Raw genomic sequence first — 111255 nt, 5'->3', positions numbered from 1 at the left:
TGGCGGCGCGGACGGCCGCGATCGCCTGCGCGATGTCGTCGACCGCATGGGCGACGGAACGACCGACACCGCTGGTGACCTCGATCGTGTTCGTGAGCAGTTCGCCGGTCACGGTGTGCCGTTCGTCGGCGCTCTCCGCTTCCAACGCCGCGAGCAACTCGGGCGCTCGGCCGACGAGATCGCCAGTGGCCGGATCAGCGAGCATGATCTCCCACTCCAGGCCGACAGTGGACCGGGCGGACGGGGCGAACTCGAGCTTCACGAGCACATTCTGGCACGCGGGCCAGGACGCGCCGCAAAGACCGTGTCGCCACGTTTCGCTCCTGGCGCGCGGATCTGGCAGAATAGAAGGTCGGACGACGTGCTCGACCCTCTATCCAGCTCGCGTCCACCTATTAGAGCTTCCGCCGGGTGTGCACCCCACTCTCCAGGCGATCGGTTCATTTTCCTTCCACACAATTCAGGAGAATCGTGGCTGTCAAGATTCGTCTCAAGCGCATGGGCAAGATCCGTGCGCCGTACTACCGCATCGTCGTCGCCGACTCGCGCACCAAGCGCGATGGTCGCGTGATCGAGGAGATCGGCAAGTACCACCCCACTGAGGAGCCCTCGTTCATCGAGGTCGACTCCGAGCGTGCGCAGTACTGGCTCTCCGTCGGCGCGCAGCCGACCGAGCAGGTCGCCGCGATCCTCAAGATCACCGGTGACTGGGGCAAGTTCAAGGGCGACGCCGACGCGAAGTCCACCCTCCGGGTCGCAGAGCCCAAGGCCCCCTTCGAGATCGACGCGAAGAAGAAGTCCGTCGTGAAGCCGAAGGTGGAGAAGAAGGAGGCTCCCGCTGAGGAGACTCCCGCCGCCAAGGCCGACGCGGAGGCCGCTGAGGCCCCCGCAGCCGACGCAGAGTAATCGTCGTGCTCGCCGCCGCGCTCGAACACATCGTCAAGGGGATCGTCGATCACCCGGAGGATGTCCAGATCCACGCTTCCGCGTCGCCGCGAGGCGACCTCCTCGAGGTGCGTGTGCACCCCGATGACCGTGGACGCGTGATCGGGCGCGGCGGCCGCACCGCGAAGGCCCTGCGCACGCTCGTCACCGCCCTTGCCGACGGGCGTCGCGTCCGCGTCGACGTCGCGGACGACTGACGTGGTGCCGAACGAGCGAAACCAGGGTAAGAACCAGCTTCGAGTCGGACGCCTCGTCAAGGCCCATGGCCTCAAGGGCGGGCTCAAGCTCGAGCTGTACACCGACAATCCCGAGCGACGCTTCGTCATCGGGGCCGAGTTCACGTTGCAGGTGCCAGAGGCATCTCCGTGGCACGGCAAGACCATCACTGTGCGCGAGTACCGGGTCATGAACGGCAGCCCTGTCGTGTTCTTCGACGACGTCGATGACCGCAGCGGCGCCGAGAGCCTCGTCCGCGCGATCCTGTGGATCGATCAGGACAATGACGAAGTCGAGGACGACGCCTGGTTCGACCATCAGTTGGTCGGTCTCGATGTCGTCCGCGATGAGACCGTCGTTGGTCGCGTGGCGCGGGTCGAGCATTTCCCCGCTCAGGACCTCCTCATCGTGCGTTCCGGTGAGCGCGAGATCATGGTTCCCTTCGTCGCGGCCATCGTGCCGACCGTCGACGTCGCAGCCGGGCGCGTGATCGTCACGCCTCCTCCCGGACTCTTCGAAGAGCTCCCGGATGCCGCCGAAGACGATCAGGCGGACACCGCGGACGCCGAATCCGCCGAGTAGGCCCGGGACAGGTGCCGTTGTGCGCATAGATGTTCTCTCCATCTTCCCGTCGTACTTCGATGGGTTGACCCTCTCGTTGCTCGGGAAGGCGCAGGAATCCGGCATTCTCGACCTCCGGGTGCGGGACCTGCGCGACTGGACCAGCGACCGTCATCGCACCGTGGACGACACGCCATACGGTGGCGGTGCCGGCATGGTCATGAAGCCGGAGCCGTGGGGACTGGCACTCGACGAGGTCACTCGTGGAAGCGACGCTCCGACGATCATCTTCCCGTCGCCGGCCGGCGAGGTCTTCACGCAGAAGACCGCGCGCGAACTGGCCACCAGAGAGCATCTCGTGTTCGGCTGTGGCCGCTACGAGGGCATCGACGAGCGTGTCTTCGACTTCGCTGGCTCGCTCGGAGAGGTCCGTCTGATCAGCCTCGGTGACTACGTCCTCAACGGTGGTGAGGTCGCCACGATGGCGATGATCGAAGCCATCGGTCGACTCGTGCCCGGGGTCGTCGGCAATCCAGAGAGTCTTGTCGAAGAGTCCCATGAGGACGGACTGCTCGAGTACCCCTCGTATACGAAGCCGTCGGTCTGGCGCGAACATGCCGTACCGAGCATCCTGCTCAGCGGCAACCACGGGGCCATTGCCGCATGGCGACGTGATCAGCAGATCGAGCGGACACGACGTCGTCGGCCGGATCTCCTCGGCGACGAGCAGCCACCGCGCTGAGTCGTCCCCCTGTCTAAGATCGAGAAGCGGGCCCTGCTGAGGGCCTGCATCGGCGCCGGAGGGGGAACGCATGGGACTGTTCAGCAGGAAGAAGAAGGAAGCCGCACCGTCGTCCGCGGCAACGGTACCACCGTCCGAGCTCGTCGTACCGCTCATCGCCGGCCGGGCCTGGATGGAGGCGAACGAGGAGACGTTCAGCCGGATCCCTGGATTCCCGGACGAGGCCAGGCCGTTCGCGACGTCCATCTCGGAGGAGCTGTGGGTCACCTACGCCGTCGACCCTGAGGGAACGTGGGAACTCGTCCAGGGCGGTCAGGTCGCGGATTTCGGCGGAGCGGATGCTCTGCACTCAACGGCGCTTCGGAACATGGTCGCCCGGGTCGGATCCGATGTCGCGATCGAGGGCGGCAACGGGCGTTTCCGGCTCCACACGCCGTCCGAGCCGGACCTCGCCTGCTCACTGGTGCTCACGCCGGAGCTGTGGCTCTCCGAAATCGATCTCACAGGTGCAGCGATCGTCTGCGCGCCGACCCGCGTGGAACTGCTGGTGTGCGGTTCGGACGACGCTGATTCGGTGCAGGAACTCCGGAACTTCGCAACGGAGCTGTTCGAGGAGGCGCGCGGCAAGCCGGTGACGTCGGTCCTCCACCAGGCGCGACCGAGCGGGCTCGCCGTCTTCGCCTGAGCGCCCCTCAGAGCATGCGCTCGGTGCGGCGGTCGATCTCGATGACGACGCCGGGTGGATGCCGCAACGCCAAGGCGTGCGCAGGATCGAGGCCGCGCATTTCGGCACGCAGCATCCGTCCGATCATCTCGTGCGACACGAGCAGCGGCGGGCTGTCCGCAGCCCATCCGCACGCCGTCAGCGCGGCGCGAGCTCGACCGCGCGCCTGCGCGTAGCTCTCTCCGCCCGGAAACGACCATCCGTACCGATTGGCCGCACGATCTTCTCGGGCGCCGGGAAAAGCCGTGTCGATCTCGTCCCAGGTCATGCCCGCCATGTCTCCGTGATGGATCTCGGCGAGTTCTGGCACTTGGATGAGATCCGCGCCGATTCCTTCGGCGACAATGACGGCCGTTCGCAGCGCACGGCCGAGCGGACTGGAGCAGACGGTACGGATGCCGAGGCCCGACAGTCGCTTCACGAGGGTTTCGGCCTGAGCGATGCCGTCGGCAGTGAGAGGAGAGTCGAGTTGTCCTTGGAGGCGGTGCTCGCGATTCCAGACCGTCTGGCCGTGGCGGGCAAGATACAAACGCTCCGGCACATGGCGGTCCTGCGGGATCATGCACCCAGAATGGCATACATGCGGATTTGGCCACTCCAGCCCAATGGGGGCGTGGCTGCCCGCGGATCCGGCGTGAAGCGGATCAGTCGACGCCGAGGAACGAGCGGTCGGTGAGGATGATCGGCCCGTCTTCGGTGACCGCGACCGTGTGCTCGGAATGAGAGCCGCGGGAGCCGTCCGCGCTGCGCAGAGTCCAGCCGTCCGGGTCGGTGACGAGCTCATCGGTCGTCGCCAGGAGCCACGGCTCCAGCGCGAAGACCAGCCCAGCGCGCAGCGGAAAGCCCCGGCCGGGACGGCCGTCGTTGGGAATGTGTGGGTCGCCGTGCATGATTCGACCGACGCCGTGTCCGCCGAAGTCGGTGTTGATCGAGTAGCCCTCGCCGTGGGCGACGGCGGCGATGGATGCCGAGATGTCGCCGATCCGGTTTCCGATGACAGCGGCGGCGATGGCCGCATCCAGCGCGCGTTCCGTCGTGTCGATGAGTCGCAGATCCTCGTCGCGTGGCGTGCCGACGACGAACGACACCGCCGAGTCAGCGACCCAGCCGTCGACCGAGACCGCGAAGTCGAGGGACACGAGGTCACCATCGCGCAGTGTGTAGTCATGGGGGAGACCGTGCAGCACCGCGTCGTTGACGGAGGTGCAGATGACCTTGCCGAACGGGCTCGCTCCGAAGGACGGGTGGTAGTCGATGTAGCAGGACTCCGCTCCCGCCTTGCGGATCATGTCGTGCGCGCGGCGGTCGATCGACAGGAGATTCGTGCCCACCTTCGTCTCGTCGCGCAACGTCGCCAGCGTCTCGGCCACGAATCGTCCGGCGGCGCGCATCTCGTCGATCTCAGCAGGGGTGCGCAGTTCGATCATCGGGTTTCCTCTCGTCCCCTCCATTCTCGCCGATCAGCGCGCGGTGGTTGACCGGAAGCTCTCAGCGAAATCCGGTGATCGGGAGGTTTCAGCGGCGTAGCATCGCGGTATGTGGTTGCGACAGGCTTTCTTCCGCTGGCTCCTTCCGGCGGCGTTCCTGCTGCCGCTGTGGCTTCTGATCGGCTGGGGAGTGACCGGCGCCGGCGGTTGGGCGTTCCTGCTCCTGCTGATCTCGATGCCAGCCGTGTTCATCGGACAGCTCCTGCTGACGCTGCTGGTCCGATCGCGGCCGTCCGTGCGCGTCGAACGCGCGGTGTCGTGGTGGGACGTGGCCGGATTCACGCTCTGGCATGGCCTCACCATCGCGATCGGGTTCTTCCCGCAGGCGTGGTTCGGCCTCCTGCTGACCGGTGCGATCGTGGTCGGAATCGCGCTGTTCTGGTTGATGCTGTGGCAGTTGTGGAGTGAGGCGAAGGGCAGCGGCGCCAGCATCCGATACTTCACCACGGCGACCGTCGATGCGCCTGCAGACGTCCCGACGACCCCGACGAGGTCGACCGCGGACGGCGAAGTCTTCATCATTCAGGAGAAGCCGGCAGCTGACCGCTGACCCGTGGTTTGGCCGCGTGCGGCATCCATGGCAGAATAGGTCCTTGTGCCGTGACCGGCTCTGCCTCAGGGGAGTCCGCGGACGCGATTGCACCGTGCGGCACATACCCATTCTTGTTCCTTCCAGCATCATGCATCCGACCTGTGGCGAGTGCAGAGAGAGACGATCATGCAGATCCTCGACGCCGTAGACGCGGCTTCCCTTCGTTCCGACATCCCTGAGTTCCACCCCGGTGACAACGTCAAGGTGCACGTGAACATCACCGAGGGCAACCGCTCCCGTATCCAGGTCTTCCAGGGGGTCGTCATCGGCCGCCAGGGCGACGGCGTGCGCGAGACCTTCACGGTCCGCAAGATCAGCTTCCAGGTGGGCGTCGAGCGTACCTTCCCGGTGCACAGCCCGGTGATCGACCACATCGAGGTCGTCACCCGTGGTGACGTGCGCCGCGCGAAGCTGTACTACCTCCGCAACCTCCGCGGCAAGAAGGCGAAGATCAAGGAGAAGCGCGACAACCACTGACGCGCAGACTTTTCAAAGCACCCCGGGACACGATGTCCCGGGGTGCTTTGTTGTGTCCGAGATATGCGACCCTTGTATGTGCCGTCTCAGAACGGTGCTCCACCGGTGAAGGAAACTGATGACGACTGACTCCGCCCGCGCGGCCGCAACCAGACGGCGACGAGGGGTTCTTGTCTTCCTCCGCGACGTTGTGGTCATCATCGTCATCGCGGCGCTCGTTTCGTTCGTGGTGAAGACCTTCGTCGTGCGTTCGTTCTACATCCCGTCGGCCTCGATGGAGCGCACGCTCCTGATCAACGACCGGATCCTCGTCGACGAGCTCACACCGCGTTGGACCGACTACGAGCGCGGCGACATCGTCGTGTTCAAAGACCCGGGCGGCTGGCTGGCCGCACAGCCGCAGACACCGGCGCGTCCGCCACTCGTCGAAGCAGTCGACTGGGTTCTGACTTTCGTCGGTCTCTCCACCTCCGATGCCCAGGACCACCTGGTCAAGCGTGTGATCGGCCTGCCGGGCGACCATGTCGTCTGCTGCAACGCGCTCGGTCAGATCACCGTCAACGGCGCACCGATCGACGAACTCGACTACCTCAATCTGCCCCAGGGAGACACCGCGGCCTCGAATGAGGCTTTCGACGTCGTCGTACCGGACGACTCCCTCTGGCTGCTGGGCGACAACCGTGATCGCTCACGTGACTCACGGGCGCACCAAGAGCTGCCCAGCGGCGGCTTCGTGCCGTTGCCGAACGTCGTCGGCAAGGCCTTCTTCACGACCTGGCCACTGGATCGCCTTGGCACCATCGACGGCCACCACGACAGCTTCAACGGCGTTCCGGATCCGGAATGACCGTCGTCGCACCGAAACTCACCCTCGAACGCTCGCTGCTCTCCGAATGCGAGCTGATCATCTCGCTGGATGAGGTCGGCCGCGGCGCGCTGGCCGGCCCTGTCGCGGTCGGTGCGGCGGTGATGGATGCTGCAGGGGCGCGTCGGCGCGTGCCGGAGGGGCTCCGCGACTCGAAGCTCGTCACGGAGAAGCGGCGGCCGGACGTCGCCATGCGCGCTGCCGCGTGGGTGCAGGCGTCGGCTGTGGGCTGGGCGACCGCGGCGGAGGTCGACGAGGTCGGCATCATGCGTGCGCTGGGGCTCGCCGCATCGCGGGCGGTGCAGAGCGTCGTGGATCAGGGCGCGGCGCTGCAGAACGCACTGGTCATCCTCGACGGCAACCACGACTACCTCTCCGCGGTCCATCCGGAGCCGCTCCGAGTGCGCCCGGTGATCAAGGCAGACCGGGACTGCGCTTCGGTGTCAGCAGCATCGGTGATCGCGAAAGTCGCCAGGGACAGCCTGATGACAGACCTGCACGAGACCTACCCGATGTACCAATGGGACCGGAACAAGGGCTACGCCAGTGCGGAGCACCGGGACGCGATCCGGGCGCTCGGGCTGTCCCCGTATCACCGTGCATCGTGGGCGATCACGGACGCCCCCACCCTGTTCTGATGCACCGTCCGGGCCGTCGAGGCGGCGGGGGAGCGGCAAGCCTCCTAGGATGGAGTCATCATGGATGAGGAAGCCTTCGACGACTACGACCGCGAGCTCGAGCTTGCGCTGTTCCGGGAGTACCGGGACGTCGTGTCGCAGTTCCAGTACGTCGTCGAGACCGAACGCCGGTTCTATCTGGCGAACGAGGTGAATGTCGTCCGCCGTGACACCGAGCACGACTTCTACTTCGAGATCTCCATGACCGACGTATGGGTGTGGGACATCTACCGCGCAGACAGATTCGTCAAGGCGGTCCGAGTTCTCACGTTCAAGGACGTCAACGTCGAAGAGCTCCAGCGCCGAGAGTTCGAACTGCCGCAGGAGCTCTCCCTCGACGGAGAGTGACCCCTCGTCCGTGCCGGCCGGTGAGGCGACCACTTCTGCACAGGATGCCGCTTTCACGACCTTTCCGCATCGGCCGTGATCACGCTCTGATTCGGGCTCGCTGAGTCATTCTCGCAGACGATGCTGTCGTCATGGCAGCGAAGGATGACCTCGGCAGAGCCGGTGAAGAACGGGCCGCACGGCACCTGATCGACCTCGGGTACACGGTGCTGGACCGCAACTGGCGGTGCGCACAGGGCGAGCTCGACATCGTGGCGGTGCGAGGCGCGCATCTCGCGGTCATCGAGGTGAAGACTCGTCGGTCGGCCGCCTTTGGGCATCCGTTCGAGGCGATCGACGGACGCAAACGCCGGAGACTGTGGCAGTTGGCGCATGCCTGGGTCGAGGCGCATCCTGATCTCGCACGTGCGCGCTCGGTCCGGCTGGAAGCCATCGGCATCATCGGTGCTGATCCCGCGTGCGGCGAACTCGAGCATCTGGTGGACCTGTCGTGAAGACAGCTCGGACGTGGGCGGTCGCGCTGACTGGTGTGGACGGGCATCTGGTCGAAGTCGAGGCCGATCTGTCCAATCAGACGCCGGAGTTCAAGATCATCGGGCTGCCGGACAAGTCACTCGGCGAGGCGGTGCAGCGCGTGCACAACGCCTGCAAGAACGCCGGACTCGACCTTCCGCGACGCCGGCTGACGGTCAATCTGTCGCCGGCGAGCCTTCCCAAACACGGATCCGGTTTCGATCTGGGGATCGCGATGTCGACGCTCGCTGCCGGGGGATCGGTGGACCGGCGCTCGATCGGACGGACAGTCCACATCGGTGAGCTGGGGCTGGATGGTCGCATCCGTCCGGTGCCCGGAGTGCTTCCGGCCGTGTTCGCAGCGGCGAGGGCGGGATACGAGCAGGTGATCGTGCCGCACGCGAATGAGGCCGAAGCACGGTTGGTGCCGGGCATCGAGATTCGCGCCGCAGCGTCTCTCGCGCAAGTCGCGGCGTGGCATGGCGCGGATGTCGAGGTTCCGGAGGTGGATCCGGTCGGCATGGCATCTCGGACGGTCGTCGAGGATGAGATGATCGACCTCGCCGATGTGGTCGGCCAGGAGGACGCGGTCCACGCTCTGATCGTCGCGGCCGCGGGTGGGCATCACATGCTCCTCAGCGGACCCCCCGGCGCAGGCAAGACGATGCTCGCACGGCGCCTTCCGGGAATCCTCCCGCAACTCACTGAAGCCGAGGGGCTCGAGGTGGCGTCGATCCGCTCACTCACCGGTGAGGCGATCACCGCCCTCGAGTTGCTCCCGCCATTGGAGTCGCCGCATCACAGCGCATCGGTGGCGGCGCTGGTCGGCGGTGGGTCCCGGGTGGCCAGGCCGGGAGCGATCGTGCGGGCGCACCGCGGGATCCTCTTCTTGGACGAAGCCGCAGAATTCTCGCGCGTCGCGCTCGACGCCCTGCGCCAGCCGCTGGAGTCCGGCACGATCGAGGTGAGCAGAGCAGGATTCACGGCGTCGTTCCCGGCCCGCTTCCAACTGATCCTGGCGATGAACCCCTGTCCCTGCGGCAACTACGGGATCCGGGGCGCTGAATGCATCTGCCCGCCGATGGCGATCAGGCGCTATGCCTCGCGGCTCTCAGGACCGCTCCGGGACCGTATCGACATCGAACTGCAGGTCGCGCGAGTCGCGGCGTCCCGCGCGACATCGGGCGTCAGCGCTGAGGTGAGCAGTGCGGACGCACGCGCTCAGGTGCTGGTCGCGCGCGCATGCGCCGCAGAACGCTGGTCGGGGACGCCGTGGCGCTGCAACGCCGAGGTTCCGGGGACGTGGCTTCGGCAGGGAGCACTGCGCCTGGAGCGCGATGCGCGGGCGCCGTTGGATCGCGCGCTCGAGCGCGGTGCGTTGACCCTGCGCGGATACGACCGCGTGTTGCGACTGGCCTGGACGATGGCAGACCTCAGTGGGATTGGAAGACCCGGACGAGACGAGGTCGGACGCGCACTGTTCCTGAAGAGAGGACTGACCCCATGATGGATTCGCTGCTCGACGATGCCGCGACGATCGCGGCACTACGTGCGCTGCGCCCCGACGGCGACACGGAGGAAGACATCGCGCGAGCGGCATGGTCGCTCATCGCCGAACCGGGCGACGGCGTGGCCGGCGCGCTCATCGCGGACCTCGGTGCCGGCGCGGCCCTCCGTTTTGCTCTCGACGGTGAGCACGGCACAGACCGGCTACCGGCAGCGACCGAGCGGACCTCCCGAGCCCTTGCGGAGGCCCGAGCGCGCTGGCGGCCGCGCGCTGACCTGCGGGCGGTCGGCGACGTGCTGCGCGCGGCCGGACATGTCGGAGCCGCTCTATTGGTTCCCGGTGACGCGCAGTGGCCGACGGCACTGGATGAGCTGGGCGACCATGCGCCGTCCGTACTCTGGGTTCGCGGCGATCCCGGTCTTCTCACCGCTGGGCCGAGATATTGGTAGCGCGCGTTATTGAGCCTCGCGCTATTGAGCCTCGATTTCGTATGCCGTTCAGCAGCAGGTCTCGGGTCCGCAGCAGTTGCTGGACGGCTCGACGCTGCGAGCGGGCTGGGGCCGCTCGAGAATCCCGGTGATCACGGTGCGACCGAGCTCGAAGGCGTCGCTGACGGGGAGGGTCTGCGCGCCGGGGTGTTCGGTGAGCCAGCTGGCAGCGTCCTGCGGGGAGGTGAAGTAGTGGACCTGGTTGCAGAACGAGGAGCGGATCGATGGCGTGTCTGCGGCATTCACGAGGGACATCACCGCGGTCGCCGGTTCGACACTGGTGACGCCGACGGTCGGGTCGACGCTCACCCGGATCGTGTCGCCGCTGGTTGGGGAGATCGACTCGATGCGGGCGGGGCGGTCCAGGAGGGCGGGGAAGATCAGGGTGTCGAACGCGCACCAGGTGTAGAGCTCTTCACCGGAGACGGTGAACCGGTGCCTGGTGGGGCGCAAGGTGAGGCCCTGGCCGATGATCCGGCCCTGGCCGTCGTACTCGGTGTCCGGCGTAGCGGCCAGGCGGGCTCGGACCTCGTCGACGGGGAGCTTTACGGCGCCCGCGAGGTCGTCGATGGTGACCGGGTCACCGTCGACGAGTAGTCGCAGCAACGGGACCAGCAGGGCTTCTTCATCGAATCGGGCGAGCCGGTCGGACAGATCGGTCGTGAGGTCAGTCATGGGCATTTTCTCCGGTTTCGTGGGTGATGAAGCGGGTTGGTCCGTGCTCAGGCGCAGCAGGACAGCATCGAGACGTCGGTGGTGAAGGCTTTCGCGACGATGCGGATGCCCTCGGCCATGGTCAGGTACGGGGCCCACGCGTCGGCGACCTCCGTGATGGTCTTACCGAGGATATGGACGCCCGCGGCGGCGAGCTCGCCGGCGTCCCGGGCGACGGCGGTGAGGCCGAGAATCTCACCGGTGTCGGCGTTGGCGACCATCTTGATGAACCCGCGGGTGTCTCGGTTCACGACCGCCCGCGGCACGTACTCCAGGGGAAGGACGCGGCAGTCGCAGCGGATCCCGGCCGCGAGGACTTCCTTCTCGGTCATCCCGACCGAGCCGATCGCGGGACTGGTGAACGTGACACGCGGCATCCGCGTGTAGTCGACGGACTCGTGTGCATCGGCGAAGGCGTTCTCGGCGACCATCGTGCCGTGCCGGGCGGCGACGTAGACGAACTCGGGATGCCCGGTCGCATCCCCGGCCGCCCACACGCGAGGATTCGAGGACTGCAGGTCGCCGGTGACTAGGACCTGCCCGGCGTCGCCGGTATTCACTCCCACTACATCCAGGTTGAGACCCTGCGTGACCGGGCGGCGTCCGAGCGCGACGAGGATCTCGTCGGCACGGAACTCCTGCTTACTGCCCAAGACTTCGGCCGTGACGACGATCTGACCGGTCGCCACGTCCCGGGCCACGCGTGTGGGAACAGCGCGGCGGACCACCCGGATGCCCTCGTCGGCGAAGACCTCCTGCAACGCTTTGGAGACCTCTGGCTCCTCCTTCGACGCCAGCCGGGACCGCACCAGGAGGGTCACCTTCGCGCCGAGCCGGGCGAACAACTGGGCCATCTCCAGTGCCACATAGCCACCGCCGAGCACCAGCAGCGAGTCCGGGACCTTGTCCAACTCCATCGCCGATGTCGAGGTCAGGAAGTCGACCCCGTCCAGCCCTTCGATCGGTGGGGCCCAGGGGCGCGCGCCCGTGGCGATCAGGTAATGCGCCGCCTCGACCGTTTCGACCCTGCCGTCCGCGGCCGTGACTTCCAGCACCGGTGCATCCGGGGTGCCGGCAAAGGCCGCATCACCCTGATGGTTCTGCCAGCCGTAGGCATCGGCCACGTCGACGTACTTCTCGCTCCGCATCGCCTCCACCAGATCCTGCTTCCCGGCGATCAGCGCCGGCATGTCCACCAGGTCCGCGGTGGCGGCGATCCCCGGGAACCGGGAACCGGCGTCGGCGGCCACATGGCGTGCCTCAGCGGCCGCGAGCAGCGCCTTGGACGGTACGCATCCGGTGTTCACACACGTGCCACCGAACGTGCCACGCTCGATCATCACCACCGACTTACCCAGCATCGTGGCGCGGATCGCGGCGGCGAACGCCCCGCCACCCGACCCGACAATCGCGAGATCAAACGTCGACTGCATCCGATTCCTCCCTGGAGTACTGAAAATCCTGCTGATACAGTCATCATGAACCTTCCAGCATGGGGGAAGGTCAAGAGGTGCGTGCAACATGCGCAGAGGAGCGAGGAACATGCGGATCGGAGAACTCGCCGACGCGGCCGGCACGACCACGAAAACGCTGCGGTTCTACGAAGACCAAGGGCTCCTACCGTCCGCCGAGCGGACACCCGCAGGCTACCGCGACTACACGGCCGATGCCCTCACTCGGATCGGCTTCATCCACCGCGGGCAAGCCGCAGGCCTCACACTCGCCCAAATCCGGCAGATCCTCGACATCCGCGACCACGGTCAAGCACCCTGCGGTCACGTCCGGGACCTGCTCGATACGAGGCTCGCCGATATCGACCAGCAGATCGCGCAGCTCAACGACCTGCGCAACACCCTCGCCGGGCTCCGCGACCACGCCGAACACGTCGAACCCGACACATGTAGTTCTGTCGACGTATGCCGATACCTATAGCCGAAGCCGACCGTCCAAGGACTCCGCTGACAGGGCGTAGGGTCATGGTTCAGAGAGTCGGCAAAGGCATGCCGACTCGTTCGATGACTGCGGTGGCGTAGGCGTTGTTGTTCGCGCCGATCGCGTTGGACCAGGCGATTGCGGAGGAGATGTCCAACCCCGTCAGGCGACTGAGAACGACTGGTGGGAGTTCCTGCGCGAGGGCGATCAACGCGCTGGTGCGTGCTAGTCGTGGAGGGATGCCGACGGCGCGGAGCCGGCTGTTGAGCGTGTCGGGTGCCATATGATGGCCGGCGCGGGCTCCCGGATAGACCCACTCCTGTTCGATGCTCTCCACGAACATCCGGGGCGCGGTGCGATTGCTGGCCGCTCCGGCGGCGGCCGGGGCGAGCTCGGCAGGGAGCACGAGAGGTTCCGTCCCGAGACGGACGATCACGGCCTGATCGGTGACGGCGACGTCCTCCGCACGCAGCTGGACGATCTTCGCTGCGCGGACGCCGAACATGAGCATCAGCCCCGCGGCGAACCTCGTATGCGGATCGATGGACGCGTCGGAGGTGACGTCGGCGAACAATCGCCAGCGTTCGTCGTCGCTCAGCGCCTGCGGATTCAGGCCTCCGGACGACGGGCGTGGGGCCGCGAGCCGGCGGGAACTTCCGTCCCGTCCCGCCCATGTCAGGAAATGGTGCAGGAACGGGCGGGGGCCGCCGGCGAGCCATTCATCGACGTCTGCCTGGGCGAGTGATGCGAGCGAGCCGCTGCGACCGTGAACCCACGCCAGGAGCTCGATGATCCCCATAATCTCGATCCGTCGCCAGGACAGCTGTCCTGAGCGGGAGGGCATCGTGTTCCGTCGCAACGCGCGAAGGTGCCGCCAGCGCGCATACTGGGTGACGGTGCGTCGCTCGCTCGGGTCGGGGATCTCGGCAAGTGCATCAGGGAGCCAGAGTTCGAACCGGGCGAGCAGCTCGTCCCGCGGTGGCAGCAGCCCATGATCGATGAGCACGGACCGGACTGCTCGGGTCTGGAACTCGGATCCGGCCTCGTCGAGGTAGGCGTGGGTGCACAGGCGCGGATCGGCGAGAACCCGGGTGATCAGGGTGCAGGCGACGGTACCGCGCTCGAAGGCGTAGATAATCTTCGAGGGAGCACCCTGGAACCACCGCTCGCGCAGGTGAGCGATCCGAGCGTCGGAGGCTGCGAGGTCGTCGGGGATCATCTCGCGGATCATTTGGTCGGCGCGACAGTGCGGGCAGAGCTTCGCGATCAACCGGGTCACGGTCCCGCAACTCGTGCAGGGGCGGAACGACTCTGGCTGGCGGGGGTAGCAGAGCGGGCAGAACGGACGGCCCTCGATCCGACCATTCACGAGCCGGTCGTCGCCGCAGCTCGTGCAGGTCTCGATAATCGGCGGGACGCAGGCCCAGCAGAGGTAGCCGGAGCCATCTTCGGCGCGTCGGTGGCGCAACCGGACCTCCCCGCAGCTCACGCAGGGTTGGCGAGGGTTGGCGCACTGCTCGCAGGTAGCCCGTGCGGTGCCCGCCCAGCGGCATTGCCGCTCGTTCCCGCAGATCGTGCAGACATCGACACTCGCCTCGTCGGAGCAGGGCTTGCAGATCGCCTTCTCGCTGCCATGGAACAAGCAGGCCCTGACCTCCCCGCAGACCGTGCAGGTGTCCTGCCGGGACGATCCTCGACAGGTTGAACAGAGCGGGCCGTCGGGGCTGCGGTAGGCGATCAGGCGATGGTTGCCGCAGCTCACGCAGGTGGCGTTCTCATCGGGGAGCCTGTTCGTGCAGCGCTGGCAGAGGCGGCGACCGTCGGAGAGCACGCGCTCCAAATTGGTGACGTCGCCGCAGCCGTCGCAGACGGCGTGGTGCGCGATCCGGTAGCAGCGTCGGCAGCTCACCCGCCCCTCGACGCGCTCGGTGAGCGTGCGTGTGGTCCCGCAACCCCTGCAGCGCCGCTCCGGCAGACGTGCGCCGCCCCGGTGCAGCAGGTCGTAGAAGATGCCGAACAACGCTGACCCCGCTGCGGGGTCCACAAACCAACTCGCGCCGTGGATCTGCAGCTCGAGCAGGAGACGCACTCGGCGATCCCGCTCCGTGGCCGCCATCTGCTCCAGCGCGCGTCGGACGATCACGGCCGCGACCCGGCGGTGACGGCGGACCTCCTCGACGATCCGATCACCCGCCTCGGGCTTCATCTCGGCCCAGCACCGCTTGCAGTACGCGGTCTCACCAGGCCCCGGCTGCAGGCGACGTTCCTGACCGCAACGACCGCAGAGCCCGCTCGTGGCCGCGAGACGGCGTCCGCAAGGGGCGCAGATCCGCCCGGTCGGTGTGACCTGTAGCAGCTGCCGCAGCGCCCCGCAGTGTGCGCATCGCGGCGGCTGGACGGTGCGCGCTCCGGCCTCGTGCAGGCGCAGCAGCAAGCTCGCCAGAGCGGGAGTGGTCTGCGGGTCCGCGGCGGTGAGAAGGCCCGGTGTCGTGGTGACCAGGTCCAGGGTCCGGCGGGCGACCGGCAGCTGCTGGAACGACCCGATCACGATCTCAGCGATCCGCTCACGCGAGAGGACCCGTTCGACGGCGGCGATCTGCGCGGTCAGCGCGGCGAAGACCGGATCATGCATCCGGCGGGAGAATCTGCGCCCTGCGCGGCTTCAGGCCCGACTCCCGGAGCCGGTTCGTCGCCGAGTCGCCCCGCTCCGGTCCAGGATCGGCCGTGCCGGTCGCGGCGGCCGCGCCGCCGAGGACGACCCGAGGCGCGAGCTCCTCGAACGTGCAGTCGAAGATGTCCAGCAGCGCGACCAGCGCCTGCATGTTCATCCGCTCCGGCTTCTCCGCAGCGAGCCGATAGACCTGGCTCGTCGACAAGTAGACGCCGCGCTCTTCCAGCAGCGGAACCAGCTTCGTCGTCGAGAACATCCCCGCCGCCGCCATCACCTCCCGAAGCCTCCACTCAAACCCGATCAGTCTCATCGCCCTGTCCCTTCCTCATCGCGCGGTCGCAGCCGCGTCTTCTCGATCGCCTGACTCATCATCGTGTTCATGTAGTCCGCGCTCACCCCGGTGTAGATCGCCGTCGTCGACTGGTGCAGGTGCCCGACCTGGCGTTGCACGAACCCGGGATCGACGCCCGACTCGATCAGATGCGTCACGTAGGAGTGACGCAAGGCGTGCGGCGTCAGCATCTCATCCAGGCCCAGCGCCGTCCGATAGGCGGCGAACCGCGACGAGAGCTCCCGGGTACGCAGCCTCGTCCCGCGCTCCGAGACCCAGAGCGCCGTCGAGCCATCACGGACCATCAGCGGGCGCACCTGCTGGACATAGTCCTGGAGAGCATCGACCGCCCAGTCGAACAAGGACACGACGGCCCGCCGCTTCGGCGGTCCGCCCCGCGAGGACTTCCCGTGGCGGATCTGCATCACGCCGAACTCCCCGAACTGCGGGGCCTTCGGGTTCCGGTAGAAGTCAGTCACGTCCAGCCCGACCGCCTCGCTCGCGCGCATACCCCAGGCGTAGACGACCTTGAAGAGCGTCGCGTCCCGGAACGCCGGCAACGCACCCTTGCGATGCTCGTCGAGCAACCGCGACACCTCCGCATCCGCATGATCCAGGAGGCGCTGCAACTCAGACCTCGTCAACGGGCGTCGGCCTGGTTTGCCCTCGTAATCCTGCAGGTGCGCGAGCGTGTTCCACTCATGGCAGACCTGAACCGGATGCGTCCCGAAACGCTCCATGCACTCGTCGACCCAGCCATAGTGCGGCGAGCAGATGTAGTCGCAGAACGTGCGGATCGCGCCCTGATACGACCGAATCGTCGACGCCTCCACCTGCCGCTGCGAAACCAGCAGAGTCATCCACTCGTCGAAGTCTCCTGCTGACCACTCCCACGGCTTCTTGCCCGCGTAGGCCTCGAATCTCCGCACCACGCCAAGAGCGCGCGCGACCGAGTCCTCCTTGAGGCGACGGCCCCCGATCTGCTGCATCCTCCAGCCCTCGAGCATCGCGTCGAAGACGGCCTCATAGGCGTTGAGGAACGTCACCCCGCCTGCGAGATACAGCGACGACGCACCGTGCGGAATCCGACCCATCAGCACCCAATCCATCCGTGTAACGCTCTAATCATGCATTAAACGCGACATCAATGAGGCGGTGCAACTCAGCGTGCGGAAAGTCGCGGGGCGCTCGAGCCGACCGATAGTGTTACCGACGCAGACGCCAGTACGAATCATGCATCTGACGCAATACCGCGGGGAAGTCGCGATCGTCGGGGCGCGGGCGTCCACAGGATACGGCGATCACCTCGCCGCCGAACTGGCGGGAGACCTGGCATCCGACGGTGCCGTCATCGTCTCCGGTGGCGCCTACGGGATCGATGGGGCGGCACACCGCGCTGCACTCGGGGTCGGCGGCGCGACCGTCGCGTTCCTCGCCGGAGGCGTCGACCGCGCGTACCCCAGCGGGCACCAGCAGCTGCTGGGAAGCATCGTGCGATCGGGGGCTGTCGTCAGCGAGCTGCCGTGCGGGGCCGCCCCGACGAAATGGCGCTTTCTGGCCAGAAACCGACTGATCGCCGCACTCGCTGAGGCGACGGTGGTCGTGGAGGCCGGATGGCGCAGTGGCTCGTTGAACACCGCAGGGCACGCCGCAGCACTCGGGCGTCCGCTGGGCGCCGTTCCCGGGCCCGTGACTTCTGCTGCCTCGGCTGGCTGTCACCGGCTCCTCCGCGAGTACGACGCCCGGTGCGTCACGTCGGCAGCGGAGGTGAGAGAGCTGTGGGGCGCGGATGCCGCCGGTCCCGTCGTCCCGGATCGGGGCGACCCCGACCAGGTCCGGCTCGGAGATGCGCTGAGTACGCGGTCGGCACGCTCGCCGCAGGACCTTGCCGCTCGTTCGGGCCTGACACCGGCACGAGTGATCACCCTACTCGGGTTGCTCGCGCTCGAGGGCGCCGTGGTCCGGGAGGAGAGCGGATGGCGGGCGTCCACTGCGAGGGAGCGAGGGTGATGCACTCGGGCGGAGATCGAGGCGACCTCGACGAGAGGCGTCGCCGAGACGGGCCTCGCCGTCCACGCGAGGAACGGAACCGGGCGCTGCGGCGGGGCACGCACGGGATCGGGTCTGCTTTCGGCATCCTGGACGGATGGAGCTGTCCGCCGCGGCCGAAGCGTTCGCCGACCACCTGACTCAGGTGCGCCGGTTGTCGCCCGCCACGGTGCGCGCCTACCGGTCCGACCTCCGTGATCTGAGCGCCTCCACAGGCGAAACCGACGTCCGAGCCGTCGACCTCGAGATGCTGCGCGAATGGCTCTGGAAGGCGACGCAGCGCGGCGACGCCCGTTCGACGCTTGCGCGACGTGCAGCGGCTGCTCGCTCCTTCTTCACCTGGGCGAAGGACGAAGAGCTCGTGGCGCACGACCCGAGCCTTCGTCTGATCGCTCCGAAGCGCGGACGCACACTTCCCGTCATCGCATCACAGGACGCGATGACCGCTCTGCTCGACGAACACAGACGAGCGGCGAGCGAGGGCGAACCGATCGCGCTGCGGGATCACGCGATCCTCGAACTCCTCTACGGGTCGGGCATCCGCGTCTCCGAGCTGTGCGGCCTGGATATCGACGACCTCGACCTCGATCGCGGAACCGCGCGCGTGCTCGGAAAAGGGGCGAAGGAGCGGGTGGTGCCATTCGGCGCACCCGCACGTGCAGCAGTGGAAGCCTACCTCCGCCGTGGTCGTCCGGCTCTGATCGCCCGCAGCGAGAGCGCAACGCCCGCACTCGTCCTCGGCAGCCGCGGGGGGCGAGTCGGCCCGCGGACCGTATACACCCTGGTCGCTCGAGTGCTGGGGCCGATCATCGGAGCGGAGACGATCGGCCCGCACGCCCTGCGGCACACCGCCGCGACCCACTTGCTCGACGGGGGAGCCGACCTGCGCGCGGTGCAGGAGATCCTCGGCCACGCGAGCCTCGGCACCACTCAGATCTACACGCATGTGTCGGCCGAGCGTCTCGCCGCCACGTACCGTCTCGCGCACCCACGCGCCTGAGGCGAGATCCGTCTCACAGCGGCGCGCAGCACGGCAGCAGCACGGCACGCGGCACCGCGCCGAACAGCAGCATCGGGTTGATGTACTCGCCGTCGAGCCGGACGCCGAGATGCAGGCTCCCCGGCCGCGCGTGGCCGCCGATGTCGGCCACGCCGATCACGTCGCCCGCGGCGACGGCATCGCCGGGAGAGAGCGTCGACAGCAGCGGTTCGAATGTCGAGACAAGACCTCCGCCGTGGTCGATGGTGAGAAGCGGGCGGTCGACCACCGTGCCGCGAAAGGCGACGACCCCGTCGGCCGGTGAGCGGACCTCCCCGCCTCGCGACGCCGCGATATCGACGCCGCGATGGCCGGCGCCGTACTCGTGAGCCGGAGCCCGATAGGGCACGACGACCTCACGCGGCGCTTCCAACGGCCAGCTCCACGTCGGGAGGTCATCAGAGTCGGGCCTCGCCTCGGCGCCGGCTGCGGGAGCGGCCAGCAGCAGGAGCGTCAAGACGATGCCTATCGCCATCCGTCGGTGGTGAGGATCGTACATGCAGACCAGTCTGCGGAGTGATGATCACCAGCGATGCCGTGAGGTGCGCGAATGGGGGAGAGGTCCGTTCCTGCAACGGCTGTGCAGAGGATCTCGGCGCGCCGCATCCTGTACACTGGACGAGCACCTCGATATCGGGGTGACTACGCGTGCCCAGAGCGACTTCAGTCGTGGCATCCACACCCACAGGTCCCACTCCATGAGCGGGCGGGTGTGCGCCGGGTACCAGGAAGTCCGATCAACAGATCGGCAGACAACCTCAACGGCGCTGAACGCGCCAGAACCAGGAGACGACCATGGCTGTGGTCACCATCCGCCAGCTGCTCGACAGCGGCGTGCACTTCGGACACCAGACCCGTCGGTGGAACCCGAAGGTGAAGCGCTTCATCCTCACTGAGCGCAGCGGCATCCACATCATCGACCTTCAGCAGTCGCTGGGCTACATCGACAGCGCCTACGACTTCGTCAAGGAGACCGTCGCACACGGCGGCACCATCCTCTTCGTCGGCACGAAGAAGCAGGCTCAGGAGATCCTCGCCGAGCAGGCGACCCGCGTCGGCCAGCCCTTCGTGAACCAGCGCTGGCTCGGTGGCCTCCTCACCAACTTCCAGACGATCTCCAAGCGTCTTGCACGCATGAAGGAGCTTGAGGAGCTCGACTACGAGACCCCGGCCAACAGCGGCTTCACCAAGAAGGAGCTCCTGCTCAAGAAGCGTGAGCTCGACAAGCTGCACAAGTCGCTCGGTGGTATCCGCAACCTGACCAAGACGCCTTCGGCTCTGTGGGTCGTCGACGCCAAGCGCGAGCACCTCGCCATCGACGAGGCCAAGAAGCTCGGCATCCCGGTGATCGGCATCCTCGACACCAACGCCGACCCGGATGACTTCCAGTACCCGATCCCCGGCAACGACGACGCGATCCGCTCCGTCTCGCTGCTGACCCGCATCATCGCCGACGCTGCGGCCGAGGGCCTGCAGCAGAAGCACAACCCGGAGACCGGCGACGCTGAACCGCTGGCCGACTGGGAGCGCGAGCTTCTCGAGACTCCGGCTGAGGACGCCGCTGCCGAGACTCCGGTTGTCGAAGCCGAGGCTCCTGCAGCCGAGGTCGTCGAAGCTGAGGCGGCCGAGGTCGTCGAGGTCGAGGCTCCCGCTGCCGAGGTCGAGGCTGACGTCGAGGCTCCGGCCGCAGACGCCGACGCCAAGTAATCCCCGCCAAAAACTCGCACACACATCACGAAGCAAGGAGCCACCACACATGGCCAACTTCAACATCGCTGACCTCAAGGCGCTGCGTGAGCAGCTCGGCACGGGAATGGTCGACACCAAGAAGGCGCTCGAGGAGGCTGACGGAGACGTCGCGAAGGCCACCGAGATCCTGCGCCTGAAGGGTGCGAAGGGCAACGCCAAGCGCGCTGACCGTTCCACCAGCGAAGGCCTGGTCGTCGCACGTGAGCAGGACGGCGTCGTGACGCTCGTCGAGCTCGCCTGCGAGACCGACTTCGTCGCGAAGAACGATCGCTTCATCACGCTGGCCGACAAGGTCGCTGACGCTGTGGCCGCCGTCAAGGCGGACTCGGTCGAGGCTGCACTCGCCGCCCCCGCCGGCGCTCAGACCGTCGAGCAGCTGATCTCGGAAGAGGCAGCGATCCTCGGCGAGAAGGTCGAACTGCGCCGGGTGCGCACGATCGTCGGCGACAACGTCGAGGTCTACCTGCACCGCACCAGCAAGGACCTGCCGCCGCAGATCGGTGTCGTCGTCGCCTACTCGGGTGACGACGCCGAGACCGCGCGCAGCATCGCCCAGCACATCTCGTTCGCCAACCCGTCGTACCTCGCTCGCGAGGACGTCCCGGTCGCCGACGTCGAGAAGGAGCGTGAGATCGTCACCGAGATCTCGCGCAACGAGGGCAAGCCGGAAGCGGCTCTGCCCAAGATCGTCGAGGGCCGGGTCTCCGCGTTCATCAAGCAGGTCGCCCTGCTCGAGCAGGACTACGCGAAGGACAACAAGCTCTCTGTCGCCCAGGTGGCGAAGGACGCCGGTATCACCGTGACGGACTTCGCGCGCTTCAAGGTCGGCGCGTAGCACACGAGAAGGGGTTCGGATCAGCATGATCCGAACCCCTTCTTCATGCCCTGAGGGCACTATCTTGAATGTGACGAGAGGACAACATCCATGACCGAACGCACCGGACGCCGCCGCGTCCTTCTCAAGCTCTCCGGGGAGGCCTTCGGCGCAGGTCAGCTGGGCGTCAATCCCGACGTGGTGAGTCAGATCGCGCGCGACATCGCTGCGGCTGTCGACCGGGTCGAGATCGCGGTCGTCGTCGGCGGAGGCAACTTCTTCCGCGGTGCGGAGCTCAGCCAGCGCGGAATGGATCGCGGGCGCGCGGACTACATGGGCATGCTCGGCACGGTGATGAACGCCCTTGCGTTGCAGGACTTCCTGGAGCAGGCGGGGGCCCCGACGCGGGTGCAATCCGCCATCTCGATGACTCAGGTCGCCGAACCGTACATCCCGCTGCGCGCGGAGCGGCACATGGAGAAGGGTCGCGTCGTGATCTTCGGCGCCGGCGCCGGTCTGCCGTACTTCTCCACCGACACCGTCGCAGCTCAGCGCGCTCTCGAGATCGGCGCAGAGCAGGTGCTCGTGGCCAAGAACGGCGTCGACGCGATCTACACGGCAGATCCGAACAAGCACGCGGATGCCGAGCGCATCGAGCGCGTGACCTACCGGGAAGCGCTCCAGCAGGGGCTCTCGGTCGTCGACTCGACCGCGTTCAGCCTGTGCATGGACAACAACATGGACATGCGCGTCTTCGGCATGGAGCCGGCGGGCAACGTGACCCGTGCGCTGCTCGGTGAACCGATCGGCACGCTGGTCACGTCCTGAGCGTCTGAGCGGGCGGAGATGACTTCGCCCGATAGAATTTCCAGAACACCCCGACGATAGGAGTCACCGTGATCGCGGACGTCCTCGCTGAAACCACCTCTCGCATGACACGGGCAGTCGAGGCTGCCAAGGAGGACTTCTCCACGGTTCGCACGGGCCGCGCCAACCCGCAGCTCTTCCAGAAGGTGCTCGTCGACTACTACGGAACCCCGACGCCGCTGGCTCAGCTCGCCGCGCTGGCGAATCAGGAAGCGCGAACGCTCATCATCACGCCGTACGACAAGTCGGCGCTGAAGGCGATCGAGCAGGCCGTGCGGGACATGCCGAACCTCGGCGCCAATCCGACCAACGACGGCAACCTCATCCGCGTCTCGATGCCGGAACTCACGGCTGAGCGACGCAAGGAATACGTCAAGCTCGTCAAGACCAAGGCAGAAGATGCGAAGGTGCACGTCCGCGGAATCCGGCGCAAGTCCAAGGACGAGTTGGACGCGCTGAAGAGCGAACTCGGTGAAGACGAGATCGCTCGAGGCGAGAAGGAACTGGATGCTCTCACGCGCCAGCACGTCGACCTCATCGACGAGGCTCTCAAGCGCAAAGAGGCCGAACTCCTCGAGGTGTAGTCGGAATGTCTGACGACTCGGGCGAAGCAGCGGACAGCGGGACTGTGAGGCGTCCGCTGCCCGCGGATGCCCGCACCCCGGCCGCGCCTATCGACCCGACAGATCACTATGCGATTCGCGAGCAGTGGCGCGCGGCGCGTGATGAGTTCGGCACGCACGTCTCGCAGGCGCGTGATCATCTCGACCAGGCGAACGAGCGCATCAAGCAGCGCACCGGTCGCGATCTGATTCTCGCGATCCTGATCGGCCTCGCCTTCGGCGTCGTGCTGCTCGGGTCGCTGCTGTTCATCAAGGTGCTGTTCGTACCGTTCGCCCTCGCTGCTGCTCTGCTCGGGGTCTACGAACTCTCCAGGGCTCTGCGTTCGTCCGGTCGACGGATCGATGTGGTCCCGCAGCTCATCGCGGCCGCGCTCCTCGTTCTCTCGGCATACTTCGCCGCTCCCTGGCTGTGCTGGGTGATGTTGTTCGTCGCGGTCGCATTCGTCATCGTCTGGCGCTTGATCGCGCAGATGGTCGCGAAGGACGGTCGCACGTACGGCGATGTGCTCGCGGACGCCGTCATCGGCGGTTTCGTGCAGATCTACGTCCCATTCCTCGCCGGTATGGCCCTCATCCTGCTCGTGCAGGAAGGCGGTCAGTGGTGGGTGCTCAGCTTCATCGCGATCGCGGTCGCGGCTGACACCGGCGCGTATGCGGCTGGAGTCGCCTTCGGGCGGCATCCGATGGCGCCGCGGATCAGCCCGAAGAAGACCTGGGAAGGATTCGCGGGCGCAGCGCTCGCATCGATCACTGCCGGTGTCCTGCTCGCGCTGTTCCTCCTCGACCTGCCGTGGTGGGCCGGAGTCGTCTTCGGGGTCGCGATCCTGCTGTCTGCGACGCTCGGCGACCTCGGCGAGTCCATGCTGAAACGCGACCTCGGGATCAAGGACATGAGCTCTTGGCTTCCTGGGCATGGCGGTCTCCTGGACAGACTCGACAGCATCCTGCCGTCGACGATCCCCGCGGTCTGCCTCTACTTCCTTCTCTCTCCCTGGGTGGTGCTGTCATGAACTCCGACTCCGTACTGGATCTGGAAGACGCGGAAGAACAGTCTCCACCGGCGTTCACGCTGACCAGCGGACGCACGCTCGGGTATCACCGCGCAGCCGTGGATGCGTTCCTCGCCGCCGCTCGCGCGGCCTTCGAGGACAACAGCGACGATCTCGGTGCAGCCGAGGTGCGCATCGCCTCGTTCCCGCTCGTGAAGGGCGGATATGTCGTTGCCGAGGTGGATGCCGCTCTTGCTCGTGTGGAGGATGCTTTCGCCGCACGCGCCCGTCAGCGCGCCGTGCGCAGTCAAGGCGCCGGTGCGTGGGTGGAACAGGCCAGGGAGGATGCGCAGATCATCCTCGATCACCTGGCCAGGCCCGAGCGGCACCGTTTCGCCCGCACCGGAAAACTCACGTTCGGCTACCGCATCGACGAAGTTGACCATGTCACCACTCGCATCGTGCGGTACCTGCGCGACGGCGAGGCGCTCTCGGCCGAGCAACTGCGTTCTGCCGCATTCCGGATGCAGCGCGGCGGCTACCGCGAGGAGCAGGTGGACGCGCTTCTGGACTCCTCGATCGACGTCATTCTGGCCGTCCGCTGAGCATTCGCATGGCCGTCTCAGGCTCATTTGCGTAGACTGGCACCCATCGTGAACTCCCGTAACGACATGATCCTCTCCGACCGCGCCGCGTCCGCGCGTGTTTCGGCGACCTCGATGCCGTCACGAAACGGCGTGCGCCGCTGGTCCCGACGCCGAGGCGTCGTCGGGTTCTTCGCCGCTTTGGCGGTGGTCGGTTTCGCCGCTGCAATGGTCGCGCCCACCGGTGTCGCGCTGGCCGATCCCGTGACTCCTGACGAGAACGAGACCGCGTACTCGCTCGCTCTCGAGGACACGCAGAACCTCACCGTGACCGTTGAAGGCGCAACGATCGCGCCGATTCAACGAGGATCCTTCTCGGTCTACGTCACACCCAAGCCGACTCCGACCCCGACTGCCACGCAGGCATCGACCGGCGGCGGCGGACCTCTCTTCTACACGGGCGGCGGAGCGCCGGCCGAGTGGATGGCAGCGGCGGGCATCCCCGAGGGCGACCGTGGTTACGTCGACTACATCGTCTCCAAGGAGAGCGGGTGGAACCCGAATGCGGTGAACACCTCTTCTGGAGCCAGCGGCCTCGTGCAGGCGTTGCCGTGCAGCAAGGTTCCCGGAAACTGCTTCGACCCCGTGGACAATCTGCGCTGGGCGAACGGGTACGCGACGGGTCGTTACGGCAGCTGGGCTGGCGCGTACGACTTCTGGACGCGTAACCACTGGTGGTGAGCCGGCGTCATGCCCCGCTCCCGCCGACCGCGTTCAGCGCGCCCTGAGACCGAGGACTCCTTCGAGCGTCTCCTCGCCGGCTGGAAGCGCACCGAGGTGCGCCGCGGTACCGAATGGACGGTTCAGCCGATCTCCGCCGTGCAGTCGCAGAAGGAGTACGTCTGTCCCGGCTGCGGCCGTGAGATCGCGGCCGGAACCGCGCACCTGGTCGCCTGGCGCGCCGACGGCGTGCTCGGTGATGCCGCAGACCTCGCTGCCAGGAGACACTGGCACACACACTGCTGGAGGATGGCGTGAGCATGGAGATCAGGGGCCCGCTCGAGCTGCCCGCTCGGCGCGAGGACATCGAGTTGCAGACCGCCGACGACCTCACCCTGGTCGGCGAGCTGGCTCTGCCCGTTGCGCATGAACCGGTCGCGACGCTGGTGACGTTGCATCCTCTGCCGACCGCGGGCGGTTTCATGGACTCGCACATCCTCCGCAAGGCGGCCGCGCGGCTGCCCGCGCTGGCGGATCTTGCCGTGCTGCGGTTCAACACCCGCGGCACCACCTCGCCGCGCGGCACCAGTGACGGAGCCTTCGATGGCGGCGCGGCCGAACAGTTCGACGTGGCGGCCGCCGTGGAGTTCGCCCGTGAGCGTGGACTTCCGCGCCCGTGGCTGCTGGGATGGTCGTTCGGCACCGAGCTCGCGCTGAAGTACGGCCGTTCGCACGACATCGCGGGGATCATCCTGCTGTCGCCGCCGCTGCATCGCGCCACCGCGGACGAGGTGGCGGCCTGGGCGGGAACGACGACGCCCGTCATCGTGCTGATCCCCGAGTTCGACGACTACCTGCGCCCCGACGAGGCTCACCAACGATTCGCTTCGATTCCGCACGCGACACTGATCTCCGTCGAGGGCGGCAAACACCTCTGGGTGGGGGAGAGCCAGACTCGACGCGTCCTCACCGAGATCGTCGCCGCGGTCAACCCCGCCGCACTCCCGCTGCCGACGCAGTGGCCACCGGTGGGCGGCTGATCGCCCTTCTGCGCGTCAGAGCTCGTTCATCCGCGGGATGATGACCTGACGGTAGATGATCAGGATGCTGGCCGCCACCGGGATCGCGATCAACGCACCGAGGAGCCCCAGAAGGCTTCCGCCGGCGAGGGCCGCGACGACGACGACCGCGCCGGGCACGGCGACGGCCCGGCTCATGATGCGCGGGGAGATGAAATATGCCTCGATCTGCATGTAGATGAGGTAGTAGATCGCCGCTGCGATGGCGGTCGCGGGGGAGCCGAGACCGGGGATCAGGCAGATCAGCACGATGATCGTGGACCCGGTCAATGTGCCGACCAGCGGAATCAGCGAGAAGAAGAACGCGATGACAGCGAGGACAGCGGGGAAGGGCGCATCGATGATCGTGAGGAAGATCGCGCTCAGGATGCCGTTGATGACGCCCTGGCTGACCTGCCCCATGACGTAGTACCCGACGGAGTCGGTGATCTGGTCGGCGATGTCGATGAACCGCTCGCGCTTCGACGCGGGAGCCAGCTGGTACACGGCGCGCTTGAGCGAGGGTGTGGATGCCGTGAGATAGATCGTCAGGATCAGCACGATGAACGCGCCGAAGAGGCCTGTGACGATGGAGGTGCCGACGACGATGACGCTTTCGGTGATCGAGCCCCAGTTGTCGAGCAGCCAATCGGTCGCCTTCGTGAACATGTCGTCGATGAACGACGGTTGGAGCCCGGGGAACACGCCGACGATCCAGTCCTTCACGTCTTCGAGGGCGGTGCTCTGCAGGAAGACGGTGATTCGACGCACGAGTTGGCTGATCTGGTCGATCAGAAGCGGCAGCACCATCAGGACGATGCCGGCGAAGACGCCGAGCACCGCGAGGATCGTGATGAGCACCGCGAGCCAGCGCGGGAGCTTGCGTCGCTCGAGGAACGCGACCACCGGGTCGAGTCCGAGGCTGAGGAAGAGCGCAGTGCCGACGTAGAGCAGCACCGTCGAGAGCGACTGGACGCTTCCGATGAGCATGATGCCCAGGCCCACACCGAGCGTCGCCACCAGGGCGGTGCGGAAGGGGTTGTGGATCTTCATCTGTGCTCCTCGGAATCTCGGATGCATTCAGGCTATCCACCGCCGGGGTCAGCGCTCGCGCGACGTGCCGCGCAGAAGGGAGGTGCCGCCCTCGTGGGCAACACTCAGGTGCTTTCGCTAGTCTGAAATGTCGAGTGTTGCGACTCGGACGGACGTCCGACTCGCGTGAGGAGACTTTTCGTGCGTTTCGTATGGGCCGTCGTGGCCTTCGTGCTGGCCACGGTGCTGATCGGTGCCGGAATCGCCCAGCGCACCATATTCATGGGTCCGTCGTCGCAGCAGATGCAGGTGAAGATCGATGAGCCCGCTCCGTTCGTGCTCATGGACGGCGACGTGCTCCGTGCCCGTCCCGGCGCACAGACGCTGTTGATCCGCGGTGAGGGAGACATCTTCGCCGCCTACGGACGCACCGCGGACCTCAAGGCATGGCTCGCCGATTCCGACTACAACCAGGTGAGCCTCAACGACGCGGGCCGTCCGACGGTGAAGGCCGTCGCCGCGACCACCGCCGCCGAAGAGCCCGCCGACGGCGAGGAGACTCCGGCAGAGGAGGCACCCGCAGAGGAGGCACCGGCTGAGGGCGAGACCCCCGCGGACGAGTCCGCAGGGCGAAATCCCGCTGGCTCCGACCTCTGGCTCGACTCGTTCACGGAGAAGGACGCTCTGATCGCGGACAACATGCAGCTCCCGGACGGCATGAGCGTTCTCATCGCCCATGACGGCACCCAGGATGCCCCGGACAGCGTCGTCGTGTCCTGGCCGCTCGACACCTCTACTCCGTGGGCCGGCCCGCTGATGGCCGCCGGTGCCGCTGCGCTCCTTGCGGGGCTCGTGATGTACGTGCTCGGCATCCGCCACCAGCGTCGTGGTCGTGGTCCGCGCCGCAAGGGCCCAGGACCGATGCCCGCCACGGAGCCGATCGAACTCGCAGCCCTTCCGCCCGCGGAGCGTGAGGCCATCGAGGCTCCGGCTGATGCACCGAAGCAGGGCGACGCGAACGAGCCCGTGCAAGACGGCAAGGAACCGGAGGCGCGGAAGTCCATGAGCGCGACCCGCTCGACACGCCGTCGTCGGATGCTGGCGCTTCCTGCGCTCGGTCTCACGGCGCTCCTTGCCGCCGGCTGCTCGGCGGACTCCTGGCCGCAATTCGGTGCCGGCGCCCCGACGCCGTCTCCGACGCCCACTGTCATCGCGCCCGAGAACCAGAAGCCGCCAGCGGTGACCGAGGCTCAGGCAGCGCGCATCCTGCAGCAGATCTCGAGCACACTGGTCGAAGCGGACACCGCTCTCGACCTCGAGCTCGCGAAGACCCGCCTGGACGGGGCTGCGCTGGCCGCACGGGGTACCGAGTATGCACTGCGCACGGCGATCCCAGAGACGCCGGTGCCGGCCGCGATTCCGACCGAAGACATCGAGGTCGTGCTCCCGGAAGCCACGGATCGCTGGCCACGCACTGTCCTCCTGCTCTCGAAGAGCACCGCGGACGAGACGGTGCCGCCGGCGATCCTGACCATGACCCAGCAGGATCCGTGGTCGAACTACAAGGTGACGAACATCGCCGAGATGCAGGCCTCCTCCAAGGTTCCTGACCTCGCCGCACCGTGGCTGGGCACCTCGATCGTGCCGACCGATTCCGCCTTCCTCAGCATGGCGCCGGGCGAGCTCGCCGCGGCGTTCGCCGACGTCGTCGACACGGGAGAGCAGAGCGCGTCTTACGGACTTTTCGATGAACTCTCGCTGAAACTCGCGACGTCGATCCGCGACAGCCGTCAGGCTGTGGTGCAGACCTTGGCCGATAACGGCGCCGCCGATACGTCGCAGACCGCGTTCGACATCGTGCCGTCCGACTCGGCACCGGTATCGATGACCACTCTCGACAGCGGCGCGATCGTCGCGATCTCCCTCATCGACAAGGAGACGGTGACGCCCACCTCGGGCGACGCGGTCATCCGGTTCGGCGACAACGCCCAGGCGAAGGCGTTGACCGGAGCGAACGAGTCCGCCAAGGGCGTCGAGACGACATACGAATTCCAGCTGTTCTTCGCGGTGCCGGCCCAGAGCTCGACGGAGCAGATCCGTCTTCTCGCCGCCCGCCAGGACCTTCTCAGTGTGCAGGTGATCAAGTGAGCGAAATCTCTCCCGCCGCGCTTCGTGGCGCCGTCGACCTCTCGTCGCTGCGAGGGCGGCCCACACAACCGGCAGCTGCCGCACCGGCAGCGGTGCCCGGCATCGTCGATGTCGTCGTCGATGCGACGGACGAGTCCTTCGGACAGATCCTCGAACTCTCCCGTACCGTCCCCGTGGTCGTCGATCTCTGGGCCGAGTGGTGCGGTCCCTGCAAGCAGCTGAGCCCGATCATCGAGAAGGTGACCAGGGAGCTCGAAGGCCGTGTGCTGCTCGCCAAGGTCGACGTCGACGCCAACCCGCAGTTGGCGCAGGGCTTCCGGGCGCAGTCGATCCCGATGGTTGTCGCACTGATCGCCGGTCAGCCCGTGCCGATGTTCACCGGCGCGGTGCCGGAGGCGCAGGTTCGCGAGGTCTTCGCCCAGCTCCTGCAGCTGGCAGCGCAGAACGGCGTCACCGGCACCCTTCCGGTCGGCGACGGTGCAGCAGTTCAGACGGAAGAGCCGGAAGAGCCGGCGCTGCCGCCACTGCATGCCGAGGCATTCGCCGCCATCGAGTCCGGCGACTACGCGGCGGCGATCGTCGCGTACCAGAAGGCGCTCGCGGAGAACCCCAGGGACGAGGAGGCGATCGCCGGCCTCGGCCAGGTGCGACTGCTCGACCGTGTGCAGGGCCTCGATCTTCAGGAAGCGCGCGCTGCTGCGGCCGCCGCCCCCCGCGATGTGTCGGCGCAGTTCGCCGTTGCCGACCTCGATCTCGCCGGTGGGCACGTGGAGGACGCGTTCGGTCGTCTTCTCGATCTGTTCCAGACGCTTCCCGCAGACGAGCGCACTCCGGTGCGTGAACGACTCGTGGAGCTGTTCGGGTTGATCGGCGCATCTGATCCTCGCGTCATCACTGCGCGCAACCGACTGACCTCGCTCCTGTTCTGACGTGCTTCCGGTGGACTCGGCGATCCTTGGCCGTGTCCACCGGAAACTTCAGCCGTGGTTCACGGTCGGAACATGCGGCTCCGGCTGATGACGCAGCCACAGCGTCGAAAGCGCCGGTAGCGTCAGTGTCGCCGTCGGTGCGCCGTCACCGTCGGCATGCGCCACGACCAGGCCGAGGTTGCCCGAACCGCGGCCGCCGTAGTCCGCCGCATCCGTGTTCAGGATCTCCTGCCAGACGCCCTCTCTCGGCAGCGCGAGTCGGTAACCGGAGTGCTCGACACCGGCGAAGTTGCTGATGACGACCAGACGACCACCGTGCGCGTCGCGCCGCTCGAAGGCGATCACGGTCGGATCCCAGGTCGGCGCACCCAGTCGGGTGAACGACGAACTGTCATTGTCGCGTTCCCAGAGCGGTGCCTGGGCGCGGTATGTGCTGTTCAGCGCACCGACGAAGCTCTGCAGTTGCGCGTGCGATGGCTGCTCCAGCAGCCACCAGTCGAGCTCCCGTCCCTCTGACCACTCCGCGATCTGGCCGAACTCCTGCCCCATGAACAGCAGCTTCTTACCGGGGTGGCCCCACATGTAGCCGAGGTAGGCGCGGACGTTGGCGAGCTTGTGCCAGTGGTCGCCAGGCATCTTCGCCAGCAGGCTGCCCTTGCCGTGCACGACCTCGTCATGGCTGATGGGGAGCAGATAGTTCTCGCCGAAGGCGTAGACGAACGAGAACGTCATCTCGCCCTCGTGGTGTGCCCGGTACATCGGGTCCCGCTCGATGTACTGCAGCGAGTCGTTCATCCAACCCATGTTCCACTTGAAGCCGAAGCCGAGTCCCGCGTGACTTGTCGGGGCGGTGACTCCGGGGAAGCTGGTCGACTCCTCGGCGATCATCATGACCCCGGGGTACAGGCGGTACGCGGTGGCATTGACCTCCTGCAGGAAGCGGATCGCCTCGAGATTCTCCCGCCCGCCGTGGATGTTCGGCTCCCACTCGCCGTCGTTGCGCGAGTAGTCCAGGTACAGCATCGAAGCGACGGCATCCACGCGAAGCCCATCCACGTGGAACTCGCTGAACCAGAACAACGCATTCGCGACGAGGAAATTGCGCACCTCGTTGCGTCCGTAGTCGAAGATCAGCGTGCCCCAGTCCTGGTGCTCACCGCGACGGGGGTCCGGATGCTCGTAGAGAGCCTGCCCGTCGAAGCGCGCCAGCGCGAACGCATCCTTCGGGAAATGCCCTGGCACCCAGTCCATGATCACGCCGATGCCGGCCTGGTGCAGCCGGTCGATCAGGTACTTGAGGTCGTCGGGGCTGCCGAATCGGCTGGTCGCGGCGTAGTAGCCGCTGACCTGGTAGCCCCAGGAGCCGCCGAAGGGGTGCTCAGCGAGCGGCATGAACTCGACGTGGGTGAACCCGGCCTCTGTCACGTGCGCGATGAGCGGATCAGCGACGTCGCGGTAGCCGAGACCGTGTCGCCACGATCCGAGGTGCACCTCGTACACCGACAGCGGCTGCGCGACCGCATGCGTCGCAGCCCTCCGGGTCATCCAGGCGCCATCGGCCCACGCGTATGCGGACTGCGCGACGACGGATGCCGTGCCCGGCGGCACCTCGGCGGCCACCGCCATCGGGTCGGCCTTGAGGATCCATCCACCGCCCCTCGTGCGGATCTGGTACTTGTACTTGGTGCCGACCGACAGATCGGGGATGAAGAGCTCCCAGAGCCCGCTCACGCCCATGGAGCGCATCGCGTGGGCTTCGCCGTTCCAGCCGTTGTGATCGCCGACGACCCGGACCGCTGTCGCGTTCGGCGCCCACACGGCGAAGGAGACGCCGGGCTCGCCGTCCATTGTCCGCGGGTGGGCACCCAGAGCTTGCCAGAGTCGCTCATGCCGTCCCTCGGCGATCAGGTGCAAGTCCAGCTCGCCGATTGTCGGGAGGTGACGATACGGGTCGCCCGCGATCGTCTCCTCGACGTCGGTGTACGCGGTAGCCACCCGATAGGGGACAGTTGGGCCGTCATGGCGCGCTTCCCAGATTCCGTGGGCGGCGTGTTCGAGCTGGAGCCGCGTGCCGTCTGCGAAGACGGCGGCGACCGATGATGCGAGCGGTCGACGCACGCGGATCACCGTGACCGTCTGATCGGCTGCTGTCGTGATCGGATGGGCCCCGAGGACGGCGTGCGGTTCGTGGTGGGATCCCGCGGCGACGGCCTCCCATTCGGCGGAGACGCTGATGTCTTCTGCGTAGCTCATGCTCGCTCCTTCACCCTCAGAATGTGCACCGGCTCGGCGAAGGCGTCGAGGCGCACGTAGTTGTGGTCGCTCCAGGTCCAGACGCTGCCGGAGAGCAGGTCCTCGACCTCGAAGCTCTCGCCGAGCGGGACGTCCCACACGCGGGTGTCCAGATGAACCATCGTCTGCCGCACGGAATGCGGATCGACGTTGGCGATGACGATGATCGTGTCCGGCGTGCCCGTTCCGGTGAAGGCGGCGTCGAGATGCTTGCTGTAGACGAGGATCGACTCGTCGTCGCTCCAGTGCACCGAGAAGTTGCGCAGCTGGCGCAACGCAGGATGTGCCCGGCGAATCTCGTTCAGCCGGCGCAGCAGCGGCGCGAGCGAGTCGCCTCTCTCCTCGGCGCCATCCCAGTCGCGGAACTTGTACTCGTACTTCTCGTTGTCGATGTTCTCCTCGGAACCAGGTCGCGCGACATTCTCGACCAGTTCGTACCCGGCATACACACCCCAGGTCGGCGCTGCGGTCGCGGCGATCGCGGCTCGGATCCGGTACGCCGCGCGCCCTCCGAACTGGAGGTATTCGGTGAGGATGTCGTGCGTATTCACGAACAGGTTGGGGCGCATGAAGTCGGCGGTGTCGTGCGAGACCGATGTCAGGAACTCCTCGAGCTCCGCCTTCGTGTTCCGCCAGGTGAAGTACGAGTAGCTCTGCTGGAAACCCGCCTTCGCCAGGCTCTGCATCATCGCCGGTCGTGTGAACGCCTCGGACAGGAAGATCACGTCGGGGTCTTCCGTGCAGACGATGCCGATGAGCCACTCCCAGAACTGCACCGGCTTGGTGTGCGGGTTGTCGACCCGGAAGATCTTCACGCCCTGCGAGACCCAGTGACGGACGATGCGGAGAACCTCGGCGTAGATCCCGGCGGGGTCGCGGTCGAAGTTGACCGGATAGATGTCCTGGTACTTCTTCGGAGGGTTCTCCGCGTACGCGATCGTGCCGTCGGGCAGCACCGTGAACCATTCCGGATGCTCCGCGACCCAGGGGTGATCGGGCGCCGCCTGCAACGCGAGGTCGAGTGCGACCTCGAGGCCTTCCTTGTTCGCGGCGCGCACGAACGCGCGGAAGTCCGCGGCGGTGCCGAGATCCCTGTGGATGGCATCGTGGCCGCCGTCGGGCGAGCCGATCGCATAAGGGGAGCCGGGATCACCAGGCAGCGCTTCGAGTGTGTTGTTGCGCCCCTTGCGGTTGATCTCTCCGATGGGATGGATCGGCGGGAGGTAGATGACGTCGAATCCCATGCCTGCGACGCCGGGCAGGCGCTTGATCGCGGTGCGGAACGTTCCGCTCTTGACCGTTGCGTCCTTCTGTCGTTTCGCACCCTCGGAGCGCGGGAAGAACTCATACCAGGCGCCGACGCCCGCGAGTTGGCGCTCGACCAGGAGGCTGAGCGCGACGGATGCGGAGCGGAGCGTGCTGAGCGGTCGGTCGGTGAAGATCGTCGCCAGGTCCCGATCGGTGGCGACGGCGGAGATCAACTCAGCGTCGGCGCCCTGCAGGCTCTCCGATGCAGCGGCGAGGTGCTTTCGCTGAGCGGCCGGGCGGCTCTTCTCCGCGGCCGCGCGAGTGAGGATCTGGGCACCGAGAGCCGCCATCACCGGCGTATCGACGTCGAGCGCAGCCTTCAGCTCTGCAGCGTGCGCCCAGGTCGCAAAGTCATCGGAGAACGCTTCGAAGCGGTACGACCACGTCCCTCGTTCATCCAGCGCTACGTCGGCGCGCCAGCGGTCGGTTCCGTCGTGGAGCGGGGCGAGTCGGTGCAGACTCTCCTCGCCGCTCGGAGACGTCAATCGCAGATGCACGCCGATGATGTCGTGACCTTCGCGAAAGGCGGTCACGCCGAACGGCACGACCTCTCCGGCGAAGGCCTTGGCCGAGAACCCGCCGGGAACGTGCGGCGTCGGTGATACCAACGGTATGCGTGTCGTGCGCAACTGCTCGGTGTCGGCGCTGTCCCCCAAGGGACGCAGCGGAATCTGGACACGGCTCCGGAGAGCCGCCGTTCGGGTTTCGGTGCGTGAGGCCACTAGCTGAATGTACCGCCCCGACTCCCTCGCTGGAAGCGAGCGGCGAGGCGGGTCGCAGCCTCATCTCACTCGACGCGGAAAAGCCTCATCGAGGTGCCAAGAACCGGCAGCACATCACCGGGCGCGAAGACATCCGTGCTCTCGGTCGGACGATCCTCAGCGCTCGACCAGAGCGAGACGAACCGGGTCGCTCCCTCGATCTCCTCGGGGAGACGGACGTCGATGGGCGATTCCGTGCCGTGCACGATCAACAGGATGCGGTTCTCCGCCTCCTTGTCCGGCGTGGACGCGGCGACATACTGCAGGGTGCGGTTACCGGGGTCGCCCCACTGCGAAACCTCCATCGTCTCGCCGTTCTGGTCGTACCAGTCCATGACGCTCGCGTTGGGGATGTGCTCGCCGAGACGCGCGTAGCGACTCGGCCGCAGCGCGGGATTCTCCATGCGCAGCTGGATGAGTCGGGTGACGTGCGCGCGGAGGTCCTCCTGCCACGGCTCGAACTCCCAGGGGAACCAGCTGAGGGGGGAGTCCTGCGCATACGCATTGTTGTTGCCCCGCTGCGTGCGCCCGATCTCGTCACCGGCCGTGAGCATCGGGATGCCGGCGGAGAGGAGCAGCGTGCCGAGGAGATTGCGCATGGCCTTGCGGCGCGCGGCCAGGATCACCGGGTCGTCGGTCGGCCCTTCGACACCATGGTTGAACGCGCGGTTCATGTCGGCGCCGTCGCGGTTCTGCTCGCCGTTGCCCTCGTTGTGCTTGACGTCGTAGGAGACCAGGTCGTGCAGGGTGAAGCCGTCGTGCGCGGTGACGAAGTTGACGCTCGCCAGAGGTCCGCGGTCCTCGCTGAACGTGTTCGACGAACCGGCGAGACGCGTGGCGAAGCCACCGATTCCGACGGGGGCGGACGCGCGGCGGGCGTAGTCGATGTCACTCAGCCAGAAGTTGCGCACCCGGTCGCGATAGCGGTCGTTCCATTCGTGCCAGCCGGCGGGGAAGTTGCCGGTCTGCCAGCCGCCGAGGCCGACATCCCATGGCTCGGCGATGAGCTTGGTCTCTCGCAGCACGGGGTCGTCTGCGATCGCGGTGAGCAATGGATGCTCGGGTGTGTAGGCGTGGGACCCATCGCGGGCGATTGCCGCGGCGAGGTCGAAGCGGAAGCCGTCGATCTGCATCTCCTGCGCCCAGTAGCGCAGCGAGTCCAGCACCAGCCGCGCACCGGCTGGCGTCGCCGTGTTGAGCGTGTTTCCGCATCCGGTGGTGTCGATGTAGGCGCCATCCGGCTGCTGGCGATAATACGAGGCGTTGTCGATGCCGCGCAGGCCGGATCGAGGTCCACCGAGTCCCTCCTCTGACGTGTGGTTGTAGACCACGTCCAGGATGACTTCGAGTCCGGCCTCGTGCAGCAGTCGCACCATGCCCTTGAACTCGGCGAGGACGGCTTCCGGTCCGCCCTTGCGCGCCTGCTCGGTGGCGTACGCGGTGTGCGGCGTGAAGAAATTGAGGGTGTTGTAACCCCAGTAGTTCGTGAGCCCCAACTGCAACAGCCGAGGCTCGGGAACGAAGGCCTGTACCGGCAGCAACTCGATCGAGGTGATGCCCAGCGAGTGGAAATGCTCGATCATCGCGGGATGCGCGAGGCCGGCGTACGTGCCGTGCAGCGCAGGCGGCACGTCGGGGTGGCGCTTGGTCAGGCCCTTGAGGTGTCCCTCGTAGATGACGGTGCGATCGAGAGGGATACGGGGCTTCTGCGAATCTCCCCAGTCGAAACCGTCGACGATGACGACGGAACGCCACTCCTCGTAGCCGTCGCCCTGCGCGAGGCCCCGAGCGTACGGATCGAGGAGAAGGGATTCCACGTTGAAGGTGTTCCCCGGACCGTGCGGTCCGTCCACGCGGACGGCGTAGCGCGTGCCCGGTTGCAGCAGTTCGGTGGTGATCTCCCAGACGCCGCCGGGGCGGCGCTCGAGAGGCACCTCGTCGGTGACCCAGTCGAGATCGGTGGCATCGAAGATGACGAGCTCGACGGCAGAGGCGTTCTGCGACCAGAGACGGAGAGTTCCCACCCCGTCGTGCAGGCGAACGCCGAGGTTTTCGAGTGCGGCTCCCCCCAGAGGAGCGGCAGCGGGCTGCGGACACATGGAGGACAGCCTAGGCGCACGCGGCTCGGGAACCGCGCAACGCCGCGACGGCAGGCGGGTGGGAGGATGGGGGAATGCGGTTCTACCTCGATCACGCGGCGACCTCGCCCCTCCGGCCGGAGGCGCGGGATGCCTGGCTCGAAGCGACCGGCGTGACGGGGAACGCCTCGTCCACTCACGGCTCGGGTCAGGCCGCGCGCCGCCTTCTCGAGACGTCGCGAGAGCGCATAGCGGCAGTCCTGGACGCTGATCCCATCGAGGTCGTCTTCACCTCCGGCGGCACCGAGTCGATCAACCTCGCGTTGCAGGGCTTGTGGCGAGCGCGGGACCCCCGCACCAGCGCGATCGTGCTTCCGGATGCCGAGCACCACGCGACGTTCGACACGGTCGCGGCGCTGGCAGCGGAGGGCGCGGAGGTGCGGCCGGTGCCGGTGACCTCCGATGCGCACGTGACTCCTGCGGCGTTCGCCGCGGCGCTGCGACCCGCAGGATCGCCCTCGGCCGCGCTGGCGACGGCACTCGTGGCGAACAACGAGGTCGGCACGATCAATGACGCGGCCACGCTTGCGGCAGCTGCCGCGGGCGCGGCGGTGCCGCTCCATCTGGACGCGGTCGCCGCTCTCGGTCACGTGCCGCTGTCGTATCGCCGGCTGCGGGGGAGCGCGGAACCGGCTTCGGGTCTCGTCGCGCTGAGCCTCGCAGGGCACAAGATCGGCGCGCCCGTGGGCACCGGCGTGCTGGTCGTCGACCGCACCGCGCGGATGGCACCGCTGCAGCACGGCGGAGCGCAGCAGCGCGGTTTGCGTGCGGGGACGCAGGACGTGGCCGGAGCGGCGGCGTTCGCGGTGGCGCTGGAGCTCGCAGAGGCTGAACGCCTCGCGGAGGGCACTCGACTGCGAACTCTGCGCGACCGGCTGGTGGCCGGGATCACCGCGGCCGTTCCGGCCTCCGCGTTGCTCGGCGATCCGGTGAATCGTCTGCCGGGCAACGCCCACATGCTCTTCCCCGGTGCGGTCGGGGAGAGTCTGCTCTTCATGCTCGACATGGCAGGCGTTTCCTCTTCCACGGGGTCGGCCTGTCAGGCGGGTGTCGCGGAGCCGTCGCACGTCGTACTGGCGATGGGGCGCAGCGAGCGCGACGCGCGCAGTGTGATCCGGTTCAGTCTCGGCAGGACATCCGGCGATGCCGAGGTCGATGCGGTGCTCGCCGTCATCGCAGACGCGTATGCGCGCGCATCCGGGACCAGCACAGGCAACCGCTCGTAGACTGGACTCATGCGGATCCTGGCAGCAATGAGTGGCGGAGTGGACTCCGCCGTCGCGGCTGCCCGGGCCGTGGAGGCGGGGCACGACGTCGTGGGCGTGCATCTTGCGTTGTCTCGTGCCGGAGGCACGCTGCGCACCGGCAGTCGCGGCTGCTGCACCATCGAGGACGCACTCGATGCTCGACGCGCGGCCGACATGCTCGGCATCCCCTTCTACGTCTGGGACTTCTCGGAGCGTTTCCGCGACGACGTGATCGAAGACTTCATCTCCGAGTACCGCGCCGGCCGCACTCCGAACCCGTGCATGCGGTGCAACGAGAAGATCAAGTTCGCCGCCCTGCTGGAGCGGGCGATCGAGCTCGGTTTCGACGCGGTGTGCACCGGGCACTATGCGACGCTGGTGCCGACGCCTGCGGGGCTCGAGCTGCACCGGGCTTCGGATGCCGCCAAGGACCAGTCCTACGTGCTCGGCGTTCTGACCGCCGAGCAGTTGGCGCACACGTACTTCCCACTCGGCTCGACGCCGTCGAAGGCCCTCGTGCGGGCTGAGGCTGCGGAGCGCGGCCTCAGCGTGGCGCAGAAGCCGGACAGCCACGACATCTGCTTCATCCCCGACGGCGATACCCGCGGGTGGCTCGCCGAGAAGGTCGGCGCCGAGACCGGAGCGATCCTGGACCGCGCCGGTGACGTCGTGGGCACGCACGAAGGCGCGCACGCGTTCACGGTCGGGCAGCGGCGCGGCCTCAAGCTCGGCGTGCCCGCCGCCGACGGCAAACCACGATTCGTCCTCGAGGTGCGGCCGGTGTCGAACACGGTCGTCGTAGGCCCGAAGGAGGCACTCGCCATCGCGGAGATCGCGGGGGAGAGGTTCTCCTGGGCGGGAGCTGCGCCCGAGGCGCCGGAGTTCGACTGCGAGGTGCAGATCCGTGCGCACGCCGACCCGGTGACCGCGGTGGCGTTCGTGTCGGATGCAGGGGTGCGGGTCGTACCGCAGGTCGCGCTCGATGGCGTGGCGCCGGGGCAGACCGCAGTGCTCTACGTCGGCACTCGTGTGCTCGGACAGTTCACGATCGACCGAACGGTGTCGGCGGTTCCGGTCGACGCATAGCGCGGTTTCTATACGCGCGCGTGTCGCACCCCCCTCGTAGACTGGCGAGGTGCCGGAGAACATCTCACTGGAAGCCGCCCGCAGCGAGGCCGACGATCTGACCACGCGCATCCTCGAGGCGAAGGACGCGTACTACGGGCGGGACACCTCGCTCGTCGATGACGCCACCTACGACGGGTGGATGCGACGGCTCGAAGAACTGGAGCGGCTGCATCCGGAACTCGCCGGGCAGGATTCGCCGACGCAGATGGTGGGGGCAGCCGAATCCACCGGACTCGCCACCATCGAGCACGCCGAGCGGATGCTCAGCCTCGACAACGTCTTCTCGATCGAAGAGCTCCGGGAATGGGCGGCGAAGGCGCAATCGTCCGCCGGTCGTGAAGTGGCGTGGCTCACCGAACTGAAGATCGACGGGCTCGCGATCAATCTCCGATATGAGAACGGCGTACTGACCTCGGCGGCGACACGCGGAGACGGACGTGTCGGCGAGATCGTCACCGAGAACGCCCTTCGGCTGCCGGAGATCCCGCAGCGTCTGGTCGGCACCGGGCATCCGTCGATCGTAGAGGTGCGCGGCGAGGTGTTCATCCCGGTCGCCGCCTTCGAGCGGCTGAACGCCGCACAGGCGCGTTTCCGCGACCTCGCCTATGCCGATGCTCTTGAGCGCTGGACCGCGCGCGGCGGTGCGAAGAAGCCCTTCGACGAGGACAAGGCTCGCACCGCTGCCGCGCGTCGATTCCCTTCCTTCGCGAATCCGCGCAACGCGGCCAGCGGTGGATTGCGGCAGCAGATCGAGAAGAAGAACGGCCTCGAGCTGGAGGCGGCGCTGCTGCGCGTCGAATCGCTGGCGATGTATGTGCACGGCATCGGCGCATGGCAGAATCCTCCCGTCGCCACGCAGAGCGAGGTGTACGACCTGCTCTCCGCGTGGGGTCTGCCGACGAGTCCGCATACGAAGGTCTGCCACGGCATCGACGAGGTGGTGGGGTTCGTCGAGCATTTCGGTGCGCACCGGCACGACATCGAGCATGAACTCGACGGCATCGTGGTCAAGGTCGACGAGTTGGCACTGCACGACGAGCTGGGCATGACCAGTCGCGCGCCGCGATGGGCGATCGCCTACAAGTACCCGCCGGAGGAGGTGCAGACGAAGCTCCTCGACATCGTCGTCTCCGTGGGGCGCACAGGACGAGCGACACCGTTCGCCGTCATGGCTCCGGCACACGTGGCGGGCTCCGTCGTGCGCCAGGCGACGCTGCACAACAAGGACGTCGTCAAAGCGAAGGGCGTCCTCATCGGCGACACCGTCGTGCTGCGCAAGGCGGGGGATGTGATCCCCGAGGTTCTCGGACCCGTCGTCGAGAAGCGGGACGGCACCGAGCGGGAGTTCGTGATGCCGATCGGCTGTCCGGAGTGCGGCACGCCACTGCGGCCGATGAAAGAGGGCGATATCGATCTGCGCTGCCCGAACGCCCGTTCATGCCCTGCGCAGGTGCGAGGGCGAGTGGAGCACATCGGATCGCGCGGTGCGCTCGACATCGAGGCGCTGGGCGAGGTCACCGCTGCGGCGCTGACGCAGCCCACATCACCCGAGATCCCTCCGCTGCAGACCGAAGCGGGACTCTTCGCGCTCACCCTCGACGAGATCGTGCCCATCGAGCTCTTCGTGCGTGACGCCGAGACCGGGCTGCCGAAGGAAGATGACGACGGTCTCGTCAAGACGCGTGCTCCGTTCCGCCGCAACCCCACGGCCGCGGAGCGGAAGTCCGGGCTGGAAGGCCCGCAGCCGTCGTCGCAGGCGCTGACCCTCCTCGCCGAGCTGGAGAAGGCGAAGACGAAGGAGCTCTGGCGTCTTCTGGTCTCGCTCAACATCCGCCATGTGGGCCCGGTCGCCGCCCGAGCGCTGGCGCAGTGGTTCGGATCGCTGGATGCCATTCGTGCCGCCTCGCGGGAGGAACTCGCGGGCGTCGAGGGCGTCGGCGGCATCATCGCCGATTCGCTCACGGAATGGTTCACCGTCGACTGGCACCGCGAGATCGTCGCACGGTGGACCGAGGCCGGCGTGCAATGGGCGACGCCCGGTCACGCGGGCCCCGGCGCCGCGGTGATCGAGGGCGGTGTGCTCGACGGGCTCACTGTCGTCGCGACCGGCTCTCTCGATGGTTATTCGCGAGATGGCGCGCAGGAGGCGATCATCCAGGCGGGTGGCAAGGCGGCATCCAGCGTCTCGAAGAAGACCGACTTCGTCGCTGCGGGTCCCGGTGCCGGCTCCAAGCTCGCGAAGGCTGAAGAGCTCGGCATCCGCATCCTGGATGCCGCACAGTTCCACGTCCTGGTCACCGAGGGACCTGACGCGCTTGGCCCCGTGAGCGACGCCTCTTGAAGCGGTACGGACCGCTGATCGCCGTACCCGAGGCGCTTGCGATCGGTGATCCTGGCCGGCATCACCTGCGACTGACACCGGATGCGGTGATCCTGCGCGAGGGTGTCGAGAACCGCGGCATCGTCGCGTGGGAGGGGCTCCAGGCGATAGCCCTCGATGTGCCGACGACCCGATTCCGATTGCCTGGATTGGTCGGTACGATCCTGCTCGGCGCATTGACCGCGCTGACGTTGACGGACCTCGGTATCGACCCGGAGGACGGCGCCGTCGAGGTGAGAGCGCACGGCGAATCCACGAGGTCTCCGTTGAGTCGGCATCATGTCGGCGGCTATTGGGCGCCGACGGTCACCGGCGCACAGAGGCTGATCCAGTACCTGATCGAGAACCCCGAGCAGCGCTCACTCCTCGCACGACCCGAGGCCTTGATCGACGTGGCCGCCAGGCTCGCGACCCAAGAGGAACGCTCGCTGGATGGTTGACCGGCTCATCGTCGTCAACGGGATGGCCGGCGCAGGAAAGACCACGCTCGCGGGTCCGCTGGCCGCTGAACTCGGCATCCCCCTGGTGTCCAAGGACGTCATCAAAGAGGCACTGGGCGACGCGGTGACGGCGCGCCTGCCGACGACGAAGCTCGGCGCGCTGGCAGCGGATGCGCTGTGGCGCTTGACGGGGATGCTCGAGGGCACCGTGATGGTCGAGTCGGTGTGGCTGACGGGACGCGATGAGGAATGGTTCCGCCGCGGCTGGGTGTCCGTCGGTTCTCCCGCGGGCATCGAACTGTGGTGCGAGGCTCCACGCGCGACGATGCGTGAACGCTACCTGACGCGGCCGCGTCACGCTGTGCACGATGATCATGCACGCATCGCCGAATGGGAGGCCGCCGCGGCGGTCGCTCAGCCGCTCACCGGGTTTCCGGTGCGTCGGGTCGACAGCAGTAGCCCTGTAGAGGTCTCTGCTCTGGCCGCCGAGATCATCCGCGCGTTTCTCTGACGTCGTGCGCCTGCCGGCGGCATAACGAACGACTTCCCGCACGAGTACCGGCGTCAGACGCGGTTCTCTCGTGCGGGAAGTCGGGACTACTGGTGTTGCGGCTCAGCCCTTGTGGCGGGGCTTGCGGAACGGCCGCTCTTCGCGGTCACCGGTACGCGGGCCACGGTCGTCGTCATCGCGCGATCGGCGTCCGGGAGCACCACGGTCGGCCTTGATCTCGATCAGGCGGCCGGAGATGCGGGTGTCGCGCAGCTTCTCGAGCACCGACGGATCCATGTTCGCGGGAAGCTCGACGGTCGAGAAGTCGGGACGGATGTTGATCACGCCGAAGTCGTCGCGGCCGAGGCCGCCCTCGTTCGCCAGCGCGCCGACGATCTGGCGGGGCTCGACGCGGTGACGACGGCCGACCTCGATGCGGTACGGCGTGTAGTCGCCGCGTCCACGACGGTCGGTGCGCGGTTCGCGGTCGGTGCGCGGAGCACGCGTGCCACCGGCGGAGTCGCGTGCAGGACGGTTGTCAGCGGCCACGGCCTTCGACAGCGGGTCGTGCGCCGGGTCCAGCAGCAGCGGCGTCGCGCCCTGGGCGACCACGGCGAGGGCAGCGGCGACGTCGCCCTCAGGAACGTCGTGGTTGCGCACGTAGTGCGCGACGATGTCGCGGAACCCGTCGATCCGAGCGGTCTCCGAAAGTGCGGCCGTGATCGCGTCGTCGAAGCGCGCGAGGCGGGTCGTGTTGACGTCCTCCGTGCTCGGGAGCTGCATCTGGGTCGGCTGCTGACGCGTCGCCTTCTCGATGCTCTTGAGCAGGTAGCGCTCGCGCGGTGTGATGAAGCTGATCGCATCGCCCTTGCGGCCGGCGCGGCCGGTACGGCCGATGCGGTGCACGTACGATTCGGTGTCGGTGGGGATGTCGAAGTTCACGACGTGGCTGATGCGCTCCACGTCGAGGCCACGGGCGGCGACATCGGTGGCGACGAGGATGTCGAGCTTGCCATCCTTCAGCTGGTTCACCGTGCGCTCGCGCTGCACCTGCGCCACGTCGCCGTTGATGGCGGCGGCGGAATAGCCACGGGCGCGCAGCTTCTCGGCGAGCGTCTCGGTCTCGTTCTTGGTGCGAACGAACACGATCATCCCCTCGAAGTTCTCTACCTCGAGGATGCGGGTGAGCGCGTCGACCTTCTGCGCGTACGACACCACGAGGTAGCGCTGCGTGATGTTCGTGCCGGTCGCCGTCTTCGACTTGATGCTGATCTCTTCGGGATCACGCAGGTACTGCTGCGCCAGACGGCGGATCTGCGGCGGCATGGTCGCCGAGAACAGGGCGACCTGCTTCTCCTTGGGCGTCTGCGCCAGGATCTGCTCGACGTCTTCTGCGAAGCCCATCTTCAGCATCTCGTCGGCCTCGTCGAGCACCAGGTACTTCAGTTCCGAGAGGTCCAGGGTGCCCTTGGCGAGGTGATCCATGATGCGACCGGGGGTGCCGACGATCACGTGCACGCCGCGCCGAAGCGCCGAAAGCTGCACGCCGTAGCCCTGTCCGCCGTAGACGGGCAGCACGTGCACGCCCTTCATCTTCGCGGCGTACGACTCGAACGCCTCGCACACCTGCAGCGCGAGCTCGCGCGTGGGGGCCAGCACCAGCGCCTGCGGGGTCTTCTGAGAGATATCGAGGTTTTCCAGCACGGGCAGTGCGAACGCCGCCGTCTTGCCGGTTCCGGTCTGCGCCATACCGACCACATCGCGACCGGCGAGCAGTGTCGGAATCGTCGCGGCCTGGATGGGGGACGGCGTCTCATAGCCGAGGTCGTGGACCGCTCTGAGGACGGGGCCGGTCAGGCCGAGTTCCTCGAATCCGGGAGTTTCAGGGGTTTCGGGGGCATCAGCGTTCACAGCGTCTTCAGGAGTCACTAACCAAAGGTAGCGCTTTCGCGAGGTTCGCACCTGTGAAGACGGCTCAGGAGCCGGTGGTGAGGGCGACGAGTTTCTCCTTCACCTGCCGCCGCAGCACCTTTCCGATCAGCGACTTCGGAAGCTCATCGACGACGAACACGCGCCGCGGCACCTTGTAAGGGGTGAGGATGCCGCGAGCGAACTCGCGGATCGCCTCCACGTCGACGTCCGAGGTGCTGTCGAGGACGATCGCCGCGACGACCTCCTCGCCGGAGTGCTCACTGGGCAATCCGACGACGGCTGCGTCGAGCACGTGCGGATGCTGACGCAGTGCGTTCTCCACCTCGGTGGGAGCGACGTTGAAGCCTCCGGTGATGATGAGCTCCTTGATCCGGTCGACGACGCGGATGAAGCCGCCCTCGTCCACCGTGACGATGTCGCCGGTGCGGAACCAGCCATCGACGAAGACCGCCTCCGTCTCCTCCGGCTTGCCGTAGTACCCGGAGAACACCTGCGGACCGCGAACGATCAGCTCGCCTGCCGATCCGGTCGGGACGTCGACGGTCGGGTTGCCCGGATCGACGACGCGGCACTCGGTGCCGGGGAGCGGGAGTCCGACGGTGCCCGGAACGCGGTTCTCCGCCACCGGATTGGCCATCAGTACCGGCGAGCACTCGCTGAGCCCGTAGCCCTCGACGAGGTAGCCGTGCGTCGCAGCCTCGAAGGGGACCACGAGTTCGTGCGGAAGCGCCATCGCGCCGGAAATCGCCACCTCGATTCCGTCGAGCGAAACGCCCTTGGCCTTCGCCGTAGCCAGAAGGCGGTCGGCGATCGGCGGCACCAGGGGCAGGAAGGTCGCCGGATGCTTCTTCATGACGTCGAGGACAAGATCCGGGGCGAACTTCGGGAAGAGCACCAGGCGGGCACCCATCGACATCGCGAAGGTGAGACACAGGGTGAGCCCGTAGGCGTGGAACATCGGCAGTACCGCGTAGACGACGCAGCCCTTGCCTCGTTGGATCGACGGCACCCAAGCCTGCGCCTGCGCGGCGTTGGAGAGCAGATTGCGATGGGTGAGGGAGGCGCCCTTCGGAGTGCCGGTGGTACCAGAGGTGTACTGGATGATCGCGAGATCGTCCGTCCCCGGCTGCGGGTGCGATGACGGGATCGGGGCGGATGCCACCAGCGCATCCCAGGTCACGGTGCCGCGCACCTTCTCGGTCAGGGCAGCGCGAGATTCGCGCGCCTTGGCGACCGGCAGACGCAGCGCGACGCGCGTGAGGAACGGCATCGCCCGGGTGACGTCGACCGAGATTAGGTTCGACACGACGAGGTCGGCAGGGAACTCCTGCAGCGTGGAGACGATCTTGTTCCACACGATCGCGTGCTTGGCTCCGTGGTCCTCGAACTGCTTGCGCAGCTCGCGCGGGGTGTACAACGGGTTGTGTTCGACGACCACGGCGCCGAGTCGCAGCACGGCGTAGAACGCGACGATGTGCTGCGGGCAATTCGGCAACACGATGGCCACCGGGTCTCCGGCGCGCACGCCGAGATCGCGCAGTCCGGATGCCGCTCGATCGATCGCGTCCTGCAGCTCGGCGTAGGTCGTCTCCCTGCCGAAGAACTGGAGGGCAGGGGCATCCGGATAGTCCCGTGCGGATGCCGAGACGATGTCGACGAGAGAGCCGTCGACGGGGGAGAGATCTTCCGGAACGCCGGCGGCGTAGCTTCGGATCCAGGGGCGCGGAGGCTGGAACGTCGTCACCCGCCCAGCATAAGCCGGGCGCGAGGGGCGGCGAGAAGCGACGCCTAGACTAGAGGCGTGTCTGAAATCACCCCTGATCTTGTGCGCCATCTCGGCGTGCTCGCGCGCATCCAGCTCAACGACGACGAGGTGACGCTGCTCACCGGCCAGCTCGACGCCATCGTCGACAACATCGCGAAGGTGTCCGAGGTCGCGACCGCCGACATCGTCGCGACGAGCCACCCGATCCCGCTGAGCAACGTCTTCCGTCCCGATGTCGTCGGGCAGCCGCTCACGCACGAGCAGGTGCTCCAGAACGCACCGGATCAGGCCGACGGCCGCTTCCGCGTCACCGCGATCCTGGGAGAAGAGCAGTGAGCGACATCATCCGCCTGACCGCAGCCGAGCTCGCCGACAAGCTCGCCTCGCGTGAGATCTCCAGTGTCGAGGCGACGCAGGCGCACCTCGACCGCATCGCCGCGGTAGATGGCGACGTCCATGCGTTCCTGCACATCAACGCACACGCGCTCGACGCTGCAGCCGCCGTCGACGCACAGCGCGCAGCCGGCGAGAAGCTCGGCCCCATCGCCGGTGTCCCGCTCGCGATCAAGGACGTCCTGGTCACGACGGATCAGCCGACGACCAGTGGCTCCCGGATCCTCGAGGGCTATCGCTCGCCGTACGACGCCACCGTCGTCGCGCGTTCCCGTGCCGCCGGACTCATTCCGCTCGGCAAGACGAACATGGACGAATTCGCGATGGGCTCGTCCACCGAGCACTCGGCGTACGGCCCCACACGCAACCCCTGGGATCTCGACCGGATTCCCGGCGGTTCCGGCGGCGGTTCCGCAGCGGCAGTCGCCGCGTTCGAGGCACCGCTCGCGCTCGGTTCGGACACCGGCGGATCGATCCGTCAGCCGGCGCACGTGACCGGAACCGTGGGCGTGAAGCCCACCTACGGCGGTGTCAGCCGCTACGGCGCCATCGCACTCGCATCCAGCCTCGACCAGGTCGGACCCGTGACCCGCACGGTGCTCGACGCCGGACTCCTGCACGATGCGATCGGCGGACACGACCCCAAGGACTCGACCTCGCTGCGCGACGTCTGGCCGTCATTCGCGGAGGCCGCCCGCGAGGGCGCTCGCGGCGACGTGCTCAAGGGCCTCAAGGTCGGCGTCATCCGCGAGCTGCCGGACAGCGGGTTCCAGCCCGGTGTTGCGGCATCCTTCCGCGCATCCCTCGCGCTGATGGAGGCGCAAGGAGCCGAGATCGTCGAGATCGGAGCCCCGCACTTCGAATTCGGCGTTGCCGCGTACTACCTGATCCTCCCGGCGGAGGCCTCCAGCAACCTGGCGAAGTTCGATTCCGTTCGATTCGGGCTGCGCGTCACGCCCGACGGCAACCCCACGGTCGAAGACGTCATGTCGGCAACCCGCGACGCCGGATTCGGCGACGAGGTCAAGCGCCGCATCATCCTCGGCACTTATGCGCTGTCGGCCGGCTATTACGACGCCTACTACGGCAGCGCGCAGAAGGTGCGGACGCTCATCCAGCAGGACTTCGCGAACGCGTTCGCCGATGTTGACGTCATCGCGACGCCCTCGGCACCGACCACGGCGTTCAAGATCGGTGAGCAGATCGACGACCCGCTGAAGATGTACCTGAACGACATCACGACGATTCCGGTGAACCTCGCCGGTGTTCCCGGCATCTCGATTCCTTCGGGCCTCGCCTCTGAGGACGGTCTGCCCGTCGGTATCCAGTTCATCGCTCCGGCACGCGAGGACGCCCGCCTGTACAAGGTCGGCGCCGCGCTCGAAGCAGTACTGCTCGACTCCTGGGGCGGGCCGCTCCTGGATCGTGCACCCCAGCTCATGGGAGGAACCCGCTGATGGCTGCCGCCAAGCTCATGGACTTCGACAAGGCGCTCGAGCTGTTCGAGCCGGTACTCGGCTTCGAGGTGCACGTCGAACTCAACACGAACACGAAGATGTTCTCGGATGCGCCGAACCCGGCCAACGAGCTCTACCACGCGGCCGAGCCGAACACGCTCATCGCGCCGGTCGACCTCGGCCTTCCCGGCTCGCTGCCAGTCGTGAATGAGACGGCGATCCGCTCGTCGATCAGCCTCGGTCTCGCCCTCGGCTGCTCGATCGCCGAATCGAGCCGCTTCGCGCGGAAGAACTACTTCTACCCCGACCTGGGCAAGAACTACCAGATCTCGCAGTACGACGAGCCCATCGCATTCGAGGGGTCGGTCGAGGTGGAGCTCGAGGACGGCACGATCGTGCAGATCCCGATCGAGCGCGCGCACATGGAGGAGGACGCCGGCAAGCTCACCCACATGGGTGGAGCGACCGGCCGGATCCAGGGCGCCGAATACTCGCTCGTCGACTACAACCGTGCCGGCGTGCCGCTCGTCGAGATCGTCACGAAGACGATCTTCGGCACGGAGCACCGCGCTCCAGAGGTCGCGAAGGCGTACGTCGCGACGATCCGTGACATCGTCCGAAGCCTCGGCATCTCGGAGGCCCGTCTCGAGCGTGGCAACCTGCGCTGCGACGCGAACGTGTCACTGCGTCCGCGCGCCGCGGAAGGCGAGCAGCCGGCCCCGCTCGGCACCCGCACCGAGACGAAGAACGTCAACTCGATGCGCTCGGTCGAACGTGCCGTCAGGTATGAGATCCAGCGCCAGGCGCAGATCCTCGCCGACGGGGGGACGATCACGCAGGAGACGCGGCACTGGCACGAGGACACCGGTGCGACGTCGCCGGGGCGTCCGAAGTCGGATGCCGACGACTATCGCTATTTCCCGGAGCCCGACCTGCTGCCCGTGCAGCCGGCTGCCGAACTGATCGAGGAGCTGCGCGCGCAACTGCCGGAGCAGCCCGTCGCCCGTCGGCGTCGTCTGATGACCGAGTGGGGCTTCACGGATCTCGAGTTCCAGGACGTCCGCAACGGAGGCCTGCTCGACGTCGTCGAGGCGACGATCGCCTCGGGCGCGACTCCGGCAGCTGCCCGTAAGTGGTGGACCGGCGAGATCTCGCGCCTGGCGAATGCCCAGGAGCGGGATGCCGCCGAGTTGGTCGGTCCTGCTGATGTCGCTGCTCTTCAGAAGCTCGTCGAGGCAGGCACCCTGACCGACAAGCTCGCCCGCCAGGTTCTCGAGGGTGTCATCGCCGGCGAAGGGACGCCGCAGGAGGTCGTCGACGCGCGCGGTCTCGCGGTCGTCTCCGACGATGGCGCGCTGATCGCTGCGATCGACGAGGCGCTGGCCAGCCAGCCGGATGTCATGGCGAAGATCCGGGACGGCAAGGTGCAGGCGGCCGGCGCTGTCATCGGCGCGGTCATGAAGGCGATGAAGGGCCAAGCGGACGCCGCTCGCGTGCGCGAACTCGTTCTCGCTCGCGCCAGCGAGACCGAGGCGTAGGCAGAGTCGCGAACACGCCGCGCAGGAGTTTTCTCTCCCTGACCTCGTGTCCGAGGTCCGGGAGAGAATGGGCGTATGGGACACGGTGACGGCAGAGGGCGCATCGTCTCTTCCGACGGTGCCGATGACAGCGGCACCCGCATCCTCCATGTCGACATGGACGCGTTCTACGCAGCCGTCGAGGTGCTCGATGATCCATCCCTGCGGGGCCTGCCGCTGATCATCGGCGCTCCGGATGGACGCTCCGTCGTTTCCAGCGCCTCCTACGAGGCTCGGCGCTACGGTGTGCACGCGGCGATGCCGGTGTCTCAGGCTCTGCGGTTGTGTCCGTCGGCCCGCATCGTCCTGCCGCATTTCCACCGGTATCAGGAGGTCTCCCGTCAGGTGATGGCGATTTTCGAATCGTTCACGCCGCTCGTCGAGCCCTTGTCCGTGGACGAGGCGTTCCTCGACGTGCAGGGGGTGCGCAGACTGTGGGGGAGCCCCGCACGTATCGCCCAGCTCATCCGGGAGCGCGTGCAGGCAGAGGTGGGGATCACCTGCAGCGTCGGGGTCGCGGCGACGAAGCATGTGGCGAAGATGGCGTCCACGATCGCCAAGCCGGACGGCATGCTGGTGGTTTCTGCCGCCGACACCCTGGAGTTCCTGGCGCCCCGCCCGGTGCGGGCGATGTGGGGCGTGGGTCCTAAGGCGGCGGAGGCGCTGGAGGGACGCGGCATCCGTACCATCGGCGACATCCGTGAGGCGCCTCAGGAGATGCTCGATCGCGCGGTGGGCGCAGCACTGAGTGCGCGTCTGACCCAGTTGGCGCGTGGCGAAGACGCGCGACTCATCGAGACGGAGCGCGTGGAGAAGAGCGTCGGGCACGAGGAGACCTTCGATCAGGACATCATCGACCGGGTGTTCCTCCGCGCCGAGCTGCTGCGGCTTGCCGATCGCGTCGCGGCGCGGCTGCGACGCGCGGGCTGGGAGACGGGAACGGTGGCGATCAAGATCCGTTTCGACGACTTCCGCACACTGAGCAGGTCTCAGACCCTCCCAGAGCCCACCGCCGTGGGTCAGCGGATCGGCGAGGCCGCCCAGGCGCTCTTCGAGCAGATCGAACGCCGCGATCCGGTCCGTCTCGTCGGTGTGCGGGCCGAGAATCTCCGCCCGGCCGGTGGTGGGCGGTTGGGTCTCTGGGATGACGACGCGGACTGGCGGCGCGTCGAGGGTGCCGTCGATGACGCCGTCGCGCGTTTCGGCAATTCCACGATCACGAGGGCTCGGCACGTCGGCCGTGGTGAAGGCCGCGGTGCAGCTCGGCATCCGAAAGCCCACGGATTGGATTGACGTTCCGCGCAGCGCGGTCGTGGGTTAGCGTGGGTTCATGCCCAACATCGCACTTGAACTCGGGAAGAACGCCGGCTCGTTCGGCGTGAACAGCGCCTACGGGAACACCCAGACCGTCGACGGAGCGGAATTCACGCCTGTCGCACTGACATGCACGGGCTTCGGCGGTGGGTCGGGCGGTGCCGAAGGCGCGGCAGAGGGAGAGGGTGGCGGAGGCGGCGGAATCGCAATCCCGCTCGGTGTCTACGTCCGTCGTGAAGAGGGTCTGCGCTTCGAGCCCAACTTCGTTTCGTTGCTGGCCGTCGCGATCCCCTTCGTCTGGGTGGCAGGACGGGCCATCACCCGCATCATCCGTGCACTCAAGAAGTGACGACCCGGTCGCCGCGGCCCTCGAGCACGCGGCGGCGCTGATCGCGGACGACGTGAGGACGTTGGCTGCAGCCAACCCCGTCGTGCTGATCGACGGATGCAGTGGCGCAGGCAAGACTTCGCTGGCGCAACGGTTGCTCGGCCGGTGGCCGGTGGCAGGCCGCGTTCAGCTGATCGCGCTGGACTCGATCTATCCGGGATGGGATGGTCTCGATGCCGGAGTCGAGCGGGCGGAGGAGTGGATTCTTCGTCCGCACGGTCGAGGTCTCCTCGGCACCTGGCGACGGTGGGACTGGGAGCAGGGAACGGAAGCCGAGAGCCATGCCGTCGACCCTGCGCTGGGCGTCATCATCGAGGGCAGCGGTTCCCTCACGCCCACGACCGCGAGACTCGCTGACGTTCGGGTATGGGTGGAGGCTCCCGATCATTCACGCAAGTCGCGGGCACTTCGGCGAGACGGTGAAACCTACCGACCGCATTGGGATCGGTGGGCAGCCCAGGAACGTCGCCATGTCGAGCGCGATGCGCCGAGGGCGCTCGCGACGCGGGTCGTCGAGATCCCCTGACCTCGGGCTCGCGACCTCAGTCGCGGTCGTCCGCTGCCTGGATCAGGCCTTCCAGCCGATACCCGAGCCAGGCGTAGACGTCGTATCGCGGGTCCTCCGGATCGTACTGATCATCGTCCGTGATCTCGAGGCGGGACGCGATCACGAGGCGGAGCGCGGTGAGCGTGCGCAGCCAGGCGTCGATATCGGCATCGGGGATGATGACTTCTCGATGAGCGAGCGCCTGTTCCTCGGTGAGCGCTTCCACGGCGACGTCGAATCCGTCGAGCGCCGACCGGACTGTCGCCGCATCTGCGGCCCTGCGATCGAGGATGTCGTCTCGGGTGCTATCGGCGAAGGCGAGTGATGCCTCGGCATCTTCCGGATAGGCGTTCGGGGTCAGGCGGCCGATAGCCGGATCGCTCGTGTCGCGGGCGACGCCGACGAGTTCGCCGAAGTCAACGACGAGTCGGGAGAGCTGGACCCCCTCGAGCCGGGCGATGGACAGGTGCACGGATCGGTCCGTCACAGCGGGGCCTTTCGAACAGTCGCCCACAGGCCGTAGTCGTGCATCGCCTGGGCGTGCACCTCCATGGTCTCTCGCGGGCCGGTCGCGACGATGGCGTGCCCGTCATTGTGCACCGCCAGCATGAGCGCGGTCGCCCGATCAGCGGAGTATCCGAAGTACGTCCGGAACACGCGGACGACATAGCTCATCAGATTCACGGGGTCGTTCCACACGACGACCTGCCAGGGCTCCATCGGCGCGGCGAAGAGATCGGTGGTTTCGGCCAGATCCGGCGTGATCAGCGGCAGGCTCATGCCCATCCCAATTCATGCAGCTGATCGTCGTCGATGCCGTAGAAATGCGCGATCTCGTGCACCAGTGTGGTGTGCACTTCGTCGCGGAGATGATCTTCGTCGTCGCACGCCGCCAGGTGAGACTCCCGGTACACGATGATGCGGTCGGGAAGTTCGCCCATCCCGTACTGGGTGCGTTCGGTGAGAGCCAGGCCGTCGTAGAGACCGAGAAGGTCGAGGCTGCCGTCCTCTGGCCGATCCTCGACGACGAATACGACATTCTCGAGCCCGTCCACCATGTCGTCGGGCAGGCGGTCGAGCTCGTCGATGACGAGTTCTTCGAAGGCTGCAGCGTCCATGTCCATCGCAGCCCAGCCTATGGGGAGACACGCGCTCCGAAGTCGTCAGTGCATGAAGACGAGCAATGCGGCGACGGCGATGAACAGGGCGCCGAACACGCTGTTGAGCGTTCGCTGACCCCGGGGGGATCGTGTGAGGCGGCGGAATGGTCGGGCAGCCGTGGCGAAGAAACCCCACATCACGATCACGTCGACGATGATCACGGTGCTGATCAGCGCGAGGTACTGGGGGAGAGGCGGTTCATCCAGTCGGACGAACTGCGGGATGAAGGCGAGGAAGAACACGATCGCCTTGGGATTGAGGAGATTCACCCAGAATCCGCGTCGGATCATCGACCAGCGGCCTTCCCGGGTGACGAGCACCGCAGCCTCGTCGTCGTCGGGGACGACCGGGCGGGCGAGGATGAGCCGGATGCCGAGGTACACCAGATAGGCGGCACCCGCGTAGCGGATCGCATTGAACAGGATCTCGGAGCTGGAGACGATGAGGCCGACGCCGGCGGCGACGATCACGACGTGCACGACGAGTGCGAGTTGCTGTCCGATGACACCCCAGATCGAGCGACGCCAGCCCTGGTTGAGGGCATTCGACATCGTGTTGATCGCACCGGCGCCGGGAGTGAAGCTGATGACCACACAGGCGGTGAGCAGGGAGAGCCAGACCGTCAACGACACTTCGACAGTCTAGGGTCGTGCCAGAGTCTGACCTTGCCTCGCGCGCGCCTGCCGAACGCAGAAGAGGCCCGAACCGCACGGTTCGGGCCTCTTCTGTGATTGGGGTGGCTAACGGGGCTCGAACCCGCGACCCCCGCGACCACAACGCGGTGCTCTACCAACTGAGCTATAGCCACCATGTGCCTTCCGGAGAAGGCAACCAGACGATTCTATTACACGTTCGGGGCGAACTCCGACACGGTGCGCGATGCGATGTCGCGAGCCTGATCGCTGGAGGGTCCGGGTTCGGCGACGAAGACGGCTTCGCGGTAGTAGCGCAGCTCTCTGATCGACTCGAGGATGTCGGCGAGGGCGCGGTGGCCGCCGTCTTTCGTCGGGGCCTGGAAGAACACGCGCGGATACCAGCGTCGGGAGAGTTCCTTGATGCTGGAGACGTCGACGTTGCGGTAGTGCAGCCAATTGTCGATCTGCGGCATGTACTTCGCGAGGAACATCCGGTCGGTGCCGATCGTGTTGCCGGCGAGCGGAGCTTTGCGCTCCAACGGAACGAATCGCTTGATATAGGCGAGGGTCTGCGCCTCGGCATCGGCGAGGGAGACGCCGAGCGGAATCTCCTCGATCAGGCCGGACGATTCATGCATCTTCGTCACGAAGTCGTTCATGTTCTCAAGCGCCGCGTCGCTCGGTTTGATCACGATCTGGAACCCCGGATCGATCGGCTCGAGCTCGAAATCGGTGATGACCACCGCGATCTCGACGAGCTCATCGACCTGAAGATCGAGGCCCGTCATCTCGCAGTCGATCCAGACGAGTCGATCATTTTCGGACGCAGATACCATGAGGCCATCCTATCGACGGCGCAGACATCGGCCTTCGGAGCGCGGTACGGTATTTGTGCCGCCTCCGTAGCTCAGGGGATAGAGCAGGAGCCTTCTAATCTCTTGGTCGCAGGTTCGAATCCTGCCGGGGGCACCCACAGCCGACTGCGTTCACAGCTCATGCGTTGCGCAGCGCCGCGACCGCATCGTCGGGTCGCCAGAACTCGCCGACGATGCGAAACGTGCCGGTGGCGAGATGCAGCCGTTCTGCTCGATAGCGAAGGCCGAGCGGGTCGGCGACGATGCGCAGGTGACCGAGAACGCGACCGGCCCCATCTTGCACTCGCCACAGATGGTCGGCGGCCCGGACGAGCTTCTCTCGGGCGGAGGCGAGCCGGGGCGTCGCATACGGGACCTCGGGCAGGGACGTGATCAGGTTGTCGGACATCGGAATCTCCTTTCTGGTTCGAACATATGAGCGACCACCGACATTCGCGCTGCGCGTGCTCCGATGCGCCCGGGCGACTCCTTCTGCACGATTCCGTCGCGGTGATGAAGAGTGCACAGATCCCGGTCCTGGCCGGTTCCGAACTCTCCGGTCAGGAGCATCCTGGAGCGATCCGGGCGACCGACCCGGGACGCAGAGGAGAAGGAAAATGACTGACACTTTGACGATCGTGGGCAACGTCGCCACCGATCCGGTGCTGGGGCGCACGCCCAGTGGCATCCCCGTGACGAACTTCCGCGTCGCGAGTTCCCAGCGACGGTTCGACAACGCGACTCAGCAATGGGTCGAGACCAGCACGAACTGGTACTCGATCGCGGCCTTCCGTCAGCTGGCGGAGCACGCGAAGGCGTCGCTGCGCTCCGGGGACAGCGTGATCGTGACCGGACGCCTGAAGATCCGCAACTGGGAGGCCAACGGCAAGCACGGAACAAGCGTCGATATCGACGCCGACACCATCGGCCACGACCTGCGCTGGGGGACCGCCGCGTATGCTCGCGCCGCGCGTTCCACGCCTGTCGAAAACAGGGAGCCGATCGGCGTCGACGCGGCGGACGGACCGGAAGAAGCCGCGACCGACGTCGATCCGGACGAGGCGATGGCGCTCAGCGCTGCCGTGTGGACGGCTCCGGACGCGGCGCCGGAACTGGCGGATGCCGATACGACACCCTTCTGAGAGACTGCGAGCACCCCTGGCTCTGCGGCCCGGAGAAGGACCGCACCGACGATCGTGACGATCGGCCGTCGGAGCACGACCCGTAGACTCGAATCGTGCTCCGACGACCGAACGCTCCTGCTTCGCGAACGATCCGGGGAGCGGTGATCGCAGCGGCGCTGGCGATACTGCTCACCGCGTGCACGACGACACCGAATCCGTCGAGCAGCCCTGATCCCACCGACAGCGCGACAGGGACTCCGCCGCAGGAGCCACCGGTGTACGACCCGGCGGGTACGGCGGAGGCCAACCTGCCGATCTTCACGTCGATCACGCAGCAGGTCTGGGGATCCGGCGAACGCGCGTCCGGACGCGCGTATATCGACGCGCTTGCGGCAGCTGGGTTCGACCGCTCGTTCATGCAGGTCACGCCGGACCAGACGACCGTCGGCAACGCCGCGGAGAGCCTGCAGTTCTCGGTGCGCTGGGGTGATGCGCATTGCCTGGTCGGACAGGTGGGGCCGTCGACCGGCGAGCCCGTCACCGCGGTCATGGCTCAACTCGCCGAAGGGCGCTGTCTCGTCGGGGCAACGCGACCGATTGACTGGTGAGATCCGGCTTGTCGCTGCCGGGTTCTCGCGGGGGAGCCGGCTGTGCACCGACGAGGGTGTGCAGCAGAGGCCGGTAAGCTGGAGTGTCGATCTTCGACGACATAGAAGGAGCGTTTTCGGTGGCAGAGTACATCTACTCCATGGTCCGTGCCCGCAAGGCGGTGGGCGAGAAGCTCATCCTCGATGACGTGACGATGGCGTTCCTCCCCGGCGCGAAGATCGGCATGGTCGGCCCGAACGGCGCCGGTAAGTCGACGATCCTGAAGATCATGGCGGGCCTCGACACCCCCTCCAACGGCGAGGCGAAGCTCTCACCGGGATTCACCGTCGGCATCCTGATGCAGGAGCCCGAACTCGATGAGTCCAAGACGGTGCTCGAGAACATCCAGGAGGGCATCGCGATCAAGGCGAAGCTCGACCGCTTCAACGAGATCTCCGCGCTGATGGCCGACCCCGACGCCGATTTCGATGCGCTCCTCGCCGAGATGGGCACGCTCCAGGAAGAGATCGACGCCGCAGACGGCTGGGATCTCGATTCGCAGCTCGACCAGGCCATGGATGCCCTGCGCACTCCGCCAGGAGATGCCGCCATCGCGCCGCTCTCCGGTGGTGAGAAGCGCCGCGTCGCCCTTGCCAAGCTGCTGCTGCAGAAGCCTGACCTCCTACTCCTCGACGAGCCCACCAACCACCTCGACGCGGAGAGCGTGCTCTGGCTCGAGCAGCACCTGCAGGCCTACAAGGGCGCTGTGATCGCGATCACCCACGACCGGTACTTCCTCGACCACGTGGCCGAATGGATCGCTGAGGTCGACCGCGGCCGCCTCATCGGCTACGAGGGCAACTACTCGACCTACCTGGAGAAGAAGGGCGAACGCCTCGAGGTCCAGGGCAAGAAGGACGCCAAGCTCGCGAAGCGCCTCAAGGAAGAGCTGGAGTGGGTGCGCTCCAGCGCGAAGGGCCGCCAGACCAAGTCCAAGGCGCGCCTCGCGCGCTACGAGGAGATGGCAACCGAGGCCGAGCGGACGAGGAAGCTCGACTTCGACGAGATCCAGATTCCCGCCGGTCCGCGACTGGGCGGCATCGTCATCGAGGCGAAGAAGCTGAAGAAGGGCTTCGACGGCCGCTCGCTCATCGACGGCCTCAGCTTCAGCCTGCCGCCGAACGGCATCGTCGGCGTCATCGGTCCGAACGGCGTCGGAAAGACCACGCTCTTCAAGACGATCGTCGGCCTGGAACCGCTCGATGGCGGTGACCTCAAGATCGGCGAGACCGTCAAGATCAGCTACGTCGACCAGTCGCGCTCGAACATCGACCCCAACAAGACGCTGTGGGAGGTCGTGTCCGACGGGCTGGACTACATCACGGTCGGCAAGACCGAGATCCCGTCGCGCGCTTATGTCTCGAAGTTCGGTTTCAAGGGACCGGACCAGCAGAAGAAGGCCGGTGTCCTCTCCGGTGGTGAGCGCAACCGTCTGAACCTCGCCCTCACGCTCAAGGAGGGCGGCAACCTGCTGCTGCTCGATGAGCCGACGAACGACCTCGACGTCGAGACGCTGAGCTCGTTGGAGAACGCGCTGCTCGAGTTCCCCGGCTGTGCAGTGGTCATCACCCACGACCGGTGGTTCCTCGACCGCATCGCCACCCACATCCTCGCCTACGAGGGCACCGACGAGAACCCCGACCAGTGGTACTGGTTCGAGGGGAACTTCGACGCGTACGAGCAGAACAAGGTCGAGCGTCTCGGAGCGGATGCGGCCAAGCCGCACCGCTCGACCCACCGCAAGCTGACCCGTGACTGACCCGCAGCCAAGTGCAGCCTCGCCGGAAGCGGTCAGGCTGCACATCCCCATCCACCTGCGCTGGGGCGATCTCGACGCGTTCAACCACGTCAACAACACCTCGATGCTCAAGTTGCTCGAGGAGGCACGCGTACGTGCGTTCTGGCGGGCCGGTCCCGGCGAGGAAGCACCGTCGACGGCAGTGCTGGACTCCGGCATCGACGAAGGCATCCTGACTCTGATCGCGCGCCAGGAGATCGAGTATCTGGCACCGGTGCCCTACCAGCGGCATCCGCTCGAAGTGCAGATGTGGTTCGGCAAGCTCGGCGGGTCCAGTATCGAGGTCTGCTACGAGGTGCATAACGATCCGTCCTTCGCTGAACGAATCGTCTATGCGCGCTCCACGGCGGTCATCGTGCTCGTGGACGCCGGAACCGGTCGGCCGACGCGCCTGAGCGAGGAGATGCGAGACGCCTGGGAGCCGTTCCTCGGGCCGTCGATCGCGTACAACCGACGCTGACCGCGGAACAGGTCAGGGGGCCTCGGGTACCCGCACCATGATCTCCTGGGCGACACTCGCGACAAGTGCGCCGTCTTCGGTGTAGATCCGCCCCGTCGCGAGACCGCGCCCGCCTTTGGCGTTCGGAGATTCCTGCACGTAGAGCAGCCATTCGTCGACGCGCGCCGGACGGTGCCACCACATGGCGTGGTCGAGACTCGCCACCTTGAGGCCGGGCAGCGACCAGTAGACGCCATGCGCGCGCAGGATCGACTCCTGAATGGTCATGTCGCTCAAGTACGCCAGGGCCGCCCGGTGAAGTGCCGGATCGTCGGGAAGAGCCGCCCGCATCCGCATCCAGACCCCCTGGTGCGGCACACGTTCGTCGTCGCTCGGAAGGTAGAGAGGCGAATCGACGTGCCGGATGTCGGCTGCCCGCTCCCGAAGCATCCAGACCACCGCTTCCGGGAGGCCGGCGTCACGATCCTCATCGGGGGAGAGGGAGTCCGGAGACGGCACGCCCTCCGGCATCGGCACCGCGTGCTCGATACCGGGATCGTCGTCCTGGAAAGAAGCGATCATCGAGAAGATCGGAACGCCGTTCTGATAGGCCTGCGAGCGCCGTGTCGAGAACGAACGACCGTCGTGAATCCGGTCGACCGCAATGGTGATGCCCTGCGAGGAATCGCCCGGTCGCAGGAAGTAACCGTGCATCGAGTGCACGGTTCGGTTCTCGGGAAGCGTGCGCTCCGCGGCGATGAGGCTCTGTGCGAGCACCTGGCCGCCGTAGATGCGACCGGTCGGCATCGGGTGCGACGTGCCGGTGAAGATGTCTTCAGTGGTGCGGGCCTGGGTGAAGTCCAGATCAAGCACGTCCAGCAGGCGATCGACGGTCTTCCTCGCGTGCGTGTCCGGGCTCATGTATTCCTCTCCGCGACCGCAGGCGCTGTCTCCGTTGGTAGTTTAGAGGGCGTGCCCCACCATCTCGTTCTCGCTGATCAGGAGACGTCCCGCGACGTACTCACCTTCGTCGGACGGGCCAAGCGGATCTCGGACGAGGGGGTTCGGCTGCAGGCGGCGCACGGCGTGCTGGCCCTGACCGCAGCGGCCCTCGCCCCGCACGGACTCTTCGATCAGACCCCGACGGTCCTCGCGATGCGCATCGTTCACGTCGATCCCGAACTCGAGTGCGACATCGTCGTGGACTCGCTCTCCGAATCCGACCTCGCACAAGCGCTGGAACTCCCGGAGACTGGTCTCTCACCGGCTTGGGCCGGTATCGCGCCGCCGCGCAGCGGTTGGGCAGCGTCGACGACGCTTCCGGCATCCGTCATCGCCCAGCGCGCGCAGTGGGGCATCTCCGCCGTCGCACGCGGAGCGACGCCGGGATCCGGCGAGGAAGCGGTCCGCGCGTTGCGGGCGGCGATCTGGGGCGAACCGGACGAAGACCTCGCGGGACTTCCGCGAGGGGTCGCGTTCGCGGCGGATGCCTTCGGGTTCATCTCCGGCGATGAGCAGGTGCAGGTGACGCAGTCCGGCCGATGGACGCGGCTGGCCTTCCGACGAGGTCACGTGCTGGCCCGCGGCCCTGTGTCGACGGGTCTCACCGCCGTGAGAGGCACCGGTTCGGCTGCTTAGGCACGCACGGGCGCGGATGCTTTGCCGCTGATGATCCGGAAACCGTACCGGGCCGGACCGCAGGCGTGCGTCTCAGCGTGCGGAAGCGCGGCCGGCCTGCCGCCCGGAGAACAGGCATCCGCCGAGGAATGTCCCTTCCAGAGCGCGGTATCCGTGCAGACCGCCACCACCGAAGCCACTTGCCTCGCCTGCCGCGAAAAGACCGGGGATCGGTGCGCCGTCATGGCCGAGGGCGCGTCCGTCGAGGTCCGTCTCGATCCCCCCGAGCGACTTCCGAGTCAGCACGTGCAGCTTGACAGCGATGAGAGGGCCGGCCGCCGGATCCTGCAGCCGATGCGGCGCCGCGGTGCGGATCAGCTTGTCCCCACGGTAGGCGCGCATCGAGCGGAGCATCCCGATCTGGGCGTCTTTCGTGAAGTCGTTCTCCATCTCCCGGTCTCTGGCGAGCACCTCCTGACGGACACGATCGATGTCGAGAGCGTCACCGCCGGGATGCCGTCGCATCTGTTCGAGCAGAGTCTCCAGGTCGTTCTCGACGATGAAGTCTTCGCCCTCGTCGAGGAACGCCTGCACAGGACCGGTCGGCCCCTTCGCGAGCCGTGACTTGAGCAGCAGCTTCACGTCTTTGCCCGTGAGGTCGGGGTTCTGCTCGCTCCCCGAGAGAGCGAACTCCTTTTCCACGATCTGCCGCGAGGTCACGAACCAGGAATGGTCGTATCCCGTCGTGCGCAGATGCGCCAGCGTTCCGAGTGTGTCGAAGCCGGGGAAGAGCGGTACGGGCAGGCGTGCTCCGGTCGCATCGAGCCACAGCGAGGACGGGCCGGGGAGGATCCGGATGCCGTGGGACGGCCACACCGGATTCCAGTTCGTGATCCCCTCCACGTAGTGCCACATCCGGTCCTCGTTGATGAGGTGCGCCCCGGCTGTCGCACTCACCTCGTGCATCGAACCGTCGACGTACGCGGGAACCCCGGTCAACATGTGGTCGGGCGGCGTGCCCAGTCGAGCAGGCCAGGCGGCGCGGACGAGATCGTGATTGCCGCCGATGCCGCCGGAGGAAACGATCGTCGCACCAGCAGCGATCTCGAAGTCGGCAACGATATCTCGCGACGAAGCGACGCCCCGAGCGACGTCGTCCGGTGCGAGAACGCTGCCACGCGCACCCGTGACCGCCCCGTCCGTGACGACCAACTCGCTCACGCGGTGCCGGGGGAGCACGACGAGGCGGCCCTCGGCCTCGGCCTGTTCGACCCGCGCGAGGAAGGGGGCGACGATGCCGGGGCCGGTGCCCCACGTGATGTGGAAGCGGGGGACCGAGTTGCCGGGGCCGAGGGCGCCGTAGCCGCCGCGTTCGGCCCAGCCGACGACCGGGAAGAACGAGACACCGCGCTCGCGCAGCCATGCGCGCTTCTCCTCAGCGGCGAACTCGAGGTAGGCCTGCGCCCAGCGGCGCGGCCATTTGTCTTCCGGCCGGTCGAACGCGGCGTTTCCGAACCAGTCCTGTGCGGCGAGCTCGAGGGAGTCGCGGATGCCCATCCGGCGCTGTTCCGGGGAATCGATGAAGAACAATCCGCCGAACGACCACCAGGCCTGGCCGCCGATGTTCACGCGCGGTTCCTGATCGATGATGATCACACGACGGCCGGCATCGATCGCCTCGCAGGCGGCGACAAGCCCCGCCAGCCCCCAGCCGATGACGAGGACGTCGGCGGACAGGGAGGCGGGGTGGTGCGTCATGTGGTCTCCGTTGAATCCTGACGAGTTCGGGTTTCGAGTGTCGCGCGGCCATCCGATGCGGGACCGATGCCGGACGGCTCGAATGTGTTCACCATGGCATACGCCGCACGCTCGAGGTAGTCCCAGAGCGTGGATTCGTGCAGAGGCGACAACTTCGCCTCGTCCACGGCCGCGCGCATGTGCTTCAGCCAACGATCACGGGCGTCCGGATCGACGTGGAACGGCATGTGGCGCATGCGCAGACGCGGGTGCCCGCGGGTCTCACCGTACGTCGTCGGCCCGCCCCAGTACTGCTCGAGGAAGAGCGTGAGTCGCTCGGCCGCCGGCCCCAAGTCCTCCTCGGGATACATCGGCTTCAGCACCGGATCATCGGCGACACCGCGATAGAACGCGGCGACGATCTTCGCGAAGGTGTCGTGGCCGCCGACCTCGTCGTAGAACGTCATTTCGTGTCCTTGGGCTTGGATGGCTCTGTCGCCGTGTCCTTCTTGCGCCAGATGCCGCGCGAGACCGTCGGTACACCGGTGACGGCGGTCGGCCGGGTCTTCGGCGGGTTGGCACCGCGGACGCGCTGGGCTCCGTCGAGGCCGGTCGGGACGACGGCAGCCATGCTCGGGAGGGCGATCTCCTTCTCGGAGAGCGCGGTGCGCAGGCGCTTGCGGAGTTCCTGCGAGACGTCGTCCTTCGCGTTCGCGCGCGCCTTGATCACGACGCGCACGACGAGAGCGTCGCCGCCGATGGACTCCAGCCCCCAGATTTCCGGCTTCTCCACGATGCGCGTGCGCCACTTGGGATCCTTGGCGAGCCCTTGAGCTGTCTCGAGCATGGTCTGCTCTACCAGATCGAGGTCGGCATCGGTCGGGACGCCGAGGTCGATGATGGCTCGTGCCCACCCCTGCGACATGTTGCCGATCCGCAGCACCTCGCCGTTGCGCACGTACCAGAGCGTTCCGTTGACATCCCGAACCTGGGTGATGCGAACGCTGACGTACTCGACGACACCGCTGGCGAGGCCGAGATCGACGACATCGCCGATGCCGATCTGATCCTCGGCGACGAGGAAGATACCGTTCAGCACATCCTTGACGATGTTCTGCGCGCCGAAGCCGAGGCCAGCACCCACCGCAGCGGTGAGCAGAGTGAGGGAACCGAGCAGGCTCTGATCGAGAGCGTTCACGGTCAACACCAGAGCGATCACGACCAGCATCACGTTGACGATGTTCTGCAGGATGCTGCCGAGCGTGCGAGTGCGCTGCACGAGTCTCATGTCCGCGAGGGGCGATCGCTCGAGGGCTTGGGTGTCGTCGACTGCGGCCTTGCTCTTGGCGCTGTCGACGATGCGGTGGACGACGCGGCGGATCACCAGACGCAGCAGCAGGGCGATGACGACGCAACTGACGATGATCAGTGCGACGGTGAGCGCCTTACCGCCGATCTGGGCCAATACGGCGAGCACGTCGCCCCACCCGCCGAGGTCGGTCGGGGGAGCCGTTGGATCAGTCTCGAAAGGCATCAACATCACTTCCTGATCCTACTGATCGGGCCTCTGCGCAGGCTGGAAGCGCTGCGGCAGAGGCCCGATTCGAGGCGAGAGGACTCAGTCGTCCGCGTCGCGCGCCTGAGCGGCCAGCGCCCGCTCGACGTCGGCGAGGTTCTCCAGAACCAGACGACGCAGCGCGGGCGCGGCATCCTGGTTCGCCGAGAGCCAGGCGCGGGTCGCATCACGGAGTTCGATGTTGCCGAGCGCTGTCGGGTAGAGCCCGGTGATGAGGTACTGAGCGATCTGGTAGCTGCGGGAGTCCCAGATCGGCAGCAGCATGTCGAAGTACGCCGGAACGAACTCGCCGAGCACGCCGACGCCCGCCGGGTGAACGAATCCGAGGGCGGCAGCGCGGACGATCGTGTTGGGTGCGTCATCGCGCTCGATGAGCGACGCCCATGCCGCCTTCTTCGACTCCGAATCCGGAAGCGAGGCACGGGCCTGAGCCGCGAACTCCGCACCCTTCGACGTGTTGTCTGCGGCGAGGGCTGCATCGATGGAGGCTGCGTCCGTGGCGCCGATGGAGGCCAGGCCGACGAGCAACTGCCAGTTGAGGTCGGCATCGATCTCGAGGCCGGGCAACGTCTCCTCACCCGCGCGCAGACGGCCGACGATACCGGCGTGTTCCGCGGTGACCAGCGCGTTCGCGAACGCCGTCACGAACTGCAGCTGGCTGTCGCTGCCGGCCTCGGCCGACTCGGCGAGCGCCCACAGGCCGTCGGCGACCTTCTGGCGGGCCGCGGTGCGGTCTGCAGGTGCGACATAGAGGTTCGCAGCGGTGCGCAGCTGCGCGAGTGTGGTGCGCACGGTGGTCGACTCGGTCTCGCGGCCGATGTTGCCGAGGACCAGATCGATGTAGTCGGACGCGGCGCTCTCGGCGTCGCGGGTCTGATCCCAGGCCGCGCCCCACACGAGCGAGCGCGCCAGGGGGGCGCTGATGTCCGCGAGATGAGCGATCGCCGTGGCGAGTGAACGCTCGTCGAGACGAATCTTCGCGTAGGCGAGGTCGTCGTCGTTGAGCAGCACCAGGTCGGGGCGCGTCAGGCCGTGCAGCTCCGGCACCTCGGTGCGATCGCCGTCGACGTCGACCTCGACGTAGTGGCTGCGCACGAGTGCGCCCTCCTGCAGCGAGTAGAAGCCGATTCCCAGACGGTGCGGGCGAATGGTCGGGTAGTCGGCCGGTGCGGTCTGCGTCACGGCGAACCGGGTGATCGTGCCGTCGGCGTCATCGGCGATGACCGGCTCGAGAGTGTTGACTCCGGCGGTCTCCAGCCACTTCTTCGACCACGAGCTGAGTTCGCGGCCGCTGGTGGCTTCGAGCTCGACCAGCAGGTCGCTCAATTCGGTGTTGCCCCACGAGTGCTTCTGGAAGTACTGCGAGACACCGGCGAAGAACGCCTCGATGCCCACCCAGGCGGCGAGCTGCTTGAGCACGGACCCGCCCTTGGCGTAGGTGATGCCGTCGAAGTTGACCTGCACGTCTTCGAGGTCGTTGATCTCGGCGACGATCGGATGCGTCGACGGGAGCTGGTCCTGGCGGTACGCCCAGGTCTTCTCCATCGCGTTGAAGGTCGTCCACGCTTCGGTCCACTCCGTGGCCTCGGCCGTGGCGATGGTCGATGCCCACTCGGCGAACGACTCGTTCAACCAGAGGCCGTTCCACCACTTCATGGTGACGAGATCGCCGAACCACATGTGCGCGAGCTCATGCAGGATCGTGACGACGCGACGCTCCTTGACGGCATCCGTCACCTTGCTGCGGAAGACGTAGGACTCCGTGAACGTCACGGCTCCCGCGTTCTCCATCGCGCCGGCGTTGAACTCCGGGACGAAGAGCTGGTCGTACTTGGCGAACGGGTACGGAACGCCGAACTTCGACTCGAAGTACTCGAAGCCCTGTCGGGTCTTGTCGAAGATGTAGTCGGCATCGAGGTGCTGCCAGAGGCTCTTGCGGCCGTAGACGCCGAGCGGGATGACGTCGCCGGAAGAGCTGGTGAGCTCGGAGAACGTCGACTCGTAAGGACCGGCGACCAGCGCGGTGATGTAGGAGGAGATGCGCGGCGTGGGCTCGAACCCCCAGGTGGCGACGCTCTCGGAGCCGGCGGAACCGTCGTGGATGATTGGCTCGGGCGTGGGGGAGTTGGAGACGACCTTCCACGCGGCGGGAGCCGTGATCGTGAACTGGAACGTGGCCTTGAGGTCGGGCTGCTCGAACACCGCGAACACGCGTCGCGAATCCGGTACCTCGAACTGCGAGTAGAGGTAGACCTCCTGGTCGACCGGGTCGACGAAGCGGTGCAGGCCCTCGCCGGTGTTCGTGTACTCGCAGTCGGCGTCGACGACGAGCACGTTCTCGGCCTGCAGGCTGGCCAGCGCGATGCGGGAGTCGGCGAACACCTCATCCGGATCGAGCAGTTCGCCGTTGAGCGAGATCTCGCGCACCTCACGGGCGATGAGGTCGATGAATGTGAAGCTCTCCGGCGTCGCGGTGAAGCGCACGACGCTCCGGGAACCGAAGACCTCAGCACCCTTCGTCAGATCGAGTGCGACCTCGTACGACTGCGTGTCGATGACGTCGCGGCGCTCCTGCGCTTCGATGCGGGTGAGGTTCTCTCCAGGCACAGCTGTACTCCCAGGGGTGAGGGGATGTCACCGCAATGAGACGCGGCTGGCGTCGACGGCAACCATGACAGCCTACGCCAGGAGCCGCGCCGGGCGAGCGATGAGGGGATACCCATAGGTTTCGAGTGGAAGGATGGGACGGTGACTGCGATCGATTCGGATGCCGTTCCCTATGCCTCTGCCGCCGCTGCCGGTGGCGCCCCCTACGTGACGAGCCCCGTCGCGTACGACGGCATCCTGCTCGCCGGATTCGGCGGACCCGAGGGGCAGGACGATGTGATTCCCTTCCTCCGCAACGTGACGCGAGGACGGGGCATCCCGGATGAACGCCTCGAGGAGGTCGCGCACCATTACCGTCACTTCGGCGGCGTGAGCCCAATCAATGGCCAGAATCGCGCTCTGAAGCAGGCGCTGGAGGCGGAACTGGCCGAGCGCGGCGTCGATCTGCCTGTCTACTGGGGTAACCGCAACTGGGCTCCGTACCTGGGTGACGCTGTCACCGAAGCCGCCGCGCAGGGAGACAACACCCTGCTCGCCTTCGCCACCAGCGCCTACAGCTCGTTCTCGAGCTGTCGGCAGTACCGCGAAGATTTCGCGCAGGTCTTGGAGGAGACCGGACTCGGTGGGACCGTCACGGTCGACAAGATTCGTCCGTTCTACGACCACCCCGGCTTCGTCGCGGCTTTCGAGACGGGCGTGCGCACCGCTGTCGAGACCTTCCTCGCCGACGGCATCCCGGCTGACGCGATCCAGGTTCTTTTCTCCACGCACAGCATCCCGACCGCCGACGCACAGCGCTCCGGCCCACGCGACGTCGATTTCGGGCCGGGCGGCGCCTATGCGGCCCAGCATGAGGCCGTCGCGCAGTGGGTCATGGACCGCGTCGCGCACGTTCTCCCCACTGCGGCCGATGTGTCCTGGGAACTCGTCTATCAGTCGCGCTCCGGGCCCGCGAGCCAGCCGTGGCTGGAGCCGGACGTCTGCGACGTGATCGGTGAGCTTCCCGCTCGCGGGCGCACGGCTGTCATCGTGGTGCCGGTGGGCTTCATGAGCGACCACATGGAAGTGCTGTGGGACCTCGACACCGAGGCCGCGGAGGCGGCATCGGATGCCGGATTGGCCTTCGTGCGCACCCCGACCCCCGGTGTCTCCGCCTCGTTCGTCGCCGGGATCGTCGATCTCATCCAGGAGCGGCTCGAGGGGCGAGCGGCATCCGAGCGGGAGCACGTGACCGCCCTCGGGCCGAGCTTCGACGTCTGCCGTCCCGGGTGCTGTGAGAACGTGCGTGCCGGATTCAAACCGGCCGCCGCAGGTCTCGCTCCCTGATCCCACCGGTCGGGCTCGCCGACTTCTAGGATGGAACCCATGCGCATCCACATCGCCACCGACCATGCCGGTCTCGATTTCTCCACCCAGCTGCAGGAGCACCTGCGCTCCGCCGGCCACGACGTCATCGATCACGGGCCGGTCGAGTATGACGCGGTGGACGACTACCCGGCGTTCTGCATCCGTGCCGCACAGGCTGTCGTGGCCGACCAGGCTTCCGGAGTCGAGGCGCTGGGCGTGGTGTTCGGCGGATCCGGCAATGGCGAGCAGATCGCGGCGAACAAGGTGCAGGGCATCCGTGCCGCCCTCGTCTGGAACCTCTCCACCGCCGAGCTCGCTCGCGAGCACAATGATGCGAACGTGATCGCGATCGGTGCCCGTCAGCACACCTTCGACGAAGTGACGAGCTTCATCGACCGATTCATCACGACGCCGTTCACCGGCGAAGAGCGTCACGTGCGCCGTATCGCGCAGATCGCGGACTACGAGCGCGACGGATCGCTGCTGCCGGACCCCAGGGCCTGAGATGCCTGAAGGACATTCCGTCCACCGCATCGCTCGACAGTTCGATCGCAACTTCATCGGCAAGTCGATCTTCGCGTCCAGCCCGCAGGGTCGATTCGCCGAAGGCGCAGCGGTTCTCGACGGGCGTGAGGCAGTGAGTGTCCAGGCCGTCGGCAAGCAGATGTTCCTCGAATTCGAGGGCGACGTGTGGCTGCGGGTGCATCTCGGTCTCTACGGCGCCTGGGATTTCGCGGGAGACATCCTCGTCGATCCGACGATCGCCTCGGCGAACGGGCGGATGGGGCAGACCAACCAGCGCGGCACAGATCTCGAAGCCGTGATCCTGGACGACGCGGGGGAGAACTCGCTGTCCTCGATCGGTGCGCCCCGGCGCACCCGGGTGCACGTGCGGATGTCCGAGCAGACCAAGGGTCTTGCCGACGAAGGCATCGAGTGGCCGCCGCCGGTCGTCGGGCAGGTGCGATTGCGGCTGATGACCGACATCACGGCCGCAGATCTGCGCGGTCCGACTGCATGCGTGTTGCAGACGCCCGAGGAGATGCTCACCACCGTCGCGAAGCTCGGACCCGACCCGCTCGTCGGCGATCCGATCGCGAATGAGGAGCGGTTCGTTCGCACGGTGCGGAAGAAGCAGACCGTGATCGCGCTGCTGCTGATGGACCAGTCGGTGGTCAGCGGCATCGGCAACGTCTACCGTGCGGAGATGCTGTTCCGAGAGCGGCTGAACCCCCACACTCCTGGTCGTGATGTTCCGGAGGACACGATCCGTGCACTGTGGCGCGACTGGGTGAGTCTCCTCGCGGTCGGCGTGGAGACCGGTCAGATGATGACCATGGACGATCTGGACCCGGTGCAGTATCGGGCGGCGATGGCGAGTCGGGATGATCGACACTGGGTGTATCACCGCGCAGGTCTGCCCTGCCGTATCTGCGGCACCGAGATCGCCCTCGAGGAGATCGGCGCGCGCAAGCTGTACTGGTGTCCGCGCTGCCAGGCCTGACCAAGCCTGTCCCGCTCGTCTCGGCCGTAGGCTGAGAGGATGCGTCAGAATCCCAGTTTCACGCTCGCCGATATCGCAGAGATCCGTCGTGTGATCGACGGGAATCCGTGGGCGACGATCGTCAGCGCAGCTCCGGATGGCCTCGTCGCCTCACACTATGTCGTCCTGCTCGATGAGGATCGCGACGACCTCACGATCGTGGGACACGTCGGCCGCCCGGACGACCTGATCCACGGCATGGGAGAGCGCGAGTTGCTGGTCATGTTCCAGGGCCCGCACGGGTACATCTCTCCTGGATGGTACGGGGGCGCCCAAGCAGTGCCGACGTGGAACTACACCGCGGTGCATCTCGCCGGCATCCCTGAGATCCTCAACGCGGACGAGAACCTTGCCGTGCTCGACCGGCTGGTTGACCGGTTCGAAGGCCGGATGCCGGAACCGCGGCGCATGTGGGAGCGGCCCAACGACGAGGCCTTCGTCAACCGAATGGCGGCAGGGACAGTCGGCTTCCGGCTCACACCCACCAGGGTCGTGGCGAAGCGCAAGCTCAGTCAGAACAAGCCGGCCGAGACCATCGAGACCGTGATCGATGCTCTGGCGGCAGACGGACCATATGCGAACGCCGCGCTGGCCGACGAGATGCGACGCGCCCAGGATGCGCGCACCGGAGTCCAGCGGTGACGGCACTAGGGGCGCACATCGGAGTGGTCAGGGGCGCACGTATCGCTGGTCCGGGTCGCGAGTTTCTCCCGTCGGACGAGCCGGTCGACATCCACATCGACGGCGGTGTGATCTCTGACATCGCGCCGACAGGTGCTCTTCCCACCAGCGGTGATGTGCTCGAGGCGGATGGCAGCTGGGTCGTGCCGGGCCTCTGGGACAATCACGTGCACACCGTGCAATGGGCGCTGGCCGCCGAGCGCGAGAGTCTGGGTGAGGTGTCATCGGCGTCCGAGGCCGCGGTGCGCATGGCATCGGTGGCGGCACTGCCCGACGGTCGTCGTGTCGGCAGCGGATTCCGGGACGCCCTGTGGGCAGATGAACCCACACTCGACCTGCTCGACTCCCGCACCGGCGAGGTGCCGACGTACCTCATCAACGCGGATGTGCACAGCGTCTGGCTGAACTCTGCGGCCCTCCGCAGGGAAGGGTTCACCAGCCCCGACGGAATGCTCCGTGAGGAGGACGCGTTCGAGATCTCTCGACGCCTCAACGCGGCGGACCCGGAGCGGGGTGATCGTGCGGTGCGGCTGGCGGGGGAGCAGGCCGCAGCGCGTGGTGTCACGGGCCTGGTCGATTTCGACATGGCCTGGAACGCCGACGCCTGGCCGCGCCGGATCGCGGCCGGCTTCGCGGCACATCGCGTGGAGTTCGCGATCTACCCGTTCGACCTGGAACGCGCGGTCGCGGCCGGGCTCCGCACCGGAGACCTCCGTCAGACAGCGGATGCCACCGTCGACGGCGCCGGGCTCGTGCGAGTCGGTTCTCTGAAGGTCATCACCGACGGCTCTCTCGGAACGCGCACCGCAGCATGTTCGTATCCGTATGCCGGCGATGCGGGCAACTTCGGCGTCCTCAATGTCGAGCCCGACGAACTCGTCGACCTCCTCATCCGAGCGACGGGCGCAGGACTCTCTGCCGCGGTGCACGCCATCGGTGACCGGGCGACCACGACAGCGCTCGACGCCTTCACTCTTTCCGGCGCGAGCGGCACGATCGAGCACGCCCAACTGGTCCGGCACGCAGATCTTGCACGCTTCGCCCGCCTCGGCGTGATCGCGAGCGTGCAACCGCAGCACGCGCTCGACGACCGTGATCTCGTGGATGGCCTCTGGGCCGAGCAGACAGCGATCGGCTATCCGCTCGCCGCTCTGCGCAACGCCGGGGTCGAACTGCGATTCGGGTCCGACGCGCCGGTGGCGCCGCTCGATCCTTGGCAGGCGATCGCTGCCGCCGTAGCGCGTACCGACGGCGATCGCGCGCCGTGGCATCCAGAAGAGAGCCTCAGCGTCGACGACGCGCTGCGGGCGAGTGTGCGTTCATCGCTGCGCCCAGGAGAACCTGCCGACATCGTGCTGTGCAGCCAGGACCCTCAGGCCGCGCCGGCCGATGCTCTGCGGCAGATGCCCGTGTTCGCGACGGTGCTCGCGGGCCGGCTCACCCACCTGAGCTGACGCATACAGAAAGGGAGGGTACTCGGGACGAATCCCGGGTACCCTCCCTGCCTTGAGTGGTGCTTATGCCGCGATGTGCGAGACGAGGAACCATCGGTCCTTCTCGAGACCACGCATGATCTCGATCGCGACGTCCTGGCTGGTGAGGTCGACCTCATCGAGACCATCGATCGCGGCCTTGACGTCGACGAGGATGGCGTCGATGTCCGAGATCACGGCGCGGACCAGCTCGTCGGACTGGGTGAAGCCGGCGGGGACCGAGGTCGTGCCGGCCTTCTCGGCGACCGTGCTCAGTCGAGCGTCGATCGGGAGGCCGAGAGCGACGATGCGCTCCGCGGCGGTGTCGGCGAAGTCGCCGGCGTGGGCGACGATGGTGTCGAGCAGCTCGTGCACGCCGACGAAGTTGGCGCCGCGGACGTGCCAGTGCGCCTGCTTGCCGTTCACGGTGAGGGCTTCGAGACCCAGCACCACGGGCGAGAGGAACTGGGCCGTGGCAGCTGCCACGGTCGGGTCGCTGGCGGTGGTGGAAACAGTCTGTGCCTTGCTCATTGTGCGCTCCTTGACATGGCTTCTTCGTACCTGATGAAGACAACGCTACTCAGCCTCAGACATTCCGCAAGCAAGCTGAGGCTCCGCTTACCGGCCCGGAATCACGCGGGATTCCGGGTCACCGAGGGTAGTCTCGCCTCATGAGCATCGCACCAGGAGCATCCGTTCTCGCCCTGCCGGGCCGCACTCCGTCGATCGCCGACGCGACCTTCGTCGCCGAGGGTGCGCGCATCGTCGGCGACGTTTCACTCGCGGCCGGCGTGAGCGTCTGGTACAACGCCGTTCTGCGTGGCGATTCAGCCGGAATCGTGATCGGTGCGGGCAGCAACGTGCAGGACAACGTCTCGGTGCACGTCGACGCCGGTCACCCCGTCGTGATCGGCGAAAAGGTCTCGATCGGCCACAACGCTGTGGTGCACGGATGCACGATCGGAGACGGTTCTCTGATCGGGATGGGAGCGGTCGTGCTCAGCGGCGCGGTGATCGGCGCCGGATGCCTCATCGCCGGTGGCGCTGTCGTGCTCGGTGGTACCGAGATTCCGGACGGTTCGTTGGTGGCCGGTGTACCGGCGAAGGTGCGACGCGTCCTCAGCGACGAGGAGCGAGCCGGGCTCCTCGCCAACGCCGACATCTATCTCTCGCATCTGCAGACGCACAGCGCGGCCGTTCCGGTTTGACTCCGGCGACGATGCAGAGTCAGCACTAGGCTGGATGCATACGGGGCGGTGGCCAAGCTGGTCAAGGCAGTGGGCTCATAACCCAACGATCGCGGGTTCAAGTCCCGCCCGCCCCACCATCGACTTCTCGGCTTCGCCGTGCGTTGCGCGCGTGACATCAAGCACCTGCCGAGCGCTGTCAAGCCCCTTCCGGTCTCCGCTCCTGCCCCCGAGTGTGGAGGTCCGCGGCACAGCGCCGCAAGAAGTGGAGGACATCATGAGCATTGGCACCGGAGTAGTACTCTTCGTGATCGGCGCGATCCTCGTGTTCGCCGTCAACGTGGAGGTCGAGTACGTCGATCTCGACATGATCGGGTACATCCTCATGGGAGCGGGCGTCGTCGTCTTCATCGTCGGAATCGTGCTGCTCGCTCGCCGTCGTCGTTCTGAAGCGGTGACGCACACCAGCGTCGATCCTGCGACGGGACAGCCGACATCACGCCGCACGGTCACATCCACCAACGACGACGTCGTCTGAGGCCGACGGGCGGAAGCAGGAACGACGTTCTTGCTTCCGCCTGCCGTTGGCGCTCTAACCGCGGATCGGCCAGGCGCCGTCCAGTGCGCTCTCCGGGTCAAGGCGGCCGATGCTGACGAAGTACTCGGTCAGGCTTGCCGCCTGCGACCGCGCCCAACCGATCTGGCGGGTGTGCAGTTCGTGCGGCGTGTCCGGCATCTCGAACTGTCGGCCGAGCGCCTGAGCGACGCGCCCGGCAGCGATGGCGTCTGCGGACGCCTCATGGGCGCTGTCCAAGGGCACCGCGTAATGGGCCGCGACGACTTCGAGCGTTCGCTTGCCGCGTCGGTATCGGTCAAAAGCCTTGTCGATCACGAGCGGATCGATGATCGGCGTTGGATCCACCAGCGGGGCAACGCCGTGGCGGAGCGCCTCATGCGTCAGCAGGGAGAAATCATACGAGGCGTTGTACGCGACGATCGGAACGCCCTGTGCCAAGAGCGCACGCAGGGCTGCAGTGATCTCGGCGACGACGTCGCGGGCGGGGCGCCCCTCGCGCCTCGCGTGCTCTGTCGTCACACCGTGGATCGCAGCGGCGCCATCCGGAATCGGAATACCGGGGTCGGCCATCCACGATCGGGCCGCGATCTCATGGCCCTTCGCATCCAGCACGCCGACGTAGGCGGTGACGATGCGATCCGCTGTGACGTCGACTCCCGTGGTCTCCAAGTCGAAGACGCCGACGCGGGTGAGCCAGGGCGGGAGAGGGGACGCGGGGGTCATGGACTCACGGTAGAGCCGGCCGCAGACATTGCCAGGAAGGCGCACGGCCACTCCGTAGACTCGAAGGATGACTGTGCCCTCGCCGTACGCCGACCGTCTGAACCGACTTCCGGTGCAGCGGCTCGAAGCGACGGTACGCGGGGGCACCACGGCGTACTGGGTGTACGGCCCCGCCGACGCCGAGACCACGGTGATCGCCGTGCATGGCTTCCGCGGTGAGCATCACGGGCTCGAACCAGTGCTCGCCTACCTTCCAGAGATCCGCGTGATCGCCCCGGATCTTCCTGGTTTCGGGGAGACCGGCCCGATCCCGGGGCGCACGCACGATCTCGACGAATACGCGGCGTGGCTGACTGAGTTCGCCGCTCAGGTCGCGCCCGGCGCGATCATCCTCGGTCACTCCTTCGGGTCGATCGTCACGTCTGCTGCGGTCGCCGGCGGGCTGGAGACGCCCCGGTTGATTCTGCTGAACCCGATCGGAGCGCCGGCGCTGGAAGGACCCAAGGGCCTGATGACGAGGCTTGCCGTGCTCTACTACGATCTCGGCGCCTGGCTCCCTGCCCGCCTCGGTACCGCGCTGCTGCGCAATCGTCTGATCGTCCGGGTGATGAGCGTATCGATGGCGAAGACGAAGGATGCTGCGCTCCGACGTTTCATCCATGATCAGCACGACACGTACTTCTCCCGGTTCGCCGACCGCGACGTGCTGCGCGACGCATTCGTCGCGAGCGTCTCGCATGATGTGCGGGGGTTCGCGACGGCGATCTCGGTGCCGACCCTGCTCGTCGCCGCTCAGCAGGATGACATCACGCCCATCGAGGCCGAGCGCACGCTGGCGACCCTGTTCGACGACGCCTCACTCGTGGAGATCGCCGACGTCGGGCATCTCATCCACTATGAGACGCCGGCAGAGGCGGCCGGCGCGATCCGGCGTTTCCTCAAGGTTCCCGTCGAGCGAGGCCGATGAGTCCGGCGACCCGGAACGGGATGACCTCGCCCATCGCGAGGGACGTCTCGGTGCGCTCCACGCCTTCGATCGAGAGGATGCGCGCGTCGGTGTCGAACAGGTGCCGCGCGTCGCGGCACGCCACTCGGGCCAGCAGGTCGATCGAGCCGCTGAGGCCGTGCGCCTGCACGACCTCGGGGATGCGCGCGAGCTCGCTGATGATGCGGGGGAGCTCGGTCTGACGCACGCCGATGCTGACGAAGGCCTGCAGCGGGAAGCCGAGCACGTCGGTGGAGAACGAGCGCTCGTAGGAGAGGAATATCCCGCTCTGCTCCAGCCGCGCCATTCGTGCCTGGATGGTGTTTCGAGAGAGGCCGAGACTCTCGGCGAGGGCGACGATCGTGATCCGTGGATCGTCGGCGAGCGCGGCGAGCAGCTCGAGGTCGATGCGGTCTAGTCCGGGCATAGTGCCAAACCTTAGCAGGGTGTGAACCCGCAGAATTGAGCAACATGCTCAAGGGCTTTTCCATTGCTTGAGCGAGGTGTTCAACGGTCGTACGCTCAGAGCATCCGGTGAAGACGCCGGGCCGCAGCGTTTGCGCCCCACAAGGGCCCGCTGAGACTTGGGAGGACGACGATGTCACCGCAGATCACGCCGATCGCCGACACCGCACAGGATCTGGAGCTCACTGAGCGCATCCTGACACCGGACGGCACTCGCATCTCGAACCCCCAGCTGGATGCATACGTCGCCGACGTCGATGCAGAACAGCTGCGGGCACTGCACCGAGACATGATCATTCTTCGCCGCATCGACGCCGAGGGCGTCGCCCTGCAGCGCCAGGGGCAGCTCGGGCTCTGGGCGCCGTGCCAGGGTCAGGAGGCGACTCAGATCGGTACTGCCCGCGCGATCGCTCCGCAGGACTACATCTTCCCGAGTTACCGGGAGACCGGCGTGATCTACGCACGCGGTGCGGCCCCCGGCGACTACGTCCGGATGTGGCGTGGTGAGGAAGGCGCCGGCCACGACCCGTCTGGTCTGCGCGTCGCACCGTTGCAGATCATCATCGGCGCGCAGACCCTGCACGCGGTCGGCTACGCGCTCGGCATCAAGCACGACGGCGCCGACGAGGTCGCAGTGACGTACTTCGGCGACGGAGCCACCAGCCAGGGTGACGTGAACGAGGCGATGATCTTCGCCTCGTCGTACCAGGCTCCTGTCGTCTTCGTCTGCCAGAACAACCACTGGGCGATTTCCGAGCCGGTCGCGCTGCAGTCCCAGTATCCGATCGCCGGCCGAGCGCCGGGATTCGGAATCCCGAGCCTCCGTGTCGACGGCAACGATGTCCTGGCGTGCATGGCGGCGATGCGCTGGGCGCTCGCTCACGCCCGCGCCGGCAAGGGCCCTGCCTACATCGAAGCGGTTACCTACCGCATGGGCCCGCACACCACGGCGGACGACCCGACCCGCTACCGGGAGAGCGCCGAGCTGGATCAGTGGCGCCAGCGCGACCCGATCGCGCGCCTCGAGGCGCATCTGCGCGCAGCAGGTGAGCTCAGCGATGAGCATCTCGCCGAGACTCAGGCCGCGGCCGACGACGTGGCGCGGGACATGCGTGCGGCTTGCCTCGGCATGACGACGCGCCCGCCGCTCGCGGTGTTCGACGGCGTCTACGCCGAACCGCACACCGGGCTCGAGCGTCAGCGCGGCGAGTACGCCGCCTACCTCGCGACGTTCGACGGGGAGGTGTGACGATGACCGAGCTCACTCTGGGCAAGGCCCTCGGGGCCGGCCTGCGTCAGGCCATGCGCGACGACGACAAGGTCGTGCTCCTCGGCGAGGACATCGGCAAGCTGGGCGGCGTGTTCCGCATCACCGACGGTCTGCTCGACGAGTTCGGCGCGAAGCGCGTCATCGACACTCCACTGGCTGAGTCCGGCATCGTCGGCACCGCCGTCGGTCTGGCGTTCCGCGGGTATCGCCCGGTCGTCGAGATCCAGTTCGACGGATTCGTCTATCCGGCGTTCGACCAGATCGTCGCTCAGGTCGCCAAGCTGCACTATCGCACGCAGGGCCGCGTGCGGATGCCGATCACCATCCGCATTCCCTGGGCGGGCGGCATCGGGGCGGCCGAGCACCACTCGGAGTCGCCGGAGGCATACTTCGTGCACACGGCCGGGCTTCGCGTGATCGCCGTGTCCAACCCGGAGGACGCCTATCGCAGCCTCCGCCAGGCGATCGCCTCCGACGACCCGGTGATCTTCTTCGAGCCCAAGCGGCTCTATCACCACAAGGGGGAGGTCGACCTCGATGCCCCGCTCGCGGACGCACCTCCGATGGGCCTCGCCCGTGTGGTGCGTGAAGGCACGGATGCCACGCTCATCACCTACGGCGCCATGGTCTCCACCGCGCTGCAGGCGGCCGAGGCGGCCGAGGACGACGGCATCTCGATCGAGGTCATCGACCTGCGCTCTCTGTCGCCGATCGACTACGACTCCGTCGCTGCATCCGTGCGCAAGACCGGGCGTGTCGTCGTCGCTCACGAGGCATCGCGAGAAGCAGGAGTCGCCGCCGAAGTGATCGCCAGCATCACCGAGCGCTGCTTCGAGTACCTGGAATCCGCACCCCTCAGGGTCACCGGCCACGACATCCCGTACCCGCCGGCCAAGCTGGAGAAGTACCACCTCCCGGATCTCGACCGGCTCCTCGATGCCGTCGACCGGGTTCTGGACCGTCCGAACAGCCTGACGGGGGCCGAAGCATGATCGCCGAGTTCCGACTTCCCGACCTCGGTGAAGGACTCACCGAGGCCGAGGTCGTGCAGTGGCTGGTCGCACCCGGCGACGCCGTCGCCTTGAACCAGACGCTCGCCGAGGTGGAGACGGCGAAGGCCGTGGTCGAGCTTCCGTCGCCCTATGCGGGAACGGTGTCTGCGCTGCATGCGGAGGCGGGGGAGACCGTCGCCGTTGGCGCTCCGCTGATCGAATTCGATGTGGTCGGTGAGGAGCCGTCAACGACGGATGCGCCTGCCCAGGACAAACCGCAGGAGAAGGCGCAGCCGAACCTCGTCGGTTACGGTGCAGCACCGTCGTCTTCCGGTCGCCCCGCTCGTCGAACCCGCCGCGCTTCGGCGGTGTCCGTCTCGGCCGACACCGCAGTGCTCGAAGCAGCCCCGCACGACGCCAGTCCCCGAGCGACCACGGAGCAGGTCCTCGAGCGCCCGCGCTCCACGCCCCCCGTGCGCGCTCACGCGAAGCGTCTGGGCATCGATCTCGTCCTGGTGGCTGCGGAGGTCGGCGATCGGGTGATCACCCGCCGCGACGTCGATGTCTACGCTGAGCGGGTCGGCGCTGCAACGGCCGTCGAAACTCCCGCTGCCGAAGCGATCGGGTTCGCGGCACCGCGGTCGGTCGGATCCTTCGCCGACGCGGAGCGAGAGACGCGGATCCCGATCCGCGGGGTTCGTAAGCACACGGCCGCGGCCATGGTGCAGAGCGCCTTCACCGCGCCGCACGTGACGGTCTTCCACACGGTCGACGTCACGGCGACGATGGATCTGCTCGCGTCACTGCGCGAGGACCGCTCGCTCTCCGGTCATCGGATCGGCCCTCTCGCGATTATCGCGAAGGCCGTGTGCCTCGCGTTGGGGCGCACCCCGGGCTTGAACTCGAGTTGGGACGAAGCTGCGGCAGAGATCGTGCAGCACCACTTCGTCGACCTCGGCATCGCCGCAGCGACGGAGCGAGGGCTCATCGTCCCGAACATCCGAGACGCGGAACGGCTCACACTCGTCGAACTCGCCGATGCGTTGCGCTCCCTCGCGGAGACCGCGCGCGCCGGGAAGACGTCACCGGCGGAACTCGCCGGCGGGACCTTCTCGATCTCGAACATCGGCGTCTTCGGCGTCGATGCGGGCACTCCGATCCTGCCGCCGGGACAGTCCGGAATCCTCGCGGTCGGCGCGGTCCGCCGACAGCCGTGGGAGTACCGCGGCGAGATCGCGCTGCGTCAGATGATGACGCTGAGCCTCTCCTTCGATCACCGTCTCGTGGACGGCGCGGAAGGGGCGCGATTCCTCAAGGATGTCGCCGACATCCTGGAGGAACCGGGGCGGGCGATGCTGCTCAGCTGACGATCTGTCAGAGGACGGCGTGCTCGAGCAGGCGCAGCGATCCGGGGGACGCCTCGAATCGGTGCACTGAGCCGTTGCGGAGCGGTTCGCCGTCCCGAGGCAGAGTGCCGCCCGAGACATGGTCGATCAGCGAACGGATCACGCCGCCGTGGGTCACGACGATGACGGACTCGGCGAGGGGCGCCGAGCGGCGACGCGCGTCCCTGGCGATCCGATGAAGCGCCGACATGGAGCGATCGCAAACCTGGGCGAGCGACTCCGCACCAGGCACGTCGGAGAGCCAATCGCCGTAGGTCTGGATGTAGTCGGTGACCAGCATCCCCTCGCCCGCACCGAACTCCCGCTCCCGCATGTCGGGAACGAGCAGCGGCGTGTCGAGGCCGAGCTCCGAAGCGATGATCTGCGCGGTCTCGTGTGCGCGCACCAGAGGACTGGCATAGATCGTGTGGTGCGTTCCATCGGCGAGGAGCGCGGCCGCCGTGCGTGCATCGGCGCGTCCGGTGTCGTTCAGAGCGATGTCCGTGGTGCCCTGGATACGGCGGTCGAGGTTCCAATCGGTCTGACCGTGGCGGACGAGCGTGAGCAGGGTCACTTCAACAGCTCCTGGAGGGCAGGGAGCACATCGCTGGTGCCCGCGGCGATGGTGACATTCGCCCACGGGTCCGCGCGAGTCGGCTCTCGGTTGACGATGATCAGCGGAATGCTGCGGCGGCGAGCGCGTTCGATGAGACGCACGCCCGAGTTGACGACGAGCGAGGAGCCGGCCACGATCAGGGCGCTGCTGGCGCGCAGCAGCGACTCGGCGGCGCGGAACCGGTCCGGCGGTACATACTCGCCGAAGAAGACGACGTCCGGTTTGAGCATCCCGTCGCACACCGTGCACGTCGGGATGACGAAGCCCGCGGTCGTCTCCGGCAGGACATCGCCGTCCGGGGCGAGCGCCACGTTCTCGGGCACCGCGATCCAAGGGTTGCGTTCTTCGATCTGCACAGCGACGTCACGACGGTCGAAGACCTGACCGCAGTGCAGACAGAAGACACGGCGCATCGTCCCATGCACCTCGATGACGTGCGAGCTCCCGGCGCGCAGGTGCAGTCCGTCGACGTTCTGCGTGATCACGCCGCTGACGACGCCGGATGACTCCATCTCGGCGAGCGCGACATGGCCGGCGTTCGGTGCCGCATTCGCGAACGCGCGCCAGCCGAGATGCCCACCGACCCAGTACCGGCGGCGAGCAGCCTCATCGCCCAGGTAGGTCTGGATCGTCATGGGATCGCTGCCGGGACGTGCGCCCTCGCCACGATAGGCGGGAATGCCGGAATCCGTCGAGATGCCCGCTCCGGTGAGGAGTGCGATCCGGTGCCCGCGGAGCAGATCAGCGGATTCGACGAGGCGAGCCTGAAGCTCTTCGTCTGTCATCGCGCTCACGGCACCTCCTCGAGTGATTCTACGATGCCCGCGGGACGTGTCAGGCTGGACGCCTATGGAACTCGTGCACGTCGACACCGCGGACGACCCGCGCCTGGACGACTATCGATCGCTGACCGAGGTCGCTCTGCGCCGCGTTGTGGAGCCCGCGGGCGGCCTGTACATCGCGGAATCAGCGAAAGTCATCGCCCGCGCGTGCGCCGCGGGGCATCGTCCCCGGTCGGTCATGGTGCAGCAGCGTCGAGTCGACGAGATCCGGACGATCCTTGATGGCGCGCCGGTTCCGGTCTACGTGGTTCCGGACGACGTGGCGGAGAGCGTCACCGGGTTCGCCGTGCATCGAGGCGCGATCGCTTCGATGCACCGGCCCGTGCTCCCGTCTGTCTCCGATGTCGTGAAAGACGCCTCCCTGGTTCTGATCCTGGACGACCTCGCGGATCACACGAATGTCGGCGCCGCCTTCCGTGCGGCCGCGGGGCTCGGAGCGGATGCCGTGCTCGTGTCTCCGCGGTGCAGCGATCCGCTGTACCGGCGAAGCGTACGAGTGAGCATGGGCACGGTGTTCCAGGTGCCGTGGACACGGCTCGGAGAATGGGATGCCGCGGCGGAGGAACTGCATGCAGCGGGTTTCGAGCTCGCGGCCCTCGCGCTGAGCGATGACGCGGTGACGCTTGACGCGTATGCGGCGGATCGCCCGCCCCGGGTGGCGCTGGTGATGGGGTCCGAAGGCCACGGTCTTTCGGAGCGCGCGCTGGAGGTCGCGGATGCGGTCGTCACGATCCCGATGCGTGGGGGAGTGGATTCCCTCAACGTCGCTTCAGCGGCGGCGGTGGCGTTGTGGTCGCTGTCGCGCTGACGTTCTTGCCCCAACGAGGGGACTGCCGCAGACTCGGATGATGGAGTTCGCGGGAGTTCTGCCACCGGATGCACCGGATCCGTTCGCCCAGGCTGAAGCGAGGGTACGGGCGCTTCCGTTTCCGGTCTGGGGACTCGGCGCGCAGCCTTCGCTCGAGGACGATCGCTCACCGGGTCTCGGAACTGTCGGGGGTTCCGGCGGACCCGGAGAGCTCGAGGTTGCGGTTGGATACACCGTCTGGCGGAACCCGCAGGACCGTGACGATCCTGTCAATCTCGCCGAACTCGACGAGCAGACCCGCGCGGCTCTCGACGAGGTTCCGCCCTGGCCCCGGCCGGACTGGCTCGTCCGAGGGGCCGAGAAGATGCGCTATCCCCGCATCTGGGAGGCGGTGCGCACGACGTGGCGCCGAGATCCGACCCCTGAGGATCTCGGCAACCAGATCATCCACCATACGAACCACATTCTGATGAACCGATTCCGGGAAGAGCTCGGCATACCCGCCGGCCCACCCGGACCTTTCGAGACGACCGGGTGGCAGGTGACGCCGGCGGCGGTGAACACCGCGGCATCCGTCGTGGTCGATGGGACTCGAATCCCGTCCGTCGAGATCGACACAGACCCGTTCGTCTACGCGATCGGCGTCAGGATGGCCGACGACCTCGTCGTCACCGCGGTCGTCCCACGCGAGTTCCTCCCGCTGATCGAGGTCTCACTCGCTCGGCGGGTCTGACGTGTAGTCGGCCTGCGGCCAGACGACCGGCGCGGGATCGGGTCGCTTGGCCCCGATGTTGTCCCCAGATGACTGGTGACGAATGCGCCGGAGCACCCACGGCACCAGGTGCTCGCGTGCCCAGCCGAGGTCTTCGGAGCGGGCCTCGCGCCAGGTGCGCATCGGGATGGCTTCCGGCTGCATGGCGGAGAGGTCGTTCGGGACGTTCAGGGCGCGCAGCGCCATCCGCGCCACTTCGTGGTGGCCGAGTGCGTTGTAGTGCAGGCGGTCGTCGTCGAAGAAACGCAGATCCTGCACGACCTTGAGCGCCCACTGATCGGCGATGATGCAGTCGTGCCGATCGGCGATCGCGCGCACGTTCTCGTTGTAGATCGCGACTTTTCCTCGGAACGGACGGAACACCGGCGTGAACCCCGTATCGATGCCGGTGAACAAGAGCACGGATGCGCCGGTCGAGGCGAGGCGGGCGACCGCATCCTCGAGTTGGGCGGCGATGGCGTCCGGATCGGTGCCGGGCCGGATGACGTCGTTCCCGCCCGCACAGATCGACACGAGGTCCGGGCGCAGCGAGACGGCGGGCTCGATCTGGTCCGCGACGATCTGAGCTATCAGCTTCCCGCGCACCGCGAGATTCGCGTAGGCGAAGTCATCGACCTGCTGAGCAAGAACCGCGGCGACGCGGTCGGCCCAACCGCGGTGTCCGCCAGGGGCAGCGGGATCGGGGTCACCGATTCCCTCGGTGAATGAATCCCCGACGGCGACGAAACGTCGCCACGGGTGGACCGTCTCGTTGTCGAGGGGTGAGGTCCGAGTCGAATCCTGGTCGGTCATCCAGCTCTCCTTCGCGAACGAACGCCGTCCGGCGGTGGCCACGGCGCAGTGACCGAGCCTACCTCGCACCGAGCGCCGGGGGAGCGCGCGCGAGGAATGTCGGACACAGCGATTATCGTTGACTCGATGCTCTCTCCGTCTTTCCCCCAGCGCGCCCCGTGGGGGACGGCCGACAAGCTCCGCGCCTGGCAGCGGGAGGCGCTCGACGCGTATTTCCAGGCCGATCAGCGCGACTTCCTGGTGGCGGCGACACCGGGCGCAGGTAAGACGACCTTCGCGCTCACGCTCGCCGTCGAGCTGCTGCGCATCGGTGAGGTCGACCGGATCATCGTCGTGGCGCCGACCGAGCATCTGAAGACCCAGTGGGCGGATGCCGCCGCTCGCGTCCACATCCGGCTCGACCCGCGGTTCAAGAACAGTCACTGGGCGCCGGCGCGGCACTACCACGGTGCGGTCGTCACGTACGCCCAGGTCGCGGCGAAGTCATCCGTGCACCGTCACCTCACCGAAGACGCCAAGACGCTGGTGATCCTCGACGAGGTGCATCACGGCGGCGACGCGCTGAGCTGGGGCGATGCCATTCGCGACGCCTACGGCCCGGCGCGGCGCCGTCTGCTGCTGTCCGGAACGCCGTTCCGCAGCGATACCGCGCCGATTCCGTTCGTCGACTACCTGCCGGACGAATCCGGCGCGCGCGTCTCCAGCACTGATTACCGCTATGGCTACGGTCGCGCTCTCGCGGACGGCGTCGTGCGGCCTGTGCTGTTCCACATGTACGCGGGCAAGATGCGCTGGCGCACCAGCGCGGGTGACGAGATCGAGACGCATCTCGGCCAGGACAACACGAAGGATGTCACGTCGCAGGCGTGGCGGACGGCTCTGGACCCTGAAGGCGATTGGATGCCCGCGGTGCTGTCGGCTGCGGACCGCCGGCTCACCGAGATCCGCCATCACGTGCCGGATGCCGGGGGACTGGTCCTCGCCACCGACCAGACGGTGGCGCGTGCCTACGCGAAGATCCTGCACAGCATCACTCGTCAGCATCCGACGGTCGTCCTCTCCGACGACGCGACGGCCTCTGAGCGCATCGAGAAGTTCAGCGCGAGCACCGACCGCTGGATGGTCGCGGTGCGCATGGTGTCCGAGGGTGTGGATGTGCCTAGGCTCGCCGTCGGCGTGTACGCGACGTCTTCCTCGACGCCGCTGTTCTTCGCACAGGCGATCGGACGCTTCGTGCGTGCGCGGCGCCGAGGCGAGGCCGCGAGCGTGTTCCTTCCCAACGTCCCCGTGCTGATGGGCCTCGCCAACGAGATGGAGAAGCAGCGCGATCACGCGCTGGATCGCCAGAGCAAAGACGAGGACGGTCTCGACGACTCGCTCCTGGACAGTGCGAACCGCGAAGAAGACGCCTCAGACGCCCTGACGCAGGAGTTCAGCTACAAGGCGATCTCGTCGCTCGCCCACTTCGACCGTGTCGTCTTCGACGGCGACGAGTTCGGCCAGCTCGCCGAGCCCGGTACGCCCGAGGAGGAGGAGTTCATCGGATTCCCCGGCCTGCTCGAGCCGGAGCACGTGCACGAGCTGCTGATGCAGCGACAGGCGCGCCAATCACGATTGCGCGAGACACGCGAAGCGAACACCGAACCCACCGCGACCTCCACGTTGCCCGCGCCGCTGCACCGCACCCTTCGAGAGCAGCGACAGCTGTTGAACAGCCTCGTCGGGCTCTACGCCCGCCAGGCCGGAGAACCGCACGGTGCGGTGCATGCCGAGCTCCGGCGCATCTGCGGCGGTCCCGCGGTCGCACAGGCGACCGTGACGCAACTGCAGTCACGGATCGATGTCCTTCGCAAACGCGTGCGGTCGTAGTTCCGGTCTCGAGCAGACCCGTCCGCCGGCCCGTTCGGATGCCCGAAATGCTGGCAATCCGGGCATCCGGCCGTATCCGGTCCCGCCGCGCGGATAGCGTGGAACGGTTGCCCATCGACCTGGAGGTTCCATGACCGCGCCCGCTGCCGCCGAGCCGACCGCAGCCGATCGCCGCCGCTGGGCCCGTTACCTGGTGGAAGAGCGAGCGGAGGGACTCGTCTATCAGAAGCTCGCCGCGCGACGAACCGGCGAAGAACAGCAGATCCTGCTCCATCTCGCTGATGCCGAACGCCGTCACGAGCAGCACTGGCTCGACCTGCTCGGCGGAGAACCCGCACGTCTTCCCAGCGCCGGCGCGCGTTCTCGGATGCTCGGTTGGATGGCCGGTCGCTTCGGCTCGATCTTCGTTCTGGCCCTCGCGCAGAACGCCGAGGCACGCTCGCCCTACGACGCTGAGCAGTACGCCACACCGGCGATGCGGGCAGATGAGAAGGTCCACTACGAGGTCGTCCGAGGACTCGCCGCGCGGGGCCGACGGCGGCTTTCCGGCTCCTTCCGTGCCGCCGTGTTCGGCGCGAATGACGGACTGGTCAGCAACCTGGCCCTGGTGCTCGGCATCGGTGCGACCGGGGTGAGTTCGGGATTCGTGCTCTTCAGTGGCATCGCCGGTCTGCTCGCCGGAGCGCTCTCGATGGGCGCGGGGGAGTTCGTGTCGGTGCGCTCCCAGCGCGAGCTCCTCGCATCCACGGAGGCGAATGAGGACGCAGCGGATGCCGCGGCCGACCTCGACATCGACGAGAACGAGCTCGCGCTGGTCTACCGGGCGAGGGGGATGGCCCAGGAGGAGGCGCTGGCGCGGGCGCGCCGCGTCGTCGCGGCGGCGCAGGAAGGCGTGCGTCGAACGGTCACCGGACCTGTCCGCGTCCACGGTGCATCCGATGACCATGAGATCGTCGGCCGAGATTGGACGGCGGCGATCTCGAGTTTCCTGCTGTTCGCGTCGGGGGCGATCATTCCGGTTCTGCCGTGGCTGTTCGGCCTGCAAGGAACCACAGCCATCATCGTGGCACTCGTGCTCGTCGGCATAGCGCTGCTGTCGACGGGAGCCATGGTCGGCATCCTCTCCGGCGGCCCCCCTCTGCGTCGCGCACTCCGCCAGCTGGCCATCGGGTTCGGGGCAGCTGCCGTCACCTACGTGCTCGGCTTGGTCTTCGGCGTCGGAGCGCTCTGACGTCGCTCAGTCGAGCTGAAGCAACCGGTCGTCGTCCTCGCCGGGGTCCCCGCGCCCATCGGTGTTGTTCGTGAGCACCAACAGGGCACCGTCCGGGGTCTCGACGACATCGCGCAGCCGCCCATTCGTGCCGACGAGAATCTCCGACGAGGTCGACGGATCGTCCAGGGGCACGACACGGAGTCGCTCACCGCGCAGATTCGCGATATAGAGCATCCCTCCGCGAATGGCGATGCCGCTCGGGCTCGCATCAGCTGGCGCCCACTGCTGCACGGGGTCGACATAGTCTGGTGAGCCGGCGATGCCCTCGACCTCGGGCCACCCGTAGTTCTCCCCGGCAGCGATGACGTTCAGCTCATCCCAGGTGTCCTGTCCGAACTCCGAGGCGTACATGGTGCCGTTCTTCGACCATGCGATGCCCTGCGGGTTGCGGTGGCCGTAGCTGTACACGGGGGAGTCGGGGAAGGGGTTGTCGGCGGGGATTGCGCCATCCGGTGTGAGTCGCAGGATCTTTCCACCGAGACTGTCGCGATCCTGCGCGCTGTCCGGATCCCCGGCGTCGCCGGTCGTGGCGTACAGCATCCCGTCGGGGCCGAAGGCGATCCTGCCGCCGTTGTGATTTCCGGCCGATGGCAGGCCGTCGATGATCGTCTCCACTGCGCCGATCGACAGGGATCCCGGCTCGCCGGTGAGGCGGAAACGCTGGATGCGATTGCCGTCGCTGCCCGTCGAGTAGACGTAGAGGGAGGTGTCGTCGTGCACGGCGAGTCCGAGCAGGCCGCCCTCGCCTCTGGCGGTGACGCCGCCTACGGTGCCCACCTCGCGCGTCGAACCGTCGGCGAGCAGTTCGCGCACGATCGCCGTGTCGCGCTCGCTGATGAGTGCGGTATCGCCCGCGAAGACGACCGACCACGGCGCATCGAGACCGGAGGCGATGACGGTCGGTTCTCCCGTGCCTATCGGACCAGGCGATGAGCTTGTCGGACCGGGTGACGAGGAGGAACCGGGGTTCCCGGACAGAACCGGCTGCGTGCACGCTGTGAGCAGCACCGCTGACACGACGAAGAGGGAGAGCATCCCGCGTTTCGGTCCTGGCATGGCGACTCCGATCACCCTGGATACGAAGAAGGCCCCCTCTCGGGGGCCTTCTCCATACCTGTGCGCGGAGGGGGACTTGAACCCCCACGCCCTTGCGGGCACTGCGACCTCAACGCAGCGCGTCTACCATTCCGCCACCCGCGCAGGTGTTGGATGATCGTTGCCGACCGAAGAATGACACTAGCACGATCCGCGAGACTGTTCGAACCGGGGCAGCGCCCGGGCGTGGCACGTCGTTTCGATAGCCTGGGATGCATGATCGATCCTTCCGTCCCCGAGGTCGTCCGCATCGCGAGCGAACTCATCCGCTTCGACACCTCGAACTTCGGAGGTGGCAACGCGAAGGGTGAGCGCGAGGCAGCCGAGTACGTCGGCGCGTACCTGGAATCGCTCGGATTGACGCCGGAGTACTACGAGCCGATCCCGCGGCGCACCAACGTCATGGCGCGCGTCCCCGGCCGTGACCGCACGAAGCCGGCGCTGGTCGTGCACGGCCACCTCGACGTCGTGCCCGCGATGGCGGAGGACTGGAGCGTTGACCCGTTCGCCGGCATCGTGCAGGACGGGATGTTGTGGGGCCGCGGAGCGGTCGACATGAAGAACATGAACGCGATGATCCTCACCTCGGTTGCCGACATCCTGCGTGCGGGGGAGCAGCCGGAGCGCGACCTCGTTCTGGCGTTCTTCGCCGATGAGGAGAACGGCGGAGTCGAAGGCTCGGCGCTGGTCGTCCAGAACCGGCCGGAATGGTTCGCCGGAGCGACGGAGGCCATCAGCGAGGTCGGCGGATATTCGATCACGGTCGACGACCGGCGCGCGTACCTGCTCCAGGTCGGCGAGAAGGCGCTCATCTGGATCCGCCTCGTCGCCAAGGGGCGAGCAGGCCACGGGAGCAGGCTGCACGAAGACAACGCCGTCACCAAACTCGCCGAGGCGGTCGCCGCGATCGGGCGCACCCGCTGGCCGATCCGGCTCACAGCGACGACCGAGGCGCTGTTGGACGGTCTCAGTGCCTTGAGCGGTCGCCCCGTGGACGATCCGGACGCTCTGGCTGCCGCCGCCGGCCCCGCCGAGGCATTCCTGCGCTCCACGTTCCGCACCACCACGAACCCGACCGTTCTCACCGCCGGATACAAGCACAACGTCATCCCGGAGCGCGCAGAGGCGCTCATCGACGTGCGCGTCATCCCCGGCACCGAGGACGACGTGCTCGCGCAGCTGCAGGAGATCGTGGGCGACGAGATCACCATCGAGACGGTGGTCCGCGACATCGGCATGGAAACGCCCTTCAGCGGCGATCTCGTGGAGGCGATGGTCGCGAGCCTCGGACGGCACGATCCCGGTGTTCCGGTGATTCCGTACCTGCTGGGCGCCGGAACCGACAACAAGGCGCTGTCCTACCTCGGCATCACCGGGTACGGCTTCGCCCCTCTCCGGCTGCCGGCCGATCTGGACTTCACCGGGATGTTCCACGGAGTCGATGAACGCGTGCCCGTAGAATCACTTGTCTTCGGCCAGCAGGTGCTGACCGATCTGCTGCGCCATTACTGAGCGCGCATCCACCGCACCTGCGCCGCTCCACGAACACAGAAGGCCCCGCCATGCACCTGCTTGAAGCGCTCATCCTCGGCATCGTTCAGGGACTCACCGAGTTCCTGCCGATCTCCTCCAGCGCGCACCTGCGCATTCTCGGAACTTTCCTGCCTTCCGGTGAGGACCCGGGGGCCGCCTTCACCGCGATCACGCAGATCGGCACCGAGGCCGCCGTCGTCGTGTTCTTCTGGCGCGACATCGTGCGGATCATCTCGCAGTGGTTCCGTTCCCTGACCGGGAAGGCGCCGCGAAACGACCCGGATGCACGGATGGGATGGCTGATCATCATCGGCAGCATCCCGATCGTCGTGCTCGGCCTGCTCTTCCAGGATCAGATCGAGACCGTCTTCCGCTCGCTGTGGCTCATCGCCATCATGCTCATCGTCTTCGGCATCCTGCTCGGAATCGCGGACTACGTCGGGGCGAAGCGGCGCAAGCTGAACGAGCTCACCGTCCCGCACGGCATCGCGTTCGGTCTCGCGCAGTCGCTGTCGCTGATCCCCGGTGTCTCGCGCTCGGGCGGAACGATCACGATCGGGCTGTTCCTGGGCTACGAGCGCGCGGCTGCCGCGCGCTACGCATTCCTGCTGGCGATCCCTGCCGTCTTCGGCAGCGGCTTCTATCAGCTCTTCAAGAGCTGGGATGAGCCGTCGATCTTCTCGTTGGGCGACACCCTGGCCGCGACCGGAATCGCGTTCGTCGTCGCCCTCGGCGTGATCGCGTTCTTCATGAACTGGATCTCGAAGCGCAGCTTCCTGCCGTTCGTGATCTACCGGATCCTGCTCGGCGTCGCGCTGCTCGTCCTGCTCGGCACCGGAGTGATCGCCGCCTGAGCGCCTAGCGCTTGAAGTCGCCCGGCCCGTCGCCGCGGCGCCGCAGGTAGCGCTCGAAGGCCTGGGCGATGGCATCGCCGGAGGCGTCGGGGGAGTCCCAGGTGTCGCGGGTGCGCTCGAGCTGGCGGATGTACTCGGCCATGTCCTCGTCCTCTGCCGCCGCCGCGTCGATCGAGGCTTCCCAGGCCGCTGCCTCCGTGCGCAGATGATCCCGCGGGACGTTGACACCGGTCAGCTCTTCGAGCCTGTCCAGCAGCGCCAGGGTGACCTTCGGCGAGGGAGTCGCCGTGGCGACGTAGTGGGGGACGCTCGCCCAGAGGCTGGCCGTGGGAATGCCGGCATGCTCGGCGAAGTGCTCGAAGACGCTCAGGATGCCTACCGGCCCCTCGTAGAGCGAGCGCTCCAGACCGTGCGCTTCGCGCACCTGCTCGTTCTGGCTCGATGCGAAGATCGAGATCGGGCGCGTGTGCGGAACGTCGGACAGCATGGCACCGAGCGTCACCAGACCGGATACGTCGTCGCGCAGTGCGACGTCGATGAACTCGCTGGCGAACGCCTGCCAGGTGCGTGCCGGCTCGACGCCGGTGAGCAGCCAGAACTCGGGACCGGTGCCGGCATCGCGCGGTCGCCACAGTCCGGCCTCGGGCCATCGCAGCTGACGTCTGCCCTCGGCATCCATCCGGGTGGCCGGGCGCGTGTACTGGTAGTCGAAGTACAGTTCGGGGTCGATCGAGTGCACGAGGTCGTAGTCGGTCATCGACCGCAGCGCCTCGATCGCACCGCTCGCCGCCTCGCCCGCATCGTTCCAGCCGTCGAAGGCGGCGATGATGATGCGCGAACCGAGAACATCCATCGTGGGCTCCCTTCGAGGTCGTGGACAGGTACCCCAAGGCTAGTCGGCGTCGGCGGGGGTGTGGGCGCGGCCGCGGCTAACATGGGTTCAGTGATCAGACAGCCCAAGGCAGTCCTCTGGGACATGGACGGAACACTCGTCGACACGGAACCGTACTGGATGGCTGCGGAGACGGTGCTGGTGGAGTCGTTCGGCGGAACGTGGAGCCACGCCGATGCGCTGCAACTGGTCGGCAACGGCCTCCACGACAGTGCCGTGATTCTGCGGAACGCGGGTGTCGAGATGGACCCCGAGGCCATCATCCAGTACTTGACGGACCAGGTGCAGGAGTCACTGCGGACGAATGGCGTGCCGTTCCGCCCCGGCGCGCGTGAGCTTCTCCGCGACCTCAAGGATGCGGGCATCCGCACCGGCCTCGTGACCATGTCGCTGCGGCGGATGGCGCTGAGCGTCGTCGAGCTCATCGAATTCGACGCGTTCGACATCGTGGTCGCCGGCGATGATGTCGAGCAACCGAAGCCGCACCCTGAGCCGTACCTCCGAGCCGCTGAGCTGCTCGACATCGACATCGCGCACGCCGTCGTCATCGAGGATTCTCCGACGGGGCTGCGTTCCGGAATCGCATCGGGCGCCGTCGTGCTCGGCGTGCCGCACATCGTCTCCCTCGACGATCTCGGCGCCCACGAACTCTGGCCGACGCTGCATGAGCGAAAAGCCGCTGATCTGGTCGACCTCTTCGGCCGAATGACCGCAATGACAGGAGTCACCCGATGACCGAAGCGAGCGCACAGCGCCCCAGTGGGCCGTTCCGCGAGGGCGATCGTGTGCAGCTCACCGGTCCCAAGGGCCGCCTGCACACCGTCACCCTCAAGGAGGACGGCGAGCTCCACACCCACCACGGCGTCTTGCGGCATCGGGATCTCATCGGCCTCCCAGACGGCTCTGTCGTGGCGAACAGCTCGGAGCACGAATACCTCGCGCTTCGCCCGCTGCTCAAGGACTTCGCGATGTCGATGCCGCGTGGCGCGGCGATCGTCTACCCGAAGGATGCCGCGCAGATCGTGATGCAGGCCGACATTTTCCCCGGTGCCACCGTGGTCGAGGCCGGGGTGGGCTCGGGGGCGCTGTCGCTCTCGCTGCTGCGCGCGGTCGGTCCCGCTGGAAAGCTCGTGTCGTTCGAACGTCGCGACGATTTCGCAGAGGTCGCCAAGGGCAACGTCGCGACCTTCTTCGGCGGAACCCCGGATACCTGGCGCGTCGTCGTCGGCGACCTGACCGAGGCTCTTCCTCTCGAGCAGCCTTCCGGGAGCGTCGATCGCGTGGTGCTCGACATGCTCGCGCCCTGGGAATGCATGGATGCTGTCGCCGAGGCGCTCACACCGGGTGGCGTGGTGCTCTGCTACGTCGCGACCGCGACGCAGCTCTCGAGGGTTGCCGAGTACATCCGTGGCACCGGACTCTTCACCGATCCGGACGCCTCCGAAACCATGGTCCGCGGCTGGCACGTCGAAGGGCTCGCTGTCCGACCAGACCACCGGATGGTCGCGCACACCGGTTTCCTGCTCACCGCGCGTCGTCTGGCACCGGGGGCCATCGCTCCCTCTGTCAAGCGCCGTGCGTCCAAGAGCAGCTACGGTGACGCCGATGTCGAGCAGTGGACCCCCGGGGCCGTGGGGGACCGCGAGATCACCGATAAGAATCTGCGCAAGCGTGCCAGGGAGGCCGCGAAGGCGGCCGACGGGGCGCGTCTCGCCTCGGCATCGCGCGAAACCGAGCAGGGGACGGAATAGACTGGAGCGCGTGCGTAAAACGTCCGCCGCTCTGGCCACCCTCAGCCTTGCCGTCCTCGCCCTGACCGGGTGCACCGCGGCTCCGACCTTCAACGGTGCTTCCTGCGATCGGACGGCGTCGGCGAGCGGCATCGGCGAGGCTGTCACGGTCGAAGGCGAAGTGGGCGAAGCGCCCGAGGTCGAGGTGTTCTCGCCGGTTCACGTGAAGAAGACGTCTTTCACCGACGTCGCAACGGGTGATGGCCGCGCGCTGGTGAGTGCGCAGCAGGCGCTGAACCTCGAGCTGTCGATCTACAGCGGCGAAACCGGCAAGCAGGTGTTCGCCACGCCTTACGACTCAAGCGCCGCAGCGCCGGCGATGACCATCAACGAGTGGGCGGAACGCTCGCCGGGTCTCGGCGACGTCCTGCAGTGCGCCACCGCCGGTACACGCATCCTCGCCGCGCTCACGGCGGATGATTTCGGACCGGCCAACATCGAAGGACTCGGCCTGGCTGCCGACGACACCGCGATCTTCGTGATCGACGTGCTGGACGCATTCCTGCCGAAGGCCGAGGGTGCTCTCCAGTTCAACGATGCGCGCGGCCTGCCGACCGTCGTTCGCGCGACAGACGGCACCCCCGGCATCATCATTCCGGACAGCGCAGCACCCGAAAAGCAGACGGTGCAGACGCTCATCAAGGGTGAAGGTGAAGTGTTGACGGCCGAGCAGACTCCGCTGGTCAATTTCACCGCCATCGGCTGGGACGACAAGCAGATTCTGCAGACCACGTGGGGCGACAAGCCGAGTGCGCAGCTTCGCGACATCGCCGCTCCGGTGGCCGACGCTCTCGTCGGCCAGCCGGTCGGCTCCCAGGTGATGGTCGTGCTGCCGGCGACCGACGGTTCGCCCGCGATCGCGGTCGTCGTCGATGTTCTGGGTGTCACCTCGGCACCGACGCAGTGATGGCTGCCCGGATTCCCGCGGAGGAGCGCCTGACGAATCTCGTCGTGGCGTTGATGGCCACGGAGATCGGGCTCACCAAGCAGCAGATTCTCGACAACGTCTCCGGTTATCGGCAGCGTGCCGATGCCGGAACGCGCGCGGATGCTCTCGAGAAGATGTTCGAGCGCGACAAGGATGAGCTGCGCACACTCGGTGTGCCGATCGAGACCATCGGAGATCCGTCCGACCCGAATGACCTCCGCGAGGCTCGCTATCGCATACCGCAGGCGGAATACGACCTGCCCAGCGACATCGAGTTCAGTTCCGCCGAGCTTGCGGTATTGCGACTGGCCGGCAGCGTCTGGAGCGCGGAATCCGTTTCGGCCGACGCGCAGTCCGGAGTGCGCAAGATCCGTGCGCTCGGAATCGACGGAGACGAGCCGATCATCGGATTCGCGCCGCGGATCACCGCACGCGACGCCGGATTCGCGCCCCTTCAGGACGCGATCGAGAAATGCCGAGTGGTCGTGTTCGACTATCTCAAGCCGGGTGAGGATGCTCCGCGGCGCCGTCGGATCCGCCCTCTGGCGCTTGTGGACTATGCGGCGCGATGGCACGTCTTCGGCATCGATGTCGATGCCGACGCCGACCGGATGTTCCTGCTCAGCCGGATCACTGGCGATGTCACCATCACGAACGAGACTTTCGCTCCCGGACTGCGTGACGGGGCGGGAGAGCGCGCGTTGGCCGGTCTCGACCGCGTTGCCGCGGAGAACACGGCTCTCCTGGAGGTCACACCGGGCACAGAGGCCGCGCTGCGGCTGGGGCGCCGAGCGACGGCGGCACCGCAGGGCATCCGCGTGCCGTTCGTGGATCTTCATATCCTCGCCGACGAGATCGCGTCCTACGGTCCTGAGGTCAGAGTCGTGGATCCTGCCCCGCTACGCGATGCGGTGATCGCCCGTCTGCGTGCGGTCATCGAGAGCCATACGGATGCGGAGGAGGCACGATGAGCGCTCAGACCAAGCCGCTGCTCGCAGCCGACCGAGTCCGGCTCTACCTCACACTGGTGCCGTACCTCCTCGAGCACGGGCAGGTATCACTCGCCGAGGCCGCCGAGGAGTTCGGTGTGACGCCCCAGGAGATGCGCGGGATGGTGGAGAAGCTCACCGTTATCGGGCTGCCCGGCGACTCCGGCTACTGGCAGCAGCCCCAGGAGATGTTCGACATCAACTGGGATCTCCTCGACGAGGACGACGTCATCGAGATCACCAATGACGTCGCCCTGCGGAGAGTGCCTCGGTTCACCGCGAGGGAGGCGGCCGCGTTGCTCGCCGGGCTTCAGATGGTCGCAGCAGTGCCAGCGGTCTCCGATTCGGGCCTCATCGCCGGACTCATCTCCAAGCTGTCCCGAGGTGCGGCGAACGCGCCGGCCGAGGTGGTCGTCGCCCCGAGCGCCGTCGATCACGTGCGGCAGGTCGTCGCCAGGGGAGTGCAGGAGGGCGTAGCCGTCTCCTTCACGTATCAGGCGCCGGATGCCGCACCGACGACGCGCACGGTCGACCCTGTGCAGATCCTGATCACCAACGCGCAATGGTATCTGCAGGGCTGGTGTCATCTGCGCGAGGCGATGCGCACCTTCCACCTGGACCGCGTCAGTGACCCGCAGTTGACCGATATTCCGATCACGCACGCCGGCGACTCCGTCCCCGAGGCGTTCTCCGCCGTCGATGACGAGGGCGAGGTTCGGGTGGTGCTCCCAGAGCGACTCGCACCCCTGCTCGGCGGATTCCTCTCCGCGGACAACGTCGAAACACGCGATGGGGTCCTCGAAGCCCGCCTGCGTCTGGCCGACCCGCGCGGCATCAAGCGCGTCGCCGCCCGCTTCGGCGGTGCACTCGAGGTGAAAGACCCCGGCATCGCCCGGACGGCCACCCGAGAATGGGCGGCAGCGGGACTCGCACTGTATCGGCATCCGCAGCACGATGATTGACCATTAGACTGATCGAAACCACCTACGACGGGAAGAAGACATGTTCGCTGGAATGCAAGGCTGGCATCTGCTGATCGTCCTCGCTGTGATCCTTCTTTTGTTCGGAGCAGCGAAGCTCCCGGCACTTGCGAAGAGCATGGGGCAGTCCGCCCGCGTGTTCAAGGGCGAGATGAAGGCCATGAAGGAAGAGGACGGCGCGCGCGCCGATTCCACCTCTGCCGAGCAGAGCACGGTCAAGGACCCCGGTTCCGAGACTGAGACTCCGCCGCGCGCCTGACCGTCCGTGGAAGTCTCAGAATCCACCGCGGACAAAGGTAAGACGCCGCACCGCGACCGGAGGATGTCGCTCGGCGCGCACCTCGTCGAGCTGCGCAAGCGCCTGATGTGGGCAGCGCTCGCGTTGCTGGTCGGCATGGTGATCGCGTTCATCGTCGCGGACCCCATCATCCACTTCATCACCGAGCCGATCCGCATCATCACCGAGAAACGCGGCGACGATTTCAGTGCCCTCAACTTCGGCACGATCACGTCCGCATTCGACATGCGTATGCGCATCGCGTTCTCGATCGGACTGTTCCTGTCCGCGCCGATATGGCTGTGGCAGGTCTGGGCGTTCATCATGCCGGGGCTCACTCGCAAGGAGATCCAGTACACCGTCGGGTTCGTCCTCGCGGCCGTGCCGCTCTTCTTCGGGGGCTGCTACCTGGGCGTGATGATCATGCCTCACGTCATCGAACTGATGTGGAGCTTCACACCTGACGGCGCGACGAACTTCTACTACGCGCAGGAGTACTACGACTTCGTCTTCAAACTGATGATCGTGATCGGCATCTCGTTCGTGCTCCCGGTCTTCCTCGTGGCGCTGAACTTCGCGGGGATCATGTCCGGCCGTGCGATCCTCAAGGGATGGCGGATCGCGATCATCATCGCGACGGTATTCGCGGCGCTGGCGACTCCCGCAGCCGATGTGGTGAGCATGCTGATGCTCGCCGGCATCCTGATCGTGCTGTACTTCGCGGCCGCTGGACTGTCCATGCTCTTCGATCGGCGTAAGCACAAGCGCAATGCGGCGGCCGGGCTCATCCCGGACACCGCATGAGTTCGCCGTCCGAGCGGTACTCCGCCGCACGGGACGCGACCGATCATCCTGAGACGACCGCTTTCGCGGCAGTCCAGCGTTTCGACCTGGATCCGTTCCAGGTCGCCGGATGCCACGCACTCGAGCGCGGTCACAGCGTGCTGGTCGCCGCTCCCACCGGCGCGGGAAAGACCATCATCGGCGAGTTCGCGATCCATCTCGCGATGCAGACGCCGAGCGACAAGGCCTTCTACACGACGCCCATGAAGGCGCTCTCGAACCAGAAGTTCCGTGAGCTCGTCGAGGTGTACGGCGCCGATCAGGTCGGCCTTCTCACCGGTGACACGAACATCAACGGCAACGCCCGGATCGTGGTGATGACCACCGAGGTGCTGCGGAACATGATCTATGCGGATTCCGCCGCCCTTCGCGATCTCCGCTACGTCGTGATGGATGAGGTCCACTACCTCGCGGACCGTTTCCGCGGAGCTGTCTGGGAAGAGGTCATCATCCACCTCCCGCAGCAGGTGCGGCTCGTGTCCCTCAGCGCCACTGTCTCCAACGCAGAGGAGTTCGGCGACTGGCTCGACACGGTTCGCGGCGACACCGAAGTGATCGTCTCCGAGATCCGGCCGGTGCCGCTGGAACAGCATGTGCTCGTCCGCGACGACCTGCTCCCGCTCTTCGACGACCGTGCAGGCATCGCGACCGCTCAGGTGAATCAAGAGCTGATGCGCATCCGATCCTTCACCGGGTCCAGGTACGACAGCAACCGTGAGGCGCAGACGTATCGCAGCGAACGTCATGCGGGAAGGCACGCGCAACGACCGCGTGGAGGCCACAAACCGGCACGTGCGGCCAACGTGCGGCGGATCGAGCGGATGGATCGCCCGGATGTCGTGCGCCTGCTCGAGCGCGCCAATCTCCTGCCCGCGATCTTCTTCATCTTCAGTCGTGTGGGGTGCGACGCCGCCGTGCAGCAGGTGCGCCGTTCCGGCATCCGCCTCACCACGGTCGAGGAGCGCGCCGAAATCCGCGCGATCGTCGAGGAGCGCACCCGTGCGCTTCAGGAGGAGGACCTCGGTGTCCTCGGGTACTGGGACTGGTTGGACAACCTCGAGCGCGGCGTCGCCGCCCACCACGCCGGACTCCTCCCGGCGTTCAAAGAGGTCGTCGAGGAGCTCTTCCGCCTCAAGCTCGTCAAGGCCGTCTTCGCCACCGAGACGCTGGCGCTCGGGATCAACATGCCTGCGCGCACCGTGGTGCTCGAGAAGATGGAGAAGTTCAACGGCGAGGCGCGCGTGGCGATCACGTCGGGGGAGTACACGCAGCTCACGGGTCGCGCCGGGCGTCGCGGCATCGACGTCGAAGGCCACGCGGTCGTGCAATGGACCGAGGGGATGGATCCGCAGGCGGTCGCCGCTCTCGCATCGCGGCGCACCTATCCGCTGAACTCCAGCTTCCGGCCCACCTATAACATGGCCGTCAACCTCATCGACCTGTTCGGGAAGACACGAGCCAGGCAGATCCTGGAGTCCTCGTTCGCCCAGTTCCAGGCCGACCGCGCCGTGGTGGGTCTGGCGCGCCAGGTGCGCGAAGCGGAGGAGTCGCTCGCCGGCTACCAGAAGTCGATGGCGTGCGAGCATGGCGACTTCCCCGAGTATGCGGCGATCCGCCGCGAGCTCAGCGATCTGGAGAAGAAGAACCGCCAGGACTCTCATGGCTCGCGCGCAGAGCGCGAGAAGAGGGTCAAGCGCATTCAGAGTCTGCGCACACGCATGCAGCGGCATGGGTGCCACAACTGTCCCGACCGAGAGACGCACGCCCGCTGGGCCGAGCGCTACTGGAAGCTCAAGCGGCAGAACGACCGGATCCGCCGGCAGATCGAGACGAGGACGGGTACGGTCGCGCGCGTCTTCGACCGGGTGGTCGAAGTGCTCGAGACCCTCGACTACGTCACCGGATCAGGAGCCGAGACGAGCCTGACGGATGCCGGGCGTACGATGCGCCGCATCTACGGTGAGCGCGACCTGCTCGTCGCGGAGTCTCTTCGCCAGGGCCTGTGGACGGGACTGGACGCGCCGTCGCTCGCCGCGATGGCCTGCTGCCTGGTCTACGAACCCCGACGCGATGAGGCGAACTCGGGGGAGCGAGGCCTTCCACGAGGGGCCTTCCGTGCGGCGTACGAGAAGACGTCGACGTTGTGGGCTCAGCTGGACGACCTGGAGAAGGACCATCATCTGCCTGGGAGCGAGCCTCTGGCTGCGGGTCTCGCCGGAGCGATGCACAGCTGGGCGCGCGGCGGGATGCTCGACCGAGTGCTCATCGACGCCGACATGGCAGCGGGAGATTTCGTGCGGTGGGCGAAGCAGACGATCGACTTGCTCGACCAGCTCTCGATCGTGGCCGAGGATGCTGCCCTTGCGCGGACCGCCCGGGCCGCACTCGACGGCGTGCGCCGTGGCATCGTCGCATACTCGTCGATGTGAGGAGGGGCGGATGCCGAACGCTCCCGCGCGCCTGAAGCCGCTCCTGCCGCTCTGGGTTGCCGTAGTCTTCGCGGCGGTCGCCGGCGGACTGATGGATCTCGCCTACCCGGACGTCGCCGCCTGGATTCTCGCCTTCCCCGCCGCGGCGTTGCTGCTGCTGGCACTGATCGGTCGGCGCGTCGGGGGAGCACTGCTCGTTGGCGCAGTGTACGGAGTCGTTTTCTTCACCCTGCTGGTCTCCTGGACCTCGCGCTATCTCGGCCCGATACCGTGGGCCGCCCTCAGCGTCGTGGAAGGCGTCCTCACCGCCGTCGCCATCATTCCGATCGCGCTGGCCTATCGCTGGATGCCACGTGCCTTCCCCGGCACCACAGGGCGTCTCCTCGGGCTCCCGGCCGTCATCGCCGCCCTCTGGGTCGGTCGTGAGCTCTTCGTCGGCTCCTGGCCGTATGGCGGCTTTCCGTGGGCACGCATCGGAATGAGTCAGGCGCAGAGCCCGCTGGCTCCGATCTCATCCTGGCTCGGCGTGAGCGGTGTGAGCTTCCTCATGATCCTGCTCGTCGCGATGCTCATCGAAGTCGTCCGCCTGCGCGCCTGGCAGCGGCCGGTGCGGCTCATCGCGCCGGTCGTCCTCGTGCTGGTGATGCTCTTCACCCCGCTGTTCCCGACGTCCCCCACCGGCACGCTGCGGATCGGCGCCGTGCAGGGCAACGGCCCGACCGGTTACTTCGACGTCCGTGAGCCGTACTCGGTGATCCAGGCGCAGACCGATGCGACGAAGCCGCTCATCGGCGAGGACGTCGACCTCGTGGTCTGGCCGGAAGGGTCACTCGACGGGGACCCCACCGCGGACCCGACGTTGGCTCGGCGTCTGACGCTGCTATCGACCAGACTCGACGCGCCGCTTCTCGTGAACGCGGCGACGGCGCGCGACGACAGATACTTCAACACCTCGCTGCTGTGGACACAGGCAGGCACTGCGGATCAACTGCACGACAAACGGCATCCGGTTCCGTTCGGGGAGTACGTGCCTGATCGTGCTTTCTTCAACGCACTCGCTCCGGATCTGATCGGTCTGCTCCAACGTGAATACACGCCGGGCACGAACCCGCCGGTCGTCGAGGTGGACGCCGCGACGGTCGGGCTGGCGATCTGTTTCGATGTGATCCACGACGATGTCATCAACGCGGGACTGAACGCCGGTGCGCAAGTGCTGGTCTTCCAGACGAACAACGCCGACTTCCGTGGCACCGACGAGAATCTCCAGCAGCTCGCGATCGCGCGGATGCGGGCGATCGAGACCGGCCGGACCGTGGTGAACATCTCGACGGTCGGCACCAGCCAGATCATTCGCCCCGACGGCTCGACGGTGGTGTCGCTGAACGCAGATGAGGCCGGGGCGATGCTCGAGGATGTCGAGCTCCGCTCCGGCCTCACGGCTGGTGTGCTGCTGGGCCCCTGGGTTCAGCAACTGCTGATGTGGGGCGGATTGGGCGCGCTCATCCTCAGTGGGTGGCGCGCACGTCGGCGTTAGGCGCCGATCTTCTCCCTGGTCGGGTCCTCACCGGCACCGCGGCGGGCGCGGATGAAGGCGAGGCGCTCTTCGAGCAGTTCCTCGAGTTCCGCCCGGGTGCGGCGCTCCATGAGCATGTCCCAGTGTGTGCGCACAGCCTTCTCGTCGGTGACCTCGAGGGTCACGGCCTGACCGTCGATGTTCAGACGCGCGTCAGCGCCGCACGAGCGGCACTCCCAGGTCTGCGGCGGCTCGGCCTCGGCCGAGAACATCAGGTTGGTGACGTGTCCGCACTCGTCACAGGTGTAAATGGTCTCGCGGCGTTCCATGAAAACGACGCCCTCTTCGCTCTGTAGGCTCTGGGCGCCGAGTCGGATGCCGCGCAGGCTGCGATCTGCCATTGTGTGGTCCTCTCGTCGTTGTCAGGTATAACGCCTCAGCCTGTGCGCTTCATCCATGTCAGCGACCTTTGGCCCGGATTCACAGTCGAATCTCAGCGCCCAGGGACGTGCGGAGGGGTCAGAACGATTGGACGGTCTTCACCGCGATGTCGGCACGGTCCGAGACGATGCCGTCGACGCCGAGCCTCACGAGCCGTTGCATGTCTGAGGGTTCGTTGACGGTCCAGACGTGGACTTCCACGCCGTGCCGATGTGCGGCGCGCAGGAGGGCCGGTGTGAGCACGCGTATCGCGCCGTGTCTCTCCGGAATCTGCAGCGCGTCGATGTCGCGGAGGAGACGCGCGGGGGAGAGGCGCACCGAGGACAACCCGCGAAGCGCCGCAATGGTGCGGCTTCCGGCTGAGCTGGCAGGAGGCATGGCGGCGCCGGCGCGTAGCACCGCAGCGATCGTCGCGCGTCGGCGCGCGTCGGAGAAGCTCGTGACCAGTACACGATGAGTGTGGTCGGCGAGGATCGTCCCCAACGGTTCCACGGCGGCGGCGGTCTTCACATCGATGTTGAACCGCGCAGTGGGGAAGGAGTCCAGAGCCTCAGCCACCGTCAGAAGACCGCCGTGGTCGGCGAACAGTCGAGCGAGTTCGACCGTACTCACCTCATTGACGCGCCGTGGATCGCCGGTGAGGCGCTGAAGTGTCACGTCATGGAAGAGCACGACGTCACCGTCTGCGGTGACCTGGCAGTCGGTCTCTATGTACTCGGCTCCCGCGGCATGAGCGGCCGCGAAGGCCGCGGCCGTGTTGTCCCAGACACCGGAATCCTCGCCCGCCGCGGTGAGAAGACCACGATGGGCGAGGACTCGAGGATGCCGCGCCTTGCCGAAATAGGGGTGCGTCACACGCCCGGAGGTGGGCTGGTCGGCGGCTGGCCGGATCCGGGACGCGGCGTGAAAGCGGTGCCGATGCCCTTGAGCGCCTCGGTGAGCTCACTCGGGATGATCCACAGCTTGTTGGACTGGCCCTCGCTGATCTTCGGCAGCATCTGCAGGTACTGATACGCGAGCAGCTTGTCGTCCGGAGCGCCCTGGTGGATGGCGGTGAAGACGTTCTGAATCGCCTCCGCCTCTCCCTGAGCGCGGAGGACAGCGGCCTGCTTGTCACCTTCGGCGCGGAGGATCTCTGCCTGCCGTGCGCCCTCAGCCTCGAGGATCGCGGACTGCTTGGTTCCCTCGGCCGTCAGGATGGCGGCGCGGCGGTCACGCTCGGCGCGCATCTGCTTCTCCATCGAGTCCTGAATGGACAGGGGCGGGTCGATCGCCTTGAGCTCGACGCGGCCGACGCGGATTCCCCACTTGCCCGTGGCCTCATCGAGGACGACGCGCAGCTGGCCGTTGATGTTGTCGCGGCTCGTGAGCGCCTCTTCGAGGTTCAGACCACCGACGACGTTGCGGAGCGTGGTGGTCGTGAGCTGCTCGACGGCGCCGAGGTAGTTCGCGATCTCGTAGGTCGCCGCTCGAGCATCCGTCACCTGGAAGTACACGACCGTGTCGATCGAGACGACGAGGTTGTCTTCCGTGATCACCGGCTGCGGAGGGAATGAGACGACCTGCTCACGCATGTCGATAAGCGGGCGGAGGCGATCGATGAAGGGCACCAGGATGTTCAGACCGGGCATCAGGGTCTTGTGGTACCGGCCGAGCCGCTCGACGACTCCCGCAGTCGCCTGCGGGATGATCCGGATCGATCGGGCGATGGTCACCACCACGAAGATGATGATCGCGACCACCAGGATCCAGAGGATCGCGGTCGGGATGAACGAGGAATCGTTCACTGAAGTCTCCTAGTCGTTGACGGGTCGGACGATGGCGGTCGCGCCGCTGACCGCGGTGATCGCGATCGTCGCGCCCTGCGGAATGGGCACACCGGCGGGGGTTCGTGCGGTCCAGGTGTCGCCGTTGCTCAGCTTCACCTGTCCCGATACCTGCGTGATCTCATGCAGCGCGATGCCACGGAGGTCGATGAGGGCGTCGACGTTCGATTTGGTCGGGTCCTCGCCGCGACGAAGGCGCTTGAGCAGCGGCGGACGCAGGAAGAGGATGAAGATCGCGGCAGCTGCGGCAGCGATGATCACCTGCACCCACACCGGAACCCCGACGAGATCGGTGACGAGACCGATCGCGCTGCCGAAACTCAGCATCAGGAAGGTGAAATCGAGTGTCAGCATCTCGATCACCAGGAAAGCGGCGATCAGGACGAGCCAGCCGATCCATGCCCACTGGTCGATGAACTGAACGAATGTGGCGAAAGTGTCCATGCGCTCTCCTTTGCGGTCAACCTATCACGCGCCCTGGCTCGGATCGGGTGTCGGGAGCGGGGATTGATAGTGTGAGGATGTCGCGTGATCGCGGCGTCTCACGCATCACAAGGAGTCACCGTGACCGAGCTTCTCCCCGCAGGTTCCCTCGACGGCAAGGTCGCTCTTGTCACCGGATCATCCCGGGGGATCGGCGCCGACACCATCCGGTATCTCGCGGAAGCGGGCGCCGATGTCGTCATCAACTTCCGCAACAAGGCGCCGCGCGCTGAGAAGCTCGCCGTCGAACTGCGCGCTCTCGGGCGGCGCGTCCTCACCGTGGCCGCCGACCTCACCGATCCCGCATCCGTCTCCGACATGTTCGACGCGGTACGCGAGGAGTTCGGGAGTCTCGACATCCTCGTGCTCAACGCGTCCGGTGGCATGGAATCCGGCATGGCCGAGGACTACGCGCTGACGCTCAATCGCGATGCTCAGCTCAACGTGCTGAACGCCGCGCTCCCGCTTCTGGGTGATGGCGCCCGTGTGGTCTTCGTGACCAGCCACCAGGCTCATTTCATCCGGACGACGCCGACCATGCCGGAATACGAGCCGGTCGCGCTCTCCAAGCGTGCCGGAGAAGACGCACTGCGCGAGCTCATCCCTGGCCTCGCCGAGAAGGGCGTCGGCTTCACGGTCGTCTCCGGCGACATGATCGAAGGCACGATCACGGCCACGCTTCTCGAGCGCGCCAATCCTGGCGCCATCGCCGAGCGGCGCGAATCGGCCGGCAAGCTCTACAACGTCTCCGAGTTCGCGGCCGAGGTCGCGCAGGCGGCCGTCGATCCTGTGCCGGCCGACAACACGCGCCTCGTCGGCGATGTGAGCGCGTTCGCGGCTGAGTGAACTGAACGCCACCGACCGGCGCCAAGCTGATCGGCAACGGAATCGGCCCCGGTCTGCTGTTGTGCAGAACGGGGCCGATTCGCGTCGCAGGGGCTGTTACGCCGACTTGCCGAGGGTGATCGCGCGAACGATCTGCACGATGCCGAGCGCGATCAGAGAAGCGGCAAGGAGCAGCCAGAAGAGCGGCACGGCTGCGAACCCGAGCGTGAGGACGGCGATGCCGGCCACGACGCTCAGAAGCGCGTAGAGCAGCGTCCAGACTCGGGAGCCGTCCTGACCGAGCAGCGTGAGGGAGACGACTCCGTCCACGATCCAGCTGATGCCGATGAAGATCACGACGATGATCGCCAGGCTCGCTGCGGCCGCGGTGAGGTTCGTGAAGGCGATGACGCCCGCGACGATGTACAGCAGTCCGAGCACGAGGTGCCCGATACGCGCCCATCCCTTGTTGCCGGAGAAGATGCCGATCCCGACGTAGACGAGTCCGGCGATGATCAGGTACGAGGCGAAGATCCCGGTGATGATGACCGCCGACTTCACCGGCCAGATCAGGAGCACGAGGCCGGCGATCAGTGCAAGTGCGCCGGAGATCGCGAGCGTGATGCGGATCGACTTGAGAGCCGACCGCGCTTCCGTGAATGATTCGGACATTTTGGGCCCTTTCTGAGAACATCCTGTGAGGTTGGCCTCAGCGTAGCGCCGAAAGGGCCAAGAACAGGGGAGTGGTCGTCTCGGGGCGTTGCAAGACGTCATAGGCGGAGACGCCTGTGCGTGCCAGGATCGATTCGTGACACCTGTCGACGATGCCCGACTCCGTGAACTCGCGGTCATGCGGAAGGTGCGTGATCGAATCGATCGGGACTACGCGCGTCCGCTCGACGTGGAGGCTCTGGCGAGGGGCGTGCATATGTCGGCGGGGCATCTGAGTCGGAAGTTCCGTGAGGCCTACGGCGAGTCGCCATACTCCTATCTCATGACCAGACGTATCGAGCGGGCCATGGCGTTGCTGCGACGCGGCGATCTGAGCGTCACCGACGTGTGCTTCGAGGTCGGATGCTCATCGCTCGGCACCTTCAGCACCCGATTCACCGAACTGGTCGGTGTCTCACCCAGCGTGTACCGTGAACGCGCCGCCAACGTGGACGGGATCCCGACGTTCCAGGCGAAGCAGGTCATCCGACCGATCAGGAATCAAGAAGCGCCCCGCACCGACGCGAACATAGTGTGAACACCATGAATATCAGCATCCATTACGCATTTCTCCCGCACACCGATGCCGAGGCTGCGCTCGCTTTCTATCGCGACGCCCTCGGGTTCGAGGTGCGCAACGACGTCGGTTATGACGGCCTGCGCTGGCTGACCGTCGGCCCCGAGGGGCAGCCCGACACATCGATCGTCCTGCATCCACCGGCAACGGACCCGGGAATCACCGACGCTGAGCGTCAGACGATTCTCGAGCTCATCGCCAAGGGGAGCTACTCGGCGCTGACGCTGGCAAGTGACGATCTGGATGCCCTGTTCGAACGCCTCGTCGAGAAGGGCGCCGACGTCGTTCAGGAGCCGATGGAACAGCCTTATGGTGTCCGTGACTGCGCATTCCGCGATCCTGCGGGAAACCTGCTCCGCATCAATCAGACCGCCTGACCTTCCCCTCTCACTCTCGAACCCCGAAGGACACTGATGAGCTCTGCCGCCCATGCAGCCGATACCCATGACCTGATCCGTGTGCAGGGTGCGCGCGAGAACAACTTGAAGGACATCAGCGTCGATATCCCGAAGCGGCGGCTCACCGTGTTCACGGGGGTATCAGGGTCGGGGAAGAGCTCACTCGTCTTCGACACCATCGCCGCGGAGTCGCGACGGATGATCGACGAGACGTACAGCGCCTTCGTCCAGGGGTTCATGCCGTCGGTGCCGCGTCCGGATGTCGATGTGCTGGAGGGGCTGACGACCGCGATCATCGTCGATCAGGAGCGTCTCGGCGCGAACCCGCGTTCGACGGTCGGCACGGTGACCGACGCGAACGCGATGCTGCGCATCCTGTTCAGCAAGCTCGGGCATCCGTATATCGGTGGACCGACGGCGTTCTCCTTCAACATCCCCACGCAAAGAGCGAGCGGTGTGATGACGGGGCCCGGCGGCGAGAAGAAGATCGTCAAGGACGCCATCTATCTCGGCGGCATGTGCCCGCGATGCGAGGGCAGGGGAGCGGTCTCCGATCTCGATCTGGCACAGATCGTCGACGAATCGAAGTCGCTGGACGACGGCGCCATCATGGTCCCCGGATACACAGCGGACGGCTGGATGGTGAAGGGGTTCTCGGCCTCCGGCTTCTATCCCGCCGACAAGCCGATCGCCGATTTCACCGAGAAGCAGCGCCATCTGTTCCTCTACGGCGAGGTCACCAAAGTCAAGATCTCCGGGATCAACATGACCTATGAGGGCCTGATCCCGAAGATCACGAAATCGATGCTCTCGAAGGACATCGACGCTTTGCAGCCCCACATCCGCGCTTTCGTGCAGCGCGTCGCGACGTTCGCCGTCTGCCCTGAATGCGACGGGACTCGGCTCACTGAAGGAGCGCGATCGTCGAAGATCGACGGGGTGAGCATCGCGGATGCCTGCCGGATGCAGGTGACCGATCTCGCCGTGTGGGTGCGTGGGTTGAAGCTTCCCGAGGCGGCGCCTCTGCTGCAGGCGTTGAGCGCGAACCTCGACGCATTCGTGACTCTCGGACTCGGATATCTCAGCCTCGACCGGCCGTCAGGCACTCTGTCCGGGGGAGAGGCGCAGCGCATCAAGATGCTGCGTCATCTGGGTTCGTCGCTGACCGACATCACTTACGTCTTCGACGAGCCGACGATCGGGCTGCACCCGCATGACATCCAGCGGATGAACTCGCTGCTGCTGAAGTTGCGGGACAAGGGCAACACCGTGTTGGTCGTCGAGCACAAGCCAGAGACGATCGCGATCGGGGATCACGTCGTCGACCTCGGTCCCGGCGCCGGAAGCCGCGGCGGAACGATCTGCTTCGAGGGCGACGTCGCCGGACTCAAGGCCAGTGGCACACTCACGGGCAACCATCTGGAAGATCGTGCTGCGATCAAGGCAGAGGTCCGCACCGGCGACGGTGCGATCGAGGTGCGCGGCGCCACGGCGAACAATCTCCAGGACGTCGATGTCGACATCCCCCTGGGCGTGCTGACGGTCGTGACCGGAGTGGCCGGCTCAGGGAAGAGCTCGCTCATCCACGGCTCCGTCTCGAAGCGCGAGGGTGTCGTGTCGATCGACCAGGGCGCGATCAAGGGCTCGCGGCGCAGCAACCCGGCCACGTACACGGGGCTGCTCGAGCCGATCCGAAAGGCCTTCGCGAAGGCGAACGGCGTGAAGCCGGCACTGTTCAGCGCGAACTCCGAGGGCGCATGCCCGAGTTGCAAGGGCGCTGGCGTCATCATCACCGAACTCGGTTTCATGGACACCATCGAGACACCCTGTGAGGACTGCGGAGGCAAGCGCTTCCAGGCGGGCGTGCTCGAGTACAAGCTGGCAGGGCGCGACATCACCGAGGTCCTGGATCTGCCGGTGTCAGAAGCCCGCGGGTTCTTCTCGGAAGGGGAGGCGAAGATTCCAGCGGCCGCGGCGATTCTCGGTCGGCTCGAAGACGTCGGGCTCGGCTATCTATCGCTCGGCCAGCCGCTGTCGACCCTGTCCGGAGGAGAACGTCAGCGCATCAAGCTGGCGATCCAGATGGGGGAGAAGGGCGATGTATACGTACTCGACGAGCCCACGACCGGTCTGCACCTGGCCGATGTGGAGAAGATCCTCGGTTTGCTGGATCACCTCGTCGACTCCGGCAAGACCGTGATCGTCATCGAGCATCACCAGGCTGTCATGGCGCACGCCGATTGGATCATCGACATCGGACCGGGGGCCGGTCACGACGGCGGGCGTGTCGTCTTCGAGGGGACTCCGGCAGAGCTCGTGGCGGATCGATCGACGCTGACGGGGGAGCATCTGGCGGAGTACGTCAGCTCGTAACCAGGAGCGTGGACATGGCGTTGTGGGCACGGGCGGGGGAGTTGCCGGCCGGATCGGTCCTGTGGCCCCGCCCACAGGATGTTCTCGGTTCCCTTTGAAAGGTCGCGGCGCGGCCTGGTCTCTTCTAACGTCGAGACGTGCGTCGACTGCTCTGTGCCCTCTCCAGCGTCGCTCTGGTGCTGTCGATTGCCGGCTGCAGTAGCGCCGAGCGCGAGCCTGACGAGGCGCTGCCCTCGACGACGAACGACCGGCTCGCCGCGGCTTTCGACGTCCTCGAGCGTGAGATGGCACCCGTGATCGTGGCCTTTTCCCACGACGGAGCGCCCGCGGTCGTGCGAGAGTTCGGTGCGCTTCGAGATGACGCCGTGGCTCCCGAGAAGTCTCTCGTCGACATCGGGTCGATCACCAAGACGGTGACAGCGGTGGCGGTCTCGAAACTTGTCGAACAGTCCGGAGTGCGCTTCGACGAGACGCTTTCGGACATCTTTCACGAGGTACCCAGTGACAAAGCGATGATCACGGTCGAGCAGCTTCTTACTCATGCCGGCGGCTTCACCGAATCCGTCGGTGACGACGCCGAGGAGATCAACAGAGACGAGTTTCTCCAGCGAGCATTCGCATCTCCACTCGTCGAGACTCCTGGTACGCAATACGCCTATTCCAACGTCGGTTACTCGATACTCGCTGCCATCATCGAAGTGCGCAGCGGCCTATCGTACGAGCAATACCTACGCGACGAGGTACTGGCGCCGGCAGGGCTGGACAGCATCGGTTACTTGTCGTCCTATGACGACGGACGCTCGCTTCGATCCACGGAAGGAAAGGGCGTCATCGACGCCAGCTGGGGAGGTCACGATGCGTCATGGCACCTCATCGGCAACGGCGGACTGATCACGACCGCCGAGAACTTCTTGGGTTTCCTCCAGGCCCTTCTTAATGGAAAAGTCGTTTCCGAATCATCTTTGGAACAGCTCCTGCATCCTCACATTGCAGAGGACGCTTCCGGCACGAGTTTCTATGGCTATGGGCTGGTCGTTCAGGACGTCGCGGGCATTGGCCGCTTTTACTGGCACGACGGCGGCAACGATGTGTTCTCGGCCGAATGGTCTGTCTACGCGGATCATGACGATGTGATCTTCGTCGCCGGCAGAGAAGCTGTCCCTGGGGCGAGCACCGCCTCGGAAGCCATGAGCGTTCTTCGCGATCATCTCTATGGCCGCCGCTGAGGTTGCTTTCAGGGACGCGTTGCAGCTGCCGCACCGTATCGGGTTGTAGCCGATAATGCACATTATGTCAGCTCGAGGAATGTCGACCCGCTCTGGAGGCGCGTACGCCGGATGGCGCGACTCCCCTCCGGAGTGGATCTTGCGGTTGGCGCACGCGGGTGAAGCAGATCTGGGATCGGATGGGCGGCGACGGAAACCGTCGTTCGAAACGGCGTCTCTCGCTTCTGACCTCAGCACATTCGTTGGAGAAATAATCTGTGGCGGTCGCCGTGAGAACTTGCCGCAGGGCGTTCTCAAGGCGACGGCTGCGTGATTTCGCTTCCAGTTGCTGGACGGACTCTGCGATGGAAAACCACGAGCACGCGAAGAGAACACGAGCGGCTCCTCCCCCGGTTGCGATGAGAAGCCGCGCTCTCTGCCTTTCCTGGTCTGCATCAACCACCGTGCACAGCCAGCCTGAACCAGCGTCGTCGCCCAGCCTGGAGCACATCCTCGGCTCCCACAGACACGAGTTCTTCGCCATCGAGCCGCTTCACACCATTGATCCGTACGCCTCCTTCGGCGATGAGTCTCCGCGCACCTGACCGTGTGAGCTCAGGACGCGCAGCCTCCACGAGCTGAAGTACGGTCGCATGGTGGAGCACATCGAGTTGCGGCATCCCGTCGGGAAACGCGCGCTCTGAGAACACCTCGAGAAACGTACGCCGCGCTCGCTCAGCCTCCGAGACGCCATGGTGGCGCGCAACGATCGCCTCCGCAAGGTCCAGCTTGGCGTTGCGAGCGTCCACGCCACCGAGGCCGGATCGTTGGGCAAGTTCGCTTACGACGGCCAGCGGCAGTTCGGTGTAAACCTTCGCCCATACGCCGATGAGATCGTCGTTCAAGGTCATCAGTCGTCCGAACTTGTCGTCCGCCACCTGCGCGAGCCCGACGTAGTTTCCCAACGACTTCGATTGCTTTGGGCCCCCATCGAGACCCGGAGTGATGGTGCTTGTGATGACGGTCTGTGGCCGCTGGCCGTGCTTCACCTGAAGCTCTCGCCCCATGTTCTCGTTGAAAAGTTGATCGGAGCCGACGATCGTCAGATCCGATTGCAGCGCCACGCTGTCGAAGCCCTGCAGCACCGGGTAGACCAACTCGTGCATCGCGATCTCACGGCGCTCCTCGACCCGCTTCTGGAACATGTCGCGGGCCATCAGCTGACTGTGTGTGACAAGGCTCAGTTCGCCGATCAAGTCGCTGATCGACATGGAGTCGTACCACTCCGAGTTGCGACGGATCTCGAGCACGTCCGGCTCATGTCGCAGGACGAGGCTCACCTGATCGAGGAATGCCTGAGCATTTCGTTCGATCTGGTCCGTGGTGAGCACGGGGCGGGTGCTGCTGCGGCCGGTGGGGTCGCCGACTCGGGTCGTGGTGTCGCCGAGAAGGAAGACGACGACGTGACCGAGATCCTGCAGGTACCGCATCATCCAGAGATTCACTGCGTGGCCGAGATGCAGGTCGGGCGCAGTGCAATCGACGCCGAACTTGATCCGGAGCGGCCTCCCGCGGGAGAGCCGTTCCAGCAGGTCTTCACGGCCGAAGATCTGCTCAGTCGTGCGGCTCAGTCGGTCGAGCACTTGGTCAGGTGTGGTCATGGAATTCTCCCTCGATCTGTGAGCGAGAACTCCCAGCAGACCCCGCTCGCGTCGAACGCAAGAAAGGTGAAGACCGGATGGTCTTCACCTTGGGGCTCTGGGGTGTGCCGTGTGTCTGGGATCAGCGATGCGCGCGCCGAGGGCTCACTCCAGAGCCGTCGAGATACACCGAAACGATCGCCATGCAAGCAACCATAGCGATCTCCGCTGATGCATCGGTAGCTGGTAGCTCGGAGGATTTGGCCGCAGTTCTAATCGCCGAACCGATGAGCCGTCAACGAAGCTGCTGCAGACGTCGACGCAAGAAAACCAGCTCGATGCGTTCGTGCCAGGCCAGGCGGCGAAGAAGCTTGACTGGAGTCCACATTTCGCCGCGATGCTCGTTTCGAAACGTCCTCGGCATGGTGTGGACGATCTCGCGGATATGACGTGAGGAGCGAGCGAGCTCCTCGCGAAGGTCATCGATGGGCTCCAGCTGCGCCAGCCCACACCATCGCGGATAGGCGCGTGCTTCGGTGTCGGCGATATGCCGAAGTATCTCCCCCGGCGTGCGCCAAGCCATCCATGCGGGCTGCTTCACTGCGGGATCGTGCATATCCAACTCTTCGTCGGTAGCGGCGTTCAGCAGCGCGAGCGTGAGGATCCGTTGCGCGTCAATGATCTGGACGGTCCGTGAAATCTGCGCATCTTTTCCAGGGAGCAGATCGTTAGCGAAGACGGCCGTAGCTCCAGTGATTCGCTCTTGCACCTCAAGAACCTCAGGTGCAATTCTGGCCCGTCTCGCGAAGCGGGAGCGAGCTTCTTCCTCCGTGGCAGCTTGAGCACACTCCCCCCACGCCTCAAGCTCGAACGACCAGATCGCAACCTGGCCGAGGCGGGCCATTGTGTC

The 111255-nt window shown here is 66.7% G+C and carries 114 protein-coding genes, 4 tRNA genes and 1 pseudogene (2 of these 119 cut by a window edge); 76 read left to right on the top strand and 43 right to left on the bottom strand.

All coding sequences use genetic code 11. The features are described 5' to 3' along the window. Positions 1-262, bottom strand: the 5' end (the start) of a protein-coding gene (locus tag MRBLWO13_RS15390) for a glutamate--cysteine ligase (RefSeq protein WP_341974965.1). The gene continues 896 nt to the left of window position 1, outside the view; only the first 262 of its 1158 coding nucleotides appear in the window; it begins with the start codon at positions 260-262; its stop codon lies beyond the left edge, outside the window. Positions 263-471: 209 nt separating this feature from the next. On the opposite strand from MRBLWO13_RS15390, the gene rpsP reads away from it, so the two are divergent. From rpsP to MRBLWO13_RS15365, 5 genes are all read left to right on the top strand, one after another. Further along, a complete protein-coding gene (rpsP, locus tag MRBLWO13_RS15385) occupies positions 472-906 on the top strand; it encodes a 30S ribosomal protein S16 (RefSeq protein ID WP_341974964.1) in 435 nt (144 codons plus the stop codon). Between the two features lie 5 nt (positions 907-911). Then, positions 912-1142, top strand: a complete 231-nt coding sequence (locus MRBLWO13_RS15380; protein WP_341974963.1) for an RNA-binding protein — start codon at positions 912-914, stop codon at positions 1140-1142. Between the two features lies 1 nt (position 1143). Continuing rightward, entirely contained in the window at positions 1144-1743 is a 600-nt protein-coding gene (gene rimM / locus MRBLWO13_RS15375) for a ribosome maturation factor RimM (protein ID WP_341974962.1), read from the top strand. A gap of 19 nt (positions 1744-1762) precedes the next feature. Next, positions 1763-2464: a tRNA (guanosine(37)-N1)-methyltransferase TrmD gene (gene trmD, locus MRBLWO13_RS15370; RefSeq protein WP_341974961.1), complete on the top strand. Its 702-nt coding sequence runs from the start codon at positions 1763-1765 to the stop codon at positions 2462-2464. A 70-nt stretch (positions 2465-2534) separates the two neighbouring features. Further along, a complete protein-coding gene (locus MRBLWO13_RS15365; protein ID WP_341974960.1) occupies positions 2535-3149 on the top strand; it encodes a hypothetical protein in 615 nt (204 codons plus the stop codon). A gap of 7 nt (positions 3150-3156) precedes the next feature. Here MRBLWO13_RS15365 and MRBLWO13_RS15360 read toward each other — a convergent pair whose 3' ends face one another. Both MRBLWO13_RS15360 and map read right to left on the bottom strand, forming a co-directional pair. Further along, a complete protein-coding gene (locus MRBLWO13_RS15360) occupies positions 3157-3750 on the bottom strand; it encodes a histidine phosphatase family protein (protein WP_341974959.1) in 594 nt (197 codons plus the stop codon). A gap of 82 nt (positions 3751-3832) precedes the next feature. Beyond that, entirely contained in the window at positions 3833-4615 is a 783-nt protein-coding gene (gene map, locus MRBLWO13_RS15355; protein WP_341974958.1) for a type I methionyl aminopeptidase, read from the bottom strand. A gap of 109 nt (positions 4616-4724) precedes the next feature. Here map and MRBLWO13_RS15350 point away from each other — a divergent pair, with 109 nt between their 5' ends. From MRBLWO13_RS15350 to MRBLWO13_RS15315, 8 genes are all read left to right on the top strand, one after another. Continuing rightward, positions 4725-5225 carry an MFS transporter permease gene (locus tag MRBLWO13_RS15350; RefSeq protein WP_341974957.1) on the top strand — a complete coding sequence of 167 codons (501 nt, stop codon included), beginning with the start codon at positions 4725-4727 and terminating at the stop codon, positions 5223-5225. Positions 5226-5393: 168 nt separating this feature from the next. Further along, positions 5394-5744, top strand: a complete 351-nt coding sequence (rplS, locus tag MRBLWO13_RS15345; RefSeq protein ID WP_102192009.1) for a 50S ribosomal protein L19 — start codon at positions 5394-5396, stop codon at positions 5742-5744. A gap of 118 nt (positions 5745-5862) precedes the next feature. Beyond that, positions 5863-6591, top strand: coding sequence for a signal peptidase I (gene lepB, locus MRBLWO13_RS15340; protein ID WP_341974956.1), 729 nt, complete (start codon positions 5863-5865; stop codon positions 6589-6591). After that, entirely contained in the window at positions 6588-7247 is a 660-nt protein-coding gene (locus MRBLWO13_RS15335) for a ribonuclease HII (protein WP_341974955.1), read from the top strand. Before lepB ends, MRBLWO13_RS15335 begins: the two co-directional genes overlap by 4 nt. A gap of 60 nt (positions 7248-7307) precedes the next feature. Beyond that, positions 7308-7634 (top strand): DUF2469 family protein, encoded by a 327-nt coding sequence (locus MRBLWO13_RS15330; RefSeq protein WP_017830719.1) that lies wholly within the window; start codon positions 7308-7310, stop codon positions 7632-7634. A 131-nt stretch (positions 7635-7765) separates the two neighbouring features. Next, positions 7766-8128: a YraN family protein gene (locus tag MRBLWO13_RS15325; RefSeq protein WP_341974954.1), complete on the top strand. Its 363-nt coding sequence runs from the start codon at positions 7766-7768 to the stop codon at positions 8126-8128. Further along, positions 8125-9654 carry a YifB family Mg chelatase-like AAA ATPase gene (locus MRBLWO13_RS15320; RefSeq protein ID WP_341974953.1) on the top strand — a complete coding sequence of 510 codons (1530 nt, stop codon included), beginning with the start codon at positions 8125-8127 and terminating at the stop codon, positions 9652-9654. Before MRBLWO13_RS15325 ends, MRBLWO13_RS15320 begins: the two co-directional genes overlap by 4 nt. Further along, the gene (locus tag MRBLWO13_RS15315; RefSeq protein WP_341974952.1) at positions 9651-10103 is read left to right on the top strand and encodes a hypothetical protein; all 453 of its coding nucleotides are present in this window, start codon (positions 9651-9653) and stop codon (positions 10101-10103) included. The genes MRBLWO13_RS15320 and MRBLWO13_RS15315 overlap by 4 nt, the downstream gene beginning before the upstream one ends. 48 nt (positions 10104-10151) lie before the next feature. Here the strand turns inward: MRBLWO13_RS15315 and merB are convergent, their stop codons facing one another. Together merB and merA are read right to left on the bottom strand one after the other, a co-directional pair. Then, a complete protein-coding gene (gene merB, locus MRBLWO13_RS15310; protein ID WP_055990918.1) occupies positions 10152-10817 on the bottom strand; it encodes an organomercurial lyase MerB in 666 nt (221 codons plus the stop codon). A gap of 47 nt (positions 10818-10864) precedes the next feature. Next, entirely contained in the window at positions 10865-12289 is a 1425-nt protein-coding gene (merA, locus tag MRBLWO13_RS15305) for a mercury(II) reductase (RefSeq protein ID WP_055990915.1), read from the bottom strand. 109 nt (positions 12290-12398) lie between these two features. On the opposite strand from merA, the gene MRBLWO13_RS15300 reads away from it, so the two are divergent. Further along, a complete protein-coding gene (locus MRBLWO13_RS15300; RefSeq protein WP_019157635.1) occupies positions 12399-12788 on the top strand; it encodes a heavy metal-responsive transcriptional regulator in 390 nt (129 codons plus the stop codon). A 49-nt stretch (positions 12789-12837) separates the two neighbouring features. Here MRBLWO13_RS15300 and MRBLWO13_RS15295 read toward each other — a convergent pair whose 3' ends face one another. The 3 genes from MRBLWO13_RS15295 to MRBLWO13_RS15285 are packed head-to-tail and all read right to left on the bottom strand — an operon-like array spanning position 12838 to position 16899. Then, positions 12838-15420, bottom strand: coding sequence for a hypothetical protein (locus MRBLWO13_RS15295; RefSeq protein WP_302792439.1), 2583 nt, complete (start codon positions 15418-15420; stop codon positions 12838-12840). Next, positions 15413-15769 (bottom strand): helix-turn-helix transcriptional regulator, encoded by a 357-nt coding sequence (locus tag MRBLWO13_RS15290; RefSeq protein ID WP_073117292.1) that lies wholly within the window; start codon positions 15767-15769, stop codon positions 15413-15415. Before MRBLWO13_RS15290 ends, MRBLWO13_RS15295 begins: the two co-directional genes overlap by 8 nt. Beyond that, positions 15766-16899 (bottom strand): tyrosine-type recombinase/integrase, encoded by a 1134-nt coding sequence (locus tag MRBLWO13_RS15285; protein ID WP_341974951.1) that lies wholly within the window; start codon positions 16897-16899, stop codon positions 15766-15768. Before MRBLWO13_RS15285 ends, MRBLWO13_RS15290 begins: the two co-directional genes overlap by 4 nt. Before the next feature lie 145 nt (positions 16900-17044). Here MRBLWO13_RS15285 and MRBLWO13_RS15280 point away from each other — a divergent pair. Both MRBLWO13_RS15280 and MRBLWO13_RS15275 read left to right on the top strand, forming a co-directional pair. Beyond that, positions 17045-17800: pseudogene (locus tag MRBLWO13_RS15280) on the top strand (DNA-processing protein DprA); the annotation flags it as partial. 136 nt (positions 17801-17936) lie between these two features. Continuing rightward, entirely contained in the window at positions 17937-18839 is a 903-nt protein-coding gene (locus MRBLWO13_RS15275) for a tyrosine recombinase XerC (RefSeq protein ID WP_341974950.1), read from the top strand. A gap of 13 nt (positions 18840-18852) precedes the next feature. Here the strand turns inward: MRBLWO13_RS15275 and MRBLWO13_RS15270 are convergent, their stop codons facing one another. Next, the gene (locus MRBLWO13_RS15270) at positions 18853-19377 is read right to left on the bottom strand and encodes a M23 family metallopeptidase (protein ID WP_341974949.1); all 525 of its coding nucleotides are present in this window, start codon (positions 19375-19377) and stop codon (positions 18853-18855) included. Between the two features lie 296 nt (positions 19378-19673). Between MRBLWO13_RS15270 and rpsB the strand changes: the two genes are divergently transcribed. The 9 genes from rpsB to MRBLWO13_RS15225 all read left to right on the top strand — a co-directional run bounded on the left by rpsB (position 19674) and on the right by MRBLWO13_RS15225 (position 26264). Then, positions 19674-20585 (top strand): 30S ribosomal protein S2, encoded by a 912-nt coding sequence (rpsB, locus tag MRBLWO13_RS15265; protein ID WP_341974948.1) that lies wholly within the window; start codon positions 19674-19676, stop codon positions 20583-20585. A 49-nt stretch (positions 20586-20634) separates the two neighbouring features. Next, positions 20635-21462: a translation elongation factor Ts gene (gene tsf / locus MRBLWO13_RS15260; RefSeq protein ID WP_341974947.1), complete on the top strand. Its 828-nt coding sequence runs from the start codon at positions 20635-20637 to the stop codon at positions 21460-21462. Positions 21463-21552: 90 nt separating this feature from the next. After that, positions 21553-22269, top strand: a complete 717-nt coding sequence (pyrH, locus tag MRBLWO13_RS15255) for a UMP kinase (protein WP_341974946.1) — start codon at positions 21553-21555, stop codon at positions 22267-22269. A gap of 68 nt (positions 22270-22337) precedes the next feature. After that, complete coding sequence (gene frr, locus MRBLWO13_RS15250) at positions 22338-22892, top strand: ribosome recycling factor (RefSeq protein ID WP_341974945.1); 555 nt, start codon at positions 22338-22340, stop codon at positions 22890-22892. 5 nt (positions 22893-22897) lie between these two features. Then, a complete protein-coding gene (locus MRBLWO13_RS15245; protein ID WP_341974944.1) occupies positions 22898-23941 on the top strand; it encodes a phosphatidate cytidylyltransferase in 1044 nt (347 codons plus the stop codon). Next, the gene (locus MRBLWO13_RS15240) at positions 23938-24525 is read left to right on the top strand and encodes a DivIVA domain-containing protein (RefSeq protein ID WP_341974943.1); all 588 of its coding nucleotides are present in this window, start codon (positions 23938-23940) and stop codon (positions 24523-24525) included. Before MRBLWO13_RS15245 ends, MRBLWO13_RS15240 begins: the two co-directional genes overlap by 4 nt. A gap of 48 nt (positions 24526-24573) precedes the next feature. Further along, positions 24574-25245: a transglycosylase SLT domain-containing protein gene (locus MRBLWO13_RS15235; protein ID WP_341974942.1), complete on the top strand. Its 672-nt coding sequence runs from the start codon at positions 24574-24576 to the stop codon at positions 25243-25245. A gap of 9 nt (positions 25246-25254) precedes the next feature. Continuing rightward, a complete protein-coding gene (locus MRBLWO13_RS15230; protein WP_341974941.1) occupies positions 25255-25542 on the top strand; it encodes a hypothetical protein in 288 nt (95 codons plus the stop codon). Positions 25543-25544: 2 nt separating this feature from the next. Beyond that, entirely contained in the window at positions 25545-26264 is a 720-nt protein-coding gene (locus tag MRBLWO13_RS15225; protein WP_341974940.1) for an alpha/beta hydrolase, read from the top strand. Between the two features lie 15 nt (positions 26265-26279). Here MRBLWO13_RS15225 and MRBLWO13_RS15220 read toward each other — a convergent pair whose 3' ends face one another. After that, the gene (locus tag MRBLWO13_RS15220; protein WP_341974939.1) at positions 26280-27335 is read right to left on the bottom strand and encodes an AI-2E family transporter; all 1056 of its coding nucleotides are present in this window, start codon (positions 27333-27335) and stop codon (positions 26280-26282) included. 180 nt (positions 27336-27515) lie between these two features. Between MRBLWO13_RS15220 and MRBLWO13_RS15215 the strand changes: the two genes are divergently transcribed. Together MRBLWO13_RS15215 and MRBLWO13_RS15210 are read left to right on the top strand one after the other, a co-directional pair. After that, complete coding sequence (locus MRBLWO13_RS15215) at positions 27516-29462, top strand: glycosyl transferase (protein WP_341974938.1); 1947 nt, start codon at positions 27516-27518, stop codon at positions 29460-29462. Continuing rightward, positions 29459-30391, top strand: a complete 933-nt coding sequence (locus MRBLWO13_RS15210; RefSeq protein ID WP_341974937.1) for a tetratricopeptide repeat protein — start codon at positions 29459-29461, stop codon at positions 30389-30391. Before MRBLWO13_RS15215 ends, MRBLWO13_RS15210 begins: the two co-directional genes overlap by 4 nt. Before the next feature lie 48 nt (positions 30392-30439). On the opposite strand, the gene glgB is transcribed toward MRBLWO13_RS15210, so the two are convergent. The 3 genes from glgB to glgX all read right to left on the bottom strand — a co-directional run bounded on the left by glgB (position 30440) and on the right by glgX (position 36851). Continuing rightward, positions 30440-32644, bottom strand: coding sequence for a 1,4-alpha-glucan branching protein GlgB (glgB, locus tag MRBLWO13_RS15205; RefSeq protein WP_341974936.1), 2205 nt, complete (start codon positions 32642-32644; stop codon positions 30440-30442). Beyond that, on the bottom strand, positions 32641-34713 hold the full coding sequence (locus MRBLWO13_RS15200; protein WP_341974935.1) for a maltotransferase domain-containing protein: 2073 nt from the start codon (positions 34711-34713) through the stop codon (positions 32641-32643). Before MRBLWO13_RS15200 ends, glgB begins: the two co-directional genes overlap by 4 nt. A gap of 65 nt (positions 34714-34778) precedes the next feature. Further along, positions 34779-36851, bottom strand: coding sequence for a glycogen debranching protein GlgX (glgX, locus tag MRBLWO13_RS15195; RefSeq protein WP_341974934.1), 2073 nt, complete (start codon positions 36849-36851; stop codon positions 34779-34781). Between the two features lie 74 nt (positions 36852-36925). Between glgX and MRBLWO13_RS15190 the strand changes: the two genes are divergently transcribed. Genes MRBLWO13_RS15190 through MRBLWO13_RS15170 form a run of 5 tightly spaced genes read left to right on the top strand, consistent with a single transcriptional unit; the run spans position 36926 to position 42596 of the window. After that, on the top strand, positions 36926-38116 hold the full coding sequence (locus MRBLWO13_RS15190) for a cysteine desulfurase family protein (protein WP_341974933.1): 1191 nt from the start codon (positions 36926-36928) through the stop codon (positions 38114-38116). 9 nt (positions 38117-38125) lie between these two features. Further along, positions 38126-39223, top strand: a complete 1098-nt coding sequence (mnmA, locus tag MRBLWO13_RS15185; RefSeq protein WP_341974932.1) for a tRNA 2-thiouridine(34) synthase MnmA — start codon at positions 38126-38128, stop codon at positions 39221-39223. A gap of 49 nt (positions 39224-39272) precedes the next feature. Continuing rightward, the gene (gene ligA, locus MRBLWO13_RS15180; RefSeq protein WP_341974931.1) at positions 39273-41606 is read left to right on the top strand and encodes an NAD-dependent DNA ligase LigA; all 2334 of its coding nucleotides are present in this window, start codon (positions 39273-39275) and stop codon (positions 41604-41606) included. After that, entirely contained in the window at positions 41603-42085 is a 483-nt protein-coding gene (locus MRBLWO13_RS15175; protein WP_341974930.1) for a hypothetical protein, read from the top strand. The genes ligA and MRBLWO13_RS15175 overlap by 4 nt, the downstream gene beginning before the upstream one ends. After that, positions 42078-42596 (top strand): AAA family ATPase, encoded by a 519-nt coding sequence (locus tag MRBLWO13_RS15170; protein WP_341974929.1) that lies wholly within the window; start codon positions 42078-42080, stop codon positions 42594-42596. The genes MRBLWO13_RS15175 and MRBLWO13_RS15170 overlap by 8 nt, the downstream gene beginning before the upstream one ends. Positions 42597-42698: 102 nt before the next feature. Here MRBLWO13_RS15170 and MRBLWO13_RS15165 read toward each other — a convergent pair whose 3' ends face one another. Then, positions 42699-44486: a DEAD/DEAH box helicase gene (locus MRBLWO13_RS15165; RefSeq protein WP_341978438.1), complete on the bottom strand. Its 1788-nt coding sequence runs from the start codon at positions 44484-44486 to the stop codon at positions 42699-42701. A 64-nt stretch (positions 44487-44550) separates the two neighbouring features. Next, entirely contained in the window at positions 44551-46251 is a 1701-nt protein-coding gene (locus MRBLWO13_RS15160) for a long-chain-fatty-acid--CoA ligase (RefSeq protein ID WP_341974928.1), read from the bottom strand. Between the two features lie 57 nt (positions 46252-46308). Here MRBLWO13_RS15160 and gatC point away from each other — a divergent pair, with 57 nt between their 5' ends. From gatC to MRBLWO13_RS15130, 6 genes are all read left to right on the top strand, one after another. Then, positions 46309-46608 (top strand): Asp-tRNA(Asn)/Glu-tRNA(Gln) amidotransferase subunit GatC, encoded by a 300-nt coding sequence (gene gatC / locus MRBLWO13_RS15155; protein ID WP_341974927.1) that lies wholly within the window; start codon positions 46309-46311, stop codon positions 46606-46608. Next, the gene (gatA, locus tag MRBLWO13_RS15150; RefSeq protein WP_341974926.1) at positions 46605-48122 is read left to right on the top strand and encodes an Asp-tRNA(Asn)/Glu-tRNA(Gln) amidotransferase subunit GatA; all 1518 of its coding nucleotides are present in this window, start codon (positions 46605-46607) and stop codon (positions 48120-48122) included. The genes gatC and gatA overlap by 4 nt, the downstream gene beginning before the upstream one ends. After that, positions 48122-49660 carry an Asp-tRNA(Asn)/Glu-tRNA(Gln) amidotransferase subunit GatB gene (gene gatB / locus MRBLWO13_RS15145; protein ID WP_341974925.1) on the top strand — a complete coding sequence of 513 codons (1539 nt, stop codon included), beginning with the start codon at positions 48122-48124 and terminating at the stop codon, positions 49658-49660. The genes gatA and gatB overlap by 1 nt, the downstream gene beginning before the upstream one ends. Positions 49661-49735: 75 nt before the next feature. Further along, the gene (gene dinB / locus MRBLWO13_RS15140) at positions 49736-50992 is read left to right on the top strand and encodes a DNA polymerase IV (protein WP_341974924.1); all 1257 of its coding nucleotides are present in this window, start codon (positions 49736-49738) and stop codon (positions 50990-50992) included. 37 nt (positions 50993-51029) lie between these two features. Beyond that, positions 51030-51362 (top strand): hypothetical protein, encoded by a 333-nt coding sequence (locus MRBLWO13_RS15135; RefSeq protein ID WP_341974923.1) that lies wholly within the window; start codon positions 51030-51032, stop codon positions 51360-51362. Next, positions 51346-51927 (top strand): hypothetical protein, encoded by a 582-nt coding sequence (locus MRBLWO13_RS15130; RefSeq protein ID WP_341974922.1) that lies wholly within the window; start codon positions 51346-51348, stop codon positions 51925-51927. Before MRBLWO13_RS15135 ends, MRBLWO13_RS15130 begins: the two co-directional genes overlap by 17 nt. 16 nt (positions 51928-51943) lie before the next feature. Here MRBLWO13_RS15130 and MRBLWO13_RS15125 read toward each other — a convergent pair whose 3' ends face one another. From MRBLWO13_RS15125 to orn, 6 genes are all read right to left on the bottom strand, one after another. Continuing rightward, positions 51944-52435, bottom strand: coding sequence for a DUF2017 family protein (locus MRBLWO13_RS15125; RefSeq protein WP_341974921.1), 492 nt, complete (start codon positions 52433-52435; stop codon positions 51944-51946). Continuing rightward, entirely contained in the window at positions 52432-52734 is a 303-nt protein-coding gene (clpS, locus tag MRBLWO13_RS15120) for an ATP-dependent Clp protease adapter ClpS (RefSeq protein ID WP_341974920.1), read from the bottom strand. The genes MRBLWO13_RS15125 and clpS overlap by 4 nt, the downstream gene beginning before the upstream one ends. Beyond that, positions 52725-53072: a metallopeptidase family protein gene (locus MRBLWO13_RS15115; RefSeq protein ID WP_341974919.1), complete on the bottom strand. Its 348-nt coding sequence runs from the start codon at positions 53070-53072 to the stop codon at positions 52725-52727. The genes clpS and MRBLWO13_RS15115 overlap by 10 nt, the downstream gene beginning before the upstream one ends. A gap of 39 nt (positions 53073-53111) precedes the next feature. Next, positions 53112-53741, bottom strand: coding sequence for a LysE family transporter (locus tag MRBLWO13_RS15110; RefSeq protein WP_341974918.1), 630 nt, complete (start codon positions 53739-53741; stop codon positions 53112-53114). Between the two features lie 100 nt (positions 53742-53841). Then, positions 53842-53917, bottom strand: a tRNA-His gene (locus MRBLWO13_RS15105). A gap of 36 nt (positions 53918-53953) precedes the next feature. Further along, positions 53954-54580 carry an oligoribonuclease gene (gene orn / locus MRBLWO13_RS15100; RefSeq protein WP_341974917.1) on the bottom strand — a complete coding sequence of 209 codons (627 nt, stop codon included), beginning with the start codon at positions 54578-54580 and terminating at the stop codon, positions 53954-53956. Positions 54581-54640: 60 nt separating this feature from the next. Here orn and MRBLWO13_RS15095 point away from each other — a divergent pair. Further along, positions 54641-54713: transfer RNA gene (locus MRBLWO13_RS15095), tRNA-Arg, on the top strand. A gap of 24 nt (positions 54714-54737) precedes the next feature. Here the strand turns inward: MRBLWO13_RS15095 and MRBLWO13_RS15090 are convergent. Beyond that, complete coding sequence (locus MRBLWO13_RS15090; protein WP_341974916.1) at positions 54738-55007, bottom strand: hypothetical protein; 270 nt, start codon at positions 55005-55007, stop codon at positions 54738-54740. Positions 55008-55215: 208 nt separating this feature from the next. On the opposite strand from MRBLWO13_RS15090, the gene ssb reads away from it, so the two are divergent. From ssb to MRBLWO13_RS15070, 4 genes are all read left to right on the top strand, one after another. After that, positions 55216-55740, top strand: a complete 525-nt coding sequence (gene ssb, locus MRBLWO13_RS15085) for a single-stranded DNA-binding protein (RefSeq protein WP_341974915.1) — start codon at positions 55216-55218, stop codon at positions 55738-55740. 95 nt (positions 55741-55835) lie between these two features. Then, positions 55836-56330, top strand: coding sequence for a hypothetical protein (locus tag MRBLWO13_RS15080; protein WP_341974914.1), 495 nt, complete (start codon positions 55836-55838; stop codon positions 56328-56330). Between the two features lie 119 nt (positions 56331-56449). Then, a complete protein-coding gene (ettA, locus tag MRBLWO13_RS15075; RefSeq protein ID WP_341974913.1) occupies positions 56450-58129 on the top strand; it encodes an energy-dependent translational throttle protein EttA in 1680 nt (559 codons plus the stop codon). Beyond that, positions 58122-58628, top strand: a complete 507-nt coding sequence (locus tag MRBLWO13_RS15070; protein ID WP_341974912.1) for a thioesterase family protein — start codon at positions 58122-58124, stop codon at positions 58626-58628. Before ettA ends, MRBLWO13_RS15070 begins: the two co-directional genes overlap by 8 nt. Positions 58629-58640: 12 nt before the next feature. Here MRBLWO13_RS15070 and MRBLWO13_RS15065 read toward each other — a convergent pair whose 3' ends face one another. Continuing rightward, positions 58641-59528: an acyl-CoA thioesterase II gene (locus tag MRBLWO13_RS15065; RefSeq protein WP_341974911.1), complete on the bottom strand. Its 888-nt coding sequence runs from the start codon at positions 59526-59528 to the stop codon at positions 58641-58643. A gap of 51 nt (positions 59529-59579) precedes the next feature. On the opposite strand from MRBLWO13_RS15065, the gene MRBLWO13_RS15060 reads away from it, so the two are divergent. Continuing rightward, positions 59580-60245: a hypothetical protein gene (locus MRBLWO13_RS15060; protein WP_341974910.1), complete on the top strand. Its 666-nt coding sequence runs from the start codon at positions 59580-59582 to the stop codon at positions 60243-60245. 72 nt (positions 60246-60317) lie between these two features. On the opposite strand, the gene MRBLWO13_RS15055 is transcribed toward MRBLWO13_RS15060, so the two are convergent. The 4 genes from MRBLWO13_RS15055 to pepN form a co-directional block, all read right to left on the bottom strand. Next, positions 60318-61982 carry an FAD-binding dehydrogenase gene (locus MRBLWO13_RS15055; RefSeq protein WP_341974909.1) on the bottom strand — a complete coding sequence of 555 codons (1665 nt, stop codon included), beginning with the start codon at positions 61980-61982 and terminating at the stop codon, positions 60318-60320. Continuing rightward, positions 61979-62428: a globin gene (locus tag MRBLWO13_RS15050; protein WP_341974908.1), complete on the bottom strand. Its 450-nt coding sequence runs from the start codon at positions 62426-62428 to the stop codon at positions 61979-61981. Before MRBLWO13_RS15050 ends, MRBLWO13_RS15055 begins: the two co-directional genes overlap by 4 nt. Further along, complete coding sequence (locus MRBLWO13_RS15045) at positions 62425-63501, bottom strand: mechanosensitive ion channel family protein (protein WP_341978436.1); 1077 nt, start codon at positions 63499-63501, stop codon at positions 62425-62427. The genes MRBLWO13_RS15050 and MRBLWO13_RS15045 overlap by 4 nt, the downstream gene beginning before the upstream one ends. A 78-nt stretch (positions 63502-63579) precedes the next feature. Continuing rightward, positions 63580-66144, bottom strand: coding sequence for an aminopeptidase N (pepN, locus tag MRBLWO13_RS15040; protein ID WP_341974907.1), 2565 nt, complete (start codon positions 66142-66144; stop codon positions 63580-63582). A 141-nt stretch (positions 66145-66285) separates the two neighbouring features. Between pepN and MRBLWO13_RS15035 the strand changes: the two genes are divergently transcribed. The 5 genes from MRBLWO13_RS15035 to MRBLWO13_RS15015 are packed head-to-tail and all read left to right on the top strand — an operon-like array spanning position 66286 to position 71169. Next, positions 66286-67470 (top strand): ferrochelatase, encoded by a 1185-nt coding sequence (locus MRBLWO13_RS15035; protein ID WP_341974906.1) that lies wholly within the window; start codon positions 66286-66288, stop codon positions 67468-67470. 39 nt (positions 67471-67509) lie between these two features. Next, positions 67510-67995 (top strand): ribose-5-phosphate isomerase, encoded by a 486-nt coding sequence (locus tag MRBLWO13_RS15030; RefSeq protein WP_341974905.1) that lies wholly within the window; start codon positions 67510-67512, stop codon positions 67993-67995. Between the two features lies 1 nt (position 67996). Further along, positions 67997-68995, top strand: coding sequence for a DNA-formamidopyrimidine glycosylase family protein (locus MRBLWO13_RS15025; protein ID WP_341974904.1), 999 nt, complete (start codon positions 67997-67999; stop codon positions 68993-68995). A gap of 39 nt (positions 68996-69034) precedes the next feature. Further along, positions 69035-69676, top strand: coding sequence for an FMN-binding negative transcriptional regulator (locus MRBLWO13_RS15020; RefSeq protein WP_341974903.1), 642 nt, complete (start codon positions 69035-69037; stop codon positions 69674-69676). Further along, the gene (locus MRBLWO13_RS15015) at positions 69673-71169 is read left to right on the top strand and encodes an amidohydrolase family protein (protein WP_341974902.1); all 1497 of its coding nucleotides are present in this window, start codon (positions 69673-69675) and stop codon (positions 71167-71169) included. Before MRBLWO13_RS15020 ends, MRBLWO13_RS15015 begins: the two co-directional genes overlap by 4 nt. 63 nt (positions 71170-71232) lie before the next feature. Here MRBLWO13_RS15015 and MRBLWO13_RS15010 read toward each other — a convergent pair whose 3' ends face one another. After that, complete coding sequence (locus MRBLWO13_RS15010) at positions 71233-71718, bottom strand: DNA starvation/stationary phase protection protein (protein WP_341974901.1); 486 nt, start codon at positions 71716-71718, stop codon at positions 71233-71235. A 140-nt stretch (positions 71719-71858) separates the two neighbouring features. On the opposite strand from MRBLWO13_RS15010, the gene MRBLWO13_RS15005 reads away from it, so the two are divergent. From MRBLWO13_RS15005 to MRBLWO13_RS14995, 3 genes are all read left to right on the top strand, one after another. Continuing rightward, positions 71859-72395 carry a gamma carbonic anhydrase family protein gene (locus tag MRBLWO13_RS15005; protein WP_341974900.1) on the top strand — a complete coding sequence of 179 codons (537 nt, stop codon included), beginning with the start codon at positions 71859-71861 and terminating at the stop codon, positions 72393-72395. A 42-nt stretch (positions 72396-72437) separates the two neighbouring features. After that, a tRNA-Ile gene (locus tag MRBLWO13_RS15000) sits at positions 72438-72514 on the top strand. 137 nt (positions 72515-72651) lie between these two features. Continuing rightward, on the top strand, positions 72652-72912 hold the full coding sequence (locus MRBLWO13_RS14995; RefSeq protein WP_341974899.1) for a DUF6458 family protein: 261 nt from the start codon (positions 72652-72654) through the stop codon (positions 72910-72912). Positions 72913-72966: 54 nt separating this feature from the next. Here MRBLWO13_RS14995 and MRBLWO13_RS14990 read toward each other — a convergent pair whose 3' ends face one another. Further along, positions 72967-73674 carry a 3'-5' exonuclease gene (locus MRBLWO13_RS14990; RefSeq protein WP_341974898.1) on the bottom strand — a complete coding sequence of 236 codons (708 nt, stop codon included), beginning with the start codon at positions 73672-73674 and terminating at the stop codon, positions 72967-72969. A gap of 67 nt (positions 73675-73741) precedes the next feature. On the opposite strand from MRBLWO13_RS14990, the gene MRBLWO13_RS14985 reads away from it, so the two are divergent. Then, the gene (locus tag MRBLWO13_RS14985; protein ID WP_341974897.1) at positions 73742-74641 is read left to right on the top strand and encodes an alpha/beta hydrolase; all 900 of its coding nucleotides are present in this window, start codon (positions 73742-73744) and stop codon (positions 74639-74641) included. Here MRBLWO13_RS14985 and MRBLWO13_RS14980 read toward each other — a convergent pair. After that, positions 74613-75086, bottom strand: a complete 474-nt coding sequence (locus tag MRBLWO13_RS14980; protein WP_341974896.1) for an Lrp/AsnC family transcriptional regulator — start codon at positions 75084-75086, stop codon at positions 74613-74615. The two genes, MRBLWO13_RS14985 and MRBLWO13_RS14980, sit on opposite strands and share 29 nt — an antisense overlap. Positions 75087-75257: 171 nt before the next feature. Between MRBLWO13_RS14980 and pdhA the strand changes: the two genes are divergently transcribed. From pdhA to MRBLWO13_RS14965, 3 genes are read left to right on the top strand one after another with little or no spacing between them, the layout of a single operon-like run. Next, positions 75258-76373: a pyruvate dehydrogenase (acetyl-transferring) E1 component subunit alpha gene (gene pdhA, locus MRBLWO13_RS14975; RefSeq protein ID WP_341974895.1), complete on the top strand. Its 1116-nt coding sequence runs from the start codon at positions 75258-75260 to the stop codon at positions 76371-76373. 2 nt (positions 76374-76375) lie between these two features. Next, a complete protein-coding gene (locus MRBLWO13_RS14970; protein ID WP_341974894.1) occupies positions 76376-77386 on the top strand; it encodes an alpha-ketoacid dehydrogenase subunit beta in 1011 nt (336 codons plus the stop codon). Next, positions 77383-78753 carry a dihydrolipoamide acetyltransferase family protein gene (locus MRBLWO13_RS14965; RefSeq protein WP_341974893.1) on the top strand — a complete coding sequence of 457 codons (1371 nt, stop codon included), beginning with the start codon at positions 77383-77385 and terminating at the stop codon, positions 78751-78753. The genes MRBLWO13_RS14970 and MRBLWO13_RS14965 overlap by 4 nt, the downstream gene beginning before the upstream one ends. 7 nt (positions 78754-78760) lie before the next feature. On the opposite strand, the gene MRBLWO13_RS14960 is transcribed toward MRBLWO13_RS14965, so the two are convergent. Further along, positions 78761-79345, bottom strand: a complete 585-nt coding sequence (locus tag MRBLWO13_RS14960; protein ID WP_341974892.1) for a histidine phosphatase family protein — start codon at positions 79343-79345, stop codon at positions 78761-78763. Then, positions 79342-80172 (bottom strand): Sir2 family NAD-dependent protein deacetylase, encoded by an 831-nt coding sequence (locus tag MRBLWO13_RS14955; RefSeq protein WP_341978434.1) that lies wholly within the window; start codon positions 80170-80172, stop codon positions 79342-79344. The genes MRBLWO13_RS14960 and MRBLWO13_RS14955 overlap by 4 nt, the downstream gene beginning before the upstream one ends. Positions 80173-80236: 64 nt before the next feature. Between MRBLWO13_RS14955 and MRBLWO13_RS14950 the strand changes: the two genes are divergently transcribed. Both MRBLWO13_RS14950 and MRBLWO13_RS14945 read left to right on the top strand, forming a co-directional pair. Further along, on the top strand, positions 80237-81037 hold the full coding sequence (locus MRBLWO13_RS14950; protein WP_341974891.1) for an RNA methyltransferase: 801 nt from the start codon (positions 80237-80239) through the stop codon (positions 81035-81037). Between the two features lie 40 nt (positions 81038-81077). After that, positions 81078-81770, top strand: a complete 693-nt coding sequence (locus MRBLWO13_RS14945) for a hypothetical protein (RefSeq protein WP_341974890.1) — start codon at positions 81078-81080, stop codon at positions 81768-81770. On the opposite strand, the gene MRBLWO13_RS14940 is transcribed toward MRBLWO13_RS14945, so the two are convergent. Further along, positions 81750-82601, bottom strand: coding sequence for an SGNH/GDSL hydrolase family protein (locus MRBLWO13_RS14940; RefSeq protein WP_341974889.1), 852 nt, complete (start codon positions 82599-82601; stop codon positions 81750-81752). The genes MRBLWO13_RS14945 and MRBLWO13_RS14940 overlap by 21 nt on opposite strands. A 126-nt stretch (positions 82602-82727) precedes the next feature. Here MRBLWO13_RS14940 and MRBLWO13_RS14935 point away from each other — a divergent pair, with 126 nt between their 5' ends. Beyond that, a complete protein-coding gene (locus MRBLWO13_RS14935; RefSeq protein ID WP_341974888.1) occupies positions 82728-84470 on the top strand; it encodes a DEAD/DEAH box helicase in 1743 nt (580 codons plus the stop codon). Between the two features lie 130 nt (positions 84471-84600). Further along, the gene (locus tag MRBLWO13_RS14930; protein ID WP_341974887.1) at positions 84601-85701 is read left to right on the top strand and encodes a VIT1/CCC1 family protein; all 1101 of its coding nucleotides are present in this window, start codon (positions 84601-84603) and stop codon (positions 85699-85701) included. A 6-nt stretch (positions 85702-85707) separates the two neighbouring features. On the opposite strand, the gene MRBLWO13_RS14925 is transcribed toward MRBLWO13_RS14930, so the two are convergent. Then, entirely contained in the window at positions 85708-86799 is a 1092-nt protein-coding gene (locus tag MRBLWO13_RS14925) for a PQQ-dependent sugar dehydrogenase (RefSeq protein WP_341974886.1), read from the bottom strand. A gap of 61 nt (positions 86800-86860) precedes the next feature. Beyond that, a tRNA-Leu gene (locus MRBLWO13_RS14920) sits at positions 86861-86943 on the bottom strand. Positions 86944-87054: 111 nt separating this feature from the next. On the opposite strand from MRBLWO13_RS14920, the gene MRBLWO13_RS14915 reads away from it, so the two are divergent. Then, positions 87055-88350 (top strand): M20/M25/M40 family metallo-hydrolase, encoded by a 1296-nt coding sequence (locus tag MRBLWO13_RS14915; RefSeq protein WP_341974885.1) that lies wholly within the window; start codon positions 87055-87057, stop codon positions 88348-88350. Between the two features lie 50 nt (positions 88351-88400). Beyond that, positions 88401-89225 carry an undecaprenyl-diphosphate phosphatase gene (locus tag MRBLWO13_RS14910; RefSeq protein WP_341974884.1) on the top strand — a complete coding sequence of 275 codons (825 nt, stop codon included), beginning with the start codon at positions 88401-88403 and terminating at the stop codon, positions 89223-89225. Between the two features lie 4 nt (positions 89226-89229). Here the strand turns inward: MRBLWO13_RS14910 and MRBLWO13_RS14905 are convergent, their stop codons facing one another. Further along, positions 89230-90078, bottom strand: coding sequence for a PAC2 family protein (locus tag MRBLWO13_RS14905; protein WP_341974883.1), 849 nt, complete (start codon positions 90076-90078; stop codon positions 89230-89232). Positions 90079-90171: 93 nt separating this feature from the next. Between MRBLWO13_RS14905 and MRBLWO13_RS14900 the strand changes: the two genes are divergently transcribed. From MRBLWO13_RS14900 to lnt, 9 genes are all read left to right on the top strand, one after another. Next, entirely contained in the window at positions 90172-90852 is a 681-nt protein-coding gene (locus MRBLWO13_RS14900) for an HAD family phosphatase (RefSeq protein WP_341978432.1), read from the top strand. Next, complete coding sequence (locus MRBLWO13_RS14895) at positions 90849-91868, top strand: tRNA (adenine-N1)-methyltransferase (protein ID WP_341974881.1); 1020 nt, start codon at positions 90849-90851, stop codon at positions 91866-91868. The genes MRBLWO13_RS14900 and MRBLWO13_RS14895 overlap by 4 nt, the downstream gene beginning before the upstream one ends. 10 nt (positions 91869-91878) lie before the next feature. Then, positions 91879-92814, top strand: coding sequence for a hypothetical protein (locus tag MRBLWO13_RS14890; RefSeq protein WP_341974879.1), 936 nt, complete (start codon positions 91879-91881; stop codon positions 92812-92814). Further along, complete coding sequence (locus MRBLWO13_RS14885) at positions 92814-93806, top strand: WYL domain-containing protein (RefSeq protein ID WP_341974877.1); 993 nt, start codon at positions 92814-92816, stop codon at positions 93804-93806. Before MRBLWO13_RS14890 ends, MRBLWO13_RS14885 begins: the two co-directional genes overlap by 1 nt. Then, positions 93803-94786 carry a WYL domain-containing protein gene (locus tag MRBLWO13_RS14880; protein WP_341974874.1) on the top strand — a complete coding sequence of 328 codons (984 nt, stop codon included), beginning with the start codon at positions 93803-93805 and terminating at the stop codon, positions 94784-94786. The genes MRBLWO13_RS14885 and MRBLWO13_RS14880 overlap by 4 nt, the downstream gene beginning before the upstream one ends. Before the next feature lie 40 nt (positions 94787-94826). Beyond that, entirely contained in the window at positions 94827-95063 is a 237-nt protein-coding gene (gene tatA / locus MRBLWO13_RS14875) for a Sec-independent protein translocase subunit TatA (RefSeq protein WP_341974872.1), read from the top strand. Between the two features lie 63 nt (positions 95064-95126). Continuing rightward, positions 95127-95885, top strand: coding sequence for a twin-arginine translocase subunit TatC (gene tatC, locus MRBLWO13_RS14870; protein WP_341978430.1), 759 nt, complete (start codon positions 95127-95129; stop codon positions 95883-95885). Then, positions 95882-98353, top strand: a complete 2472-nt coding sequence (locus MRBLWO13_RS14865; RefSeq protein WP_341974870.1) for a DEAD/DEAH box helicase — start codon at positions 95882-95884, stop codon at positions 98351-98353. Before tatC ends, MRBLWO13_RS14865 begins: the two co-directional genes overlap by 4 nt. A gap of 10 nt (positions 98354-98363) precedes the next feature. Then, positions 98364-99887 (top strand): apolipoprotein N-acyltransferase, encoded by a 1524-nt coding sequence (gene lnt, locus MRBLWO13_RS14860; RefSeq protein WP_341974868.1) that lies wholly within the window; start codon positions 98364-98366, stop codon positions 99885-99887. Here lnt and MRBLWO13_RS14855 read toward each other — a convergent pair. The 4 genes from MRBLWO13_RS14855 to MRBLWO13_RS14840 form a co-directional block, all read right to left on the bottom strand. Continuing rightward, positions 99884-100267: an RNA polymerase-binding protein RbpA gene (locus MRBLWO13_RS14855; RefSeq protein WP_341974867.1), complete on the bottom strand. Its 384-nt coding sequence runs from the start codon at positions 100265-100267 to the stop codon at positions 99884-99886. The genes lnt and MRBLWO13_RS14855 overlap by 4 nt on opposite strands. A 118-nt stretch (positions 100268-100385) precedes the next feature. After that, positions 100386-101162 (bottom strand): glycerophosphodiester phosphodiesterase family protein, encoded by a 777-nt coding sequence (locus MRBLWO13_RS14850; RefSeq protein ID WP_341974866.1) that lies wholly within the window; start codon positions 101160-101162, stop codon positions 100386-100388. Next, a complete protein-coding gene (locus tag MRBLWO13_RS14845; RefSeq protein WP_341974863.1) occupies positions 101159-102094 on the bottom strand; it encodes an SPFH domain-containing protein in 936 nt (311 codons plus the stop codon). The genes MRBLWO13_RS14850 and MRBLWO13_RS14845 overlap by 4 nt, the downstream gene beginning before the upstream one ends. A gap of 9 nt (positions 102095-102103) precedes the next feature. Further along, a complete protein-coding gene (locus MRBLWO13_RS14840; protein ID WP_341974861.1) occupies positions 102104-102577 on the bottom strand; it encodes an NfeD family protein in 474 nt (157 codons plus the stop codon). 120 nt (positions 102578-102697) lie between these two features. On the opposite strand from MRBLWO13_RS14840, the gene MRBLWO13_RS14835 reads away from it, so the two are divergent. After that, complete coding sequence (locus tag MRBLWO13_RS14835) at positions 102698-103462, top strand: SDR family oxidoreductase (protein ID WP_341974859.1); 765 nt, start codon at positions 102698-102700, stop codon at positions 103460-103462. Positions 103463-103558: 96 nt separating this feature from the next. On the opposite strand, the gene MRBLWO13_RS14830 is transcribed toward MRBLWO13_RS14835, so the two are convergent. Next, complete coding sequence (locus MRBLWO13_RS14830; protein ID WP_341974857.1) at positions 103559-104113, bottom strand: DUF308 domain-containing protein; 555 nt, start codon at positions 104111-104113, stop codon at positions 103559-103561. A gap of 178 nt (positions 104114-104291) precedes the next feature. On the opposite strand from MRBLWO13_RS14830, the gene MRBLWO13_RS14825 reads away from it, so the two are divergent. From MRBLWO13_RS14825 to MRBLWO13_RS14810, 4 genes are all read left to right on the top strand, one after another. Continuing rightward, positions 104292-104690, top strand: coding sequence for a helix-turn-helix transcriptional regulator (locus MRBLWO13_RS14825; protein WP_341978428.1), 399 nt, complete (start codon positions 104292-104294; stop codon positions 104688-104690). Positions 104691-104695: 5 nt separating this feature from the next. Continuing rightward, entirely contained in the window at positions 104696-105106 is a 411-nt protein-coding gene (locus tag MRBLWO13_RS14820) for a VOC family protein (RefSeq protein ID WP_341974856.1), read from the top strand. A 36-nt stretch (positions 105107-105142) separates the two neighbouring features. Then, positions 105143-107500, top strand: coding sequence for an excinuclease ABC subunit UvrA (locus MRBLWO13_RS14815; protein ID WP_341974854.1), 2358 nt, complete (start codon positions 105143-105145; stop codon positions 107498-107500). 137 nt (positions 107501-107637) lie between these two features. Then, the gene (locus tag MRBLWO13_RS14810) at positions 107638-108726 is read left to right on the top strand and encodes a serine hydrolase domain-containing protein (protein ID WP_341974852.1); all 1089 of its coding nucleotides are present in this window, start codon (positions 107638-107640) and stop codon (positions 108724-108726) included. A gap of 434 nt (positions 108727-109160) precedes the next feature. On the opposite strand, the gene tyrS is transcribed toward MRBLWO13_RS14810, so the two are convergent. After that, complete coding sequence (tyrS, locus tag MRBLWO13_RS14805; RefSeq protein WP_341974850.1) at positions 109161-110366, bottom strand: tyrosine--tRNA ligase; 1206 nt, start codon at positions 110364-110366, stop codon at positions 109161-109163. A gap of 274 nt (positions 110367-110640) precedes the next feature. Continuing rightward, positions 110641-111255, bottom strand: the 3' portion of a protein-coding gene (locus MRBLWO13_RS14800) for a hypothetical protein (RefSeq protein WP_341974848.1). 24 nt of this gene lie beyond the right edge of the window; 615 of the gene's 639 nt are visible here — the last part of the coding sequence; its start codon lies off the right edge, out of view — the gene reads right to left on this strand; the stop codon is at positions 110641-110643.

This window comes from Microbacterium sp. LWO13-1.2 (assembly GCF_038397725.1).
In the GTDB taxonomy this organism is placed as follows: domain Bacteria; phylum Actinomycetota; class Actinomycetes; order Actinomycetales; family Microbacteriaceae; genus Microbacterium.
This window is presented reverse-complemented; position numbering and strand designations above follow the sequence as displayed.

Bases quoted from the DNA above. Each gene is read 5' to 3' on its own strand.
- MRBLWO13_RS15290 (WP_073117292.1), bottom strand. From the start codon at position 15,769: ATGAGACTGATCGGGTTTGAGTGGAGGCTTCGGGAGGTGATGGCGGCG.
- MRBLWO13_RS15065 (WP_341974911.1), bottom strand. From the start codon at position 59,528: ATGAGCCCGGACACGCACGCGAGGAAGACCGTCGATCGCCTGCTGGAC.
- MRBLWO13_RS14985 (WP_341974897.1), top strand. From the start codon at position 73,742: ATGACTGTGCCCTCGCCGTACGCCGACCGTCTGAACCGACTTCCGGTG.
- tatC (WP_341978430.1), top strand. From the start codon at position 95,127: ATGTCGCTCGGCGCGCACCTCGTCGAGCTGCGCAAGCGCCTGATGTGG.
- pdhA (WP_341974895.1), top strand. From the start codon at position 75,258: ATGTCACCGCAGATCACGCCGATCGCCGACACCGCACAGGATCTGGAG.
- MRBLWO13_RS14990 (WP_341974898.1), bottom strand. From the start codon at position 73,674: ATGACCCCCGCGTCCCCTCTCCCGCCCTGGCTCACCCGCGTCGGCGTC.
- MRBLWO13_RS14935 (WP_341974888.1), top strand. From the start codon at position 82,728: ATGCTCTCTCCGTCTTTCCCCCAGCGCGCCCCGTGGGGGACGGCCGAC.
- clpS (WP_341974920.1), bottom strand. From the start codon at position 52,734: ATGGGCATGAGCCTGCCGCTGATCACGCCGGATCTGGCCGAAACCACC.
- MRBLWO13_RS15055 (WP_341974909.1), bottom strand. From the start codon at position 61,982: ATGACGCACCACCCCGCCTCCCTGTCCGCCGACGTCCTCGTCATCGGC.
- gatB (WP_341974925.1), top strand. From the start codon at position 48,122: ATGGCTGCCGCCAAGCTCATGGACTTCGACAAGGCGCTCGAGCTGTTC.
- MRBLWO13_RS15005 (WP_341974900.1), top strand. From the start codon at position 71,859: ATGAGCATCGCACCAGGAGCATCCGTTCTCGCCCTGCCGGGCCGCACT.
- MRBLWO13_RS14905 (WP_341974883.1), bottom strand. From the start codon at position 90,078: ATGGATGTTCTCGGTTCGCGCATCATCATCGCCGCCTTCGACGGCTGG.
- tyrS (WP_341974850.1), bottom strand. From the start codon at position 110,366: ATGACCACACCTGACCAAGTGCTCGACCGACTGAGCCGCACGACTGAG.
- glgX (WP_341974934.1), bottom strand. From the start codon at position 36,851: ATGTGTCCGCAGCCCGCTGCCGCTCCTCTGGGGGGAGCCGCACTCGAA.
- MRBLWO13_RS14955 (WP_341978434.1), bottom strand. From the start codon at position 80,172: ATGACAGACGAAGAGCTTCAGGCTCGCCTCGTCGAATCCGCTGATCTG.
- MRBLWO13_RS15020 (WP_341974903.1), top strand. From the start codon at position 69,035: ATGCGTCAGAATCCCAGTTTCACGCTCGCCGATATCGCAGAGATCCGT.
- merA (WP_055990915.1), bottom strand. From the start codon at position 12,289: ATGCAGTCGACGTTTGATCTCGCGATTGTCGGGTCGGGTGGCGGGGCG.
- orn (WP_341974917.1), bottom strand. From the start codon at position 54,580: ATGGTATCTGCGTCCGAAAATGATCGACTCGTCTGGATCGACTGCGAG.
- MRBLWO13_RS14950 (WP_341974891.1), top strand. From the start codon at position 80,237: ATGGAACTCGTGCACGTCGACACCGCGGACGACCCGCGCCTGGACGAC.
- MRBLWO13_RS15285 (WP_341974951.1), bottom strand. From the start codon at position 16,899: ATGGATTGGGTGCTGATGGGTCGGATTCCGCACGGTGCGTCGTCGCTG.
- MRBLWO13_RS15025 (WP_341974904.1), top strand. From the start codon at position 67,997: ATGCCTGAAGGACATTCCGTCCACCGCATCGCTCGACAGTTCGATCGC.
- MRBLWO13_RS14970 (WP_341974894.1), top strand. From the start codon at position 76,376: ATGACCGAGCTCACTCTGGGCAAGGCCCTCGGGGCCGGCCTGCGTCAG.
- rpsB (WP_341974948.1), top strand. From the start codon at position 19,674: ATGGCTGTGGTCACCATCCGCCAGCTGCTCGACAGCGGCGTGCACTTC.
- MRBLWO13_RS15315 (WP_341974952.1), top strand. From the start codon at position 9,651: ATGATGGATTCGCTGCTCGACGATGCCGCGACGATCGCGGCACTACGT.
- MRBLWO13_RS15230 (WP_341974941.1), top strand. From the start codon at position 25,255: ATGCCCCGCTCCCGCCGACCGCGTTCAGCGCGCCCTGAGACCGAGGAC.
- MRBLWO13_RS14820 (WP_341974856.1), top strand. From the start codon at position 104,696: ATGAATATCAGCATCCATTACGCATTTCTCCCGCACACCGATGCCGAG.
- MRBLWO13_RS15350 (WP_341974957.1), top strand. From the start codon at position 4,725: ATGTGGTTGCGACAGGCTTTCTTCCGCTGGCTCCTTCCGGCGGCGTTC.
- MRBLWO13_RS15225 (WP_341974940.1), top strand. From the start codon at position 25,545: ATGGAGATCAGGGGCCCGCTCGAGCTGCCCGCTCGGCGCGAGGACATC.
- tatA (WP_341974872.1), top strand. From the start codon at position 94,827: ATGTTCGCTGGAATGCAAGGCTGGCATCTGCTGATCGTCCTCGCTGTG.
- MRBLWO13_RS14965 (WP_341974893.1), top strand. From the start codon at position 77,383: ATGATCGCCGAGTTCCGACTTCCCGACCTCGGTGAAGGACTCACCGAG.
- MRBLWO13_RS15030 (WP_341974905.1), top strand. From the start codon at position 67,510: ATGCGCATCCACATCGCCACCGACCATGCCGGTCTCGATTTCTCCACC.
- MRBLWO13_RS14825 (WP_341978428.1), top strand. From the start codon at position 104,292: ATGCGGAAGGTGCGTGATCGAATCGATCGGGACTACGCGCGTCCGCTC.
- MRBLWO13_RS14895 (WP_341974881.1), top strand. From the start codon at position 90,849: ATGACCGAAGCGAGCGCACAGCGCCCCAGTGGGCCGTTCCGCGAGGGC.
- MRBLWO13_RS15220 (WP_341974939.1), bottom strand. From the start codon at position 27,335: ATGAAGATCCACAACCCCTTCCGCACCGCCCTGGTGGCGACGCTCGGT.
- MRBLWO13_RS14995 (WP_341974899.1), top strand. From the start codon at position 72,652: ATGAGCATTGGCACCGGAGTAGTACTCTTCGTGATCGGCGCGATCCTC.
- map (WP_341974958.1), bottom strand. From the start codon at position 4,615: ATGATCGAACTGCGCACCCCTGCTGAGATCGACGAGATGCGCGCCGCC.
- MRBLWO13_RS15240 (WP_341974943.1), top strand. From the start codon at position 23,938: ATGAACTCCGACTCCGTACTGGATCTGGAAGACGCGGAAGAACAGTCT.
- MRBLWO13_RS15365 (WP_341974960.1), top strand. From the start codon at position 2,535: ATGGGACTGTTCAGCAGGAAGAAGAAGGAAGCCGCACCGTCGTCCGCG.
- MRBLWO13_RS14930 (WP_341974887.1), top strand. From the start codon at position 84,601: ATGACCGCGCCCGCTGCCGCCGAGCCGACCGCAGCCGATCGCCGCCGC.
- MRBLWO13_RS14855 (WP_341974867.1), bottom strand. From the start codon at position 100,267: ATGGCAGATCGCAGCCTGCGCGGCATCCGACTCGGCGCCCAGAGCCTA.
- MRBLWO13_RS15115 (WP_341974919.1), bottom strand. From the start codon at position 53,072: ATGGACATGGACGCTGCAGCCTTCGAAGAACTCGTCATCGACGAGCTC.
- MRBLWO13_RS15170 (WP_341974929.1), top strand. From the start codon at position 42,078: ATGGTTGACCGGCTCATCGTCGTCAACGGGATGGCCGGCGCAGGAAAG.
- MRBLWO13_RS15010 (WP_341974901.1), bottom strand. From the start codon at position 71,718: ATGAGCAAGGCACAGACTGTTTCCACCACCGCCAGCGACCCGACCGTG.
- tsf (WP_341974947.1), top strand. From the start codon at position 20,635: ATGGCCAACTTCAACATCGCTGACCTCAAGGCGCTGCGTGAGCAGCTC.
- merB (WP_055990918.1), bottom strand. From the start codon at position 10,817: ATGACTGACCTCACGACCGATCTGTCCGACCGGCTCGCCCGATTCGAT.
- MRBLWO13_RS15050 (WP_341974908.1), bottom strand. From the start codon at position 62,428: ATGACGTTCTACGACGAGGTCGGCGGCCACGACACCTTCGCGAAGATC.
- lepB (WP_341974956.1), top strand. From the start codon at position 5,863: ATGACGACTGACTCCGCCCGCGCGGCCGCAACCAGACGGCGACGAGGG.
- MRBLWO13_RS14980 (WP_341974896.1), bottom strand. From the start codon at position 75,086: ATGCCCGGACTAGACCGCATCGACCTCGAGCTGCTCGCCGCGCTCGCC.
- MRBLWO13_RS14830 (WP_341974857.1), bottom strand. From the start codon at position 104,113: ATGTCCGAATCATTCACGGAAGCGCGGTCGGCTCTCAAGTCGATCCGC.
- MRBLWO13_RS14840 (WP_341974861.1), bottom strand. From the start codon at position 102,577: ATGGACACTTTCGCCACATTCGTTCAGTTCATCGACCAGTGGGCATGG.
- MRBLWO13_RS14925 (WP_341974886.1), bottom strand. From the start codon at position 86,799: ATGCCAGGACCGAAACGCGGGATGCTCTCCCTCTTCGTCGTGTCAGCG.
- MRBLWO13_RS15360 (WP_341974959.1), bottom strand. From the start codon at position 3,750: ATGATCCCGCAGGACCGCCATGTGCCGGAGCGTTTGTATCTTGCCCGC.
- MRBLWO13_RS14815 (WP_341974854.1), top strand. From the start codon at position 105,143: ATGAGCTCTGCCGCCCATGCAGCCGATACCCATGACCTGATCCGTGTG.
- MRBLWO13_RS14865 (WP_341974870.1), top strand. From the start codon at position 95,882: ATGAGTTCGCCGTCCGAGCGGTACTCCGCCGCACGGGACGCGACCGAT.
- MRBLWO13_RS15090 (WP_341974916.1), bottom strand. From the start codon at position 55,007: ATGTCCGACAACCTGATCACGTCCCTGCCCGAGGTCCCGTATGCGACG.
- MRBLWO13_RS15245 (WP_341974944.1), top strand. From the start codon at position 22,898: ATGTCTGACGACTCGGGCGAAGCAGCGGACAGCGGGACTGTGAGGCGT.
- pyrH (WP_341974946.1), top strand. From the start codon at position 21,553: ATGACCGAACGCACCGGACGCCGCCGCGTCCTTCTCAAGCTCTCCGGG.
- MRBLWO13_RS14915 (WP_341974885.1), top strand. From the start codon at position 87,055: ATGATCGATCCTTCCGTCCCCGAGGTCGTCCGCATCGCGAGCGAACTC.
- mnmA (WP_341974932.1), top strand. From the start codon at position 38,126: ATGCGGATCCTGGCAGCAATGAGTGGCGGAGTGGACTCCGCCGTCGCG.
- MRBLWO13_RS15270 (WP_341974949.1), bottom strand. From the start codon at position 19,377: ATGTACGATCCTCACCACCGACGGATGGCGATAGGCATCGTCTTGACG.
- MRBLWO13_RS15300 (WP_019157635.1), top strand. From the start codon at position 12,399: ATGCGGATCGGAGAACTCGCCGACGCGGCCGGCACGACCACGAAAACG.
- MRBLWO13_RS14910 (WP_341974884.1), top strand. From the start codon at position 88,401: ATGCACCTGCTTGAAGCGCTCATCCTCGGCATCGTTCAGGGACTCACC.
- dinB (WP_341974924.1), top strand. From the start codon at position 49,736: ATGGGACACGGTGACGGCAGAGGGCGCATCGTCTCTTCCGACGGTGCC.
- MRBLWO13_RS14940 (WP_341974889.1), bottom strand. From the start codon at position 82,601: ATGACCGACCAGGATTCGACTCGGACCTCACCCCTCGACAACGAGACG.
- MRBLWO13_RS15045 (WP_341978436.1), bottom strand. From the start codon at position 63,501: ATGTTGATGCCTTTCGAGACTGATCCAACGGCTCCCCCGACCGACCTC.
- lnt (WP_341974868.1), top strand. From the start codon at position 98,364: ATGCCGAACGCTCCCGCGCGCCTGAAGCCGCTCCTGCCGCTCTGGGTT.
- MRBLWO13_RS15190 (WP_341974933.1), top strand. From the start codon at position 36,926: ATGCGGTTCTACCTCGATCACGCGGCGACCTCGCCCCTCCGGCCGGAG.
- MRBLWO13_RS15335 (WP_341974955.1), top strand. From the start codon at position 6,588: ATGACCGTCGTCGCACCGAAACTCACCCTCGAACGCTCGCTGCTCTCC.
- MRBLWO13_RS15325 (WP_341974954.1), top strand. From the start codon at position 7,766: ATGGCAGCGAAGGATGACCTCGGCAGAGCCGGTGAAGAACGGGCCGCA.
- glgB (WP_341974936.1), bottom strand. From the start codon at position 32,644: ATGAGCTACGCAGAAGACATCAGCGTCTCCGCCGAATGGGAGGCCGTC.
- MRBLWO13_RS15330 (WP_017830719.1), top strand. From the start codon at position 7,308: ATGGATGAGGAAGCCTTCGACGACTACGACCGCGAGCTCGAGCTTGCG.
- MRBLWO13_RS15275 (WP_341974950.1), top strand. From the start codon at position 17,937: ATGGAGCTGTCCGCCGCGGCCGAAGCGTTCGCCGACCACCTGACTCAG.
- rplS (WP_102192009.1), top strand. From the start codon at position 5,394: ATGCAGATCCTCGACGCCGTAGACGCGGCTTCCCTTCGTTCCGACATC.
- MRBLWO13_RS14945 (WP_341974890.1), top strand. From the start codon at position 81,078: ATGGAGTTCGCGGGAGTTCTGCCACCGGATGCACCGGATCCGTTCGCC.
- ssb (WP_341974915.1), top strand. From the start codon at position 55,216: ATGACTGACACTTTGACGATCGTGGGCAACGTCGCCACCGATCCGGTG.
- MRBLWO13_RS14880 (WP_341974874.1), top strand. From the start codon at position 93,803: ATGAGCGCTCAGACCAAGCCGCTGCTCGCAGCCGACCGAGTCCGGCTC.
- MRBLWO13_RS15295 (WP_302792439.1), bottom strand. From the start codon at position 15,420: ATGCATGATCCGGTCTTCGCCGCGCTGACCGCGCAGATCGCCGCCGTC.
- MRBLWO13_RS14885 (WP_341974877.1), top strand. From the start codon at position 92,814: ATGGCTGCCCGGATTCCCGCGGAGGAGCGCCTGACGAATCTCGTCGTG.
- MRBLWO13_RS15135 (WP_341974923.1), top strand. From the start codon at position 51,030: ATGCCCAACATCGCACTTGAACTCGGGAAGAACGCCGGCTCGTTCGGC.